85 protein-coding genes and 3 pseudogenes (1 of these 88 running past the window's edge) are annotated in these 115,343 nt (G+C 72.3%); 51 read left to right on the top strand and 37 right to left on the bottom strand.

The features are described from left to right. Positions 1-158, top strand: partial view of an NDP-hexose 2,3-dehydratase family protein gene (locus tag BKD26_RS32220; RefSeq protein ID WP_084905599.1) — the end only. It extends 1,243 nt beyond the left edge of the window; only the last 158 of its 1,401 coding nucleotides appear in the window; its start codon lies beyond the left edge, outside the window; it ends in the stop codon at positions 156-158. 72 nt (positions 159-230) lie between these two features. Here BKD26_RS32220 and rfbB read toward each other — a convergent pair whose 3' ends face one another. From rfbB to BKD26_RS32195, 5 genes are all read right to left on the bottom strand, one after another. Next, on the bottom strand, positions 231-1,214 hold the full coding sequence (gene rfbB / locus BKD26_RS32215; protein WP_084905597.1) for a dTDP-glucose 4,6-dehydratase: 984 nt from the start codon (positions 1,212-1,214) through the stop codon (positions 231-233). A gap of 134 nt (positions 1,215-1,348) precedes the next feature. Beyond that, positions 1,349-2,164 carry an ABC transporter permease gene (locus BKD26_RS32210; protein ID WP_084905595.1) on the bottom strand — a complete coding sequence of 272 codons (816 nt, stop codon included), beginning with the start codon at positions 2,162-2,164 and terminating at the stop codon, positions 1,349-1,351. Next, complete coding sequence (locus BKD26_RS32205) at positions 2,161-3,336, bottom strand: ATP-binding cassette domain-containing protein (RefSeq protein ID WP_084905593.1); 1,176 nt, start codon at positions 3,334-3,336, stop codon at positions 2,161-2,163. Before BKD26_RS32205 ends, BKD26_RS32210 begins: the two co-directional genes overlap by 4 nt. Before the next feature lie 113 nt (positions 3,337-3,449). Then, a complete protein-coding gene (locus tag BKD26_RS32200) occupies positions 3,450-6,878 on the bottom strand; it encodes a substrate-binding domain-containing protein (RefSeq protein ID WP_084905591.1) in 3,429 nt (1,142 codons plus the stop codon). 109 nt (positions 6,879-6,987) lie between these two features. After that, positions 6,988-7,950 (bottom strand): right-handed parallel beta-helix repeat-containing protein, encoded by a 963-nt coding sequence (locus BKD26_RS32195; RefSeq protein WP_084905589.1) that lies wholly within the window; start codon positions 7,948-7,950, stop codon positions 6,988-6,990. 300 nt (positions 7,951-8,250) lie between these two features. On the opposite strand from BKD26_RS32195, the gene BKD26_RS32190 reads away from it, so the two are divergent. Continuing rightward, entirely contained in the window at positions 8,251-8,508 is a 258-nt protein-coding gene (locus BKD26_RS32190; protein ID WP_206603744.1) for a hypothetical protein, read from the top strand. Continuing rightward, positions 8,484-8,933, top strand: coding sequence for a hypothetical protein (locus BKD26_RS32185; RefSeq protein ID WP_084905585.1), 450 nt, complete (start codon positions 8,484-8,486; stop codon positions 8,931-8,933). The genes BKD26_RS32190 and BKD26_RS32185 overlap by 25 nt, the downstream gene beginning before the upstream one ends. 30 nt (positions 8,934-8,963) lie before the next feature. On the opposite strand, the gene BKD26_RS32180 is transcribed toward BKD26_RS32185, so the two are convergent. The 5 genes from BKD26_RS32180 to mce form a co-directional block, all read right to left on the bottom strand. Further along, complete coding sequence (locus BKD26_RS32180) at positions 8,964-9,743, bottom strand: ABC transporter permease (RefSeq protein ID WP_084905583.1); 780 nt, start codon at positions 9,741-9,743, stop codon at positions 8,964-8,966. A gap of 3 nt (positions 9,744-9,746) precedes the next feature. Continuing rightward, positions 9,747-10,682, bottom strand: coding sequence for an ABC transporter ATP-binding protein (locus tag BKD26_RS32175; RefSeq protein WP_084905581.1), 936 nt, complete (start codon positions 10,680-10,682; stop codon positions 9,747-9,749). Positions 10,683-10,858: 176 nt separating this feature from the next. Further along, positions 10,859-11,797 carry a cellulose-binding protein gene (locus BKD26_RS32170; protein WP_073754387.1) on the bottom strand — a complete coding sequence of 313 codons (939 nt, stop codon included), beginning with the start codon at positions 11,795-11,797 and terminating at the stop codon, positions 10,859-10,861. 115 nt (positions 11,798-11,912) lie between these two features. After that, on the bottom strand, positions 11,913-15,965 hold the full coding sequence (scy, locus tag BKD26_RS32165; RefSeq protein WP_084905579.1) for a polarized growth protein Scy: 4,053 nt from the start codon (positions 15,963-15,965) through the stop codon (positions 11,913-11,915). A 188-nt stretch (positions 15,966-16,153) separates the two neighbouring features. Continuing rightward, the gene (mce, locus tag BKD26_RS32160; protein WP_084905577.1) at positions 16,154-16,594 is read right to left on the bottom strand and encodes a methylmalonyl-CoA epimerase; all 441 of its coding nucleotides are present in this window, start codon (positions 16,592-16,594) and stop codon (positions 16,154-16,156) included. Between the two features lie 137 nt (positions 16,595-16,731). Between mce and BKD26_RS32155 the strand changes: the two genes are divergently transcribed. Both BKD26_RS32155 and meaB read left to right on the top strand, forming a co-directional pair. Further along, entirely contained in the window at positions 16,732-17,940 is a 1,209-nt protein-coding gene (locus BKD26_RS32155; RefSeq protein ID WP_084905575.1) for an acetyl-CoA C-acetyltransferase, read from the top strand. Between the two features lie 28 nt (positions 17,941-17,968). Then, complete coding sequence (gene meaB / locus BKD26_RS32150) at positions 17,969-18,928, top strand: methylmalonyl Co-A mutase-associated GTPase MeaB (protein WP_084905574.1); 960 nt, start codon at positions 17,969-17,971, stop codon at positions 18,926-18,928. A 353-nt stretch (positions 18,929-19,281) separates the two neighbouring features. Here meaB and BKD26_RS32145 read toward each other — a convergent pair whose 3' ends face one another. Next, positions 19,282-19,647, bottom strand: coding sequence for a PepSY domain-containing protein (locus BKD26_RS32145; protein ID WP_084905572.1), 366 nt, complete (start codon positions 19,645-19,647; stop codon positions 19,282-19,284). Positions 19,648-19,765: 118 nt separating this feature from the next. On the opposite strand from BKD26_RS32145, the gene BKD26_RS32140 reads away from it, so the two are divergent. Beyond that, positions 19,766-20,425 carry a response regulator transcription factor gene (locus BKD26_RS32140; RefSeq protein ID WP_084905570.1) on the top strand — a complete coding sequence of 220 codons (660 nt, stop codon included), beginning with the start codon at positions 19,766-19,768 and terminating at the stop codon, positions 20,423-20,425. Continuing rightward, positions 20,422-21,774, top strand: coding sequence for a HAMP domain-containing sensor histidine kinase (locus BKD26_RS32135; protein WP_084905568.1), 1,353 nt, complete (start codon positions 20,422-20,424; stop codon positions 21,772-21,774). The genes BKD26_RS32140 and BKD26_RS32135 overlap by 4 nt, the downstream gene beginning before the upstream one ends. A gap of 5 nt (positions 21,775-21,779) precedes the next feature. Here BKD26_RS32135 and BKD26_RS32130 read toward each other — a convergent pair whose 3' ends face one another. The 4 genes from BKD26_RS32130 to BKD26_RS32115 all read right to left on the bottom strand — a co-directional run bounded on the left by BKD26_RS32130 (position 21,780) and on the right by BKD26_RS32115 (position 24,452). Continuing rightward, positions 21,780-22,256 (bottom strand): MarR family transcriptional regulator, encoded by a 477-nt coding sequence (locus BKD26_RS32130; RefSeq protein ID WP_084905566.1) that lies wholly within the window; start codon positions 22,254-22,256, stop codon positions 21,780-21,782. 137 nt (positions 22,257-22,393) lie between these two features. Beyond that, positions 22,394-23,167 (bottom strand): AIM24 family protein, encoded by a 774-nt coding sequence (locus tag BKD26_RS32125; protein WP_084905564.1) that lies wholly within the window; start codon positions 23,165-23,167, stop codon positions 22,394-22,396. Continuing rightward, a complete protein-coding gene (locus tag BKD26_RS32120) occupies positions 23,164-23,814 on the bottom strand; it encodes an AIM24 family protein (protein WP_084905562.1) in 651 nt (216 codons plus the stop codon). The genes BKD26_RS32125 and BKD26_RS32120 overlap by 4 nt, the downstream gene beginning before the upstream one ends. Beyond that, a complete protein-coding gene (locus BKD26_RS32115) occupies positions 23,814-24,452 on the bottom strand; it encodes an AIM24 family protein (RefSeq protein ID WP_084905560.1) in 639 nt (212 codons plus the stop codon). Before BKD26_RS32115 ends, BKD26_RS32120 begins: the two co-directional genes overlap by 1 nt. A gap of 148 nt (positions 24,453-24,600) precedes the next feature. On the opposite strand from BKD26_RS32115, the gene BKD26_RS32110 reads away from it, so the two are divergent. From BKD26_RS32110 to BKD26_RS32095, 4 genes are all read left to right on the top strand, one after another. After that, on the top strand, positions 24,601-24,945 hold the full coding sequence (locus BKD26_RS32110) for a DUF3817 domain-containing protein (protein WP_084905559.1): 345 nt from the start codon (positions 24,601-24,603) through the stop codon (positions 24,943-24,945). Further along, positions 24,942-25,235: an MTH1187 family thiamine-binding protein gene (locus BKD26_RS32105; RefSeq protein ID WP_084905556.1), complete on the top strand. Its 294-nt coding sequence runs from the start codon at positions 24,942-24,944 to the stop codon at positions 25,233-25,235. Before BKD26_RS32110 ends, BKD26_RS32105 begins: the two co-directional genes overlap by 4 nt. Positions 25,236-26,152: 917 nt before the next feature. After that, positions 26,153-27,952 (top strand): cellulose synthase catalytic subunit, encoded by a 1,800-nt coding sequence (locus BKD26_RS32100; protein ID WP_084905554.1) that lies wholly within the window; start codon positions 26,153-26,155, stop codon positions 27,950-27,952. A 3-nt stretch (positions 27,953-27,955) separates the two neighbouring features. Beyond that, a complete protein-coding gene (locus tag BKD26_RS32095; RefSeq protein WP_084905552.1) occupies positions 27,956-29,914 on the top strand; it encodes a kelch motif-containing protein in 1,959 nt (652 codons plus the stop codon). A 93-nt stretch (positions 29,915-30,007) separates the two neighbouring features. On the opposite strand, the gene BKD26_RS32090 is transcribed toward BKD26_RS32095, so the two are convergent. Next, a complete protein-coding gene (locus tag BKD26_RS32090) occupies positions 30,008-31,027 on the bottom strand; it encodes a glycoside hydrolase family 6 protein (RefSeq protein ID WP_084905550.1) in 1,020 nt (339 codons plus the stop codon). A 161-nt stretch (positions 31,028-31,188) separates the two neighbouring features. Between BKD26_RS32090 and BKD26_RS32085 the strand changes: the two genes are divergently transcribed. The 5 genes from BKD26_RS32085 (at position 31,189) to BKD26_RS32065 (ending at position 34,786) form a co-directional block, all read left to right on the top strand. After that, positions 31,189-31,698 (top strand): MarR family transcriptional regulator, encoded by a 510-nt coding sequence (locus BKD26_RS32085; protein WP_084905548.1) that lies wholly within the window; start codon positions 31,189-31,191, stop codon positions 31,696-31,698. A 57-nt stretch (positions 31,699-31,755) separates the two neighbouring features. Then, a complete protein-coding gene (locus BKD26_RS32080) occupies positions 31,756-32,088 on the top strand; it encodes a DUF3817 domain-containing protein (protein ID WP_084905546.1) in 333 nt (110 codons plus the stop codon). Between the two features lie 75 nt (positions 32,089-32,163). Then, entirely contained in the window at positions 32,164-33,864 is a 1,701-nt protein-coding gene (locus BKD26_RS32075; RefSeq protein ID WP_084905544.1) for a methylmalonyl-CoA mutase family protein, read from the top strand. 9 nt (positions 33,865-33,873) lie between these two features. Further along, positions 33,874-34,245: a hypothetical protein gene (locus BKD26_RS32070; RefSeq protein WP_084905541.1), complete on the top strand. Its 372-nt coding sequence runs from the start codon at positions 33,874-33,876 to the stop codon at positions 34,243-34,245. Positions 34,246-34,294: 49 nt separating this feature from the next. Beyond that, a complete protein-coding gene (locus BKD26_RS32065; RefSeq protein WP_084905627.1) occupies positions 34,295-34,786 on the top strand; it encodes a GNAT family N-acetyltransferase in 492 nt (163 codons plus the stop codon). Here the strand turns inward: BKD26_RS32065 and BKD26_RS32060 are convergent. Then, a complete protein-coding gene (locus tag BKD26_RS32060; RefSeq protein ID WP_084905539.1) occupies positions 34,767-36,164 on the bottom strand; it encodes a HAMP domain-containing sensor histidine kinase in 1,398 nt (465 codons plus the stop codon). The two genes, BKD26_RS32065 and BKD26_RS32060, sit on opposite strands and share 20 nt — an antisense overlap. A 169-nt stretch (positions 36,165-36,333) precedes the next feature. Continuing rightward, the gene (locus tag BKD26_RS32055; RefSeq protein WP_107418069.1) at positions 36,334-37,020 is read right to left on the bottom strand and encodes a response regulator transcription factor; all 687 of its coding nucleotides are present in this window, start codon (positions 37,018-37,020) and stop codon (positions 36,334-36,336) included. Between the two features lie 65 nt (positions 37,021-37,085). Here BKD26_RS32055 and BKD26_RS32050 point away from each other — a divergent pair, with 65 nt between their 5' ends. Then, a complete protein-coding gene (locus BKD26_RS32050) occupies positions 37,086-38,204 on the top strand; it encodes a UDP-N-acetylglucosamine--N-acetylmuramyl-(pentapeptide) pyrophosphoryl-undecaprenol N-acetylglucosamine transferase (protein WP_084905537.1) in 1,119 nt (372 codons plus the stop codon). Beyond that, the gene (locus tag BKD26_RS32045) at positions 38,201-39,184 is read left to right on the top strand and encodes a GDP-mannose 4,6-dehydratase (RefSeq protein ID WP_084905535.1); all 984 of its coding nucleotides are present in this window, start codon (positions 38,201-38,203) and stop codon (positions 39,182-39,184) included. The genes BKD26_RS32050 and BKD26_RS32045 overlap by 4 nt, the downstream gene beginning before the upstream one ends. Here BKD26_RS32045 and BKD26_RS32040 read toward each other — a convergent pair. Further along, complete coding sequence (locus BKD26_RS32040; protein WP_084905533.1) at positions 39,175-39,804, bottom strand: TetR/AcrR family transcriptional regulator; 630 nt, start codon at positions 39,802-39,804, stop codon at positions 39,175-39,177. The genes BKD26_RS32045 and BKD26_RS32040 overlap by 10 nt on opposite strands. Before the next feature lie 306 nt (positions 39,805-40,110). On the opposite strand from BKD26_RS32040, the gene BKD26_RS32035 reads away from it, so the two are divergent. The 7 genes from BKD26_RS32035 (at position 40,111) to BKD26_RS32000 (ending at position 49,566) form a co-directional block, all read left to right on the top strand. Next, on the top strand, positions 40,111-41,082 hold the full coding sequence (locus BKD26_RS32035) for a tetratricopeptide repeat protein (RefSeq protein ID WP_084905531.1): 972 nt from the start codon (positions 40,111-40,113) through the stop codon (positions 41,080-41,082). A gap of 589 nt (positions 41,083-41,671) precedes the next feature. Then, complete coding sequence (locus BKD26_RS32025) at positions 41,672-42,325, top strand: DUF6230 family protein (RefSeq protein ID WP_084905527.1); 654 nt, start codon at positions 41,672-41,674, stop codon at positions 42,323-42,325. 107 nt (positions 42,326-42,432) lie between these two features. Further along, the gene (locus BKD26_RS32020; protein ID WP_084905525.1) at positions 42,433-42,990 is read left to right on the top strand and encodes a DUF6114 domain-containing protein; all 558 of its coding nucleotides are present in this window, start codon (positions 42,433-42,435) and stop codon (positions 42,988-42,990) included. Further along, a complete protein-coding gene (locus tag BKD26_RS32015; RefSeq protein ID WP_084905523.1) occupies positions 42,980-44,275 on the top strand; it encodes a hypothetical protein in 1,296 nt (431 codons plus the stop codon). Before BKD26_RS32020 ends, BKD26_RS32015 begins: the two co-directional genes overlap by 11 nt. Before the next feature lie 274 nt (positions 44,276-44,549). Further along, positions 44,550-45,455 (top strand): FG-GAP-like repeat-containing protein, encoded by a 906-nt coding sequence (locus BKD26_RS32010; RefSeq protein ID WP_241518954.1) that lies wholly within the window; start codon positions 44,550-44,552, stop codon positions 45,453-45,455. Positions 45,456-45,494: 39 nt separating this feature from the next. After that, a complete protein-coding gene (locus tag BKD26_RS32005; protein ID WP_084905521.1) occupies positions 45,495-49,331 on the top strand; it encodes a hypothetical protein in 3,837 nt (1,278 codons plus the stop codon). A gap of 4 nt (positions 49,332-49,335) precedes the next feature. Continuing rightward, complete coding sequence (locus BKD26_RS32000) at positions 49,336-49,566, top strand: hypothetical protein (protein ID WP_073754421.1); 231 nt, start codon at positions 49,336-49,338, stop codon at positions 49,564-49,566. A gap of 88 nt (positions 49,567-49,654) precedes the next feature. On the opposite strand, the gene BKD26_RS31995 is transcribed toward BKD26_RS32000, so the two are convergent. From BKD26_RS31995 to pta, 5 genes are all read right to left on the bottom strand, one after another. After that, on the bottom strand, positions 49,655-50,053 hold the full coding sequence (locus tag BKD26_RS31995; protein ID WP_084905519.1) for a hypothetical protein: 399 nt from the start codon (positions 50,051-50,053) through the stop codon (positions 49,655-49,657). Between the two features lie 16 nt (positions 50,054-50,069). Beyond that, complete coding sequence (locus BKD26_RS31990; RefSeq protein WP_084905516.1) at positions 50,070-53,894, bottom strand: hypothetical protein; 3,825 nt, start codon at positions 53,892-53,894, stop codon at positions 50,070-50,072. A gap of 358 nt (positions 53,895-54,252) precedes the next feature. After that, complete coding sequence (gene pyk, locus BKD26_RS31985; RefSeq protein WP_084905514.1) at positions 54,253-55,683, bottom strand: pyruvate kinase; 1,431 nt, start codon at positions 55,681-55,683, stop codon at positions 54,253-54,255. 74 nt (positions 55,684-55,757) lie between these two features. Further along, the gene (locus BKD26_RS31980; protein WP_241518953.1) at positions 55,758-56,984 is read right to left on the bottom strand and encodes an acetate kinase; all 1,227 of its coding nucleotides are present in this window, start codon (positions 56,982-56,984) and stop codon (positions 55,758-55,760) included. Beyond that, entirely contained in the window at positions 56,981-59,062 is a 2,082-nt protein-coding gene (gene pta / locus BKD26_RS31975) for a phosphate acetyltransferase (RefSeq protein ID WP_084905512.1), read from the bottom strand. The genes BKD26_RS31980 and pta overlap by 4 nt, the downstream gene beginning before the upstream one ends. A gap of 251 nt (positions 59,063-59,313) precedes the next feature. Between pta and BKD26_RS31970 the strand changes: the two genes are divergently transcribed. Together BKD26_RS31970 and BKD26_RS39475 are read left to right on the top strand one after the other, a co-directional pair. Then, a complete protein-coding gene (locus tag BKD26_RS31970) occupies positions 59,314-60,339 on the top strand; it encodes an ATP-dependent 6-phosphofructokinase (RefSeq protein ID WP_084905510.1) in 1,026 nt (341 codons plus the stop codon). Positions 60,340-60,555: 216 nt separating this feature from the next. Further along, positions 60,556-61,701 (top strand): helix-turn-helix domain-containing protein, encoded by a 1,146-nt coding sequence (locus BKD26_RS39475; protein ID WP_107418066.1) that lies wholly within the window; start codon positions 60,556-60,558, stop codon positions 61,699-61,701. A gap of 1 nt (position 61,702) precedes the next feature. Here the strand turns inward: BKD26_RS39475 and BKD26_RS31960 are convergent, their stop codons facing one another. From BKD26_RS31960 to BKD26_RS31950, 3 genes and pseudogenes are all read right to left on the bottom strand, one after another. Beyond that, positions 61,703-62,386, bottom strand: a complete 684-nt coding sequence (locus BKD26_RS31960; RefSeq protein ID WP_107418072.1) for a helix-turn-helix transcriptional regulator — start codon at positions 62,384-62,386, stop codon at positions 61,703-61,705. Positions 62,387-62,495: 109 nt separating this feature from the next. Beyond that, positions 62,496-63,200, bottom strand: coding sequence for a response regulator (locus BKD26_RS31955; protein WP_084905618.1), 705 nt, complete (start codon positions 63,198-63,200; stop codon positions 62,496-62,498). Positions 63,201-63,703: 503 nt separating this feature from the next. Beyond that, positions 63,704-65,284, bottom strand: a pseudogene (locus BKD26_RS31950) (ATP-binding protein); the annotation flags it as partial. Positions 65,285-65,408: 124 nt separating this feature from the next. On the opposite strand from BKD26_RS31950, the gene BKD26_RS31945 reads away from it, so the two are divergent. Both BKD26_RS31945 and BKD26_RS31940 read left to right on the top strand, forming a co-directional pair. After that, a complete protein-coding gene (locus BKD26_RS31945) occupies positions 65,409-66,764 on the top strand; it encodes a cation:dicarboxylase symporter family transporter (protein ID WP_107418071.1) in 1,356 nt (451 codons plus the stop codon). A 129-nt stretch (positions 66,765-66,893) separates the two neighbouring features. Next, entirely contained in the window at positions 66,894-68,081 is a 1,188-nt protein-coding gene (locus BKD26_RS31940; protein WP_084905504.1) for a hypothetical protein, read from the top strand. A gap of 2 nt (positions 68,082-68,083) precedes the next feature. On the opposite strand, the gene BKD26_RS31935 is transcribed toward BKD26_RS31940, so the two are convergent. After that, entirely contained in the window at positions 68,084-68,683 is a 600-nt protein-coding gene (locus BKD26_RS31935) for a TetR/AcrR family transcriptional regulator (protein ID WP_107418065.1), read from the bottom strand. A gap of 104 nt (positions 68,684-68,787) precedes the next feature. On the opposite strand from BKD26_RS31935, the gene BKD26_RS31930 reads away from it, so the two are divergent. The 3 genes from BKD26_RS31930 (at position 68,788) to trxA (ending at position 73,072) form a co-directional block, all read left to right on the top strand. After that, positions 68,788-70,368 (top strand): MFS transporter, encoded by a 1,581-nt coding sequence (locus BKD26_RS31930; protein WP_084905502.1) that lies wholly within the window; start codon positions 68,788-68,790, stop codon positions 70,366-70,368. Between the two features lie 1,970 nt (positions 70,369-72,338). Continuing rightward, positions 72,339-72,728, top strand: a complete 390-nt coding sequence (locus tag BKD26_RS31920; protein WP_084905498.1) for a MerR family transcriptional regulator — start codon at positions 72,339-72,341, stop codon at positions 72,726-72,728. Continuing rightward, positions 72,725-73,072, top strand: a complete 348-nt coding sequence (gene trxA / locus BKD26_RS31915) for a thioredoxin (protein WP_084905496.1) — start codon at positions 72,725-72,727, stop codon at positions 73,070-73,072. The genes BKD26_RS31920 and trxA overlap by 4 nt, the downstream gene beginning before the upstream one ends. Here trxA and BKD26_RS31910 read toward each other — a convergent pair. Continuing rightward, positions 73,063-73,260, bottom strand: a complete 198-nt coding sequence (locus BKD26_RS31910) for a hypothetical protein (RefSeq protein ID WP_084905494.1) — start codon at positions 73,258-73,260, stop codon at positions 73,063-73,065. The genes trxA and BKD26_RS31910 overlap by 10 nt on opposite strands. A gap of 128 nt (positions 73,261-73,388) precedes the next feature. On the opposite strand from BKD26_RS31910, the gene BKD26_RS31905 reads away from it, so the two are divergent. From BKD26_RS31905 to BKD26_RS31900, 3 genes and pseudogenes are all read left to right on the top strand, one after another. Then, positions 73,389-73,820, top strand: a complete 432-nt coding sequence (locus BKD26_RS31905; RefSeq protein WP_084905492.1) for a hypothetical protein — start codon at positions 73,389-73,391, stop codon at positions 73,818-73,820. Positions 73,821-73,855: 35 nt separating this feature from the next. After that, positions 73,856-74,006, top strand: a pseudogene (locus tag BKD26_RS41720) (DoxX family protein); the annotation flags it as partial. A 192-nt stretch (positions 74,007-74,198) separates the two neighbouring features. Next, positions 74,199-76,421: an ATP-binding domain-containing protein gene (locus BKD26_RS31900; protein ID WP_084905490.1), complete on the top strand. Its 2,223-nt coding sequence runs from the start codon at positions 74,199-74,201 to the stop codon at positions 76,419-76,421. On the opposite strand, the gene BKD26_RS31895 is transcribed toward BKD26_RS31900, so the two are convergent. From BKD26_RS31895 to BKD26_RS31870, 6 genes and pseudogenes are all read right to left on the bottom strand, one after another. After that, positions 76,411-76,716, bottom strand: a complete 306-nt coding sequence (locus BKD26_RS31895; protein ID WP_143662740.1) for a hypothetical protein — start codon at positions 76,714-76,716, stop codon at positions 76,411-76,413. The two genes, BKD26_RS31900 and BKD26_RS31895, sit on opposite strands and share 11 nt — an antisense overlap. A 56-nt stretch (positions 76,717-76,772) precedes the next feature. Next, complete coding sequence (gene glgB / locus BKD26_RS31890) at positions 76,773-79,073, bottom strand: 1,4-alpha-glucan branching enzyme (protein ID WP_241518952.1); 2,301 nt, start codon at positions 79,071-79,073, stop codon at positions 76,773-76,775. Between the two features lie 28 nt (positions 79,074-79,101). After that, complete coding sequence (locus tag BKD26_RS31885) at positions 79,102-80,487, bottom strand: phosphotransferase (protein WP_084905484.1); 1,386 nt, start codon at positions 80,485-80,487, stop codon at positions 79,102-79,104. Positions 80,488-81,401: 914 nt separating this feature from the next. Further along, a pseudogene (gene treS / locus BKD26_RS31880) lies at positions 81,402-83,099 on the bottom strand (maltose alpha-D-glucosyltransferase); the annotation flags it as partial. Further along, entirely contained in the window at positions 83,096-85,081 is a 1,986-nt protein-coding gene (locus tag BKD26_RS31875) for an alpha-1,4-glucan--maltose-1-phosphate maltosyltransferase (protein ID WP_206603747.1), read from the bottom strand. The gene BKD26_RS31875 and the pseudogene treS, both read right to left, overlap by 4 nt. A 262-nt stretch (positions 85,082-85,343) precedes the next feature. Continuing rightward, positions 85,344-86,285: an NmrA family NAD(P)-binding protein gene (locus tag BKD26_RS31870; protein ID WP_179166781.1), complete on the bottom strand. Its 942-nt coding sequence runs from the start codon at positions 86,283-86,285 to the stop codon at positions 85,344-85,346. Positions 86,286-86,426: 141 nt separating this feature from the next. Between BKD26_RS31870 and BKD26_RS31865 the strand changes: the two genes are divergently transcribed. The 15 genes from BKD26_RS31865 to BKD26_RS31795 all read left to right on the top strand — a co-directional run bounded on the left by BKD26_RS31865 (position 86,427) and on the right by BKD26_RS31795 (position 111,051). Beyond that, positions 86,427-87,401, top strand: a complete 975-nt coding sequence (locus BKD26_RS31865; RefSeq protein WP_084905480.1) for an AraC family transcriptional regulator — start codon at positions 86,427-86,429, stop codon at positions 87,399-87,401. A gap of 118 nt (positions 87,402-87,519) precedes the next feature. After that, complete coding sequence (locus BKD26_RS31860; protein WP_084905478.1) at positions 87,520-88,971, top strand: 4-hydroxyphenylacetate 3-hydroxylase N-terminal domain-containing protein; 1,452 nt, start codon at positions 87,520-87,522, stop codon at positions 88,969-88,971. Between the two features lie 793 nt (positions 88,972-89,764). Next, positions 89,765-91,159 (top strand): MFS transporter, encoded by a 1,395-nt coding sequence (locus tag BKD26_RS31855; RefSeq protein WP_084905476.1) that lies wholly within the window; start codon positions 89,765-89,767, stop codon positions 91,157-91,159. Positions 91,160-91,220: 61 nt separating this feature from the next. Then, entirely contained in the window at positions 91,221-92,342 is a 1,122-nt protein-coding gene (locus BKD26_RS31850) for a monodechloroaminopyrrolnitrin synthase PrnB family protein (RefSeq protein WP_084905474.1), read from the top strand. A gap of 12 nt (positions 92,343-92,354) precedes the next feature. Continuing rightward, positions 92,355-93,641: a flavin-dependent oxidoreductase gene (locus BKD26_RS31845; RefSeq protein ID WP_084905472.1), complete on the top strand. Its 1,287-nt coding sequence runs from the start codon at positions 92,355-92,357 to the stop codon at positions 93,639-93,641. A gap of 126 nt (positions 93,642-93,767) precedes the next feature. Beyond that, a complete protein-coding gene (locus BKD26_RS31840) occupies positions 93,768-96,386 on the top strand; it encodes a glycosyltransferase family 1 protein (protein ID WP_084905470.1) in 2,619 nt (872 codons plus the stop codon). Between the two features lie 205 nt (positions 96,387-96,591). Then, on the top strand, positions 96,592-98,181 hold the full coding sequence (locus BKD26_RS31835; RefSeq protein WP_084905468.1) for an MFS transporter: 1,590 nt from the start codon (positions 96,592-96,594) through the stop codon (positions 98,179-98,181). Between the two features lie 204 nt (positions 98,182-98,385). After that, a complete protein-coding gene (locus BKD26_RS41715; protein ID WP_084905466.1) occupies positions 98,386-98,928 on the top strand; it encodes a hypothetical protein in 543 nt (180 codons plus the stop codon). A 37-nt stretch (positions 98,929-98,965) separates the two neighbouring features. Further along, the gene (locus BKD26_RS31825) at positions 98,966-100,288 is read left to right on the top strand and encodes an AarF/UbiB family protein (RefSeq protein ID WP_084905464.1); all 1,323 of its coding nucleotides are present in this window, start codon (positions 98,966-98,968) and stop codon (positions 100,286-100,288) included. A 1-nt stretch (position 100,289) separates the two neighbouring features. Then, positions 100,290-101,285 (top strand): DUF1702 family protein, encoded by a 996-nt coding sequence (locus BKD26_RS31820; protein ID WP_084905462.1) that lies wholly within the window; start codon positions 100,290-100,292, stop codon positions 101,283-101,285. A 2-nt stretch (positions 101,286-101,287) separates the two neighbouring features. Beyond that, positions 101,288-103,219 carry a CRTAC1 family protein gene (locus tag BKD26_RS31815; protein ID WP_084905461.1) on the top strand — a complete coding sequence of 644 codons (1,932 nt, stop codon included), beginning with the start codon at positions 101,288-101,290 and terminating at the stop codon, positions 103,217-103,219. Further along, a complete protein-coding gene (locus BKD26_RS31810) occupies positions 103,216-104,184 on the top strand; it encodes an enediyne biosynthesis protein UnbU (RefSeq protein WP_206603743.1) in 969 nt (322 codons plus the stop codon). Before BKD26_RS31815 ends, BKD26_RS31810 begins: the two co-directional genes overlap by 4 nt. Beyond that, positions 104,181-110,078: a type I polyketide synthase gene (locus BKD26_RS31805; RefSeq protein WP_084905458.1), complete on the top strand. Its 5,898-nt coding sequence runs from the start codon at positions 104,181-104,183 to the stop codon at positions 110,076-110,078. Before BKD26_RS31810 ends, BKD26_RS31805 begins: the two co-directional genes overlap by 4 nt. Further along, on the top strand, positions 110,075-110,518 hold the full coding sequence (locus BKD26_RS31800; RefSeq protein WP_084905456.1) for an acyl-CoA thioesterase: 444 nt from the start codon (positions 110,075-110,077) through the stop codon (positions 110,516-110,518). Before BKD26_RS31805 ends, BKD26_RS31800 begins: the two co-directional genes overlap by 4 nt. Further along, positions 110,515-111,051 (top strand): flavin reductase family protein, encoded by a 537-nt coding sequence (locus BKD26_RS31795; RefSeq protein ID WP_084905454.1) that lies wholly within the window; start codon positions 110,515-110,517, stop codon positions 111,049-111,051. Before BKD26_RS31800 ends, BKD26_RS31795 begins: the two co-directional genes overlap by 4 nt. On the opposite strand, the gene BKD26_RS31790 is transcribed toward BKD26_RS31795, so the two are convergent. Together BKD26_RS31790 and BKD26_RS31785 are read right to left on the bottom strand one after the other, a co-directional pair. Continuing rightward, the gene (locus tag BKD26_RS31790; protein WP_084905451.1) at positions 111,032-113,077 is read right to left on the bottom strand and encodes a M4 family metallopeptidase; all 2,046 of its coding nucleotides are present in this window, start codon (positions 113,075-113,077) and stop codon (positions 111,032-111,034) included. The genes BKD26_RS31795 and BKD26_RS31790 overlap by 20 nt on opposite strands. A gap of 268 nt (positions 113,078-113,345) precedes the next feature. Continuing rightward, on the bottom strand, positions 113,346-113,948 hold the full coding sequence (locus BKD26_RS31785; RefSeq protein WP_084905449.1) for an NAD(P)H-dependent oxidoreductase: 603 nt from the start codon (positions 113,946-113,948) through the stop codon (positions 113,346-113,348). Positions 113,949-114,247: 299 nt separating this feature from the next. On the opposite strand from BKD26_RS31785, the gene BKD26_RS31780 reads away from it, so the two are divergent. Beyond that, positions 114,248-114,700, top strand: coding sequence for a hypothetical protein (locus BKD26_RS31780; RefSeq protein ID WP_084905447.1), 453 nt, complete (start codon positions 114,248-114,250; stop codon positions 114,698-114,700). The last annotated feature ends 643 nt before the right edge of the window (positions 114,701-115,343 follow it).

Genomic DNA, 115,343 nt, shown 5'->3' with positions numbered 1-115,343 from the left:
TCGAGGCCGACGACGCCGTGGCCCCGCTGGACCCGGGGCCCGGATACCAGTGGGCGACGCCGGACCAGCTGAGCACGCTCTCCTCGCACGGCCATTATCTGAACGTGCAGGCCCGCACCCTGCTCTCGTGCGTCAACGCGGGGGCCGTGCACCTGTGAGCGGGGGCCTGGCATGAGCGAGCGCCGCCTGTCGGGGACGACAGGCAGCGCGGCTGTTTCACTCGGCCGGTCTCATTCGGCGGCGACGGCGCCGAGCAGCGGCTCCCACCAGGCCTTGTTGTCTCGGTACCAGGCGATGGTGTCCGCGAGCCCTTCGTCGAAGGAAATGAGAGGCTCGTAACCGAGCTCCTCGCGGCTCTTGTCTATGTCCAGCGAATACCGCAGATCGTGCCCCTTACGGTCGGCTACCCGCTCCACCAGTTCCCACCCGGTTCCGGTGGCGCGCAGCAGTTCTCCGACGAGCTGCAGATTGCTCATCTCCTGGCCGCCACCCAAGTGATAGACCTGCCCCGCCCGGCCGTGTGAAAGTGCCAGCCCGATTCCTCTGCAATGGTCACTGACGTGCAGCCAGTCGCGTACATTCTCGCCATCGCCATAAAGTGGGACCAGATTTCCGGCGAGCAGTCGGGTGATGAAAAGGGGAATCACCTTTTCCGGGAACTGGTAGGGGCCGTAGTTGTTGGAGCAGCGCGTGATGACGACGTCCATGCCGTGTGTGCGGTGCTGCGCCAGCACCATGAGGTCGGACGCGGCCTTGGAGGCGGCGTACGGCGAATTGGGCGCCAGCGGCTGCCCGACCGGCCACGTCCCCTGACTTATCGACCCGTACACTTCGTCGGTCGAGACATGCAGAAACCGCCCCACGCCGTGCCGTCGCGCCGCGTCCAGCAACACCTGGGTGCCGAGCACGTTCGTGGTGACGAACGGCTCGGCGTCCGAGATGGACCTGTCCACGTGCGACTCAGCGGCGAAGTGCACGACGGCGTCCTGCCCCGCCGTCACTTCGTCCACGACAGCCGGGTCGCAGATGTCCCCCTGCACGAACGAATAACCCGGCATGCCCGCCACCGGATGCAGATTGGCGAGCACTCCTGAATAGGTCAGCTTGTCCAGCACGGTGACGTGGGAAGCGGTGAGGGCGAGGGAGCCCTTCATCAATTGGCGTACGAACTCCGAGCCGATGAATCCGGCTCCGCCGGTTACGAGAATACGCATTGTCCAAAGTTTAGGGCAGTTCGGCGTTCGAAAACAGACCGGTGGAGAGAATGTCGGCAGGCGTTTGCCTGTGAGTCGTCCGACGGAATGCCGCCCTCAGAAGAACGACCCGGATGGCACGGCGGTGCACCGGGTCACACGTCACGCTTCTCCGCGGCGAAGAACGCGCCGGTCATCGCGACGGCGGTCACGGCGAGCAGGATCCACAGCGGTGTCCAGCCGTGCGGGCCCCCCTCGGTCAGTCCCTGCTCGCTGTAGAAGGCGATGAGCAGGCTCGGGATCGAGTACTGCAACAGCACCTTCTGCACGTCGGCGAGCGACTCCGAGAACATGAACATGGCCGCCACCAGCGGCAGCAGCATCACACCGATCATCACGGTGATCGCGCCCGCGGAGTGCCGGATCAGCGCGCCGACGGAGAGGGACAGCAGACCCAGCACGGCGACGAACAGGCCCACGCCGACCGTCGCGCGGAACCACTGCTCACCGGTCGCGGAGCCGGTGCCGACGATGCCGGCCTGCATGGCGGCGACGAGCGCGGCGGTGACCGTGGTGACGGTGAAGGTGAGCAGGAAGAAGACGATGGCCTTGGCGAGCAGCACCCGGCTGCGCGTGGGGCACGCTGTCAGCGTCGTACGGATCATGCCGGTGCCGTACTCGGACGCGATGGTCAGCACGCCGAGCGTGACCACGCACAGGGAGCCGAGCAGGACGCCGTAGAAACCGAGCACGATGACCGACTCGTCGCCCGTGTCGGCGCCGGCGGCGGAGACCGCCACGGCGGCGAGCAGGCCGACGCCGAGCATCAGCACGACCATGACGCCGAGCGTCCACATCGTGGAGCGCACAGAGCGGATCTTGGTCCACTCGGAGGCGAGCGCGTCCCCGAGGTGGGCGCGGCGCACCGGGATGGGGGAGCTGTACTGCTGCTGGTAGGGGGCGGTGGTCATCGGGCGTCCTCGCTCTTGCTCAGGTCTGCGGGGGCGGAGGCGGGGGCTGCGGCGGGCGCGGGCGGCGCGGCGGGCGCAGCCTGGTAGCCCTGCGGCGGCTGCTGGTGTACGCCGGGCTGCTGTACGCCCGCGTACGGGTTCTGCCCGGGCGGCGGCGGGGCGTACCAGCCCTGCTGCGGCACCTCCGGGGCGACGGGCTGCGGCGGCGCGTACCCCATCGGGTCCGGCTGCCGCATCAGCCCGGCCCGCTCGTCGGCCGTCGAGCGGTAGTCCACCGCGCCCTGGGTCAGGCGCATGTACGCCTCCTCCAGCGACGCCTGGTGCGGCGACAGCTCCCACAGGCGTACGTCCGCGCCGTGCGCCAGGTCGCTGATGCGCGGCAGCGGCAGCCCGGTCACGCGCAGGGCGCCGTCCGGCTCCGACATGACCTGCCCGCCGGCCTCGGCGAGCACGCCCATCAGCTTCTCCCGCTGCGCGGGCTCCGTCTGCGGCGTACGGACCCGGGCGAAGTCCGCGGAGTTGGCCGAGATGAAGTCCTTGACGCTCATGTCGGCCATCAGCTGACCGCGGCCGATGACTATCAGGTGCTCGGCGGTCAGGGCCATCTCGCTCATCAGGTGCGACGAGACGAAGACCGTCCGGCCCTCGGCGGCCAGCGCCTTCATCAGGTTGCGTACCCAGAGGATGCCCTCGGGGTCCAGGCCGTTGACCGGCTCGTCGAACAGCAGCACCTGCGGGTCGCCGAGCAGCGCGGCCGCGATACCGAGCCGCTGCCCCATGCCGAGCGAGAACCCGTTGGACCGCTTGCGGGCCACGTCCTGCAGCCCGACCACGCCCAGCACCTCGTCCACCCGGCGCGCCGGGATACCGGCGAGCTGGGCCAGCGACAGCAGGTGGTTGCGCGCGCTGCGCCCGCCGTGCACGGCCTTGGCGTCGAGCAGCGCGCCCACCTGGCGCGGCGCGTTCGGCAACTGCCGGAAGGGGTGCCCCCCGATGGTCACGTGGCCCGACGTCGGCCGGTCCAGGCCGAGGATCATGCGCATGGTGGTCGACTTGCCGGAGCCGTTGGGCCCCAGGAAGCCGGTGACGGTGCCGGGCCGCACCTGGAAGGAAAGGTTGTACACGGCCGTCTTGGCGCCGTAGCGCTTCGTCAGGCCGACTGCCTCGATCATTCTCCAGCCCCATCGACAGGTCGGGTCGCATCAGGGCGCAAGGGCCCCCGTAGGAGGTAAGAGCGTATCGAGCCCTTGACGGTTCCGGCCAAGCCGTAAAAGAGACCGTTCCGTCATGAAGCCTCCCGGTAGACGTGCGGCGCCACGCCCGTCACCTTGCGGAAGACGCGGCTGAAGTAGGCACGGTCGTGGAAGCCGACCGCGCGGGCCACCGCCTGCACGCTCTCGTCGCTGCGGCGCAGCCGTTCCTTCGCGCGCTGCACGCGCAGCCGCGTCAGGTAGTCCCACAGGGTCAGGCCCAGCTCGCGGTGGAAGAGGCGGCCGAGGTGGTTCTCGCTGACGCCGGCCCGCTGGGCGATCTGCCGGCGGGACAGCGGCTGCCGGTAGTACTGCTCGATGTGGGCGAGGGCGTGGCGGACCGGGGCGTGCGAGCGCAGGGCCGCCGGGTCGGTGCGCCGCGCCATCGCCGTGAGCAGGGCGGTCAGCTCGCCGTCGGTGAGGATGCCGCGCCCGAGGAGCACCAGGCCGGGGTACGGCTCCGCACGGTGGACGTCGTCCTGGGTGAACCCGTGGCCGCTGAGCATCAGCACCGGGATGACCGGCAGCCGGCGCGCGGACGCCGTCTCGTACATGCGCTCCACGACGGCGAAGCCGTCCATGTCCGCCAGGTCGCGGGCCACGACGAGGAAACAGGGCAGCTCCTCGGCGAGGAGGGCCGTGGCGGCGGTGCCGTCCGCGGCGGTGCGCACCGTACGCCCCGGGAGGATGCCGGCCAGCAGCCGCCGCAGGCGCTCGCGGTCGGCCGCGTGGCCGTCGGTGACGACGGCCGGCTCGGCCGGCCCCGGGGGGCGCAGGGCGTGCAGCGCCCCGGCGAGGTCACGGCCCCGGACCGGGCCGTACAGCAGGAAGGGGACGTGGCGGCACGCCGGGTGGTCGTGCAGGCGCTGGACGGGCGCCCATTCGTGCGGGCGGGCCTGGCCGACGTCCCAGGCGACGGCGGCCGGGGCGCGGTCGGCCAGGAGCGAGGCGACGTCCTCGTCCGGGTGCAGCCGGTGCGTCGGCAGGCCGTGGTGCCGGGCGATGCCGGTGACCTCGCGCGGCGGCGCGGCGGCGCTCGCCACGAGGAGGGGAGTGCGGCGGCCTCCCCCGCCCGGAGGCCCGGACGCGTCGGCCGGGGTGGGCAGCGGCAGCTCCAGACGGAAGCCGCGCCGCCCCGGGGCGTGGTACACGGTCACGGACCCGCCGTGCAGTACGGCCAGCCGGCGCGCGATCGCCAGGCTGAGCCGCGTCCCGGGGGCGTCGGAGGCGAACGGCTCGAAGAGGTGCTCGGTGTCGCCGGAGGGAAGGGCCAGGTCCGGACTGGTGAGGTGGACGAGCAGGCCGGGGAGGCGTACGCCTGCGGCGAGGGTGAGGGGCGCCGGGCCCTTCGTGAGGGCGGCCGCGGTGGTCAGGAGGTTGCGGAGGATCTGGGCCAGCCGTGGCCCGTCGGCGCGGAGCGCGGGCAGTCGCCGCGGCACCCGCAGCGTCAGGGGCACGCCCGCCCCGTCGGCCGCCTCGGTGAGCAGCGGACTTGGGTCGAGGAGTTCCCGCGACAGGTCCAGGGCGTCGATCTCGGAGCGGGACAGGTCGAGCAGGTCGTCGATGAGCCGCAGCAGGCGGCCCGCGTCGGCGTGCGCGACGCGCAGGGCGGCGGCGGGGTCCTCGGTGCTGCCGGCGGTGCCGGTGTGGCGCAGCATCGTCTCCACCGGGGTGCGCAACTCGTCGGTGGCGTTGTCGAGGAGCCGCGTCTTGAGGCGGTTCGCCTGCTCGGCGGCGTCCCGGGCCCGGCGTACCTCGTCGAACAGGCGGATGCCCTTGAGCGCCGCGCTGATCTGGTCCCCCAGCGCCCGGTACACCGGGCCGCGCCGGGCGGTGCCTCCCTGACCGGGCGAGGCGTCGAACAGGGCGAAGCCGAGCTGCTCGTCGCCGATGTGGAGCGGTTCGGCGACCAGCGTGAACCGGTGGTCGCCGCGCGGCAGCAGGGCGTCCGGGAGGATCCGGTCGACGGGGTACGGGGCGTCCAGGCCGCCCGGCACCGGCTGCGCGGCACGTTCGGCGTGTTCGGCACGCTCGGCACGCGACAGTACGGGACGGGCCACGCCCTCCTCGTCCCCGTACAGCACCAGCCGGCAGCCCGGGACGCCCGTGCCGGGCAGGTGGCGGGCCAGGGCGTCGACGAGGGCGTCGGTGTCGACGGCGGTGGTGAGCGCCGTGCCCAGTTCCCGCAGCCGGCGGGCCTCCTGCTCCTTCACCCACCGCTCGTACTCCAGCAGCCGGTGCGACTTGTCGGCGACCATCAGCCGCGCCTGCCCGAAGAGCCGCTCGGCGTACGACCTGACGGCGGGCGGCAGCGTGGTGAGCGCCGTCTCGCGGGCGCGCAGCAGGGCGGTGTCCCAGGCGGAGGCGTCGTCGAAGGTGCGGACCTCGGTGCCGAGGACGGCCTCCAGCAGGGACAGGAACGCCGCGCCCGACTCCGCATCGAGGTCCGCCCGGAAGGCGGCGGCGAGTTCCTCGGCGGCCCGGGGCGCGGCGGCGAACGGCATGGCGGCGTCCGGCGCGGCGGCGTCCGGCCACGAGGGCCCGGCCGGCCGGCCCTGTGTCACCAGCGGCGAGTGGCAGCCGCAGGACCGGCGCGTGACCAGCGTCCCGGGGACCACGCTGCGCGGGGGTGGCCGCGTCCCGCGCAGCCGCGCCAGCAGGGTGTCCACGGCGAGCGCGCCCAGTTCGGCGAAGGGCAGCGACACGGACGTCAACGGCGGGTCGGCGAGCCGGGCTTCGAGGGAGTCGTTGAACCCGACGACCGCCACGTCCCCGGGCACCCGGATGCCCCGCTGCGTCAGCGAGCGCAGCGCGTCGGCGGCCAGGACGTCGCTGCACGCGACGAGCGCGTCGAAGTCCCGGCCCGGCCGCAGCCCCCGCACGTCCAGCAGGACCCGCAGCGCCGAGGCCCCCGCCCCGCCACCGAAGTCGGCGGTGGCGGCCACCAGGGACGGGTCGGCGGGGAGGTGGTGGCGGGCGACGGCACGGGTGTACGCGCGGTAGCGGTCGAGCGAGACGGGATGGGTCAACGGGCCGCGAATGCAGGCGAGCCGGCGGCGGCCGTGCGTCTCGACGAGGTGGCCGACGGCCTCCCGCATCCCCGCGTGACTGTCGAGCAGCAGCGTCTCGTGCCCGGCCAGGTCCTGGTTGAGGCTGACGACCGGCAGCGCGCCCAGCCGGCGCGCGAGCCGCGAGGCCTGCTCGCTCCCGGCGGGCAGGGCCAGGGTGGAGGTCCAGCAGATCACCCCGTCGAGCCGGTCCTCGCCGATCAGCTCGTACAGCGCGTTGCGGGGGGAGCCCTCCGGCCGCAGCGGCCCGCCCGGCAGGCATACCAGGTCGGCGTCGCCCCGCTCGGCCGCCGCGAGCACCCCGGACCACAGGGTCGCGCCGACGCCCAGGTGGATGTTGGCCGTGACCAGGGCGAGCGTCGGGCGCCGGGCCCGTGCGGGTGCGCCTGCCGCCATGGGCTCTGGACGATAGTGGCGGGTCCCGCGCCCGGACAAGACCCGTGACGCGCCGGGCGACGGCAGCGGTCCCCACCCCTGGGGAGGGTGAGGACCGCCGCGCGCGCCGTCAGATCCTGCCGACGCCCGCACCCGCCGTCACGAGGGACTTCACACTCGACGGGGTGGCCACCGTGTAGCTGTACGGGACGGCCTTCACGGTGCCGCTGGTCTGGCCGGCGCCCGAGTTGACGAAGTGGTTGTTCCGCGCCACCAGCGAGCCGGGGTCGGAGTCGCCCTCACCGACGTGGAACGGGTCGTCGGTGTTCTCGAAGTAGTTGCCCTCGACGAGTACGCCCGCGTTCTCCGTGGAGGCCACGCCGTAGTCGCCGATGTCGCTGAAGTAGTTGTTCAGGACGTGCACCGGGTTGCCGAACCGGACCCGCGGATTGCGCTGCGTGGTGCCGTCGAACCAGTTGTTGACGTACGTCACGCGCAGCTTGCCGGTGTCCTGGCCGCCGTTGCTGTCGGAGTGGCCGAGCAGCATGTTCTTGTTCTGGTCGTGCGTGCGGTTCCACGACACGGTGATGTTGTCGGAGGCGCGCTTGATGTCGACGGCGCCGTCGTAGGCGCCCGAGATGTCGTTGTGGTCGATCCACACCCTGGTGGACTCCTGGACGTTGATCGCGTCGTCGTTGGAGCCGGTGAAGGTCAAATTCTGGATGATGACGTTGGAGACCCCGCTGACGTTGAGGCCGCTGCCGGTGATCCGGCCGGCGGTGCCGACACCGACGACGGTCTTGTTGGCGGCCACCTTCGTCATCGAGCTCAGCGAGATCGTGCCGTTCACCCGCACGGTCACCGGGTCCGTCCGCTGTACGGCGGCGATGAACGCGGAGGCGCTCGACACGGTGACGGTGGCACCGCCCGCGCCGCCCGTCGTCCCGGCGCCGAAGCCGATGGGCCCGGCGGCGGCCACGGCGGCCGGCTCGGCCGCCCCGCTGTTCGCCGCGGTCGTGCCGGTGAGTGCCACCGCTGCCACGGCCGCGGTCGCCGCGCCGGCCAGTTTGTACCGTGCGCTCGTCCTGCGCATGGGAAAACTCCGTCCAATGGGGGATGGGCTGGACTTTCCGTGCGTACCGCGAGCGCGCGCATGTGTACGCATGCGTGCTGGGGATGTGCTGCGGTACGTACCGGTGCCGCGCGGCCGGCTCACTGACGATGCTAGGTCGGGGCCTGTGGACGATGGTGAGCCCCATGTGGACTATTGCGCGCGGCCGGTACGACCCTTCGGAGCGTCGCCGGACCACGGCCGTCGGTGTCGTCCAGCCGTACCGGCCGGTGACGTGGGATCGACCGGCAGAAGTCCTACCATTAGTGGGATAGTGGTGTCATGACTGTCGAGCACGCACCTCCCCCTGACACCACGGTGAAGAAGTCCGTCACCATCCCGAGATCGCTCGCCGAACAGATCGAGAGCCGCACCGGTGCCCGTGGGTTCTCGCGTTTCATCACGGAGGCCGCCGCGCAGGCGCTGGCACTCCAGAAGGCACAGGAGATCGTCGAAGACCATGTGGCGCGCAAGGGTGACTTCACTCCCGAGGAGATCGAGGAGGCCCGAGGCGTATGGCACGGCAGCGACGGACGATAGGAGCCTTCGACCTTGCCTCCAAGGTGGTGCTGGACGCCCGGCCCCTCTCACTTCTGGCGGACGACGACCGGAGGATGCACCTGATCCTCGACCTGGCCCAGCAGGATGGATACGCGCCAGTGGTCAGCGCCGTCAGTTTTGCGGAGGTGCGCCGGACCGGTAAGGCCGCGCAGCGCCTGCGTTGGCTGCGGTCACAGGTCGACATCGTCCCCGCGACCGTGACCGTTGCCGATTTCGCCGCCACATTGCTCGACGACGCCGGCCTCGACGGCCATGACAACGTCGTCGACGCGCTCGTGGTCGCCACGGCGACCTGTACCGAGGGACCCGTGAAGGTCGTCTCCACCGATGCCTCCCACATCCCCAAGCTCTGCCACGTGGCATCCGTCCGGCGGAAGGCCCCGGTGGAGTGGGTCCGCGTGTGACCGGCGTACAAGTGCCAAGAAGCCGGTACGTTACGCGTCCCGGCGCTTCAGCACCGCGTACCCGCCGAGCAGCGCCGCCGCGACCCACAGCAGCATGATGCCCATCCCGCCCCACGGGCCGTACGGGGCCGGGTCGCTGCCCAGGGCGCCCGGGACGACCTGCATGATCGTGGAACCCGCCTGGTCGGGGAAGTACTCGGCGACCTCCTTCGCCTTCGGCACGGCCGACAGGATCTGGGAGATGAGGAAGAAGAAGGGGACCAGGATGCCGAGCGAGAGCACCGTCGAGCGCAGCATCGCCGCGACGCCCATCGAGAACACCGCCATCAGGCCCATGTAGAGGCCGCCGCCGATCACCGCGCGCAGGACGTTCTCCTCGCCGATGCTCGTGCGGTGCTCACCCAGCAGGGCCTGGCCGAGGAAGAAGGACAGGAAGCTGGTCGCCAGGCCGACGGCCACCGCCAGCACGCCCGCCACGGCGATCTTGCTGAAGAGGAACGTCGCGCGCTGCGGTACCGCCGCCAGCGACGTACGGATCATCCCGGTGGTGTACTCCGTGCCGACCACCAGGACGCCGAAGACCACCATCGCCAGCTGGCCCAGCAGCATGCCGGAGAAGCTGACCACCGTCGCGTCGAACGTGGCCCGCTCGATGGGCGGCATCTCGTCGAACGTCTCCCGCACCAGCGCCGACAGCGCAGCGCCCATCGCGACGGTGACGACCAGCGCGCTCGCCAGCGTCCAGACCGTCGAGGACACCGTACGGATCTTGGTCCACTCCGACTGGAGGACCGCGGGGACGGATGCCATTCGTCAGACCTCCTTCGTCCACCGGGGCCCGGCCGTGGCGTGCGCGTGGTACTCGACCGCCGCCGCCGTCATCCGCATGAACGCCTCCTCCAGCGAGGCCCGCTGGGCGCTCAGCTCGTGCAGCGTGACCCCGTGGCGGGCCGCCAGCTCGCCGATCTGCTCCGTCGTCGCGTCGTCGACCTCCAGCGTGCCGTTGCCCGCCTCGACCGCCGTGAGGCCGGCGGAGTGGAGCGCGTCGCGCAGCTCCTCCCGCTGCGGCGAGCGCAGCCGTACATAACTGCGCGAGTTCTGGTGGATGAAATCGGCCATCGATGTGTCCGCGAGAAGCTTCCCCTGCCCGATCACGATCAAGTGGTCGGCCGTCAGGGCCATTTCACTCATCAGATGACTGGAAACGAAGATCGTCCGGCCTTCGGCGGCCAGCGCCTTCATCAGATTGCGGATCCAGTGAATTCCCTCGGGGTCCAGACCATTGACGGGTTCGTCGAACATCAAGATCTGCGGATCATCCAGCAGCGCGGCGGCGATTCCCAGTCGCTGCCCCATGCCCATCGAAAAACCTTTCGGCTTCTTCTTGGCCACGGCCGCCAGACCCACAAGATCCAGTACCTCCGGGACCCGGCGCTGCGGAATACGGTTCGACTGCGCCAGGCACAGCAGGTTGTTGTACGCGGTGCGCCCGCCGTGCAGGCCCCGCGCCTCCAGCAGCGCGCCGATGTACTTCAGCGGCTCGTCGAGCTCCCGGTAGTGACGGCCGTCGATACGGACCGTCCCGCTGGTCGGATGGTCCAGACCGAGCACCATCCGCATCGTGGTCGACTTGCCCGCCCCGTTGGGCCCGAGGAAGCCCGTCACCACGCCCGGGCGGACCTGGAAGGAGAGATGGTCGACCGCCGTCTTCGTACCGAAACGTTTCGTTAGACCCTCGAGCTCGATCACCCGTCCACGCTACGGGCGCCCGAAGCCCCCCGCCACCGGAATGACACGGCCCTCTTCCGCCGCGGAAGGGGTACGCGAAAGGCCCCGCAGGGCCCACGCGCGCACGGCCGTCCGGCGTGCACGTCATGGGACCCGCGGGGCCCTCGGGAGAACCGGTGGGCCCTGCCCCGCCGCGACTAGCGCGTCTGCTGCGCCGGGACGCCGCGCGAGACCGGCTCGTCGTCCACCGGGGAGCCGGCCGCGGCCACGGCCGCACCGGTCAGCGTGGCCAGCATCTCGCGGACGTTGGTCAGCTGGGCGTTGATCGAGTCGCGCCGGTTCGTCAGCGCCGCCAGCTCGCGCTCCGATTCGCTGCGGATACGATCCGCCTTGGCGTTCGCGTCCGCCACGATGTCCTCGGCCTGGCGCTGTGCCGTCTCCACCGTCTGACGGGCCCGGCGCTCCGCGTCCGTGCGCAGCTTCTCCGCCTCCAGGCGCAGCTGCTCCGCCCGGTGCTCGATCTCGGCGAGACGCTTCTCCGCCTTCGCCTGGCGCGACGCCAGGTCCCGCTCGGACTGCTCACGCCGCTTGGCGAGGTTCGTCTCGAAGTCGGCGGCGGCCTGCGCGGCCTTCGCCCGGGTCTCCTCGAAGAGGGCGTCCGCCTCCTCACGCTTCGACTGCGCGTCCTTCTGAGCCTCGGCGCGCAGCGAGTTCGCCTCGCCCTGGGCCTTCTCGACGATCCGGACGCCCTCGTCCTCGGCCTTGGCCTTGCGCTCCGCCGCGAACGACTCGGCGTCGTTGCGCACCTGCTGCGCCGCCGACTCGGCGAGCTCGCGGTGCTGCTCGGCGGCGCGACGGGCCTCCTCGCGCAGGTCCTTAGCCTCCTCCTCGGCGAGGCGGAGGATCTTCTCGACGCGGGCACCGAGACCGGCGTACGACGGCTCGGCGTCGCTGACCTGGGCCTGGGCGTTCTGCGTCTCGAGGTGGAGCTCCTCGATGCGCTTTTCCAGAGAGGTGATTCGGGCCAGAGCACTGTCTCGGTCGGCGACGAGCTTGGTAATGCGGTCATCCACCTGACCGCGGTCGTAACCACGCCGCACGAGCTCGAAGCCGAAGGGGGAGGAAGTGTCGCTCATGGGGTTCCTGTCGAATGAGACCGGTGAGGTGTTAGGGGGAATCCTAGGGGGCTATGCGGCGTGTCTTCGAGCGGATGCTTGTTCAAACTGGAGAATGTCCAGCCTTTTGAGTGGCTTACTCGTCGTTTGACTTGCCACTCGAACGGGTAACCCCTGCCGCCGCGGTGGCCTTGACCCCGCCCTCCTTCGTACCCCCCGAAGGCGCTTCGAAAGACTCCAACGCCTCCAGCACGTCCTGGACACGGGAGATTTCCGCCTGAATGTCCTCCCGGCGGCGCACCAGCACCTCCAGCTCCCGCTTGCCCTCGGAGATCATCTTCTCGGCCTCGCGCTGCGCGTCCGCCTTGATCTTCTCCGCCTCGCGGGTGAGCGTGGCCTTCTTCTGCTCGGCCTCCTTGAGCAGCCCCTCCGCCTTCTTCACCGCCGAGATACGGACCTTGCTCGCCTCCGAGTTCGCGTCGGCCAGCAGCTCCTTCGCCTTCGCCTCCGCCTCGGCCCGCTGCTCGGTCGCGGCCTTCACCAGCTTGTCGACCCGCTCGCCCGCCGACTTCAGCTGCTCGGCGCTCTCCCGGCGGGCCCGCTCGTGCAGCTCCTCGATCTCCGCCTCCGTACGCCGGCGGAGCTCCTCCGTCCGCTCCCTTATGGCCGTCGCGTCACCACGCGCCCCGACCAGCAGCTCGTCCGCGTCCGTACGGGCCTTCTCCACCAGCGAGTTGCCCTCGACGGTCGCCTCGGAGACGATCCGCTCGGCCTCCTTGCGGGCCGCGCCCACCATCGTGTCGGCCTGCGACTCCGCCTCCGCGGTGGCCCGCAGCGCCTCCTCCTGGGCCTTCGCGATGAGCTGGTCGGCCTGCTCGGCCGCGTCCGCCCGCCGCTTGGCTGCCGCCTCGCGCGCCTCGTCGACCACCCGGTCCGCCTCGGCCCGCGCCTCGGCACGCACCTGCTCGGCCGCCGTCTCCGTCTCGCTGCGCAGCCGCTCCGCCTCCGCGCGGATCCGCTCGGCCGCCTGCTGCGCGGACCCGACCGTCTCGGCCGCCTCCGCCCGCAGCCGCTCGGCCTCCGCCGCCGCCTCCGTACGCAGGCGTTCCGCCTCCGCCGTCGCCTCCGCGACCAGCCGCTCGACCCGCTCGGCCGTCTCCGCGCCGATCCGCTCGGCCTCGCCCGACGCCTCGCCGATCAGCTGGTCCGCCTGCGCCGCCGCGTCCGCCCGCCGCTTGTCGGCGGCCTTCCGCGCCTCGTCCAGGACCCGCTCGCCGTCCGCCCGGGCAGCCGCCCGCAGCGCCTCGGCCTGCGCCTCGCCGTCCGCCTTGACCTGCTCGGCCTCGCCGCGCAGCCGCGCCGCGTCCCGCTCCGCCGTCGCCAGCAGCTCGGCCGCCTCGGCCGCCATCCGCTCGGCCTCGCTCGTCGCCTCGCCGACCAGCCGGTCCGCCTGCGTCGCCGCCTCCGACCGGATGCGGTTGGCGTCCTCGCGGGCCTCCGCACGCGCGCGTGCCGCGTCCTGCTCCGCCGAGGCGAGCGAATCCGACGCCTCCGTCCGCATCCGCTGCGCGTACTCGGCCGTGTCGGCCCGCAGCCGCTCCGACTCCGCGATCGCGTCCGCCATCGTGCGCTCCGCGAGCGCCTTGGCGGCCTCCGTCTCCTCCTGCGCCCGCTGCCGCAGCCTGCCCGCGTCCTCCGCGGCCCGCTCCCGCTCCGCGTACGCGTCGGAACGGACCCGGTCCGCCTCCTCCTGCGCCTCGGTACGCGTCCGCTCCGCCACGTGCTCGGCCGCCGACCGCAGCCCGGCGATCTCCTCCTCGGCCTGCTCGTGCAGCCCCGCGACCGCGTCCCGCACCTGCTGCGCCGTCTGCTCGGCCGCCGACACCATCTCGGTCGCCCGCCGGTCCGCCTCCTCGACCAGCCGCTGCGCCTCGGTCTGCGCCTCCTCGACGCGCTTGCGCGCCGACGCCAGCAGCTCCTCGCTCTGCTCGCGCGCCCGCTCCCGCTCCTGGTCCGCCTCCGTGCGCGCGGCGCCCAGCGTCTCCTCCGCCTCGCGGCGGCGCCGGTTCGCCTCCTCCCGCGCGGCGGCCAGCTCCTCGGCGGCCTCCGCCGTCACCCGCTCGGCGGCGGCCTGCGCCTCCGCCCGCATCCGGCCGGCCGATTCCTGCGCCTCGCTCTTGAGCCGCTCCGCCTCCGCGGCGGCCTCGGAACTCAGCCGCAGCGCGCTGTTCTCGGCCTCCGCCCGGGTGGCCGACGCGTCCGACGCCGCCTCCGTGCGCAGCCGCTCCGCCTCCTGCTCGGCCTGCGCCTGGAGCGTACGGATCCGCTCGGCGGCCTCCGCGCGCTGGCGTTCCGTCTCCTCCGCGGCCTCGCGGCGGATCCGCTCGCCCTCGGCCCGCGCGTCGGTCAGCGCCTGCTCGGCGGCCCTGAGACGCGCCTCCGCCTCCGTGTGCAGGCGCGTCAGCTCCTCGGCGGCCTCCGCCTGCCGGGCCGCGATGCCCCGCTCGGTCTCCTCGCGCAGGGCGGCGGCGGCCTGCTCGGCCGCGGCCTTCACCGACTCGGCCTGCTCCTCGGCCTCCGTACGGAGCTGCTCGGCCTCCGTACGGGTGCGCTCCAGCGTCTCCTCGGCCTGCTTGCGCAGGGCCGTCGCCCGATCGATCGCCTCGGTACGGACCCGCTCGCTGTCGGCCGTCGCGGCCGTCCGCAGCTCGTCCGCGTCCGCCTTCGCCTTGGTCAGCAGCTCCTCGGCGGTCTTCGCCGCCTCCTCGATCTGCTGGACCGCCTCGCGCCGCGCCTCGCCCCGGATCCGCTCGCCCTCGGAGATCGCCTCCGCCCGCAGCTGCTCGGCCTCGCCGCGCAGCCGGCGCGCCTCCTCCTGGAGCTCGACCGTCTTGGCGCGGTACTCCTTGGTGTCGTCCTTCGCGGCGCCCTTGAGCTGCTCGGCCGTGTCGTGCGCCTCGGCCCGCAGCCGGTCCGCCTCGGCCTCCGCCTCGCGGCGGATCCGCTCGGCCTCCTCCGACGCCTTGCGGGTGGTCTCCTGCGCGTCGTCGGACGCCTTGGACAGCACCTCCTCGGCCGTACGCGCCGCCTTGGCGAGCTGCGCCGCCGAATCCTCGGCCGCCGCCGTACGGGCCTTCTCGCTCGCCTCCGCGACCAGCTTCTCCGCCGCCGCGCGGGCGTCGGCCAGCGCCTGCTCGGCCTCCGCCTTGAGGGCCTCGGACTCCTTCGTCGCCTCCCCGACCAGCCGGGCGATCTCCGCCTTCGCCGTACGGGTGCGCTGCTCCGTCTCCGACTCGGCCGTCGACAGCCGCTTGGCCGCCGCCTCGCGGGCCTCCGCGACGACCTTGTCGGCCTCCGCGCGGGCCTCGCGCAGCCGCTCCTCCGCCTCGGCCATCCGCTGCTCGGCCGCCCGGCTCAGCTCGGCGGCCTGCTGGCGCGCCTGGTCCGACTCGGCGGTCGTCGTGCTGCGCAGCTGCTCGGCGTGGCTGGTGGCCTCCTGCGCCTGCGTGGACGCCGCGTTCAGCAGCCGCTCGGCGTCCTTGCGGGCCCGCAGCAGGATCGCTTCGGCCTCCGCGCGGGCCGTCTCCGTCTCCGCGCTCAGCCGCCGGCGGGCCTCCTCGGCGAGCCGGGTGGCCTCCGCGCGGGCCGCCGCCAGGGCCTGCTCGGCCTCCGCGCGGGACTCCTCCATCAGACGGCGCGCCTGCGCCTCCGTACGGGCGCGCAGCTGCTCCGCCCACGCCACGTTCTCGTTGACGTGCGCCTCGACCGTCTGGCGCCGCTCGGACAGCTCCTGGTCGAGCCGCTGGCGCCGCTGCACCGCCTCGGCGTGCAACTCCGCCTGGAGGCGCGCCTGGTGCTCGGCGTGCTCCTGCAGTATCCGCTGCGTCTGGGCCCGCGCCTCGCGCAGCTCCCGCTCGGCGTCCGAGCGCAGCTGGTCGGCCTGGATCTGGGCGTTCCGCAGCAACTGTTCGGCCTGATAGCCCATGTCGGCGTTGTCGTACGCCGGCCGGGACGCGATCGTGCGGCGCGCCTCATGGAGCTTGGCGCGCAACACCTCGACCTGGTAACCGAGGTCCTCGGCGTGCTGGACGGCCTTCTCCCGCTCGGTCTTCAGCCGGTCCATCTCGGCTTCGAACCGCGAAAGGTGGTCGTCAGCCCGGTGGCTCTCCTGGCGTTCGTAGCCCCGCACTGCGCGGTCCCATCCGTCCCCTGGTCGCAACTCTCTTTGTACGAGCACCGTTCGCCGGCGAACGGCCCCCCGGGGAATGGTGTCAGATCGAATGGCTCGACCACGACGCCGCGGCACGGCCCCGATCCGGCCCCGGCCCGGAGCCGCCCACTCTACCGGGCCGGGAATCGGGAGGTCAGTGCTCCACTTCAGTGCTCCGTGGAGGACGGCCCGGCCGATGTGACCAGTTCGGTCAGGACGCCGTGACAGTCCTTGGGGTGCAGGAACGTGATACGGGACCCCATGGACCCGATGCGGGGCTCGTCGTACAGAACCCGCACACCCTTTTCACGGATCGCGGCGGCGTCGCCGTCCACGTCCGCCGTGCCGAAGGCGATGTGGTGGACACCCTCGCCGTTCTTGGCCAGCCACTTCGCGACGGTGGAGTCCTCGCGGGTCGGCTCCAGGAGCTGGAGGTAGGAGGCGCCGCCGTCGGAGGTCTCGTTGATCTTGAGCATGGCCTCACGGACCCCCTGCTCCTCGTTGACCTCGCTGTGGAACACCTCGAAGCCGTACGTGGCACGGTAGAACTCAACAGTCTTGTCGAGGTCGAAACAGGCGATCCCGATGTGGTCGATTCGCGTCAGCATGGGACCAGTGCAGCGCGGCGGAGGTGGTTACGCAACGTGCGCGCCATCACACTGGCTGCCCGGTGACCAGGACACGTACCGCTCAGTACATTGGCGGTAAACCCTCGTTCACTCTCCACTCCAAGGGGCCGTGCCTCATGTCTGGAACGACCGGTACCACCTCAGTCATCGTCGCGGGCGCACGCACGCCCATGGGCCGCCTGCTCGGCTCGCTGAAGACCTTCTCGGGCGCCGACCTCGGCGGCTTCGCCATCAAGGCCGCACTGGACCGGGCCGGCATCGGCGGCGACCAGGTGCAGTACGTGATCATGGGCCAGGTGCTCCAGGCCGGGGCAGGGCAGATCCCGGCGCGGCAGGCGGCCGTCAAGGCCGGCATCCCCATGAACGTCCCCGCGCTCACCATCAACAAGGTGTGTCTGTCCGGCCTCGACGCCATCGCGCTCGCGGACCAGCTGATCCGCGCCGGCGAGTTCGACGTCGTCGTCGCCGGCGGCCAGGAGTCCATGACCAACGCGCCGCACCTGCTGCCCAAGTCCCGCGAGGGCTACAAGTACGGCGCGATCGAGATGATCGACGCCATGGCGTACGACGGCCTCACCGACTCCTTCGAGAACATCGCCATGGGCGAGTCCACAGAGAAGCACAACACGCGCCTCGGCATCGCCCGCGAGGCGCAGGACGAGATCGCCGCCCTGTCCCACCAGCGGGCCGCCGCCGCGCAGAAGAACGGCATCTTCGAGGCCGAGATCACGCCCGTCGAGATCCCGCAGCGCAGGGGCGAGCCCGTCGTCTTCAGCAAGGACGAGGGCATCCGCGCGGAGACCACGGTCGAGTCGCTCGGCAAGCTGCGGCCCGCCTTCGCCAAGGACGGCACGATCACGGCCGGCACGTCGTCGCAGATCTCGGACGGTGCGGCGGCCGTGGTCGTGATGAGCAAGGCCAAGGCCGAGGAGCTCGGCCTGGAGTGGATCGCCGAGATCGGCGCCCACGGGAACGTGGCCGGGCCGGACAACTCGCTCCAGTCGCAGCCGTCGAACGCGATCGCGCATGCGTTGAAGAAGGAGGGCCTGGAGGTCTCGGACCTGGACCTGATCGAGATCAACGAGGCGTTCGCCGCCGTCGCCGTGCAGTCAATGAAGGACCTCGGGGTAACCCCCGAAAAGGTGAACGTCAACGGCGGCGCGATCGCGCTCGGGCACCCGATCGGCATGTCCGGCGCCCGTGTCGTCCTCCACCTGGCGCTGGAGCTCAAGCGGCGCGGCGGCGGGGTCGGCGCGGCGGCGCTGTGCGGTGGCGGCGGCCAGGGCGACGCCCTGATCGTGCGCGTTCCGGGCAACGGCAAGTAATCCTCGCTGCGAGTAAGGAGCTACGTACGTGAAGGTGGACGTCCCCGCACTGGTCGCCCAGGCACGGGAGGGCCGGCCCCGTGCCGTGGCCCGGCTGATCTCGCTCGTGGAGGGGGCGTCCCCGCAGCTCCGTGAGGTGATGGCGGCGCTGGCCCCGCTGTCCGGCGGCGCGTACGTGGTGGGCCTGACCGGCTCGCCCGGTGTCGGCAAGTCGACCTCGACGTCGGCGCTGGTCACCGCGTACCGGCGGGCCGGGAAGCGGGTGGGCGTGCTCGCCGTGGACCCGTCGTCGCCGTTCAGTGGCGGTGCGCTGCTCGGTGACCGGGTCCGGATGTCCGAGCACGCGTCGGACCCGGGCGTCTACATCCGGTCGATGGCCACCCGGGGCCACCTGGGTGGGCTCGCGTGGGCGGCGCCGCAGGCGATCCGGGTGCTGGATGCCGCCGGGTGCGATGTCGTCCTCGTGGAGACCGTCGGCGTCGGGCAGTCCGAGGTGGAGATCGCCTCCCAGGCCGATACGTCGGTGGTGCTGCTCGCGCCCGGGATGGGCGACGGGATCCAGGCCGCCAAGGCGGGGATCCTGGAGATCGGTGACGTGTACGTCGTCAACAAGGCCGACCGGGACGGCGCCGACGCGACGGCGCGGGAGCTGAACCACATGCTGGGCCTCGGCGAGGCGCGCGGGCCCGGCGACTGGCGGCCGCCGATCGTGAAGACGGTCGCCGCGCGGGGCGAGGGCGTCGACGAGGTCGTCGAGGCGCTGGAGAAGCACCGCGCGTGGATGGAGGAACGGGGCGTCCTCGCGGAACGCCGCCGGGCGCGGGCGGCCCACGAGGTTGAGACCATCGCGGTCACCGCGCTCCGCGAGCGGATCGGCGACCTCCACGGCGACCGCCGCCTGGACACGCTGGCGGACCGCATCGTCGCGGGCGAACTGGACCCCTACGCGGCAGCGGACGAACTCGTCGCGGGCCTGACGGGGCAGTAGCGGCGCGGTGCCGGGTCTCCGTTGTGGGCAGTCGTTCCCGTCGGGCCCCGCCCTCCCGTTGTGGGCAGTCGTTCCGCAGGGCGGAACGGGTGGGCACAACGGAACGGGGCGGTGCCCTTGCCCGGTGCCCCCTGGGGCGGTGCGCCTTCCCGGTTCCACCCGGGGCGGTGCCCGAGCGGCGGTCACCCCCGGTGGGTGGGGGCGGAGCCCCTCCGGGCTCGCCTCTCGCCCAGAGGGGGCACCCCCACGAGGCCGGCGGCCTTGGGCACCGGTAAGGGAGCCGTTACGGCGCCGCCAACCTCTGCGGGGGCGACCCTGCACGGCCCCACCCGGCCGTACGCCGTCTGCGGGCGTCAGTCGTCCTGGTCGGTGTCCTGCGTGGCCTTGCCCGTCTGCGCGTCGACGTCCCAGTCCTGGACCTTGCCGTCCTTCGCCAGGAGCTCGACGTCCCATGACCTGTCGTCCAGCTCCAGGGACACGACCGTGCCGTGGTTCGCGACCGCCTTCAGCGCCTCGTCGGCGGTGACCTTGATGCCCTGGACGGCGCGCTGGGCCTCCTCGGCGTCAGAGGCGTCGTCGCGGTCGTCGTCGACCTGCGTCGCGGTGTGGGGGGCCTTCGAGGGCGCCTTGTCGTCCGCCGACGAGGCGAACGCGGCCGCCGTGCCACCCGTGAGCAGCGCCGCCGCGGTGACCGTGGCGATGATGAGGTTGCGCTTCATGGAAGGTCCCTTCCGGAGAGTCGTTTCTCGGTACGGGAAACACGATGCCGCCGGCTCGCTGAACGCAGCCTGAAGGCGGCTGAAGGCTTCTTCAGGTTCCGTTTGGGACCCTGAACGCATGCGCCTGTTGATCGTGGAGGACGAGAAGCGGCTCGCCCTGTCGCTGGCCGCCGGGCTGCGGGCCGAGGGGTTCGCCGTGGATGTGGTGCATGACGGGGCCGAGGGCCTGCACCGGGCGGGGACCGGTACGTACGACCTGGTCGTGCTGGACATCATGCTGCCCGGCATGAACGGCTACCACGTGTGCGGGGCGCTGCGGGCGGCCGGGCACGATGTGCCGATCCTGATGCTCACCGCCAAGGACGGTGAGTACGACGAGGCGGAGGGCCTCGACACGGGCGCCGACGACTACCTGACCAAGCCGTTCTCGTATGTGGTGCTGGTGGCGAGGGTGAAGGCGCTGCTGCGGCGGCGCGGGGGCAGTCCGTCGCCGGTGCTGAGGGTGGGGGCGCTGAGGGTGGACACGGCCGGTCGGCGGGTGTGGGTGGGGGAGGGGGAGGTGGCCCTCACGGCGAAGGAGTTCGCCGTGCTGGAGCAGCTGGCCACGCGGGTGGGTGAGGTGGTGTCGAAGGCGGACATCCTGGAGCACGTCTGGGACTTCGCGTACGAGGGCGACCCGAACATCGTCGAGGTGTACGTGAGCGCGCTGCGGCGGAAGCTGGGGGCCGGGGTCATCACGACCGTGCGGGGTGCCGGGTACCGGATGGAGGAGCGGTGAGGTCGGTACGCGCCCGGACCGCGGTGGGGGCGACGCTCGTCGTCGCGCTGGCTCTGGTGGTGGCGGGGGTCGCCCTGCTGGGGGTGCTGCGGGGCAATCTCGTGGACCAGGCGGAGCTCGAGGCGGAGGTGTCGGCGCGTTCGGTGGCCTCGCAGATCGCCAACGGCACGCCCTTCGCGAAGCTGGACCTGCCCGACGACACCGAGGAGCACCCGGTGCAGGTGGTGGACGAGGAGGGCCGGGTGGTGGCTGTCGGGGAGGACATCGAGACCATCGGGGGAACGGGGAGCCCCGGTACGAAGGCGGTCGCGGGCGGCGCCGCCGGGCGCGGTGAGGTGTCGGAGGACGTGGACCACTCGACGGGGGAGGTCACCGTCGACGGTGAGACGGCGACGTACCGCTTCGCCGCCGTCGAGGTCTCCGGGGTGACCGTGTACGCCGGCGCGCCGCTGGCTACGGAGGCGGCGACCGTCGCGGGTGTGCGGGACGCGATGCTCGCCGCGCTGCCGCTGCTGTTGCTGGTCGTGGCGGGCGTGACATGGCTGGTGACCCGGCGGGCGCTGAAGCCGGTGGAGGGCATCCGGCGGGAGATGGCGGCGATCACGGCGTCGGAGGACCTGTCGCGGCGGGTGCCGGAACCGGCGACGCGGGACGAGGTGGCCCGGCTGGCGCGGACGACGAACGAGACGCTGGCCGCGCTGGAGGCGAGCGTGGAGCGGCAGCGGCGGTTCGTCGCCGACGCGTCGCACGAGCTGCGCAGCCCCATCGCGAGCCTGCGCACCCAGCTGGAGGTGGGGGCGGCCCACCCGGATCTGCTGGACGTTCCGGGGGCGGTCGCCGACACCGTACGGCTGCAGCAGCTCGCCGCCGACCTGCTGTTGCTGGCCCGCCTGGACGCGGGCGAGCGGCCCGGGCAGGGGCGGGTCGACCTGGCCGCCCTGGTGCGGGAGGAGGTGGCCCAGCGGGCGGGTGACCGGGTGCCGGTACGCGTCGAGGCGGAGGACGCCGAGGCCGTCGGCTCGCGCGCCCAGCTGGCCCGGGTGCTGGGCAACCTCCTCGACAACGCCCAGCGGCACGCGGAGGCCTCCGTGGCCGTGACGGTGCGCCGCGAGGGCCGGCACGTCGTGCTCACCGTCGCGGACGACGGGGCCGGCGTGCCGGAGCCCGAGCGGGAGCGGATCTTCGAACGGTTCGTACGCCTCGACGATGCCCGTAGCCGCGACGAGGGCGGGGCGGGCCTGGGCCTGGCCATCGCCCGTGACGTGGCGGTGCGTCACGGTGGCACGCTCACGGTCGGGCGCGCCGTGGAGGGTGGTGCGCTGTTCGCGCTGCGCCTGCCGGTGGGGTGAGGCCCTTACGGTTTGCCGCGGAGGTCCCGCAGTTGGTCCGCGATGGGGGTGAGCGACTTGTGCAGGTCGCCGAGGGCCTCGGGGCTCAGCAGGTCGATGAAGTGCTTGCGCACGGAGTCGACGTGGTGCGGTGCTACCTTCTGCATGGTTTCCATGCCCTGCTCGGTCAGGACCGCGTACAGGCCGCGTCGGTCGGACTCGCAGTTCTCGCGGCGGACCAGGCCGGCGTTCTCCATGCGGGTGATCTGGTGGGAGAGCCGGCTCTTGGACTGAAGCGTCGCGGCGGCCAGGTCGCTCATCCGGAGGCGTCGGTCGGGCGCCTCGGAGAGGTTGACCAGGATCTCGTAGTCGTTGATGGTCAGGCCGAACGGCTGGAGGTCCTTCTCCAGCTGGTACGTCAGCAGCCTGTTGACGTCCAGATAGGTGCGCCAGGCGCACTGCTCGGCATCGGTCAGCCAGTTGGTGGCCGTCTCGGTCTCCATATATGGATTCTACCTAAGAAGTTGAATTCTGGACGAATGAGGGTCGGTGACGCCGGGCACGCCGGCCCCCCGTCCTCGCGGCCGCACCGGGTCAAGGGCGCAGACGTTCGAGGGCGTCACACTCAGCAGACTACCGCTCACAGTCCGAAGCGACGCTGGAGGTCCCCCAGCTGTCCGGGAAGACGCGGTGCCGACCCGTGGTGACCATGGCCGGATCCCGCCCCCGGCACCCCCGGCTCGTGCGGCACCGCACCCGTCGCCTGCTCCGGCATCAGCGCCTCCGTCGACTGGAGGATCACCGTTCCCGCCCCGGCGAACTCGAACTGGTGCTCCTCGCCCGACGCCCCGCCGAGCCCCGTCAGCGCCCGCAGGCCGCCCATCACACCCGTCATGTAGCCGTGGTCGTAGTGGTGGCACGGGGAGGGGCAGTCCGCCCAGCCGACCAGGGCCTGCGGGTCGGCACGGAGCGGAGGCTCCATGAAGACCACCGGGCCGTTGGAGGCCGCGACGAACTTCCCGGTGCCGATGAGGGTGAGGAAGCCCGGCACGATCGACTGCTTCAGGGCGAGGGAAGGCTGGTAGGCGAGGAGGTTGCCGGCCCGGATCGTGAGGTTGCCGTCGTCCAGGTCGAAGGAGTTGACGTCGAACGCGCGGTCCGCGAGCAGCATCTTGCCGCTGCCCTCCGCCACCACCCAGTCGCTCGCGTGGAGGGGCGAGTGGAAGCTGGAGCGGACGAGCCGGTCCAGGCGGCCGTGCCCGATGCCGTTGAAGTCGATCCGCCCGTAATAGGCGATCATCTTGCCCTTCTGCAGGAACCACTGGGAGCCCTTCAGCTCCACGCAGAAGGTGTACGGATTGACGTTGTCGTCGCTGGGGAGGGTGGTGGGGTCATGGATGACGGGCGTGCTCACAGCTTCTCCTCCGACGCCTGGACGTACACCGCACCATTGCCGCTCAGCTCCAGCTGGAACGCCTCGCCCGAGCCGCGCCCCACCATGTCGCGCCAGCCGAGCGCGGTGGACAGCTTGTTGCGTACGTCGCCGTGGTGGGCGACGTAGGCCTGCGGGTCGACGTGCACGGGGCGGTTCGGGGTGATGGGCAGTTCGATCACTCCGCCGTGCGCCATCACGGCGACCGCGCCATGGCCCTTGAGGGTCGTGGTGAACAGGCCCTGTCCGGTCACCTGGCCGCGCACCATGCCCATGACGCCGCCCTGGGAGCCCATGAACATCGTGCCCTGCTGGAGCGTGCCGTCGAAGGCGAGCAGGCGGTCGGCCTCGACGTACAGGGTGTCGCCGGTGAGGTTGACGACCTGGATGTGGTGGCCGCCGTGACCGAACATGACGGTGCCGCTGCCCTCCACGGTCATCAGGGGCGTCGCCTCGTCGGCCACGCGGCGGCCGATCATCGACATCACACCGCCCTGGCCGCCGGCCGTGTTCGGCGTGAAAGTGACGTCACCGCGGTAGGCCAGCATTGCGCCACGCTGGCTGAACATCTTCTGTCCGGGGGAGACGGTCGCCTCGACCATCTTCGAATTGACCTCGCGGAACGGCATCAGACGTCCCCTCCGACCGTGTTGCGCTCGCTCGGCTGTACGTACACGAGACCGTCGCCCTCGAAGCGGATCTGGAAGGCCTCGCCGCCACCCTCGCCCATGAGAGTGCGGAAGGTCACACCGGACTGGAAGTTCTGCTGGAGGTTGCCCTGATGGGCGATGTACGCGCCCGGGTCGACCGACAGCGGGTACTGCGGCGTCACGCGCAGCACCACGGCCGGTCCGTCCGACATGATCGCGGCCTGGCCGCTGCCCTCGACGGTCGTGGTGAACAGGCCGGTGCCGGTCGCCCCGCCGCGCAGGCCGGTGAAGCTGGTGCCGGTACGCAGGGTGCTGTCGGCGCAGAGCAGGTTGCTGGACTCGACGTACAGCTTGTCGCCGTGGAGGGAGACCAGGTTGATCTCGGAGGCGCGGTCGGCGAAGTAGCAGGTGCCCTGCCCCTTCACCTCCATCAGCTCCATCTGCTCGCCGGTGAGGCGGCGGGTGACCATCCCGCGGAGGCCCTCGCCGCCGCCGGACATCTTCTTGAAGGCCATCTGGCCGTCGTACGCGACCATCGAGCCGTTCTTCGCTTTGACGGCGTCGCCGGTCATGTCGACGGCGAGCACCTTGCTGCCTTGGAGTCGGAACGTTGCCACGCGACGACGGTAACCGGTGGGCGGGGGCGCGGGGAGAGACCTGGGGAGGATCCCGACCCCGACAAAGGGCGGGCACAGAGGCCTGTCACAATGGGCGGGTTGCTTGTGCATCGATTCACAAGATCGCTCACGACGAAGGTGCTGCCTCGTGGACATCAAGACCGCCGCCTCCCTCCACCGCCTCCGACTGGTCTCCGCCCCGGAGGCCGTGTCGTTCATCCTGCTGCTCGTCTGCTCGGTGCTGAAGCGCACGACGGAGTTCAACGCGGTCCCGGTCATGGGCGCGGTCCACGGCGTGCTGTTCATCCTGTACGTGCTCTTCTGGCTGGACGCCTGGAACCGTACGAAGTGGGACGTGAAGACCGCCGCGCTGTACTTCGTGCTGTCCGTGCTGCCCTTCGGCGGCTTCTTCGCCGACCGCAAGCTCCGGCGCGCCGCCGACGACGCGGTCATCGCCTCCCGCGCCCGCCGCGAGGGCAAGGTGAGCGCGTGATCGTCGCGTTCTCCGTCACGCCGCTCGGCGTCGGCGAGGAGGTCGGCGAGTACGTCGCGGACGCGGTGCGCGTGGTCCGCGAGTCGGGCCTGCCGAACCGTACGGACGCGATGTTCACGTCCGTCGAGGGCGAGTGGGACGAGGTCATGGACGTGGTGAAGCGAGCCGTCGCCGCGGTGGAGGCGCGCGCGCCGCGCGTCTCGCTGGTCCTGAAGGCCGACATCCGCCCCGGCGTCACGGACGGCCTGACGTCCAAGGTCGACACGGTCGAACGCCACCTGTCCGCCTGACCCCCTTGGAGAACCCCGGCCGGTGACCCTACGGCCGGGGTTCTTCCACGCCGCGCCCCGGTCCGGCCAGGGTGCCCACCTCGTCTCCGTACGGTCGGCACCCGGCCGAGACACCACCGCCGTGGCGGACGCCGGTGGTCGGGCCCCGTCGATGGGCGCGCAGCGCCGTGGCCGGGTGCCACCCCGTGACCCCGGCCGGTCCTGGCCGCGGGGACGCGCCCGCCGGTTGGCGAGCACCGCCGTGGCCGGGCGCCACCCGCCGGGGGCCGCGCACTCCGCGCCGACGTTCGTGGCGCGCCCGCCGCCGCGCTCCGGCCCAGGTTCCGTGCTGGTGGCCGCCTCGGGGGCGGCCGCCGCCGGTGGTGTGGCGCCCCGTGCCGGTGTCCGCGCCGCCGCGCTCCGGGGCGGGTTCCGTGCTGGTGGCCTTCGGGCCGGCCGCCGACGGTTGGGAATCCTCTGCCGTGCTCCTCCGACGCCGCCGCGCCTTCGGCCGGGTGTCGGGGCTGGCGCGCAGTGCCGGGGCGCCGTCACTGCCGTGGGGGCCCCGTCGGATGGGGGCCTTCGCCGGTGTGGCTTCGGGGCGCCGCTGCCGGGTTGGCGCCCAGCGCCGGGGCGACGCCAGTGCCGCGACCGGCCGCCGACGGTCGGGTGGCCTCCCCGCCGGTGTCCGACCCCGGGGGCGGCGGCACCGCCTGGGGTGGCCGCGCCTCCGGGCCGGGCGCCGCGGGGGCGGTCGGCCCACCGGCGCCCGACACGCGTCGGTCGCCGAGGCGGCCCGCCGGGCCTCGCCGGGGCGGAACGCGCCGCCTCAAACCTCGCGTACGGGAGAAACGCCCGCTCGGACGCCTCCAGTCGACACGTCGCCAAATCTCCCCTTTCGTGGGGGTATAGCGACCCGCTCGACAGCTGGAGGCACCGTGCGGCCGGAGGGCTACGACTACGACACCTACAGCCGTCTCGCCGGTCCCCTGACGGAACCGGACCGGACGGCGTATCAGGTCCGGTACCGCAGCCTGCTCTCCCAGGAACCGCACCGAATACGGGCGGTCCTGCTGATGACGCTCGCCCCGGTGCTCTCGGCCGTCCTGCTGGTGTACCTCGTCTGGCCCACCCACTGGACCACCCGCGAGGGCGGCGACCGGTGGCTGGTCAGGTTCGACGCCGTGATGCTCGTGTCCATCGGGCTCATCTGCCTGTTCATGCTGGTCAACGTCGTCTCCATCGCCCACGCCACGATGGTCGCCCGCGATCCCGTCCCGGTCTTCCCCAAGAAGGGCACCCGCGTCGCGTTCCTCACCACCTACGTACCGGGCAAAGAACCCCTCTCCATGGTCCGCGCCACCCTCGAAGGGGCCGTCCGCGTCACGCACGACGGACGGCTGGACGTGTGGCTGCTCGACGAGGGTGACGACGAACAGGCGAAGGCGCTGTGCCGGGAGCTCGGCGTACGCCACTTCACCCGCGCCGGCGTCCCCGCCTGGAACCGCCCCAAGGGCGTGCACAAGGCCAGGACCAAGCACGGCAACTACAACGCCTGGATCGCCATGCACGGCGACGACTACGACTTCTTCGCCTCCGTCGACACCGACCACATACCGCTGCCCAACTTCCTGGAACGCACCCTCGGCTACTTCCGCGACCCCGACATCGCCTTCGTCGTCGGCCCTCAGGTGTACGGCAACTACACCTCACCCGTCACCAAGGCCGCCGAGTCCCAGCAGTTCCTCTTCCACGCCCTCATCCAGCGCGCCGGCAACCGCTACCACGCGCCCATGTTCGTGGGCACCAACAACGTCGTACGCGTCGCCGCCGTCAAGCAGATCGGCGGGCTGTACGACTCGATCACCGAGGACATGGCCACCGGCTTCGAGCTGCACCGCACCAAGAACCCGCGCACCGGGCACCTGTGGCGGTCCGTCTACACCCCGGACGTGCTGGCGGTGGGGGAGGGGCCCGCCTCCTGGACCGACTTCTTCAGCCAGCAGCTGCGCTGGTCGCGCGGCACGTACGAGACGCTCTTCAAGCAGTACGGGAAGGCGTTCTTCCAGGTGCCGCCGGGGCGGCTGCTCAACTACACCCTGATGCTCGTCTACTACCCGATGACCGCCGTCAACTGGTTCCTCGGCATCTTGTCCTGCGTCCTGTTCCTCTGGCTCGGCGCCTCCGGCACCCAGGTGTCGTCCTCCGTCTGGCTGATGCTCTACAGCGACGCCGCCGCCCTCCAGATCGGCCTGTACCTGTGGAACCGCCGCCACAACGTCTCCCCCCACGAACCGGAGGGGTCCGGCGGTCTGGCCGGCATGGCGATGTCCGCGCTCTGCGCGCCCATCTACCTCAAGTCGCTCGTCTCGGCCCTGTTGCGCACCCAGGGCCGGTTCGTCGTCACCCCCAAGGGCGGCGAGGCGAGCCCCGACCGGCCCGCCACCTTCCGTATCCACCTGTACTGGGCGGCCGTGCTGGTCGCCTCGCTCGCCGCCTCCGTGTTCCTCGACCACACGCACGCCGCCATGCGCACCTGGGCGGTGCTCGCCCTCGCCATCGCGCTCGCCCCGGTCGGCGTCTGGGGCTGGGGCGTGCTCCAGGAGCGCCGGGCCCGCGCCCGCCTCCGCGCCCCGGAACCCGAGCCCGCCCCGCAGGTGGCGGCGAAGGCGAAGGTCACGCCGAAGACCGGCGACGAGCCCGAGCCCGCGTTCGCCACGACGACAGGAGGGAACTGAACCATGGCCTACCGGCCGTCGAAGAAGCTCAAGAAGACCCTGCTGGGCGGCGGAGCGGTGGTCCTGCTCGCGGGCCTCAACGCGCCCGCCGCGCTCTCCTTCGCCGAGGCGAAGTACCACGCGTACAAGATCTCCCAGCCCGGCTACAAGGCCAAGTACGGCTCCTGGCAGCAGCTCGACGTGCCCGGCGAGTACCGGCTCAACGCCATCCACGCCGCCCTGCTCCACACCGGCAAGGTGCTGCTCATCGCGGGCTCCGGCAACGACCAGAGGAAGTTCGACGCGGGCACCTTCGACACCATCCTGTGGGACCCGGTCAAAAACACCTACAAGAAGATCCCGACCCCGGAGGACTTCTTCTGCGCCGGACACAGCCAGCTCCCCGACGGGCGCCTCCTGGTGGCCGGCGGCACCGCCCGCTACGAGGTCCTCGACGGCGAGGTCAAGCGCGCCGGCGGCGGCATGCGCGTCAAGAACGAGAGCCCGGACAAGGCCATCACCCTCAAGAAGGGCACCGTCTTCCGCTCGCCGTCGGGCGTCGAGTACGTGTCGAAGTTCGACGTGACGGTCCCCAAGGCCAAGCGCGAGTTCAAGATCTCGTACTTCAAGAGCGGCCAGATGAAACCCTGGGAGACCAAGGTCACCGCCGCCGAGGCCCGTGTCTTCGTCGAGGCGAAGAAGGCGGGCCCCAAGGCCCTGACCACCGAGGCCGCCCAGTACAAGGTCGTCGGCCTCAAGGGCAAGGACGCCGGCAACGTCTACGGCATCGCCCAGAAACTCACCACCGAGAAGCAGGACTTCCAGGGCATCAAGGCGGCGTACGAGTTCGATCCCAAGGCCGAGAAGTACGTCCCCGTCGCGCCCATGAAGGACGCCCGCTGGTACCCGACGCTGGTGACGCTCCAGGACGGCAGGGTCCTCGCCGTCTCCGGCCTCAACGACGTCGGCGACGTCGTCCCCGGCGACAACGAGATCTACGACCCGAAGACGAAGAAGTGGACCAAGGGCCCCTTCCGCTACTTCCCCACCTATCCCGCGCTCTTCCTCACCCAGGGCGGCAAACTCTTCTACACCGGCTCCAACGCCGGCTACGGGCCCGCCGAGAAGGGCCGCGTACCCGGCCTGTGGGACCTGAAGAAGAACACCTTCCAGGAGATCGGGGGCATCACCGACCCCGACCAGCTGGAGACGTCCGCTTCCCTGATCCTGCCGCCCGCCCAGGACCAGAAGCTGATGGTGCTCGGCGGCGGCGGGGTCGGCGAGTCCGCGCTGTCGACCCCCCGTACGGCGGTCATCGACCTCAAGGCCGCCAGGCCCGCCTTCCGGACCGGCCCCTCGCTGCCCCAGGGCACCCGCTACCTGAGCAGCGTGCTCCTCCCCGACGACACCGTCTTCACCACCGGCGGGTCCAAGGAGTACCGGGGCCGCAGCGGCAGCGACATCCTCAAGGCCCAGTTCTACGAGCCGAAGACCGACTCCTTCCGGCAGGCCGCCGACCCGACCGTCGGCCGCAACTACCACTCGGAGGCGCTGCTGCTGCCGGACGGGCGGGTGGCGACGTTCGGCTCGGACCCGCTGTTCGACGACAAGGACAACACCAAGCTCGGGTCGTTCGAGCAGCGAGTGGAGGTCTTCACCCCGCCGTACCTGCACGGCGCCGGGGCCGACGCCCGGCCGGTGCTGGGCGAGGGCCCCCAGGAGCTCGACCAGAACGGCCGGGCCACCTTCCGTACCAAGGACGCCGCCCGCATCGCCAAGGCGCGGCTGATGCGGCCCAGCGCGGTCACGCACACGACGGACGTGGAGCAGCGCTCCATCGAGCTGGGCCTGACCAAGGGCGCGGACGCGGTGACCATCGAGGCGCCGCTGGACAGGACCCTGGTCCCGCCCGGCTGGTACATGCTGTTCGTGGTCGACAAGGACGGGCGGCCCTCGGTGGCGAAGTGGATCCAGGTCGACTGAGCCGGGTCACGCCTCGCCCCGGTGGTCACGCCTTGAGCCGCGTCACGCCTTGAGCCGCGTCACGTCCGGAGCCGCGTCACGTCCTGAGCCGGGCTACCCCTTCGCGCGGCGCGCCAGGCCCAGCGCGTATTCCGGCCACCACGTCCCGGCGGCCGGGCCGCCCCGGCAGGTGCCGTCCGATTCGCCGGGGCGCTTGATCCACAGGTAGGCGTCCACCCGCTCGTCGCCGGTGTTCTCGGTCGGCGGCGTGCCGAGCGCCCGCCCCGGCGGATTGCACCAGGCCTCCTCGCCGTCGCCCGCGAGCGGGCCGGCGCCATTGCGGCTGGTGTCGATGACGAAGTGGGCGCCGCCCAGGAGCGCCGACAGTTCCGTACCGAAGGCGGTGACCGTAGGCGTGGTCTGGAAGTTCGACACGTTCAGCGAGTAGCCGTCCGCCTTGGCGACACCGGCGCGCCGCAGCGGCTCCACCAGCTTGCCCGGGTCCTTGATCCAGGCCGGGTTGCCCGCGTCCAGGTACACCTTGGTGCGCGGCTGCCGCTTGAGCCGGTCCACCGCCTCGGCGAGCAGCTGGTAGCGCTCCTCGTGGTGCTGGGCGGGCGTGCAGCCGTCCACCAGGTGCGGCACGGCGTCCGGCTCCAGGACGACGATGGCGGGCGCGTCCCCGATGGCCTCGGCGAACGAGCCGATCCACTCCCGGTACGCCTCCGGGTTCGCCGCGCCGCCCGCCGAGTACAGGCCGCAGTCGCGGTGGGGGATGTTGTACGCGACCAGGACGACCGTCTGTTTCCCCGGTGCCGCCCCGCGCACGGCCTGCCGGATGTCCGCCGCCGGGTTGTTCCAGGCCGGCCACTGGGCGGCCGGCCGCTCGGAGATCCGCCGCAGCAGCTTGGCGTCCCCGGTGCGGCCCTCGGCCTCGTACGCCGTGACCTGGCGGGCCGCCGGGCTGTTCGGGTCGACCCAGAACGGCGAGCCCTTGGCGGGCGCGCTCCGGCCGACGGGTTCCTGGGCGGGTCCCTCCTCGCCCCCGCCGCCCCCGCCGGAGGAGCAGCCGCCGGCCAGGGCGGCGGCCAGGAGAAGGGCCGTGACAACGCGAAACGATCTGTGGCCGGACATCCAGCCCCCTCGTATGGCTGTGAGCTACGGACGGACAGACCGGGCAATCGTGACATAACGTTCACATGGTGTCGGGCTGCGACACCACGCCGTGACGGTGGCGCGGACCGAACCGCGAGACAGGGCTGACCAGCATGTGACCAGTCGGTAAGGTCGATGACGTGCCGAAGCCGCTCAGTCTCCCGTTCGACCCCATCGCCCGTGCCGACGAGCTCTGGCAGCGTCGCTGGGGCCCCGTCCCCTCCATGGCCGCCATCACCTCGATCATGCGGGCGCACCAGATCCTGCTCGCGGAGGTCGACGCGGTGGTCAGGCCCTACGGGCTGACCTTCGCCCGGTACGAGGCGCTGGTGCTGCTCACCTTCTCCAAGGAGGGCGAGCTGCCGATGTCCAAGATCGGCGAGCGGCTGATGGTCCACCCGACGTCCGTGACGAACACCGTCGACCGGCTGGTCAGGTCCGGCCTGGTCGCCAAGCGCCCCAACCCCAACGACGGGCGCGGCACCCTCGCCTCCATCACCGACAAGGGCCGCGAGGTCGTCGAGGCGGCGACGGCGGACCTGATGGCGATGGACTTCGGCCTGGGCGCGTACGACGCGGAGGAGTGCGCGGAGATCTTCGCGATGCTGCGGCCGCTGCGGATCGCGGCCCACGACTTCGAGGAGAAGTGACCCCGTAGGGGAGGCCCGCGCGAAGATCGCCCGGAACGTCACGTTACGCTCGACGCCATGAAGAGGAGCGTGCTGACCCGCTACCGGGTCATGGCCTATGTGACTGCCGTCATGCTGCTCGTGCTCTGCACGTGCATGGTGTTCAAGTACGGGTTCGACACGGGCGAGGACGTGACCTTCATGGTCTCCCAGGCCCACGGCGTCCTCTACATCATCTACCTGATCTTCGCCTTCGACCTGGGCTCCAAGGCCCGGTGGAAGTTCGGCAGGCTCCTGTGGATCCTGCTCTCCGGCACGATCCCCTTCGCCGCCTTCTTCGTCGAGCGCAAGGTCACCCGCGACGTCGAGCCGCTGCTCGCCGACGCGTCGCCGGTCGTCGCCAAGGCCTGACGCCCCCGGCCGTACGCCACGCGTACGGCCTTCGGCCATCGACATTTACTAGGACGTCCTAGTAAATTCGAAGGTATGGACGCTGACGCCATCGAGGAAGGCCGCCGACGCTGGCAGGCCCGCTACGACGCCGCCCACAAGCGCGACGCCGACTTCACCACGCTCTCCGGCGACCCCGTGGAGCCCGTCTACGGGCCCCGGCCCGGCGACACCTACGACGGCTTCGAGCGGATCGGCTGGCCCGGTGAGTACCCCTTCACCCGTGGCCTCTACCCGACCGGCTACCGGGGCCGCACCTGGACCATCCGCCAGTTCGCCGGCTTCGGCAACGCCGAGCAGACCAACGAGCGCTACAAGATGATCCTCGGCAACGGGGGCGGCGGCCTGTCCGTCGCCTTCGACATGCCGACGCTCATGGGCCGCGACTCCGACGACCCCCGCTCGCTCGGCGAGGTCGGCCACTGCGGCGTCGCCATCGACTCCGCCGCCGACATGGAGGTCCTCTTCAAGGACATCCCCCTGGGCGACGTCACCACCTCCATGACCATCTCCGGGCCCGCCGTCCCCGTCTTCTGCATGTACCTCGTCGCCGCCGAACGGCAGGGCGTCGACCCGGGCGTCCTCAACGGCACCCTGCAGACGGACATCTTCAAGGAGTACATCGCCCAGAAGGAGTGGCTCTTCCAGCCCGAGCCCCACCTTCGCCTCATCGGCGACCTGATGGAGCACTGCGCCCGCGACATCCCCGCGTACAAGCCGCTGTCCGTCTCCGGCTACCACATCCGCGAGGCCGGCGCGACAGCCGCGCAGGAGCTGGCGTACACGCTCGCCGACGGCTTCGGGTACGTCGAGCTGGGGCTGTCCCGCGGCCTGGACGTGGACGTCTTCGCGCCCGGCCTGTCCTTCTTCTTCGACGCGCACGTCGACTTCTTCGAGGAGATCGCCAAGTTCCGCGCCGCCCGCCGTATCTGGGCCCGCTGGATGAAGGAGGTGTACGGCGCGAAGAGCGACAAGGCGCAGTGGCTGCGGTTCCACACCCAGACCGCCGGCGTCTCGCTCACCGCCCAGCAGCCGTACAACAACGTGGTGCGTACAGCGGTGGAAGCGCTCGCCGCGGTGCTGGGCGGCACCAACTCGCTGCACACCAACGCCCTCGACGAGACCCTCGCCCTGCCCAGCGAGCAGGCCGCCGAGATCGCCCTGCGCACCCAGCAGGTGCTGATGGAGGAGACCGGCGTCGCCAACGTCGCCGACCCGCTGGGCGGGTCCTGGTACGTCGAGCAGCTCACCGACCGTATCGAGGCCGACGCCGAGAAGATCTTCGACCGCATAAAGGAACGGGGCCTTCGCGCCCACCCCGACGGGCAGCACCCCATCGGGCCGGTCACCTCCGGCATCCTGCGCGGCATCGAGGACGGCTGGTTCACCGGCGAGATCGCCGAGTCCGCCTTCCGCTACCAGCAAGCCCTGGAGAAGGGCGACAAGCGGGTCGTCGGCGTCAACTGCCACCACGGGTCCGTGACCGGCGACCTGGAGATCCTGCGGGTCAGCCACGAGGTCGAGTGGGAGCAGGTCAGGGTCCTCGGCGAGCGCAAGGCGCGCCGCGACGACGCGCGCGTGCAGGCCGCCCTGGACGGCATGCTGGCCGCCGCGCGGAACGGCTCCAACATGATCGAGCCAATGCTCGACGCCGTACGGGCGGAGGCCACGCTCGGCGAGATCTGCGACGCCCTGCGGGAGGAGTGGGGCACGTACACCGAGCCGCCGGGCTTCTAGGCTGGGCTCATGGCAGTCCTCCCCGTACCGGTCCGTGACGTCGCCGTCCGCTACTGGTACGTGGGGGCCTGCGGGCCGTTCGCGCTGTTCGACGCGGACTTCGAGCCGCCGGGACCGGACGGGGGGAGCGAGTTCCTCAACCTGGTCCCGGGGCGGCTGCTGGCGCCCGAGTACGCGGACGCCCTCTGGGCGGGCGTCCAAAAGGGGCTGGGCGGTACGGCCGCCGCCGTCCTCCTCACCCACGGGCGGCACCACGAGCTCGACTCCTCGGAGCGGGCCTTCCGGGACGCCGGGGTGATGGCCGGCCGCGCCGCCCTCGTACGGGCCGGGCTGCTGGCGCCGGAGGAAGGGCCGCCGGAACGGTTCGTACGCGTCGGTTGAAACCCGACTGCGCCCGCGGCAGGCGGCGGGGCATGCTGGGCGGATGCACATCAGCATCAGGGAAGCCACCGCCGCCGACTGGCCCGCTATCTGGCCGTTCTTCCACACCATCGTCGCCGCCGGTGACACCTTCACCTACCCCCTCGACCTGGGCGAGGAGGAGGGCCGCGGCTGGTGGCTGCTGCCCGCCCCGAACCGTACGGTCGTCGCCGTCGACGACGAGACCGGCACGGTCCTCGGCACGGCCAAGATGACCAACAACCAGGGCGGCAACGGCGCGCACATCGCCAGCGCCAGCTACATGACCGACCCTGCGCACGGCGGGCGGGGCGTGGGGCGGGCGCTCGTCGAGTACACCCTGGAGTGGGCGCGGGAGGCCGGCTTCCGGGGCATGCAGTTCAACGCGGTCGTGGAGACGAACGTGCACGCGGTACGGCTGTACGAGCGGCTCGGGTTCCGGGTGGTCGGCACGGTCCCGGAGGCGTTCCAGCACCCGGAGAAGGGGTACGTGGGGCTGCACGTCATGCACCGTCACCTCTGAAGGCGAGACGGAACAGGGCGCCGCCGCCCGGGGCGTTCTCGGCGGTCAGCTCCGCGCCGTGCGCGCGGGCGATCTGGCGGGCCATCGCCAGGCCGAGACCCGAACCGGGCAGGGCGCGCGCCGACTCGGCACGGTAGAAGCGGTCGAAGACGTGACGGAGGTCCTCGGGCGCGATACCGGGGCCGTGGTCCCGGACGGTCACCTCCCGCCCGGCCAGCTCCACTTCGACGGGCGCGCCGCCGGGCGGGGTGAACTTGGCCGCGTTGTCGAGGAGGTTGGTGAGCAGCCGGGACAACCGGGCGGGCACGCCCGGCAGGGACAGGGCGGACGCCGCCTCGTCGATCCGGAGCGTGAAGGCCACCTGGGGCCAGTGCGTACGGGCGGTGGCCACCGTGTGCTCCAGCAGCGTCGCCGGGCGCACCTCCTCGACCAGCGGCTGCGGTTCCTCGTCCCGGGCCAGCTCGATCAGGTCGCCCACCAGGCCCGTCACCTCGCGAAGCTGGCGGCCCAGCGCCGCCGACGCCCGCTCCCGCTGCGCCGGGCTGAGCCGGTCGGCGCGGGCCAGCAGCTCGGCGTTGGTCCGCAGCGCGGTGAGCGGGGTGCGCAGCTCGTGCGAGGCATCCGCGACCAGCCGGCGCTGGGCGGTCACTGACTGCTCCAGCTCGCCCAGCATGGTGTTGAACGTGGCCGCCAGCCGCGTCACCTCGTCCTCCCGGCCGGGCGGGCCCTCCGGCAGCTCGATCCGGTGCCGTGGATCGCGGGTCGCGGCGATCCGCTCGGCGGTCGCGGTGAGCCGGGCGACCGGGGCGAGCCCGGTCCGGGACACGCCGTACCCGAGGGCCGCCGCCAGCAGCACCCCGGCGCCGCCCACCGCCGCGAGCAGCCCGGCCGCCTGCCGCACGCCCTTCTCCACGGTGTCGGCGCGCAGGGCCACCTGGAGCGCCTCGCCCTTGCCGAAGGGCGTCGTCAGCATGCGTGCCGAGTGCCCGTCGTCCAGCGTGATGTTGCTGTAGTACGCGGCGCGCCGCCCGTCCGCCACCTCGCGCACCGGCGCGGTCACCGGCAGCAGATACGGCTCCGAGGGGTCGCCCTGCGCCTGTGCCGGCACGATCTGCGCGCACGCCGGCGCCGACAGGAAACGGCACTCGCCCGCGAGGACACCGGGCGGCTCGCCCCGGTCCTGCTGGGTGGTGCGGGTCGCCGACTGGGTGAGGTTCAGGTCCAGCTGGTGGTACATCGCGTACCGGATGACGAAGAACGCCGCCGTGCACACGCCCACCACGACGAGCGCCACCGCCGCCGACGCGGCGACCGCCAGCCGCGTACGCAGCGGCCGCCGCCTCCGCCACCGCGCGCCCAGCCGCCGCCGGGCGCTCACGCGTGCCCCTCCGGGCACCGCTCCGGGGCGCACCGGACACACACCGCGCCCGTCCGTTGTGCCCACCCTCCCCCGAGCTCTCGGCTTCGCTCGAGCAGGGGGGACCCCCATCGCCCTGCGGGACGACTGCCCACAACGGAATGGGCAGCGCTCGGACCCAGCGCCCCGCTCACGACTCGTCCAGCCGGTAGCCGACGCCGTGCACGGTGTGGACCAGGCGTGGTTCGCCCGCCGTCTCCAGCTTGCGGCGCAGGTAACCGACGTACACCGCGAGGGAGTTGGAGTCGGGCCCGAAGTCCTGGCCCCACACCCGCTCCAGGATCAGCTCGCGGGGCAGGACCTGGCCCGGGTGGTGCAGCAGCATCTCCAGCAGGGCACACTCGGTGCGGGTGAACTCCAGCGGGCGGCCCGCGCGGCTGCCGGTGCGGGTCGCCGGGTCGACCACCAGGTCCGCGAATGCCAGCGTGCCCGGCTCCGGGGCTTCCGGCGCCGTACGCCGCAGCAGCGCCCGTACCCGCGCGGTCAGTTCGTCCAGCGCGAACGGCTTGACCAGGTAGTCGTCGGCGCCCGCGTCCAGGCCGTCGACCCGCTCGCTCACCGAGTCCAGCGCGGTCAGCACGATGACGGGCGTACGGTCGCCGAGCGCGCGCAGCCGCCGGCACACCGCCAGCCCGTCCAGCACCGGCATCATCACGTCCAGCACGATCACGTCCGGCTGCCAGGCGGCCACCGCCGAAAGCGCCGCCAGCCCGTCCGCCGCGCCCCGGACCTCGTACCCCTCCACCGTCAGACCGTCCTCGACGGCCGCCCGTACCTCCGGATCGTCGTCGACCACCAGGACCTTCGCTGTGCTCATACGGGACACCCTGCCAAAACCCGTTCTTAGAAGCCTCTTAAGCCGCTCCGGAACCGTCCCCGTCCATGCGCACACCACTCTCCGTCGTGATCGGCGCCGGTGGCACCGGCGGCCACATCTACCCCGGCCTCGCCATAGCCGACGCCCTGCGCCGGGCCGTGCCCGACGCCGTGATCGCCTTCGTCGGCACGACCCGTGGCCTGGAGGGCGAGCTGATACCGGCCGCCGGATACCGCCTCCACACCGTCGACATGCTCCCCTTCGACCCGGCGCTCGGCGCCAAGCGGTACCTGCTGCCCGCCGCCCTGCTGCGCTCGGCCGCACAGGTGCGGGCCATCCTCCGCGAGCAGCGCGCCCAGGTCGCTGTCGGCATGGGCGGCTACCCGAGCGCGCCCGTCGTCCTGGGGGCCAGGACGGCCGGGCTGCCGAGCCTGATCCACGAGTCCAACGCCGTCCCGGGGCGCGCCAACCAGTTCGCCGCCCGCCTCACCCCGCACATCGCCGTCGCCTTCGACACCGGCCACCTGCCCGGCGCCGTCACCACCGGCATGCCCATCGCCGCCTCGCTCGCCGCCCTCGACCGGGACGCGCTGCGCCCCACGGCCCGCCAAGAGCTGGGCGTCCCCGCCGGACGGCGTCTGGTGCTGGTCAACGGCGGCAGCCTCGGCGCCCGGCGGCTCACCGAGGCCGCGCTCGGGCTCGCCGACCGGTGGCGGCACCGCACCGACGTACACCTGCTGGTCAAGACCGGCCCGGCCGCGATCGACGCCACCCGGCGCGCCCTCGCGGGCAACCCCGTCGCCCGCGCGGTGCCGTACCTGGACCGGATGGACCTGGCGTACGCGGCCGCCGACCTGGTGGTGTGCCGGGCCGGTTCGGCGACCGCCGCCGAGCTCGCCACCACCGGCGTACCCGCCGTCCTCGTCCCCTACCCGCACGCCCCCGGCGACCACCAGACCCACAACGCCCGCGTGCTCACCGACGCCGGGGCGGGCCTCCTGCTGCCCGACGCCGAAACGACCCCCGACCGCCTCGCCGCGCTCGTCGAGCCGCTGCTCGCCGACCCGGCGCGGCTGGTCGCGATGAACGGCGCGGCCGACCCGGGCCCGCACGCCCACGCCGCGGACCTGCTCGCCGAGCGGGTCCTCCGTCTCGCCTCGTACACAAGGGAGTACGCATCATGAACTGGACCGACCGCACCGTCCTCGTCACCGGCGCCGAAGGCTTCATCGGCTCCACCCTCGTCGACCTGCTCCTCGAACGCGGCGCCCGCGTCCGCGCCTTCGTCCACTACAAGCCGTACGGCGACAAGGGCGACCTCGCCCACCGGATGGACGACGTCGAGCTGGTCGCGGGCGACGTCCGCGACCCCGGGCGCGTCATGGACGCCGTCGCCGGCTGCGACACCGTCTTCCACCTGGCCGCGCTGATCGGCATCCCGTACAGCTACGACTCGCCCGGCGCGTACGTGCAGACGAACGTCACCGGCACCGAGAACGTCGCCGAGGCCTGTCGCCGGTACGCCGTGCGGCGGCTCGTCCACACCTCCACCAGTGAGGTGTACGGGACCGCCCGTACCGTCCCGATCGGCGAGGACCACCCGCTCCAGCCGCAGTCGCCGTACTCCGCGTCCAAGATCGGCGCCGACATGATGGCGCTGTCCCACTGGCACGCCTTCGAGCTGCCCGTCACGGTCGTCCGGCCGTTCAACACCTACGGGCCGCGCCAGTCCGCCCGTGCCGTCATCCCCACCATCCTCGCCCAACTGCACGCGGGCGCCCGGCAGATCAAGCTCGGCTCCCTCACCCCGACCCGGGACTTCACCTATGTCACGGACACGGCGCGCGGCTTCCTGGCGATGGCGGAGTGCGACCGGGCGCTGGGCGAGGTGGTGAACCTCGGTACGGGGCAGGAGATCGCGGTCGGGGAACTGGCGCGCAAGCTGATCGAGGCGTCGGGGCGGGACGGCGTCGAGGTCGTCGTCGATCCCGCGCGGCTGCGCCCGTCGGGCAGCGAGGTGGAGCGGCTGCTGTCGGACAACGGGCGGGCGCGGGAGTGGGCGGGCTGGCGGCCGGAGGTGCCGCTGGAGGAGGGCCTGAAGCGTACGTCGGAGTGGATCGCGGACCACCCGCACCTCTTCGCGGCCGGCCGTTATCAGGTCTGAGCGGCGGCTCCCAGGCCCCCCAGCAGCAGGGCGGTGAAGCGCTGGACCCACTCGGTGTCGACGGGTTCGGCGCTCACCAGCGCTCGGTGGACCACGGCGCCGGCGATCACGTCGAAGATCAGGTCGTCGGTGCCGGTCGTCGAGGCGGGGTTCGCGGGCAGCTCGCCGCGGGCCTGGGCGCGGCGCCGGCCCGCGAGGACGAGCCGCTTCTGCCGGTCCACGATCGAGGTGCGTATCCGTTCGCGCAGCGGCTCGTCGCGGGTGGACTCGGCGATGACGGCCATCAGTGCCGTCTTGGTCTCGGGCCGCTCCAGCAGGGCGGCGAACTGGAGCACCACACCTTCGATGTCGGCCATCAGGCTGCCGCGGTCGGGCAGTTCGAGCTCGTCGAAGAGGACGGCGACGGCGTCGACGACCAGTTCGTTCTTGCTCGCCCAGCGCCGGTACAGGGTCGTCTTGGCGACCCCGGCGCGGCCTGCGACGTCCCCCATCGTCAGCTTGGACCAGCCCAGCTCGACCAGGGCCGCCCGGGTCGCCTCCAGTATCGCGGCGTCGGCCTGTGCCGAGCGGGGGCGGCCGCCGGTACGGCTGCGGGCGGAAGGGCTGGAGCTGCTGCACATGACGCTCGACCATACCGGCGAGTACGCGCGGTGTTACCGGCCCGTACATGTGAGGCAGTTCACCGGGCGGTCCGGGCCCCGGGCGCCGTGCATCGGGGTTACGCTACGACCCGTAGCGAAAGGCTTTGAGCGGCCAGGAGCGACAACCACTGGCACCAGGGTGGGGACCCGGTGCCGAGAACACCAGCGAAACATCTGCTGGATCGCGTACGTCCGTACGCCCCGCACACCGGCGGGGGGCGCGCGGGCGGACGCGGTTCGGCCATGGCTTACCGGTTACGCGCGCGGAAGGGGGAGGATGTACCCATGCAGCCTAGGAACATGTCCATGAACGGCGTCGTCGACCTCGCCGCGGTGAAGGCGGCCGGAGAGGCCAAGGCGAAGGCGGAGCAGGCGCGCGCCCAGGCCGCCCGGCAGGGCGGCGGCGGAGCCGTACCCCCGTCGGCCCTGGTGATCGATGTCGACGAGGCGGGGTTCGAGCGCGACATCCTCCAGCGCTCCACCGAGGTCCCGGTCGTCATCGACTTCTGGGCCGAGTGGTGCGAGCCGTGCAAGCAGCTCGGCCCGCTGCTGGAGCGGCTGGCCGTCGAGTACAACGGCCGCTTCGTGCTCGCCAAGATCGACGTCGACGCCAACCAGATGCTGATGCAGCAGTTCGGGATCCAGGGGATCCCGGCCGTTTTCGCGGTGGTCGCCGGCCAGGCGCTGCCGCTCTTCCAGGGCGCGGCGCCCGAGGCGCAGATCCGCCAGACCCTGGACCAGCTGATCCAGGTCGGCGAGGAGCGCTTCGGCCTCACCGGTATCGCGATCGAGCCCGGCGCGGAGGGTCCCGAGGCGGCGGCCCCGGCGCAGCCGGCCGGCCCGTACGACGCGCTGCTGGAGGCGGCCGTGCGGGCGCTGGACGCGAACGACTTCGGCGGCGCGATCCAGGCGTACAAGAACGTCCTGGTCGACGACCCGGGCAACACGGAGGCCAAGCTCGGCCTCGCCCAGGCGGAGCTGCTCTCCCGGGTCCAGGGCATGGACCCCCAGACGGTCCGCAAGAACGCCGCGGACGACCCGGCCGACGTACCGGCCCAGCTCGCTGCCGCCGACCTGGACCTGGTGGGCGGTCACGTGGAGGACGCGTTCGGCCGGCTCGTCGAAACGGTGCGCCGCACGGCGGGCGAGGACCGCGACACGGCGCGGGTGCGGCTGCTGGAGCTCTTCGAGGTGATCGGCCCCGACGACCCGCGCGTCACCAAGGCCCGCGCGGCGCTCGCGCGGGTGCTCTTCTGACGCACTGACCCCGCACCGGGGCGCCGACGATTTGGCGACACAGTGACAAAAGGCGGCCGTGCTTTACCAAAACTTGGTAAACGCGGCCGCTGTTACTTGCAGTAAATCAACACCCTCTTTATGTCCGGCTTTTGCCTCCGAAATCCCCTTCTGTCGAACCGGCGGGTAGCACCCTGTGTGCCCGGGCGACATCACCCCGTCGTGGCGTGGTTATCCACCCGTTACTAGTGAGTAATGAACCCCCTTGTGTACGAGCCGTGAATGGACCACGATCGGCCACGCTCGGTCCAATCCCGTACCAGCCCGGCAACCAGCCGCGCCGACGGGAGCGGGTCCCCACCGAGTGGGCCGGCACACCTGATCGCCGGCCCCGGACAGGGGGGTTCCTGCCCATCCCGGCAGGGCCTGTCCAAGCAGGGTTGCGCGAAGGCGTGGCCAGTGGTTGTCGCTCGGGGGTGATCGCCGGTGATTCGGACGCGGCTCGCGCCTGATCTACGGGCGCTCTCCTTCCCGAGGACGTAGCACTTCTCCCATCCCAGGACGGGCCCTGGGCCCATCCGGAGATGTACGTCCGAGAAGGAGGAAATCTATGAAGTCCCAGGTTCGCGGTGGGACCAGATGGAAGCGGTTCGCCGTTGTCATGGTGCCGAGCGTGGCCGCGACGGCCGCGATAGGCATCGGCCTGGCACAGGGAGCGCTGGCGGCGTCGTTCAGCATCTCCGGCCAGGAGTTCAAGGTGAGGGCAACTGAGCTCACCGGTAAGAACTTCGTCCAGTACGGCAGCTACGCCGAGGGCACGAATCTCAAGGGTGAGAAGTTCGCCGCGCCGGTGGCGGTGTCGGGCTTCAAGTCGGCCACCATCACCAACATGTGCCAGTCCGTCGTGACGCCGCACGTGCCGCTCATCGGTACGGTCAGCCTGGAGCTGAAGGCCGGTACGGGTGACCGCAAGGTCGAGGCCACGGACATCTACCTGGATGTCTCGGACCTCGAGGCCGACGCCTACTTCGAGAAGATCGACATCGGTGTTGCCGCCGGTTCCCTGCCCAAGAAGAAGGGTGACCCCGGTATCCAGCCGGGTACCGAGGGCAAGGCAAGCCCGTTCGGCTTCGCCCAGCGTGCCGAGGACGTCACGCTGACCAACGTGCGACAGAAGGCGTGGGCGACCACGGCCGGCACCTTCCGGCTGCCTGACCTGGAGCTCAAGCTGCACCGTGGCACCAAGGAGTGCTTCCAGGACTAGCACGTGCCGGGCGGGCGGGAACGCGTCTGGCGAGCCTGCCCGTCCGGGTTACCTCTCCCTTCTTCTTTTTTCTTTCCAGCACCACCGCTTCCAGGGAGCTGTTTTCCATGAGCGCCGAGTCCACTGGTTCCCGCGGATTCACCTACTGGCAGCTGCGCTTCCGGGCGTGGCGGGGCAACCGGCCTTTCTGGGGCGGGTTGTTCACCGTGATCGGCGGTCTGCCGATCGCCTATCTGCCGTACGCCGACCTCCGACTCGGCAACATGACCATCGCCATGGCGACCACGGCCGGTGCCGGTTCGTTGATCATCGGCGTCCTGCTGGTCACGCTGGGCCTGACGATGTGGTTCCACTCCGTCGTGCGGGTGTTCGCGGGTGTCGCCGCCATCGTCCTGGCCCTCGTGTCCCTGCCCGTCGCGAACATCGGCGGCTTCCTCATGGGCTTCCTTTTCGCCCTGATCGGCGGCGCTCTTTCCGCCTCCTGGGCGCCTGGTGAGCCGGTGAAGGAGGAGCCGACGGATGAAGCAGGGCTGCCGGAAGGCGACGAAGGGGTCCCCGCGCCTTCCGACGAGCGGGCCGACGAACTCTCGGCCGCCGTGACCCCGCAGATGAACGCGACCGACAGCACGATCGACGCCAACGGCGGGAGGAACAGTGCGGGGTGACGACACCCAGCCGACGAGAAAGGGGCCGCGACACGCGGCTCCGAGGAAGTCGCTGCTGACCAAGCTTCAGGCACCGGCGGGCAAGGCGATGGCCCTGGCCGCGATGCCCACCGCGGTATTCGTCGGCCTCGGACTGACCCCCAAGCTCGCCATCGCCGACGAGAAGGACATCCCCTTCGCGCCCGGCCCGTGCGTGACGCGGTCGGACGAGCCGTCGGAGTCCGAGAAGCCGAAGGAGTCCGAGTCCCCGACGCCCAAGCCGTCGCAGAGCGCGACCGAGACTCCCGGGGCGGACGAGGAGAAGGAGCCGACACCCGGCGCCAGCCCGTCCGCGAGCGAGACGGAGAAGGGGACCACCGAGCCGAAGGCCGGCGCGACGAAGCCGCCCGCCGCCACGAGCCCGACGCCCTCCACGACTCCGACGCCCACGCCCACCCCCACGCCCACCGAGACCAGGAACCCCCTGGACCCGCTGGGCATCGGTGACGCGATCAAGGACGTCTTCGACGGCCCGGACAAGGACGAGCCGACGGCGACCCCGTCGACCACCGCCCCCACCACGCCGCCGACGTCCGCCAAGCCCTCGACCGAGCCGTCCACGGAGCCGTCGACCAAGCCCGCGGAGAAGCCGGCCGAGAAGGACGACGAGGCCGGCGAGGTCGACAAGGTCGTCGACAAGACCAAGGAAGCGATCAAGGACGCCGCCGACGAGGCAGGCGCCGAGGTGGAGGAGCTTCCGGAGGACGTCAAGGGACTCGACCCCAAGAAGGACGAGGACATCCCCGAGGGCGCCAAGCCGCGCTTCCCCTGCCCGACCCCCGACCCGGAGGCCCTCGACGCCGCCGAGCTGGAGCCCGGCATCCCGCTGCTCCCTGACGAGCCGTGGAGGCTGGAGAGCACGATGCTCACCCTGCGCGGGCTCGACTACCACGGCATCGTGGAGGTCAAGACCTACGGCGGCAAGGTCAAGAAGGTCCTGAAGTTCACCGCCAGCGAGGTCGACATCAAGGACCTCCACCAGCTCACGGTCCACTCGAAGGGCCACACGGGCCACGTGACGTCCCGACCGGGGTCCACTTCCACCATCCGCGGTGGCACGGTGACGATGTACACCGAGTCACTGAAGGGCAACCTCTTCGGCCTCATTCCGATCGAGTTCAGCCCCGAGACCCCGCCCCCGCTCAACGTGCCCTTCGCGTTCTTCACTGATGTGAACGTGACTCAGGCCGGCCAGTTCGGTGGCACCCTCACGGTGCCGGGGCTGAGGAACTTCATCGACGGCTGACCGAGCAGACCTTCCGGGAGCCGCACAGTCCGATGGCCTCCCCGCCGCCAGGGCGGGGAGGCCATCGGAATTCCCCTGTGATGTAGGGCCGTTGATGTATGTGAAGGCAGCTCACGACTTTTTCATACTCTCTTCACAACCCGGGTTTACACGTGCCTAGAGTGAGCGTGTCGCGGTCGCGGACCCGGCGCGCGGGCAGCCGGGGGGTGATCGAGATCGTGGTCCGTAACCAGGTGTGTTCGCGCTCGCGAACACACAAGGATCTCACACACTGATGCTCAGACACCTCAGCCGTTCCATGCGCGGGGCGGTGGTGTGTGCTGTCGGGCTCACGGCAGCAGCCGCACTGGCCTTCGGGACGGCGACAGCCCTGCCGTCCGCCCCCTGGGCGACCGAGAGCACCGCCGCCGCTTCCGGAACGGCCACGGCGGCCACCGGGGCACCGATGCTCCCGCTGTACGCCCGCACCACCGACGGACGGCTCTTCCTCTACGAGCCCAAGGGCACCGGCGGCGTCAAGGCCGCCGTGAGCCTCGGCGGAGGGTACGGCGACGCCACAACGTTCTTCCAGGCGCGCTTCTCCGAAGGCGGGACCGGCCGGGACCTGTTCTTCCAGCTGGACAGGACGCTGTACTACACGGCCGAGCGCGGCACCGACACCAAAATCCACGGCACCGGCTGGCACATCTACAACCTGACCATGTCGCCCGGCAACATGGTGGGGACCGCGGACGAGGACGTGATCGGCCGTGACGCGGCCGGCGCGCTGTGGCTGTACCAGGGCCGTTCGACCGCCACCCTCGCTCCCCGGATCCGTATCGGCACCGGCGGCTGGAACGGCATGAACGCCCTGGCCGGGAGGGGCGACTACACCGGCGACGGCAAGGCGGACCTGATCGCCCGGTCCACCACCGGCACCCTCTACATCTACCCCGGTACCGGCAACGCCACCGCGGACGCCGTGCTCGGAACCCGCGTCACGGTGGGCACGGGATGGGGCGGATACAAGGCGCTCGTCTCCACCGGGGACAACAGCGGCGACGGCAAGGCGGACCTGATCGCCAGCGATACGGCAGGCGCCCTGTGGTTGTTCAAGGGCACCGGCAGGGCGAGCGCGCCCTTCGAGCCCCGGGTGCAGATCGGCACTTCCGGCTGGGCCGCCTTCAACACCCTGTTCTGACTTCCCCCTTCCCCCGCGCACCAGAACGGTGACATCTCCATGCGTACCAACGCTCCCCCTCCAAGACGCCACCTCTCCGGCCGGTGGACCCGGCTGCTGAGCACGACGGCGCTCGCGACGGCCCTCGCCGTAACCCTCACAGGGAACCAACTCCCCTCCCCGCGCCAGCCGGTACAGCTCGTCGCCGACATCGACGAACCGATCGGTTACGACCTGGACAACGCCGCCCAGGTGCGGGCGGACCAGTGCACCATGAGCCTGATGCTGCGCAAGGGCGGCCAGGAGCTGAAGGCCGTCGCCCGTGGCGGTCTCAACGCCACCGAGGCGGAACTGCGCACGGCCGCGGACCTGGCGTTCTGGAAGGATCCGCCCCCGCCGCTCGACGTCGCCTTCCAGAAGGACAAGGACTGGGCCAGGGCCAAGCTCGACGAGCTGAACAACCGCTCCGAGGTGTGGGAGGAATCCCTCAGTCCGACCTTCGGGTCGACGCCGCTGAACCATTCGGTCGACGGTGTCTTCGAATGGGTGGAGGACAAGGACGATCCCTTCGTCAAGGTGGGGCTGTCGAACTGGGTGGCGGAGCGGTTCTGGCACTCCCAGTTCGACCTCTTCGACGAGGACCAGACTCCTCTCGCGAGCAAGGAATCCGTTGACGCGGTCAACGCGATCGGCGCCGTCCGCTACTCACCGGACGGGGGCGAGGTCCTCGAGGCCCGCCAGGCCTTCGAGCATCTGACGTGGATGCATCCGATGTACGCGGATGACGCGCGCATCTTCCTCCAGCACGGCGGCTTCCCCACCAGCGCTCCCGCGCCGGACACCATGGAGTTCCGTCTCGATGTCGAGGCGCTGAAATCGCGGTTCGCGTCGTGCGCCACGGAGAACCCGCAGGACCCGCACAAGGTGATGGGCCCCGCGTTGGTGGTCGCCTCCACCGAGTGGCAGGCCGAGCTGGCCGGGCAGCGGGCCCAGCGCGACACCATCCTGGGTGCCGAGGCGAACGCCTCCAAGCAGCTGACCGTGGCCGCTCAGGCGCTGGGCGAGGCACTGGGGCAGTCGATCATCGCCAGCCGGCTCACCGAGTGGCAGGCGTACTGGCTGAAGCAGACCGAAGACCGCCCCGACGAGGCGACCTTCACCACCATCAAGAACAACATCGCGCACGCGCAGGCCCGAGCCCAGGGGCGGGTGTTCGTCGCCGCGCGGGCGGCGCAGCTCGCCCAGCTGGAGGCGGCGAAGGCCGAGACGGCCAAGCAGCAGGCGTACGCGATCGCCGACGCGGCCGGTCAGCCACGCGGCCGGGGCCTGCTGTACGGGCAACAGGCCGTTCAGGTCACCAAGGCGTCCGCGGCCGCTGCTCAGGCGGTGTTCAAGGCGGCCGAGACCGCGTCGAACGCCACCCGCGCCTCCGCGGCCGACAGCAAGACCCTCATGGCGCTCGCCGAAACGCAGGCGCACGCGTCGAAGGCCGAGTTCCGCCGGATCGCCGCTCAGGAGGCCGCCGCCCAGGCGAAGGCCGCCGCCGAGGGCGCCGCGGCACAGGCGGTCAAGGCAGCCGAGAACGCCTCCAAGGCGAAGGCCGCCGAGAACAGGGCCAAGGCGGCCGAGGCGGAGGCGAAGACCGCTGCCGAGGACGCGGACGCCAAGCGCAGGACGGCCGAGGCGGAAGCGGCCTACGCCAAGTCGCAGAAGGAACTCGCGGAGGCGGAGCGCACCAAGGCCGCCAACGCCGAGGCGACGGCGCAGTCGCAGCGGCAGATCGCCGCGGAGCAGCTGAGCGCCGCCCAGAGTGCCGGTACCACCGCCGCCACGAAGAAGGACGCGGCGCTCAAGGCAGAGGGCGACGCGGTCGCGGCCCGGGACCGGGCGCTGGCCGCCGAGAAGAACCGTGACGCGCTCAACGCCAGGGCCGCCGCCCTGGAGGCCAAGGCGGCCGCCGACGAAGGAACGGCGGCGGCCGAAGCCTCACGAGCCGCCGCCACCCAGGCCCGTACCGCCGCCAACAACGCTACGTCCGCCGCCACATCGGCCCGTACCGCGGCCAACGAGGCCACCACGGCGGCGTCCAACGCCCGCGCGGCGGCGACCCGTGCCGACGCGGCGGCCAAGCGGGCTCAGTCCGCGGCCGACGGGGCCAAGGCGGATGTGGCCATCACCGAGGCCGCAGTGAAGAAGGCGCACGCGGCCGCGGCCGACGCCATCGACGCGGCGTGGGCGGCCAAATGGAACGCCGTCACGGCCAAGGCGCTGGCGGAGACGGCGCGGCAGAACGCCGTGAAAGCCAAGGCGGACGCGGCGGTGGCCCGTACGGAGTCCATCGCGGCGGGTGTCGACGCGGTCCGCACGGCCGGCTTCGCGTACGCCACGTCGCAGGCGGCCATGGCCGCCCGTGACTCGGCGGCGCAGGTCATCAAGCCGGCCAATGACGCGATCGAGCTCGGCTCACCGTACAAGGAGAGCGACTCCTCGGCCGGTCTGGCCGTATTGACCGGGCAGGCCGCCAAGACGCTGGCGGAGCAGCAGGCGGCCGTGGCGACGGCCAAGTCTGTGCAGGCTGCGAAGGCCGCGGCCGAGGCGAAGGCCCTGGCCGCACAGGCGAGTGCCGACGCGAAGGTGGCGGCGGAGGCCGCGGCCCAGGCGGCGGACTACGCGGCGAAGGCGGCGGCGTCCTCGGCGCAGGCGCAGGCATCGGCCAACGCGGCCGACGCTTCGGCGAAGGCGGCGCAGAAGGCCGAGGCCAACACCGTCGAGTACGACCGGCAGGCCAAGGAAGACGCCGAAGCCGCGCAGAACGCCGCCGACGCCGCGGGCACCCACGCCTCCGCGGCCGACGCGGCGGCAACGGAGGCCGAGCGCGACGCGGCCTCGGCTCGGGACGCGGCCACGGCCGCCGAAGCCGACGCGAGCAGCGCGCGCGGCGTCGCCGATCAGGCGGAGCGCGATGCGACGACGGCCGAGGCCTCTGCCGTGCGAGCGCAGGAGGCGGCGACCGAGGCGCAGGCGGCGGCGAGCCGCACCGAGGAGGACAAGCGCGACGAGGCACAGGTCCAGCAGGCGAGCACGACCGGTATGGCGGGCGCGGCGGAAGTGATGGGCGTGCCCTACGGGGTCTCGACCACGGCCTCGTCGGACGGGTTCTGCACGGGCACCAACGGCTGCGACTACACCGTCGACTACCACGTCACCGGCACGATGCTGTACTTCGTCGTCCTGTGCACCTTCCCGGACGTGCCGCTCGCGGAGTGCATCGGGGACCTGGAGGTCCAGTACGTCGACTCGGCGCCGATCGACATCCGCGAGCAGCGCAAGGTCCACGTCGACGGTTTCGAACTCACCAAAGCCGTGTTGGAGGGCTTCGCACGGGGGCTCACCCAGGACTTCGTGGACTGCTGGAACGACCTCAAGGTCAGCGCCTGTCTGTGGGCGGCGGCCATCGTCGTACCGGCGGTCATCGGTGTGGCCGCCAAGATCGTCAAGTCCATCCGGGCCGCCGCCGTGGCCGGCACGGGCATGACGGAGGCCGTGACGGCCGCGGGGCAGGCCGGCATGACGGCCGAGGCGACGGCGGGCGTGACGCGCGCGGCGACGACCGCGGCAGCGGTTGCCCAGGAGCTCGAAGCCGTGAACGCCGTGGCACGCGCCCATGGATACGCCAATGCGGCGGGCCTGGGCAAGGGTGTCCTGTGGGCGAACAAGCTCGACAACCTCAACTACATGAATGCCGCGCACGTCGCCAAGGTCAAGAACGCGGGGTTCACCAGAAGCCAGGTGGAGACCGTGTTCAAGTACTACGACAAGGTCCGCACGGTGACGCCGCAGAACCCCAGCGCGGGGCCCCGCGCGGACCTGATGGCGTACATCCTCAAGAACTGGTAGGCAGATGAAGTTCCGAGTATCGGCGGCAGAGGCGCCGCTCACCGTTCAGTTCGAGCCGTCGGGGATGGAGTACGAGCTGTCCCCCGGGGACCACCTGGACGTCGAGTGGCCGCCGGTCGCCCCCGGTGAGATCGCCGGCGACATCGAGTACGGGCCCGGAATGGTGACCATCGTGGAGCGGGGGCGCGGCTTCAGCCGCGCCTGGAACTCCGCGGGCGAGGAAGTCACCACCTGACCGACCAGGACGGCAGGAGGAGGGAGGCCCCCGGTCCACATGGACCGGGGGCCTCCCTCCTCTCATCTTGCTTTCCGTCCACGGCCCGTCAGTGGCGAGTGGCCTCCGCGACCGCTTGCACCACGTGCTGGGCGAGGGCGTCGACGTCCTCGCGGAAGACCCCCATGGCGTTGTGGAACGGCTCCTCCGAGAAATGCCGGCCCTTGACGAGGAACATCGTGGCCACCGTGGTGAGCGCACTGTGCACGACGTGCAGCTCACGAAGGCCCAGGCGGAGCTCGCCCGGCGCCTCGCGGAGCTCGCGCAGACGGCGGATCAGCTCCTCGGCCTCCGCGCGGTCGGCTCCCAGCTGTACGGCCAGTGCCTCATCCCCGAGGTCCCTGCTCCTGAGCGTTTCCAGCGCGTTGCCGATGGCCGCCGCCTGCGAAGGCGCGAGCCGGACGATGAAGGTCTCCCCCTCAGGGATGACACGGATCTGTGCTCTCATGGTGCGCTTCCTCGCCCTACTTGGGCAGTTCCTTGTACCGGCCCGAGTGCAGCCAGTCCGACTCCGACTTCTTGTGCCCGTGGATGTAGTTCTGCTTGATCACTATGACGAATCCCTTGTCGGGGTCGTACGCCACCTTGTTGTTCGTGTCGGTGTCCAGGTGCGTGGCCTTGCCCCGCCACTTCTCGAAGTATTTGGCCATGGCCTCGAGGTCACGGCCGATGCCCGGGATGTGGTGGTCCGCCGCGTCGCTCGACGAGGACATCATCCGACGCCACTGGTACTCGATGCCGTCCGCGACGTCTGTGCCGTACCGCTTGTCGATGTCCTCCAGCAGCTCGAAGGGCAGCTCCTCGTCCGGGTCGTAGTCGCACAGGCTGGGGTCGTTCGACGAAGCGGACGAAGCCGAGGCCGCCGAGAAGGCCGCGACCGACGCGCTCCGGTGCACCGCCGGGACGGCGGACTTCGGCTTGCAGCCCGGGGCGTCGGGTTCCTTCTTCGCCTTGTCGATCAGCTTCTTGAGGTTGTCGAGGATGTGCTTGGCCTTCGCCGACTTCTCGAAGAACCCGACGATCCCCGTGCTGATCTTCAGGATCGCCTTGCCGATGGCCGGGATCTTGGCGACCGGGATGGCCATGCCAACGACGTTGACCAGTGTCCACAGACAGCTCTCGATGTCACCCTTGGTCAGACAGTTCTTCAGGTCCGGCCAGCCGATGTAATCAAGGAGGATCTGACCACCGTTGGCCTTGAGCCAGTCCAGGAGGTCCTGACCGGCCAGTGCTCGGGCGGCGCGGAACTGGTCAACACACTCCTGGCCGCACAGCCGCAGCAGGATGGCCTCGTCGTCCTGGGAGAGGGCGGGGCCCACATCCGGGCTTCCGGCGTCGGCGCGCTGCTTGCGCAGTTCGGCCAGGCGCTGCCGCTCGGCTTCCTCGGCCCGGGTGGCCGCGGCGTCGGCGTCCTTGGCCGCGCCCTGTGCGTTGGCGGCGGCCGTCTCGGCCTTCGTCGCGTCCCGCTCGGCCGTCGTGGCCGCGCTCCGGGCGGCGGAGGCGTCGCTTTCGGCCGCGCTCGCGGCGGAGCGGGCACCGGCGGCGTCGCGTTCCGCCTCGGTGGCGTCCCGGTCCGCCTGGGCGGCGGCCGTCTCGGCGTCACCGGCGGCGGACGACGCGTAGAACGCGTCCGTGCCGGCCTGGGCGTCGTACTGCTGGGCCCTGGCATCCGCTGCCTCGGCCGCAGCGGCGGCCTTCGCGGCCTCCGCGGCGGAAGCCCGGGCCGCGGCTACCGACTGCAGGGCCTTCACCGCGTCCGCGGCGGCGGCCGCTGCCGCCTGGGCGGCGATCTTGGCGTCCCCGGCAGCCTTGTCGGCCAGGGCCTTCGCCTCGGCAGCGGCCTTTGAGGCCTCATTCGCCTTGGCCTGGGCGGCTGCCGCCTGCTGCTCGGCGAGCGTCTTGGACGTCTGGCCCACCAGCACGGCGAACGCCGCCGACGTGTCCGTCTCCCGGTAGGGCGAACCGACCGCGATGGCCTCGTTCGCCGCCTTGACCACCGCGTTCGCCGCGTCCCGGGCACCCTGGGCCGCCTGTCCGGCGGCATAGGCGAACCCTGCGGTCTTCGCGGCCCACGCGGCGGTCTTCTCTGCCTCGGCCTTCGCGGCCGTTGCTTCCTGGCGGGCCTTGACCGCGGCGGCCTGGGCCTTCTTGGCCTCCGCCTCGGCATTGTCTGCGTTCGTCTTCGCGGCTGCCGCGGCGTCGATGGCCTCGGCCGCCGCGGCGTGGGCGGTCGCCGCCGCCGCACGGGTCTTCTCGTAGGCGGACCAGGCCGCGTCCGACGCCGCGCGTGACCTGGCGGCCGCGCCCTCGGCCCTGGTTGCCGCCGCGCGCGCGTTGACGGCTGCCGTCGTCGCCTCGTTGGCCGCCGTACGGGCCCGGGTCGCCGCGCCGGACGCCTCGTTGGCGGCGCTTCGCGCCTCGGTGGCCGCCTGCCGGGTCTCGGCGGCTGCCGCCGTACCCACGGCCGCCGCGGCAGCGGCTTCCAAAGCCGCCGCTCGGGACGCCGTGGCGTCGCGAGCACGTTCGCCCGCCACCGCCCGGTCACGGGCCTTGTATGCCTCGATCTCCGCCTGCTGCGCCGCCTGCCGTTGCGTTGCGGCCGTCACCCCCGCCGCCTCCGCGGCGGTGCGGGCCCGGCCCGCCGCGTCGCGTTCGGTCCGGGCACGCTGTTCGGCGGCCGCTGCCTTCGCCCGCTCGGCGGCCGCGAGGTCGCGCTCGCGCTCGGCGTTAACCTTCTCCGCCTCCGCGATGGCGCGCTGTCTTTTCGCCTCGGCGGCCCCGGCCTTCGCGGTCTGCTCGGCCTTCTCGGCCGTGGCCTGCGCGTTCTTCGCCTTGGTGGCGTTCGCGGCGGCTTCCTTGGCCTGCGCGTCGGCGGCCGTGGCGGCGGCCTTGGCCTGCGTGGCTGCCTCCAGCGCGGCGGCCTTGCGGAACTCGGTGTTCAGGGCGTGCGCCTGCGTCTTGCTCAGCGCGTAGAGAGCGCTGCTGTCCGCGACGGTGGCCTTGGCCGCGTTGGACGCGGTCAGCGCCGTCTTGGCAGCCGCCTGTGTGGCGGCGTACGACGCCTTTGCCACCTGCACGGACTGCTGTGCGTACATCAGGCCGCGGCCGCGCGGCAGTTTGGCCTGGTCGGCGATCGCCCACGCGGCGGTCTGCTGGGCGGCTGCCTTGTCAGCGGCTGCCTTCGCCTTGGTCACTGCGTTGTTGGCGATGGGCACTTGGGCGGCTGCCGCGGTGCGGGCCGCGCTCAGGTCGGCGGTGGCCTTGGCGAAGGCGGCCGGCTTCGGGTAGCCAAGGGAATCCTTGTTGGCGGCCCAGTGCTTCTGCCAGAACAGGATCTGGTCCGCCTGCCATGCCTGCCGGATGGCCTCGATCATGGCGTCGGCGGCGATGCGGAGTTCCTTGGCCGCCGCCGCCTCGGCGGTGACGATCTCCTTGCGCTGCGCGGCCTGGGAGGCGTACTCCGCCTCCCACTCCGTGTAGGCCTGGAGGACCGTGCCGGACAGGACCCGGTAGTGGTCGATGGGGTTGTCGCTGTCGCAGCCGGCCCAGGCGAGCTTCAGCGTCTCCACCTCGGAGCGGAACTCGGCGGAGTCCGCCTCGGGCGCCTTGGTCGGGAAACCGCCGAACCGCAGGAAGGTGGCGACGTCGTTGGCCGACCCCGTCTCACTCCCCCCGAACCCGAACAGTTCGTTGCCCGCGACGGGCTTGTACGCGGTCGCCCATGAGTCGCCGGGCGTGGAAAGAGCGTCGAAGACCTGCTTGGCCTTGTCCAGTGCGGGCTTGCCGGGCCGCGGCGTGGGGTTTTCCGCCGTCTTGTTGTAGAACTCGCGCTGGGCCTTCAGGGTGAAGGAGAGGATGTCCGCACCGAACTCCGGTGCGTGGTACGACCGTCCGTTGAGCGAGTTCGTCGAAGCGTACGGCTTGTTCGTCTCGTTCAGCTTGATCTGACGCGCCTGGTACGCGTCGGCGTACGCCCCACCCGCATCGACGTCCTTCTGGTTGGCCAGGATTGAGGGCTCGTAATTCCAGTACATCGCCGCCTGGCGCAGGACCTCTGGTGGCCCGGACAGATTGCTGTTGGCCAGAGTCTTGGCCTCCGGGCCGCCGTAATGGACCGCCCGGGAGACCTGGCAGCGGTCCTTGCGCGCCTGTGCGCCCAGACTGATGCGCAAAGTGCGCTGGTAAGGGTCGGCCGGGTTGTCGCCCGGTTCGTCGGCCGCCGCCGGGACGGCCGTGACCAGGCCGCCCAGGAGGGCGGCGGTCGTCGCCAGGACGATGCCTGACGTCATCCTCTTCGCCGGTCCGGCGCGTCTGCCACGCCGGCGTCCGGACAGGGGTGCTGTTCGCACTTCACAGCCTGTCTGCTCGAAAAATGGGTCAGCCCAGGAGGAAGTACGCAAAGGAGCCCCACGCTGGAGGCGTTGGGGCATGCCGCATGGATGCGTGGTGGTCGACTGGAAGGGGCCGCTGGTCAGTGCGGCGTCCCTGGCTACGTGCGCTCTCCACACGCACGGTCCCCCGCCTTCCCCCCGAAGGCCGGGCGATCATCGCATGCCGGTCGCTGCGGTGGGAAGAGCGATTACCCGCCAGTATGCCGGTGGGCCGCACCCTCCGCGTACGGAAGATGCGGCCCACATGGGGAAAACCTCAAGAGGCGGACTGGCCGCCCAGGTGGTGGACCCGGACCATGTTGGTGGTGCCGGGGACGCCCGGAGGGGAGCCGGCGGTGATGACCATGGTGTCGCCCTCGTTGTAGCGCTGGAGCTTCAGCAGCTCCGCGTCCACGAGGTCGACCATCGCGTCGGTGTTGTCGACGTGGGGGACCACGAAGGACTCGATGCCCCAGCTCAGGGTGAGCTGGTTGCGGGTGGAGACCTCCGTCGTGAAGGCGAGGATCGGCTGCTGGGCGCGGTAGCGGGAGAGGCGGCGGGCGGTGTCGCCGGACTTGGTGAAGGCGATGAGGGCCTTGCCGTCCAGGAAGTCCGCGATCTCGGCGGCCGCGCGGGCGACCGAGCCGCCCTGGGTGCGGGGCTTCTTGCCGGGGACCAGGGGCTGGAGGCCCTTGGAGAGGAGCTCCTCCTCCGCCGCCGTGACGATCTTGGACATCGTCTTGACGGTCTCGATCGGGTAGGCGCCGACCGAGGACTCGGCGGACAGCATGACCGCGTCCGCGCCGTCCAGGATCGCGTTGGCGACGTCGGACGCCTCCGCGCGGGTGGGGCGCGAGTTGGTGATCATGGACTCCATCATCTGGGTCGCCACGATCACCGGCTTGGCGTTGCGGCGGCACAGTTCGATGAGGCGCTTCTGCACCATCGGCACCCGCTCCAGCGGGTACTCGACGGCCAGGTCGCCACGGGCCACCATCACACCGTCGAACGCCATGACGACGTCCTGCATGTTCTCGACGGCCTGCGGCTTCTCCACCTTGGCGATGACGGGGACCCGGCGGCCGACCTCGTCCATCACCTTGTGGACGTCCTTGACGTCGTTGGCATCGCGTACGAAGGACAGGGCGACCAGGTCGCAGCCCATCCGCAGCGCGAAGCGCAGGTCCTCGACGTCCTTCTCGGACAGGGCCGGGACGTTCACGGCGGCGCCCGGCAGGTTGATGCCCTTGTGGTCGGAGATGACCCCGCCCTCGACGACGATCGTCTTGACGCGCTGGCCGTCGACCTCGATGACGCGCAGTTCGACGTTGCCGTCGTTGATCAGGATCTGGTCGCTCTTGGAGACGTCTCCGGGCAGGCCCTTGTAGGTGGTACCGCAGATGGACTTGTCACCGGGGACGTCCTCGGTGGTGATAGTGAACTCGTCCCCGCGGACCAGCTCGACCGGCCCCTCGGCGAACGTTTCCAGACGGATCTTGGGGCCCTGGAGGTCGGCGAGGACACCCACTGCCCGGCCGGTGTCCTCGGCCGCCTGGCGGAGACGGTGGTACCGCTCCTCGTGCTCAGCGTGGGATCCGTGGCTCATGTTGAAGCGGGCCACGTTCATACCGGCCTCGATGAGAGCCTTCAGCTGCTCATACGAGTCGACGGCGGGGCCCAGTGTGCAGACGATTTTGGAACGGCGCATAAGGCGGATCCTATCGGTTTGTTTCACTGCGGAATATTCCGTCTGGTGGAATGTACAAATGGGCGCGGGTCCGCTCAGTCGTGGACCAGTGAGTAGGTTTGCTGCGCGATTTCCAGCTCCTCGTCCGTCGGCACCACCGCCACCGCCACCCGCGCGTACTCGGGCGAGATCAGCCGCGCCTCCTTCGAGCGGATCGCGTTGAGGCCCGCGTCCACCGCCAGGCCCAGCTCCTCCAGGCCCGCGACGGCAGCTTCCCGCACCGGGGCCGCGTTCTCACCGACACCCGCCGTGAACGCCACCGCGTCCACCCGGCCGAGCACCGCGTAATAAGCGCCGATGTACTTCTTCAGCCGGTGGATGTAAATGTCGAACGCGAGCCGCGCCCGCTCGTCGCCCGCATCGATCCGCCGGCGGATCTCACGCATGTCATTGTCGCCGCAAAGCCCCACCAATCCGCTCTTCTTGTTCAGCAGGACATCAATCTCATCGGTCGACATTCCGGCCACCCGCTTCAGGTGGAAAACGACCGCCGGATCGACGTCGCCGGAGCGGGTACCCATCACCAGCCCCTCCAAGGGGGTCAACCCCATCGAGGTGTCCACGCACCGGCCGCCCGACACCGCCGACGCCGACGCGCCGTTGCCCAGGTGCAGCACGATCACGTTCACCTCGGACGGGTCCTTGCCCAGCAGCCCCGCGACCCTGCGGGAGACGTACGCGTGCGACGTGCCGTGGAAGCCGTAGCGGCGGATACGGTGCGCGTCCGCGGTCTCGACGTCGATCGCGTACCGCGCCGCGTACTCCGGCATGGTCGTGTGGAACGCCGTGTCGAACACCGCCACCTGGGGAAGGTCCGGGCGCAGCGCCTGGGCGGTACGGATGCCCGTGATGTTCGCCGGGTTGTGGAGGGGCGCGACCGGGACCAGGCGCTCGATCTCGGCGAGGACCTCGTCCGTGATGACCGTCGGCGCCGAGAACTTCAGCCCGCCGTGCACCACCCGGTGCCCGATCGCCGCCAGCTCCCGCGAGTCCAGGCCCAGCCCGTCCGCCGCCAGCTCCTCCGCGACCGCCTTCAGCGCCGCCTCGTGGTCGGCGATCGCGGACGTACGCTCGCGCTGCTCCCCGCCGGCCAGCGGCGTGTGGACCAGGCGGGACGTTTCCTCACCGATCCGCTCCACCAGACCGACCGCCAGGCGCGCGCCGTCACGCATGTCGAGCAACTGGTACTTCACGGACGACGAGCCGGAGTTGAGGACGAGGACACGGGAGGCGGTGTTCACGTTGCTCACGGGGTTGCTCACGAGTGCGTTGCTTTCTGCTGGGACTGGATCGCGGTGATCGCGACCGTGTTCACGATGTCGCTGACGAGCGCGCCGCGCGACAGGTCGTTGACCGGCTTGCGCAGGCCCTGGAGGACCGGTCCGACGGCCACGGCGCCCGCCGAGCGCTGCACGGCCTTGTACGTGTTGTTGCCGGTGTTCAGGTCCGGGAAGATCAGCACCGTCGCCTGGCCCGCCACCTCCGAGCCCGGCAGCTTCGTCGCCGCGACGGACGGCTCGACGGCCGCGTCGTACTGGATCGGGCCCTCGATCTTCAGCTCCGGGTGCGCCTCGCGCACCAGCTTCGTCGCCTCGCGCACCTTGTCCACGTCCGCGCCGGAGCCCGACGTACCCGTCGAGTACGACAGCATCGCGATCCGCGGCTCCACCCCGAACCGGGCGGCCGTCGCCGCCGACTGGACGGCGATGTCCGCGAGCTGCTCCGCGTTCGGATCCGGGTTGACCGCGCAGTCGCCGTACACCAGCACCCTGTCGGCCAGGCACATGAAGAAGACGGACGACACGATCCGCGCGTCCGGCTTCGTCTTGATGATCTCGAAGGCCGGGCGGATCGTCGCCGCCGTGGAGTGCACCGAGCCCGACACCATGCCGTCGGCCAGGCCCTCCTGCACCATCAGCGTGCCGAAGTAGTTGACGTCCGACACCACGTCGTACGCCAGCTCCACGCTGACGCCCTTGTGGGCGCGCAGCTCGGCGTACCGCTCCGCGAAGCGCTGGCGCAACTCGCTCGCCGACGGGTCGATCAGCTGGGTGTCCTTCAGGTCGATGCCGAGGTCCGCGGCCTTCTTGCGGATAGCCTCCACGTCACCCAGCAGCGTCAGTTCGCACACATCGCGGCGTACGAGGACGTCGGCGGCGCGCAGCACCCGCTCCTCCGCGCCCTCCGGCAGCACCACCCGGCGCCGGTCCGCCCGCGCCTGCTCCAGCAGGTCGTGCTCGAACATCATCGGCGTGACCCGGCCGGTGCGCGCCACCGAGATCCGCTTCAGCAGGTCGCCGGTGTCCACGTTCCGCTCGAACAGCCCGAGCGCGGTCTCCGCCTTGCGGGGCGTCGCCGCGTTCAGCTTGCCCTCCAGCGAGAACAGCTCGGCGGCCGTCGGGAAGCTGTTGCCGCTCACCGACAGCACCGGGGTGCCGGGCGCGAGCCGCGCCGCCAGGGTGAGGATCTCCCGGCTCGGCCGCTCGTTCAGGGTCAGCAGTACGCCCGCGATCGGCGGCGTCCCGGCCGAGTGCGCGGCCAGCGCGCCCACCACCAGGTCGGCGCGGTCGCCGGGGGTGACGACCAGGCAGCCGGGCGTCAGGGCGTTGAGGAAGTTCGGCAGCATGGCGCCGCCGAAGACGAAGTCCAGGGCGTCGCGCGCCAGCCCCGAGTCGTCGCCCAGCACCACGTCCGCACCCAGCGCCTGGCGGATCTGCGCGACCGTGGGCGCGGACAGCGCCGGCTCGTCGGGCAGCACGTAACAGGGGACGGGCAGCCGGGCGGCGAGGCGCTCGGCGAGGGCGTCGCGGTCCTCGGGCGCCACCCGGTTGGCGACCATGGCGAGGATGTCGCAGCCGAGGCTCTCGTACGCCCGGAACGCGTTGCGCGTCTCGGCGCGCACCGCGTCGGCGTCCTGGCCCTTGCCGCCGACCACGGGTATGACCGAGGCGCCGAACTCATTGGCGAGCCGGGCGTTCAGCGCCAGCTCCTCGGGCAGCTGCGTGGCGTGGAAGTCGGTGCCGAGCACCAGCACCACCTCGTAGTCCCGCGCCACCCGGTGGAACCGCTCGACCAGCTGCGCGACCAGCTCGTCGGTGCCCTTCTCCGCCTGGAGCGCGGACGCCTCCTGGTAGTCCATGCCGTAGACGGTGGCCGGGGCCTGCGACAGCCGGTAGCGCACCCGCAGCAGGTCGAAGAGGCGGTCGGGACCGTCGTGCACCAGCGGCCGGAACACCCCCACGCGGTCCACCTGGCGGGTCAGGAGCTCCATGACTCCCAGCTCCACGACCTGCCGGCCGTCCCCGCGGTCGATCCCGGTCACGTACACGCTGCGCGCCACGCAAGCTCTCCCGTCGAATGTCGATCATCGAATGAACGTGTGAATAAAAAAGCCCATGAGGGTGGCAATGCCCTCTTGACAATACCTCTGCGGCTGGGTAGGGCGCCCCCCGGGCGTCTGGCCTGCGAAGACGGGGGAACCCGGGTACGGAAGCCCTTCGGCGCGGGCGGCGTGAACCCGAGCCGACCGCCTGCCGTGGGACAATTCGGGAAGGCTCACCCGTACCACTACCGAGCAGGAGACACAGCACGATGCGCATCGGAGTTCTCACCGCAGGCGGCGACTGCCCCGGCCTGAACGCAGTGATCCGGTCGGTCGTGCACCGGGCCATGACCGGCCACGGCGACGAGGTCATCGGCTTCGAGGACGGGTTCAAGGGCCTGCTCGACGGCCACTACCGCCCCCTCGACCTCAACGCGGTCAGCGGCATCCTCGCCCGCGGCGGCACCATCCTCGGCTCCGCGCGCCTGGAGCGCGCCCGGCTGCAGGAAGCCGCCGAGAACTGCGAGGAGTTGCAGAAGCGGTACGGGATCGACGTCCTCATCCCCATCGGCGGCGAGGGCACACTGACCGCCGCCCGGATGCTGTCGGACGCCGGGATGCCCGTCGTCGGCGTACCGAAGACCATCGACAACGACATCTCCTCGACCGACCGCACCTTCGGCTTCGACACGGCCGTGATGGTCGCGACGGAGGCCATAGACCGTCTCAAGACCACCGCCGAGTCCCACCAGCGGGTGATGGTCGTCGAGGTGATGGGCCGGCACGCCGGCTGGATCGCCCTGGAGTCCGGCATGGCCGGCGGCGCGCACGGCATCTGCCTGCCCGAACGGCCCTTCGAGGTCGACGACCTGGTGAAGATGGTCGAGGAGCGGTTCGCGCGCGGCAAGAAGTTCGCCGTCATCTGCGTCGCGGAGGGCGCCCACCCGGCCGAGGGATCGATGGAGTACGCCAAGGGCGCCATCGACCAGTTCGGCCACGAGCGCTTCCAGGGCATCGGCAACCGGCTCGCCGTGGAGCTGGAGAAGCGGCTCGGCAAGGAGGCCCGACCGGTCATCCTGGGCCACGTCCAGCGGGGCGGTGTGCCGACCGCGTACGACCGCGTCCTCGCGACCCGCTTCGGCTGGCACGCGGTGGAGGCGGCGCACCGCAAGGAGTTCGGCAACATGACGGCGCTGCGCGGCACGGACGTCGTGATGGTCCCGCTCGCCGAGGCGGTCACGCAGCTGAAGACGGTGCCCGAGAACCGGATGTACGAGGCGGAGTCGGTCTTCTGACGTCCTGGCCTTCCGCCTCCGTGCCCGCGAGCGGCCTTGATCGCCTCCCCCGCTGACGATCAAGGCCGTTCGCCTTCCCCCGTGGCAGTCCCAGCCCCCACCGGAATTGCCGGTTTCCACTCTTGAGCCGGTTCGCGGATTCAACAAGGCTTGTGCCTGTCCGGGACATGTCCCAACTCCGCCCCAGGGGCGGAACGGGGAGAGGGAGGGTGGCGCATGGCCGACGGGGAACTGGCTCCCGACCCCCGGGAGGCGCACGACCCCGCCGGGTTCATCGAGCGGCTCCAGGCCCTCAAGGACTGGTCGGGCCTGACCTACCGCGAACTCTCCTCCCGTGCGGAGGCGGTCGGCGACGTCCTGCCCCGCTCCACGGTCGGGAACATGCTCGCGCGTACGACGGTGCCGCGCGAGGAACTGCTCACGGCATTCGTCCGCGCGTGCGGCGCCGGCCCGGAGGCGCTGGAGAACTGGCTGACGGTCCGGAAGGAACTCGCGGTACGGGGGTATTACGCCGGCGCCGCGGCCGCGGCCGGGGGAGTGGGTGAGGGGGCCGGCGGGGCGGGGGTGCCGGACGGTTCCGCTCGGCCCGGGGCGGATGCGGGCACCGGTGCCGGTGCCGACGCCGGTGCCGACGCCGGGGGCTCCGGCTCCGGCGGTTCCAGCGGTTTCGGGCGCTCCGGGGCGGGACGCGAGGCCGCGGCGGCGGGCGATGCCGGGTCCCTCGCCCCGGCCGCGGACGGGCGCGGAACCGACGCCGGGACGCCGGCGCCCGGACCCCGGCGGACGCGGTGGCGGGTGCTCGTGCCGGTCGTGGCCGTCCTCGCGCTCGTGATCGCCGCCCTCTCGGTGGTGGCGTTCGTCCGGGGCGACGACACCGACCACGTACGGCAGCGGGCCGCCCGGGTGACCGCGCCAGCCGCCGGGAGCGTGGACGTACGGGCGGTCCACTCGGGCCTGTGCCTGAACGAGCGGCGGGGGCAGCGGAGCGGCCAGGTGTACCAGGTGCCGTGCGCCGGGGCGGTCGTGCCGCGCTACTCCCTCGTACCGCTGAGCGGCGGGCTGTGGCGGCTCCACTCGGACCACCCCGACTACGGGCCCGGCTGCTCCGGCATCCCCGTGGAGGCCGTCGAGCAGGACGGCGCGCCGCTCATGGACCAGGAGTGCGGCAAGCGGGGCCCGCGCGAGGCGTTCCGTATCGAGCCCTTCCCGGACCCCGCCCAGGGTTACCGCATCCGGTCGGCGCACTCCGAGCTGTGCCTGGAGGTACGGGACGCCTCGGCCGAGCCGTGGACGGACGTCGTCCAGCGCGCGTGCGACGACGACACCGGCGCGGGTCAGCTGTTCAGCTTCGACCGCCGGTGAGTCACAGCCGGGCCAGCTCCCAGAAGTGCTCCACGATCCGCGCCAGGTACTCCCGGCCCGCCTGGCCGCCGCTGTCGCCGGTCACGTCGGAGCCCCAGCTGTTCGTCGCCACCATCCGCGACTGGTAGTCGGCGTGCAGCTGCTGGAGCACGTCCTCCAGGTGGCCGCGGTCCATCGGCAGCAGCTTGGCCGCCGGTTTCACGTACGCCTGCCAGCGCGTCGTCGCCGCGCTGCGCAGCAGGTCCGCCAGCTCCTCGTCGCGGCCCGTGGCCTGGATGAGCTCGCGCGGCCCGAGGGACAGCGCCTCGGCGAGCGCGGCGGTCTGGCGCTCGTTGCCGCGCCAGCGGCCGGACTCCTCCATGCGCAGGTACGCCTTGAGGTCGAGGCCGACCCGGCGGGCGAGGTCCTCGGGCGCGATGGCCCGGGCGATGCGGTGCTCGCGCAGGGTCGTGGCTGCGGCCAGCAGTTCGCCGGGCGAACACCACAGGACGCCGGCGAGGGCGGTGAGCTCGCGCGCGTCGGGAGCGGCCACGCCGCGTTCCCAGGCGATCACCGTTTCGGGAGGGACACCGAGGCCGTACTGGGCGCGCAGGCCGTACGCGACGTGGGCAGGGGCCATTCCCAGCGCCTCACGCAGTCGGCGCGCGGCGAGGGCGTTGAACGGTGGAGACGGGGGAGAGTGCACGCGCACAAGGTAGATGCACAGGGTCACGTTTGGCTACGGTGCGTTCACCCAAGGCCAAATGTCGTAGGAACGTCCAGATGCGCCCGCTAGCGCCCTACCTGTCGGTAATTTACCGTGCCCGGGCGCCGGGTGTCACCCACCGGTACTGCAGCTCCGGGCGCCCGACGTGGCCGTACTGCGGGCTGCGCTCGGCCTGCCCGGCGGTCACCAGGTGCTCCAGGTAACGGCGGGCGGTGATCCGCGAGATACCGACGGCCGCCCCGGCCTCGGTGGCCGTCAGCCCGGTGGCCGACTCGCGGAGGGTACGGGTGACGGCGGTCAGCGTCGGTGCGCTCAGGCCCTTGGGGAGGGCGGCGGGCTGCGGCGTACGCAGGGTGGCCAGCGCCCGGTCCACCTCCTCCTGGCCGGACGCCTCACCGGCGGCCGCGCGGAACTCGGCGTACCGGGTGAGGCGGTCCCGCAGGGTCGCGAAGGTGAACGGCTTCAGTACGTACTGGACGACGCCGAGCGAGACGCCCTCGCGCACGATCGCCAGGTCGCGGGCGGAGGTGACCGCGATGACGTCGGCGTGGTGCCCGGCGGCACGCAACGACCGCAGCAGGTGCAGACCGTGCCCGTCGGGCAGGTACAGGTCGAGGAGGATCAGGTCGACCGCCGTACGCTCCAGCAGCCGCCCGGCCGCCGCGCGCGAGTGGGCCACCCCGACCACGGTGAACCCCGGCACCCGCCCCGCGTACAGCGCGTGCGCGTCCGCCGCGACGGGGTCGTCCTCGACGACCAGGACTCTGATGGACGGCCCGGTCGCCGCCGTCACGACGCCACCCCCGCGACCCGGCCGCACTCTCCCGGCCCGTCGCGCCCCGCCACCCCGGCGGCCCGCACCGGTGCCGGTGCCTGGCCCACCCCGGCCGCCTCCGCCGCCCCGGCGGCCCGCACCGGTCCTGCCGCCCGGCCCGCCCCGCCGGCACCAGCGGCACCAGTGGCCCCGCCGCCGTCCGCCGCACCGGTCGTCTCCGCCACCCCGGTGGCAGCAGCGGCCCCGGCGGCACCAGTGGCCCCGCCGACGTCCGCCGCACCGGTCGTCTCCGCCACCCCGGTGGCAGCAGCGGCCCCGGCGGCACCAGTGGCCCCGCCGACGTCCGCCGCGCCGGTCGTCTCCGCCACCCCGGTGGCAGCAGCGGCACCAGTGCCCCGCGTCACCCCGGCACCCGCTGCCGCACCGGCACCCCCTGCCGCCCCGGTGGCGGCGACCGTCCCGGCGGCGCCAGCGGCCCCGGTTGTCTCCGCCGCACCAGTGCCCCCCACCGCCCCCGGTCCCAGGGGCAGCCGGACCGTGAACTCCGCGCCCCCGTCCGGGCCGTGGCCCAGCTCGATGACGCCGCGGCCCCGCTGGGCGGCCTGGCGGACGAGTGCGAGGCCGAGGCCCCGGCCCGGGCCGCGGGTGGACCAGCCGCGTTCGAAGACCGCGTCGTGGTCGTCGTGGCCGACGCCCGGACCCGAGTCGGCGACCCGCAGCAGCAGCTCACCGGCGCCCTCGTCCGCCCGCGCGGTCACCGTGACCCGCGAGACCCGGCTGCCCTGGGCGGCCTCCAGGGCGTTGTCGATCAGGTTGCCGAGAATCGTCACCAGGTCACGCGCCGGGAGCGTCGGCGGCAGCACACCGTCGTCGATCCGGCTGTCCTCCGTCAGCACCAGCTCCACGCCCCGCTCGTTCGCCTGGGCCGCCTTGCCCAGCAGCAGCGCCGCCAGCACCGGCTCGGCGACCGCGTCGACCACCCGGTCCGTCAGCACCTGCGCCAGCTCCAGCTCCGCCGTCGCGAACCCGACCGCCTCCTCGACCCTCCCGAGCTCGATCAGCGACACCACCGTGTGCAGCCGGTTCGCCGCCTCGTGCGCCTGGGAGCGCAGCGCCTGCGTGAACCCGCGCTCCGAGTCCAGCTCACCCGAGAGCGCCTGCAACTCCGTGTGGTCCCGCAGCGTCACCACCGTCCCGCGCCGCTCCCCGCCCACCACCGGCCGGGTGGACACCACCAGCACGCGATCGGCCGTCAGGTGCAGCTCGTCCACCCGCGGCTCGGCGGCCAGCAGCGCCCCGGTCAGGGACACCGGCAGGCCCAGTTCCGCCACGGGCGTGCCCACCGCGTCCTCGTCCAGCCCCAGCAGCTCGCGCGCCCCGTCGTTGACCAGCGCGATCCGCCGCTGCCCGTCCAGCATCAGCAGACCCTCGCGCACCGCGTGCAACGCGGCCTGGTGGTAGTCGTGCATCCGGCTCAGCTCCGCGGCGTTCATGCCGTGCGTGTGCCGCCGCAACCGCGCGTTGATCACATACGTACCGACGCCGCCGAGCGCCAGCGCCGCGCCCGCCATCCCGAGCAGCGCGGTGACCTGCCCCCGCAGCTGCTCACTGATCCGGTCGACGGTGATGCCCGCACTCACCAGCGCGACGACCTCGCCCCGGTCGTACACCGGCGTCACCGTCCGCACCGAGCGCCCCAGCGTTCCCTTGTAGGTCTCGGAGTACGTCGCGCCACGCCGCGCCTCCTCGATGTGCCCCAGGTACTTCTTGCCGATCCGGTCCGGCTCGGGATGCGTCCAGCGCGTCCCGTCCGGCGCCATGATCGTCACAAAGGTCACTCCCGGTTCGCCGACCAGGGAGGCGGCGTACGGCTGGAGGGCGGCGGTCGGGTCGGCCGAGCGGGCCGCCTCGACGACCGCGGGGGAGCGGGCGACCGCCGTCGCGGTCGCCGTCGCCTGCCGGCGCGCGGTCTCCTCCGCCTGGCCGCGGTCGTCCACGTACGCGAAGAGCGCGCACCCCGCCACGATCGCGGCCACCAGCACGACCTGCATCGCGAAGAGCTGGCCGGCGAGGCTGCGGGGGCGGGTGTGCGAGAGGCGCATGGGCTCAGTCTGCCTGTCCGAAAATGTGTGAACGAAAGGTACGCAACGGTGACCGCCCTCACAAGGTGAGAGATGGTCTCGGGGATCCACAGGGACAGTGGAGCGACTCACCGAGGAGGACCCCGTGGCCGCACGACGGGACCGTACCCACTATCTGTATCTGGCCGTCATCGCGGCGGTCGTACTCGGCATCGCCGTGGGGTTCGCCGCCCCCGGCGTGGCCGTCGAGCTCAAGCCACTGGGTACCGGCTTCGTGAACCTGATCAAGATGATGATCTCGCCGATCATCTTCTGCACGATCGTGCTGGGCGTCGGCTCGGTGCGCAAGGCCGCCAAGGTCGGCGCGGTCGGCGGACTGGCGCTGGGCTACTTCATGGTCATGTCGACCGTCGCCCTCGCCATCGGCCTGGTCGTCGGCAACCTGCTGGAGCCGGGCGCCAGCCTGCGCCTGACGGACGAGGTCGCCGCAGCCGGTGAGAAGCAGGCGTCGGGGGCGAGCGAAGGCACCGTCGACTTCCTCCTCGGGATCATCCCGAAGACACTGGTCTCGGCCTTCACCGAGGGCGAGGTCCTCCAGACCCTCCTCGTCGCGCTCCTCGCGGGCTTCGCGCTCCAGGCCATGGGCCGGGCCGGTGAGCCGGTGCTGCGCGGCATCGGACACATCCAGCGCCTGGTCTTCCGCATCCTCGCGATGATCATGTGGGTCGCCCCGGTGGGCGCCTTCGGCGCCATCGCCGCCGTGGTCGGCGAGACGGGCGTGGACGCGCTGAAGTCCCTCGCCGTCATCATGGTCGGCTTCTACCTCACCTGTGCCGTCTTCGTCTTCGTCGTCCTCGGCGCCCTGCTGCGGCTGGTGGCGGGGGTGAACATCCTGACGCTGCTGAAGTACCTGGGCCGGGAGTTCCTGCTGATCCTCTCCACCTCCTCCTCCGAGTCGGCGCTGCCGCGCCTCATCGCCAAGATGGAGCACCTGGGCGTGAGCAAGCCCGTCGTCGGCATCACCGTCCCGACCGGCTACTCCTTCAACCTGGACGGCACCGCCATCTACCTGACGATGGCCTCGCTCTTCGTCGCCGAGGCGATGGGCAACCCGCTCTCGGTCGGCGAGCAGGTCTCCCTCCTCGTCTTCATGATCATCGCCTCGAAGGGCGCGGCGGGCGTCACCGGCGCCGGGCTCGCCACCCTGGCCGGCGGCCTCCAGTCGCACCGCCCCGAACTGGTCGACGGTGTCGGCCTGATCGTCGGCATCGACCGCTTCATGAGCGAGGCCCGCGCCCTGACCAACTTCGCGGGCAACGCCGTCGCCACCGTCCTCGTCGGCACCTGGACCAAGGAGATCGACAAGGTGCGGGTGGCTGAAGTCCTCGCCGGGCGGGTGCCGTTCGACGAGCAGACCCTGGTCGACGACCACGCCCCGGCGGCCGGCGACGCGGACGACACCGACGACCTCCCCGAGGCGCGGGAACCCGTCAAGGTCTGACGTACGGACACACGACCGCGCGGGAGGCCGTCTCCCGCGCGGTTTTGTGCTTCCCCGGTCTTACCGGCGGTAACGGGAGCGTGTCATCGTAGGGACCCCTGTCCTGGCATGTGCATGAAGGGGCATCCCATGGCACGTCTTCCCGCACTGCTCGCCCTGACCCTCACCCTGGCCCTCGGTTCGGTCACCGCCTCCTCCGCCGAGGAGCCCCGGTCCCCCCTGCGCGATGTCGTCGTCGTGGGCAACAGCGCCGACGGCACGGTCAGCTTCCTCGATTCCCGTACGTACGAGAACCTCGGCTCCCTCGACGTCATCCCCGACCTCGACGAGATCCTCGCCGGCATGGACCCGATCCGCCGCGCCGCCTACGAGGTCGTCAAACAGCAGGCAGGCGGCGACAAGTTCGTCGACGACGCCCATCTCTCACCCGACGGCCGCACCCTGTACGTCTCGCGCGGCAACCTCGGCGACGCCGCCGCGTACGACATCGCCTCCGGCCGCCAGTTGTGGCGTACGCACCTCGACGGCCTCAAGGCCGACCACGCCGCTCTCTCCCCGGACGGCTCCACCTTCGTCGTCTCCGCCATCACGGCGGCGAAGTCCCAGACCCTGGACACCGCGACCGGCCGCATCACGGGGGAGTTCCCGACCGGCACGTACCCGCACGAGAACATGTACTCGGCGGACGGCAACCGCATCTACAACATGTCCATCGGCATCACGTCCCTCCCCAAGGCCCTCAACCTCCTCAAGGGCACCAAGCAGGTGACGGTCGCCGACGCGAAGACCCTGAAGGTGCTACGGAAGTACACCTTCGACAAGGGCGTCCGCCCGGCCGTGATCACCCCGGACGAGAAGACGATGTACGCCCAGCTCTCCTACCTCAACGGCTTCATCGAGTACGACCTGGTGGCCGGGCGCACGGTGCGAACGATCGAGATGCCGTTCAGCGCGGCGGGCGCGGCGCTCAAGCCGGACGACTACCCGCAGAACTCCGCCCACCACGGCATGGCCATGAACGGCGCGGGCGACAAGCTCTGCGTGGCCGGAACCATCGACGACTACACGGCCGTCGTCTCCCGCCCCGCCCTGACCACCGACGGCTTCGTCCACTACGAGCCCGGCGCCCTGCCCTACTGGTCCCTCACCGCCCCCGGCGGCCACCACTGCTTCGTCACGCTCTCCCACCGCGACGAGGTCTCGGTCGTCGACTACCGCACGGCCAAGGAGGTCGCCCGCGTGAAGGTCGGCGACTTCCCGCAGCGCGAGCGGGCGGGGAAGGTGGCGGAGGCGGCGCTGCCGGGTCTGGACCGCTGAGCCTACGGTTCCAGGGATTCCACCAGCTCCGCCGCCCGCCCGGCCGGGACCCCGGCCGAGATGAGCATCGTCACCGCGGCGGACCGCCCGGCCCGGTCCGCCGCGAGAGCGCCCGCGTTCACCGCCTCCATCAGCCCGAACAGCACCTGCTCGTGTACGTACGCGAGGGCGGCGGCGGGCAGCGGGGAGGCGAACACGCCCTTGTCCAGACCCCGTTGGAGCACCGCCGCGCACGCCTCGCGCACCGGCGTGAGCCGCTCCCGGATGCCCTCCATCGTGACGCTGCGCTGGGCGAGGGCCACCAGCAGCCGGTAACGGTCGGCGATCTCCCACACCGCGAGCGTGGCCCTCGCCAGCGCCTCGGCCGGATCGTCCACGCCCGCGCGCCCGCCGGCGTGCGCCTGTGCCACCGACTCGACCGCGATGTCCACGAGTGCGGCGATCAGCGCCTCACGGCTGGGGAAGTGCCCGTACACGGTCCGGCGCACGACGCCCGCCGCGCGGGCGATCTGGTCCATGGAGGCGTCCGGGTCGCGCAGCAGCTCGGTGAGGGCCACCTGCTCGATACGGCGCCGGTTCGCGTCGGCTCGTCCTGAGGTCACGGGTTCATTTTGCACATGCCTGTGCAGTCCCGTAAATTGCACAGCAGTGTGTAATTGCACAGTGCTGTGCAAGATCGTAGACCGTACGGAAGGGTGAACTGGGCATGCGCCTCGTCATGAACGAGCCGGTCGAGAGGATGGAGGGGCCCTACTCACGGCGCTGGTGGGCACTGCTCGTGCTCTGCCTGAGCCTGCTGATCATCGTGATGGCGAACACCGCGCTCACGGTCGCCGCCCCCGACATGACCCAGGACCTCGGCCTCACCAGCTCCGACCTCCAGTGGGTCATCGACGGCTACACCGTCCCGTACGCGGCGCTGATGCTGCTGCTCGGCGCGATCGGCGACAAGTACAGCCGGCGCGGCGCCCTCGTCCTCGGACTCGTCGTCTTCGGCGCCGGCTCGGTGGCGGGCTCGCTCGTCGACTCCGGGGCCGGAGTCATAGCCGCCCGCGCGGTCATGGGCGTCGGCGCGGCGATGATCATGCCCGCCACGCTGTCCCTGCTCGCCGCGACCTTCCCGCGCGCCGAGCGCGCCAAGGCGATCGTGCTGTGGACCGCCACCGCCGGCATCGCCATCGCCGCCGGGCCGCTCGTCGCCGGCGCCCTGCTGGAGAACCACGGCTGGGCGTCCACCTTCCTGATCAACGTCCCGGTCGCCGCGCTCGCGATCATCGGCGCCTTCACCCTCGTACCGCCGTCGAAGGCCGCCCGGCACGGCCGCATCGACTACGTCGGCGGGCTGCTGTCGGTGGTGTGGATCGGCGCCCTCGTCTACATGATCATCCAGGGCCCGCACTTCGGCTGGGACGCCAAGGCGGTCGGGGCGGCGGTCGTCGCGGGCGTCGGGCTCGTCGCCTTCGTCGCCTGGGAGCTGCGCCACCCGCGCCCGGTCCTGGACGTCCGCCGCTTCCTGAACCGCGGCTTCGCCGGCTCCAACCTCGCCGTCGCCCTCTTCTTCCTCGCCGTCTTCGGCGCCTTCTACTACCTGACCCAGCACCTGCAGTTCGTGCTCGGGTACGACCCGCTCGACACGGGCGTGCGCATGCTGCCGCTGGCCGGCGCGGTCTTCGTCGGCTCGGCGCTGACCGGGTTCCTCACGCCACGCCTCGGCATGAAGGTCACGGTCACGGCGGGCATGGCCTTCGGTACGGTCGCCCTCGCCCTGCTGACGCGGGTGGACGCGGCTTCCGGGTACGGAGACCTCGTCGCCCCGCTCGTCATCCTGGGCGTCGCGATCGGCCTGGCGCTCTCCCCGTGCACCGACGCGATCATGGGCGCGTTCCCCGAATCGGAACTGGGCGTCGGCGGCGCCGTCAACGACACGTCCCTGGAACTCGGCGGCTCGCTCGGCATCGCCCTGCTCGGCTCGGTCCTGGCGTCCTCGTACTCCTCGAACCTCGCCGACGCGGCGCGGGGCACCGGACTGCCCGCCTCGGCGCTGTCCACCGCCCAGGACTCGGTGGGCGCCGGGTACGCCGTCGCTCACGGCATCGCCGACCGGGCGGCCCACGCCACCACCCCGCAGCAGGGCGCCCAACTCGGCGAGGCCGCCCGCCGGATGACCGACGCGGTCGGCTCCGCCTTCTCCGACGCGGTCGCCCACACCAGCCTCGTCGGCGCGGCGATCCTGGCGGCGGGCACGGTACTGGTGGCGGTACTCCTGCCGAGGCGAGCCGCCCGCTGACGACCCGGCCCGTTGACGTGCTGCCGGGGGGCCGCACGTCACGGGCCGGGCGTTCCGGGTGTTGGTGGGCGTGTGGGCCGCCCTCCCCGTGCGGGGCCACTTACGCCCTGGGGGTGGGCGTGCTGGTCATGGTGGGCGTGTGGGCCGCCCTCGCTCCGAGTGTGGCGGGCTCCGGCGCCCCCTCAAGGGCGCTCCCTTCGGTCGCGTCGCTTCGCGATGTCGCTGCGCTCCACCCTTGACCGGCCGCCTCCGCCCGCCTTTTCCCACTCGGAGGGCGGCCCGGGGGAACGGGTCCGGGAGGGGCGCCCTTTGCCCGTGCCGTTCATGGCCGGGAGGCGGGTGCCGCCGGGGGCGCGGCAGTGGTGTGGGGCGGTGCTGCTTGGCTTGGGCGGCGGGCGGCCGTCTTTCGGTTGCGGTGCAGGACCTCGCTTCGGTGGGTGGTGGGTGCGCGGGAGTGGTGTGGGGCTTCCGGGCTCGGTCCGGCGACTGCGGGCGGGTGGTGGGTCGGGGTTCAGGCGGGTGGCTGGGGTGGGTGCCGGGCTGGGCCTGGGTGTCGCCCTGGCGGAGGGGCGCCCGGTTGCCCGGCCTGTTGGCTCACGGGCCCGGTCCAATCCTCTGCTGCCCGTGGTTGCTCCCGGGCACCTCACCGGCCGCGCCTGCCATGCAGGGAGGTCTCACCCGTCGCCTTGGTCACGCCAGCACCGGGATCGGGTCGTTGTGTGCGGTGTGGGACACCTTCCCGCCGTGGTGTGCGGGCTGTGGGTGTCCGATCCCGCCCACAACTCCGGCAGGGCGATACGGCTGGGACTGGAGGGGCCGGAGGGGCCCGCCCTGTGGGTCAGATGACGTGTCCGGGGCCCCCGGACTGCCCGGGAAGGCCGCGCCCCGGGCCTGTGCCGGGTGCCGGGTGCCGGGCCGACCTTGCGGGGCACCGGTGTCCGGATCCCGCCCGACTCCGGACACGACGGCCGGGCCTGACGTCTCGCGGGCGCGGCGTGCGGGGCGCGAGAGTCCCCCTGGCCTCACCTGGCTCACCAGGGCGCCTCACCAGCCCCTACCGTCACACCGGCACCAGGGCCAGGGAGTTGTGTGCGGTGTAGGACACCTTCCCGCCGTGGACGTCCGGCTCTGGGTGTCCCATTACGCACACAACCCGGGTGCTCCGACACGGGTGTGAGCGGAGGGGCCGCCCCTTCCGGACTTCGAGCGCCCCGCGCAGGGGAGCAGGGGGGGCGTGCCCGCCGGCCAGTGTCGGGGGCCGGACCGACCCGGCCGCGCCCGAGTGGCCAGGAGGCCGTGGCCCCAGGGCCCGAGCCGGAGGCGGGCCGCGCCGGGAACTTCACCGTCCAGACGCCCGACGCCCCCGCCGTGTCCCGCCCGGGCGGGGCTTCGCCCTGGCCCAACCCCCGCCCCACGCCAGCCACCTGCCTGAACCCCGACCCACCACCCGCCCGCAGTCGCGGGCCGAGCCCGGATGCCCCACACCACTCCCGCGCACCCACCACCCACCGAAGCGAGGTCCCGTACCTCAGCCGGAAGACGGGCCGCAGCCGCTTAGCCAAGAGGCCACCGCCCCATTCCACTGTCGCGCCTGCCCCGGCCGGGCCGCCTCGGCAACGAACCCCCGCACAGCGGTGGGCCCTCCGGATGCCTGCTCCCCGGGGCCGCCCTCCGAGAGAAAACGCGCGGGTGGAGGCGGCCTGTCAAGGGTGGGCGAAGCCCATCGGCGAAGCCGACGCGAAGCGCCCTTGACAGGGTGCTGGAGCCCGCGACTCTCGGGAGGGAGGGCGGCCCGGAACGGTGACCGATACCGCACGGCCCGCCCCCGGGGCGTGGGCCGGGCCGGTTGGCGCCCGTACGGGACGCCTCCACGCCCTCCCCGCCCTGGGCGTCCGGGCGCTGGGTGTCCCATCCCGCCGGGCGCGCCCGTCCTTGCCCTGACGTCCACGTCAACCTCTACCGTCGGCGGCATGCGAATCGGCGAGCTGGCGAAGCGCGCGGGTACGTCCACGAGGACGCTGCGCTACTACGAGTCCCGGGGCCTGCTGCGGGCACGGCGTGCGGAGAACGGTTACCGCACGTACGACGAGGACGACCTGCGGCTGCTCCAGCAGATCCGGACCCTTCAGGACTTCGGGTTCGAGCTGGAGGAGACCCGCCCGTTCGTGGAGTGCCTGCGTGCCGGGCACCCGGCCGGGGACTCCTGCCCGGCCTCGCTGGACGTGTACCGGCGCAAGCTCGCCGAGCTGGACGGCCTGATCGACCAGCTCCAGTCGGTACGCGCAGAGGTCGCCGCCCGGCTCGCGCTGGCGACGGAGACACCCGAACCCCGCTGCGAATTCGAGAGGACGACGGAATGATCCACGCCGACGGAGTGGCGGAGGTGACGGACGCGGACTTCGCCATGGAGGTCCTGTCCGCCGACCGCCCGGTCCTGGTCAAGTTCACCGCCGACTGGTGCGGCCCCTGCCGCCAACTCGGGCCGGTGCTGCGCGCGGTCGCCGCCGAGGAGGCGGACCGGCTGAAGGTGGTCCGGCTCGACGTCGACAGGAACCCGCAGACCACGGCCCGGTACGCGGTGCTGTCGACGCCCACGCTGATGGTGTTCCGCGCCGGCGAACCAGTGAGGTCGATGGTCGGCGCCCGCCCCAAGCGTCGCCTGCTCCAGGAGCTGGACGACGTACTGCCGCCCGCTCACCCCTGATCCGCCGGGACGCGCCACGCGAACCAGCCGGGGAACCCGGCCACGAGACCGGGTTCCCCGTCGAGCCGGACCAGGCCCGCCCGGCCGGCGGCGGCGAGCGTCGTGGTCCCGGCCACCACTCGGTGCAGTTCGGCGAGATCGGCGGTCACCCACAGGTCGGTGTCGTGTCCGGGGTGGCGGCGGCACACGCTGACGTCCCCCGGGGGCGAGGACCAGCCACACAGGGTCCTCCGCGCGCCCCCGGAACGCGAACCACGCGCCCGACGCCCGCCTGGCCGCGGCCTCCATGGTGCGGTGCTGCGGGCCGGGAGGCCTGGTGGTGTCGGCGGCCTGGACGCCCGACGGCTTCATGTCCGCGGCGAACCGGGCCGTGGGCCGGTACCTTCCGCCGCCCCCGCCGGGCGTGCGGCCTCCGACCCGCTGGGGCGACGAGGCCTTCGTGTACGAGCAGTTCGCGGCGGCCGGCCCGGCCGAGGTGACGGCGACCGTGGAGCACGTACGTCTGGACTTCGCCTCGCCCGTGGAGGCGGCGGCCTTCTGGGTACGGGCCGCGGGCCATGTGCAGGTGGAGCGGCGGCTGGAGGCGAGCGGCGCGTGGGAGGCCCTGCACGACGACGTGGCGGCGGTCTTCGCCGAGTGGAACCGGGAGCCGGGGCCGGCCGTACGGGTGGAGTCGGCGTATCTGTCGGCGGTGGTCCGCGGCGGGGCCGCTGCCACATCTCATGGCCGCCGGGTGTCGGAGCGATGACCGACCCACTCACGATCCGACGGGAGCAACCCCTGATGTCCACCGCCTACGTTGTCGTCACCCTCCTCGCCGCCGCCATGGCGGGCTTACTGCGGTGTGCCCCGGTCGTGGTGGCCCCGGCTCGGCGCGGCCGAGGCCGCGGGGGCCGTGGGCCTGCTGGTGGGCCTGTTTGCGCCGGTGGTCGGTGCCCTGACGCTCTGCTGACGGGGGACGAGGCCTATGGCGCGTATGAACGCATACACGCATACACGCAGACAAAAATGCCCCGGTCGAATTGACGGCCGGAGCGTTTCGTCGCGTATATTTGATGGTTCGTGTGCGGGAACGCAAAAGCACACGGAAGTTCAATAAACGCACTGTATCGCGTCAGGAGTCGGATTGTCAACCGAGGAATATCGGAAAGAGCAGCAATTCATCAATGAGCTCTACGCGCGACTCGACCACCTGCGGGACCAGGCCGAAACCGCCGTCCAGGCCGCCCTCAAGGACGTAGGCACCGGGTTCCAGGCGCGGCTGGAGCGTGATGTGCTGGTCGCCGAGCAGTCCGGGCTGCTGGCCGCGTTCGACGCCGGGGAGAACGGGCTGTGTTTCGGGCGGCTGGAATTCCAGGACGGGCGGGACCACCACATCGGGCGCATCGGAATCCGCGAGGACGACGAGGAACACACCCCGCTCGTCGTCGACTGGCGCGCCGAGGTCGCCCGGCCGTTCTACCTCGCCACCGGGTACGAGCCCATGGGGCTCAGGCGCCGGCGCCACATCAGCACCGAGGGGCGCGAGGTCACCGCCCTGCACGACGAGATCCTGGACCTGACCGACACCACCCGCACCGGGCACGAGAGCCCCGACGCCGACGAGGTCCTGCTCGCCGCGCTCGACGCCGCCCGCACGGGCCGTATGCACGACATCGTGCAGACCATCCAGGCCGAGCAGGACCGCATCATCCGCGCCCCGCACCACGGCGTCCTGGTCGTCGAGGGCGGGCCCGGCACCGGCAAGACCGCCGTCGCGCTGCACCGCGCCGCGTACCTGCTCTACGCCTACCGCGAGCAGCTCGCCCGCCGGGCGGTGCTCATCGTCGGGCCCAACCCCGCGTTCCTCGGCTACATCGGCGAAGTCCTGCCCGCGCTGGGCGAGACGGGCGTGCTGCTGGCCACCATGGGCGAGCTGTTCCCCGGCGTCCGCGCCACCGGCACCGACACCCCCGAGGCGGCCGAGATCAAGGGCCGCGCGGGCATGGCCGACGTGCTCGCCCAGGTCCTCCGCGACCGGCAGACCGTGCCACCCACCGACGCGCCCCTCGAAATCGGCCACGACGACTACGGCACCCTCCTGCTGGACCGGAACATGGCGGAGGACGCCCGCTGGGACGCCCGGGGCACCGGCCTGCCGCACAACCTCGCCCGCCCGCGGTTCGCGTTCCGGATCATCGACGCGCTCACCGACCAGCTCGCCGAACGGCTCGGCGCCGACCCGTTCGGAGGGCCGAACCTCCTCGATCCGTCCGACATCACCCAGATGCGCAAGGAGATCGCCGCGAGCCCGCAGGTCCACGCCGCGATCGAGGAGCTGTGGCCCACGCTCACCCCGCAGCGCCTCGTCGCCGGCTTCCTCGCCGACCCGGAGGGCTACCTGCCGGACGGGGAGGCGGAGTTCGTACGCCGCGACGAAGGGCCGTGGACGGAGGCCGACGTACCGCTGCTCGACGAGGCCGCCGAACTGCTCGGCGAGGACGACACCGCCGCCCGCGCCGCCGCCGAGCGCGAGCGCAGCGCCCGGATCGCCTACGCGCAGGGCGTGCTGGACGTCAGTTTCGCGTCGCGGACGTACGAGTTCGAGGACGAGGAGTCGGAGGTGCTGGGCGCCCACGACATCATCGACGCCGAGCGGTTCGCCGAGCGCCACGAGGAGGCCGACCACCGCAGCGCCGCCGAGCGCGCCGCCGCCGACCGGACGTGGGCGTTCGGCCACGTCATCGTCGACGAGGCGCAGGAGCTGTCCGCGATGGCGTGGCGGCTGCTGATGCGCCGCATCCCGACCCGTTCGATGACGCTCGTCGGCGACCCGGCCCAGACCGGCGACGCGGCGGGCTGCGGCTCCTGGCAGGACATCCTCGGCCCGTACGTCGGCGACCGCTTCGCGCACGTACGCCTCGGCGTCAACTACCGCACGCCCGCCGAGATCATGGAGGTCGCGGCAGCGGTGCGGCGGGCGGAGGACCCGGCCTTCGAGCCGCCGCGCTCGGTGCGTTCCACGGGCGTGCCGCCCTGGGAGAAGACCACGGGCGACCTGGCGGGCGAGGTCGCCGAGGCGGTACGCCGGGAACGGCCCGCCGAGGGGCGGCTCGCCGTCGTCGCCCCGGCCGCGCACCACCCGGCGCTGGCCGCCGCGCTGACCGGTGCCGCGCACGGGCCGGACCCCGACCTCACCCGGCCGGTCGTCCTGCTGGAGCCGAGGCAGGCGAAGGGCCTGGAGTTCGACACGGTGATCGTCGCCGACCCGGACGGCATCCGCTCCGGCGGGCCGCACGGCGTCAACGACCTGTACGTGGCGCTGACCCGGGCCACCCAGCGGCTGGGGGTAGTACGCGTCAGCGGTTGAGGTGACAGTGGGCCAGCTCTTCGGGGGTGGGCGCGGGCGAGCCCGAGCTGCGCCGGATGCGCTCCCGCAGTGCGGCCATGTCCCGCTGCCCGGTCGCCTCGACGACGACCGGGCCCCGCCAGCCCCCGGGCGCGGTGAGGGCGACCCGCTCGCCGTCGACCGTGAACGCCTCGTACGCCCCGTCCGCCACGTCCACCGCTTCGAACTCCAGAGTCGCGGCTTCGAAGGAGGGCACGACGTACACCCAGTCGTCACGGTCGAACACCAGCAGGGTCTGTGCGGGAAGGTCGGTCATGGCGGTCATGGTCACTCGCCCGCCGGCCTTCCCGCACCCCAATTTCGTACCGGTCGTCAGGCAGGCTTCAGCCACACCGTCGCCAGCGGCGGCAGCGTCAGCTGCACGTGCCCGGCCTCCGGCTTCACCGGATCCGCGTTGCGTACGTCGCTGCCGCCGTACCCGGCCGCGTCGGTGTTCAGCACCTCCGCCCACGCCGAGATGCGGTCCGGCACCCACAGCCGGTAGTCGTGCCGCACCACCGGCGAGAAGTTGCTCACCGACAGCAGCGGCGCCCCTTGGGCGTCGTACCGCAGGAAGGCGAACACGTTGTCCTCGGCGGCGTCACCCAGCGACCACTGGAAGCCCTCGGGGACGGTGTCCCGCTCCCACAGGGCGGGGGTCGCCGCGTACACCGCGTTGAGGTCGCGGACCAGGTCCCGCATGCCGCGGTGGTCGCCCGCCGAGTGGTAGTCGTCCTCCGTCAGCCACCACTCCGGGCCGTGCGCCTCCGACCACTCCGCCCCCTGGGCGAACTCCTGCCCCATGAACAGCAGTTGCTTGCCGGGGTGCGCCCACATGAAGCCCAGGTACGCGCGCTGGTTGGCGCGCCGCTGCCACCAGTCGCCCGGCATCTTGGTCACCAGGGCCTGCTTGCCGTGCACCACCTCGTCGTGCGAGATCGGCAGGACGTAGTTCTCGCTGTACGCGTACACCATCGAGAACGTCATCTCGTTGTGGTGGTACTTGCGGTGCACGGGCTCCTTGGAGACGTACACCAGCGAGTCGTGCATCCAGCCCATGTTCCACTTCAGGCCGAAGCCGAGGCCGCCGCTGTCCGTGGGGCGGGTGACGCCCTCCCAGGCGGTGGACTCCTCCGCGATGGTGACGACACCCGGGCAGCGGCGGTAGACGGTGGCGTTCATCTCCTGGAGGAAGGCGACCGCGTCGAAGTTCTCCCGCCCGCCGTACTCGTTGGGTGCCCAGTCGCCGCCCTCGCGCGAGTAGTCCAGGTACAGCATGGAGGCGACGGCGTCGACGCGGAGGCCGTCGATGTGGAACTCCTCGCACCAGTAGACGGCGTTGGCGACGAGGAAGTTACGCACCTCCGTGCGGCCGTAGTCGAACTCGAGGGTGCCCCAGTCGGGGTGCTCGGCGCGCCGTGGGTCGGGGTGCTCGTACAGCGGGGTGCCGTCGAAGCGGGCCAGCGCCCAGTCGTCCTTGGGGAAGTGGGCGGGCACCCAGTCGACGAGGACGCCGATGCCGGCGCGGTGGCAGGCGTCGACGAAGTACTTGAAGTCGTCGGGGGTGCCGAGGCGGGCCGTGGGCGCGTAGAAACCGGTGACCTGGTAGCCCCAGGACGGGCTGTAGGGATGCTCGGCGACCGGCATCAGCTCGATGTGCGTGAAGCCGAGGTCCTTGACGTACGCGGGCAGCTGCTCGGCCAGCTCCCGGTAGGTCAGGCCGGGCCGCCAGGAGGGCAGGTGCACCTCGTACACGGAGAAGGGGGCCTCGTGGACAGGGCGGTCGCCGCGGTGGGCCAGCCAGTCGGCGTCCTGCCACTCGTAGTGGGAGGCGGTGACGATGGACGATGTGTCCGGCGGGCACTGGGTGCGGCGGGCCATCGGGTCGGCGCGCAGCGAGCAGTGTCCGTCGGGCCCGGTGACGGCGAACTTGTACAGCGCCCCCTCGCCGAGGCCCGGCACGAACAGTTCCCACACCCCGGTGCGGCCCAGCGAGCGCAGCGGCAGGCCCGTGCCGGCGTCCCAGTAGTTGAACTCGCCGACGAGCCGCACCCCACGCGCGTTGGGCGCCCACACCGTGAAGCGGGTGCCGGTGGCGCCCTGGTGGGTCATGGGGTGGGCGCCGAGCGCCTTCCACAGCTCCTCGTGCCGGCCCTCGCCGATCAGGTGCAGGTCCAGCTCGCCCAGGGACGGCAGGAAGCGGTACGGGTCGTCCACCTCGATGACGCCGGAGTCGTACGCGACCTGGAGCGTGTACGCCGGGACCTCCGGCAGCGGCAGTACGGTCGAGAACAGTCCGTCGCCGTCGTCGTGCAGCTCGGTGCGCGCCCCGTCGACGAGCACGGCAACGCTCCGCGCGCAGGGGCGCAGGGCACGGATCGCGATGCCGCCGTCGACCGGGTGGGCGCCCAGCAGGGCGTGCGGGTCGTGGTGCTCGCCGGCGAGCAGCCGCCCCCGGTCGGCGGGGTCGAGCGGCGGGGCGCCGACGGTGGTGGCGCCGCCCGTGCGGGGCCTGGGCGTCGCGCCGGGCGGCGGCGTGGGCAGGGAGGTGGCGTCCCCGACGGGTGTCTGCTTGGTGGCCGGGGCCTTCTTCGGGGGCGCGGCGGGGTTGCGGGTGGGACGACGGGGGGTCACGGGGGAGGGCCTCCTCAAGGGCGTTCACTCACGGGGTGGTGGTCTGCGCGGCCAGGCGGCGGATGGCCGCCATCGGGACCGGGAGCCAGTCGGGGCGGTGCCGGGCCTCGTACACGACCTCGTACACGGCCTTGTCCGTCTCGTACGCGCGCAGCAGCGCGGGCTCGGCGCGCGGGTCGGTGCCCGAGGCCTCGGCGTACCCGGTGCAGTACGCGTCGCGGCACCGCTCGGCCCAGTCCGGGTTCCAGGGGCGGTAGGAGCGGGCCGCGTAGTCGAAGGAGCGGAGCATGCCGGCCACGTCGCGCACCGGGGGCTGGGGGCGGCGGCGCTCGGCGAGCGGCTTCGCGGGCTCACCCTCGAAGTCGATCACCGACCAGTCGCCGTCTTGGGTACGCAGGGTCTGGCCGAGGTGCAGGTCGCCGTGGACCCGCTGGGCCCGCCACAGCCGGCTGCCCGACGGCTGGTCGCCGACCGCCTCGAACGCGGCGCGCAGCCCGGGGACGTACGGCATCAGGGCGGGCACCGCCTGTGCGGCGGCGTCCAGGCGGCGGCTCATCGCGTGGACCAGGTTCTCGGTCTGCGGGCGGCCGAGCGCGACCGTCGGCAGGGCGTCCGCGAGCGCGGTGTGCACCTCGGCGGTGGCCCGGCCGAGCGCCCGCGCCTCGGCGGTGAAGTCCCGCCCGGCGCCGAGTGCGTCCAGGGCGAGCTGCCAGCCGTCCTCGGAGCCGCGCAGATAGGGTTGGAGGACGCCCAGGGTGCTGGCCTCGGGGCGGCCGTTGCCGGTCTCGTACCAGGCGACGGGCGCGGGGACGCGGGTGCAGCCGGCGCGGGCGAGCGCGAGCGGCAGCTCAAGGTCCGGGTTGGCGCCCGGGTAGACCCGGCGGAAGACCTTCAGGATGTACGAATCGCCGTACACGAGGGAGGAGTTGGACTGTTCGGTGTCCAGGGCGCGGGGGGCCAGCCCCTCCGGGATGGCGACGGTCCGGGAGAACCGCAGCGGACCCATGGGGCCGGGAGTGCGCAATCGTTCCAGCAGCAGCGCCGCGAGCCGGGGGTCGCTGAGCCCCTCGTAGATCGTGCGCCCGGCGAGCGGCCCGTCCGGGACGTGGCCGATCAGCGCGGAGGCGAGCTGGGGCGGCAGGTTGTTCCGTACGCCCAGCAGCAGCTGGTAGCAGTCGGCCTGGGCGGCGGTGGTGGTGAGGCCCGGCTGCTGGACCCGCACGAGCAGGTGGAGCAGGCCGGGGGCGGTGGTGTCGAGCGGGAGCAGTTCGGTGGCCGAGACGAGGGCGAACCCCGTGACGGGCCGCCCCTTCCCGGCGAACCAGCGCTGGCGCGGCAGCCATTCGTGGAGCAGGGGTACCAGGGAGGGGAGCAGGGCGACCGGGGCCCGGGCGGTGGATGCGGTCTCCGACATGGCAGCGCGTCCTTTCCCCGGGCACTACGAAATGCACAGAACGTGCAGAGTGTCCCGGAATGCGGCGAGTGCTGTCCGGCTGTGCGGGACGTGTCGGGCGGGGATGGTCGAGATAGACCCGAATCGACGTATGAGGGGGAGAGTGCCCAGGGCGGGGCGCCGGAAACGCCCCGCCCCGATGTCACTCACCCCTTCCCGGCCGCCCGGGCCGCCGTGCGGGCGGCCCCCGCCGCGTCGTCCTTGCCGGCCGCATGTGCCGACCGGCCCGGCGCCGTACCGAGCGCGGCGCCCGGGGAGCCCGACGGTGCCGGTGCCCCGCCGTCCCGGGCCGGCGCGGGCGCCAAACGCGGTGACGTACGGTCAGAAACAGCCGCGCGCGCGGACGTGCTGGACGCGTCAGCCTCGCTGGACCCGCCGGGTACTCCGGGCGCTCCGGCCGGCAGTGCGGCGGCGGCCGGGGTCACCGCCGTGCCGCTCGTGGCCACGGGGCCGCCGGCGCCTGCCGTCGTGCCCGCCCGGGGCGCCGACGACCCGTCGGCCGCCGTCGTACGGGCGTACGCGCCGGATACCCCGGCCGGCGCCTTGACGCCGGTCACGGCCGACCCGCCCGCCCCGGGCGCCGCCCGGTCACCCGTGTCCGGCCCAGCCCCCGGCGCCTGGGCCGCCGCGTCCGTAGCCGGGGCGGCCGCTGCCTCCGCCGCCGTCACGGCGGTCGCGCCGTCGGCCCGGCCGGGTGCCGTGCCCGTCGACGCCCCGTCAGCCGACGCCCCGGCGGGCACCGTGTCCGGCGCGGCTACGGCCGCCGCGCCGGTCGCGCCGGTCGCGCCCGGCGCCGCCAGCCGCGACGGGGCCCCACCGGCGGGGATGGACGTGGCCACCGTCGCCTCCGTAACCGTCTTGCCCTTGGCGGGCTTCGCCGCGTCCTTGCGGAGGCGGAACCAGTAGAAGCCGTGACCCGCGAGGGTGAGCAGATACGGCCATTCGCCGATCGCGGGGAAGCGGACCCCGCCGATCAGCTCCACCGGGTGCATCTCGTTGAAGCGCCGCAGGTCCAGCTCCGTGGGCTGCGGGAAGCGGGAGAAGTTGTGCACGCACATCACCAGGTCGTCCCCGTACTCCCGCAGGAACGCCAGGACCGCCGGGTTCGACGACGGCAGTTCGGTGTACGAGCCGAGGCCGAAGGCGAGGTTCTGCTTGCGGATCTCGATCATCCGCCGCGTCCAGTGGAGCAGCGACGACGGCGACGCCATCGACGCCTCGACGTTGGTGACCTGGTAGCCGTAGACCGGGTCCATGATGGTCGGCAGGTAGAGCCGGCCGGGGTCGCAGGACGAGAAGCCCGCGTTGCGGTCGGGCGTCCACTGCATGGGGGTGCGTACGGCGTCCCGGTCGCCGAGCCAGATGTTGTCGCCCATGCCGATCTCGTCGCCGTAGTACAGGATCGGCGATCCGGGCAGGGACAGCAGAAGGGCGGTGAACAGCTCGATCTGGTTGCGGTCGTTGTCGAGCAGGGGCGCGAGCCGCCGCCGGATGCCGATGTTGGCGCGCATCCGCGGGTCCTTGGCGTACTCCGCGTACATGTAGTCACGCTCTTCGTCGGTGACCATCTCCAGCGTCAGCTCGTCGTGGTTGCGCAGGAAGATGCCCCACTGGCAGTTCGCCGGGATCGCCGGGGTCTTGGCCAGGATTTCGGAGACGGGGTAGCGGGACTCGCGGCGCACCGCCATGAAGATGCGCGGCATGACGGGGAAGTGGAACGCCATGTGGCACTCGTCGCCGCCGGCCGGGAAGTCGCCGAAGTAGTCGACGACGTCCTCCGGCCACTGGTTGGCCTCGGCGAGGAGCACGGTGTCGGGGTAGGCGGCGTCGATCTCCTTGCGTACCCGCTTGAGGAAGGAGTGGGTGGCGGGGAGGTTCTCGCAGTTGGTGCCTTCCTCCTGGTAGAGGTACGGCACGGCGTCGAGGCGGAACCCGTCGATGCCCAGGTCCAGCCAGAACCGCAGGGCGGAGAGGATCTCCTGCTGCACGGCCGGGTTCTCGTAGTTGAGGTCCGGCTGGTGGGAGAAGAACCGGTGCCAGTAGTACTGCTTGCGGATCGGGTCGAAGGTCCAGTTGGACGTCTCGGTGTCGACGAAGATGATCCGCGCGTCCTGGAACTGCTTGTCGTCGTCGGCCCAGACGTAGTAGTCGCCGTAGGGGCCGTCGGGGTCGCTGCGGGATTCCTGGAACCACGGGTGCTGGTCGCTGGTGTGGTTCATCACGAAGTCGATGATCACTCGCATGCCGCGCTGGTGGGCGGCATCGACGAACTCGACGAAGTCGGCCAGGTCGCCGAATTCGGGCAGTACGGAGGTGTAGTCCGACACGTCGTAACCGCCGTCCCGCAGGGGGGACTTGAAGAACGGCGGGAGCCAGAGGCAGTCGACCCCGAGCCACTGCAGGTAGTCCAGCTTGGCGGTGATGCCCTTGAGGTCGCCGACGCCGTCGCCGTTGCTGTCCTGGAAGGAGCGGACCAGAACCTCGTAGAAGACGGCTCGTTTGAACCAGTCGGGGTCACGGTCCTTGGCCGGCGTGTCCTCGAAGGTGTCGTGGACGGGCTCGTTGACGATCATGATGTGGGTGACCCTCCGATCGGCGGGGACGGTCGCAGGACGAGGATGTGCGCGGGCGTGACACCCGGCTCGAGGCGCACATAGTTGGCCCTGCCCCAGTGATAGGTCTCGCCGGTGAGCTCATCGCGCACCGGCACGGTCTCGTGCCAGTCGAGGCCGAGCTCCGGCATGTCCAACGACACCGTCGCCTCGTGGGTGTGGCGCGGATCGAGGTTGACGACCGTCAGAACAATGTTCGAGCCCGCTCGCTTGCTGTACGCGATGACGGCGTCGTTGTCGGCGTGGTGGAAGCGCACCGAGCGCAGCTGCCGCAGCGCGGCGTTGCGGCGCCTGATCCGGTTGAGGGTGGTGATCAGCGGCGCGATGGTGCGGCCCTCACGTTCGGCCGACTCCCAGTCCCGCGGGCGGAGTTGGTACTTCTCCGAGTCCAGGTACTCCTCGCTGCCCTCCCGTACGGGCGTGTTCTCGCACAGCTCGTAACCGGCGTACACGCCCCACGTCGGGGACATCGTCGCGGCGAGGACGGCGCGCGCCTCGAAGGCGGGGCGTCCGCCGTGCTGGAGGTAGGCGTGCAGGATGTCCGGGGTGTTGACGAAGAAGTTGGGCCGCATGCAGGCGGCGGCGTCGCCGGACAGCTCGGTGAGGTACTCGGTCAGCTCCTGCTTGGTGTTGCGCCAGGTGAAGTACGTGTACGACTGCTGGAAGCCGATCGCGCCGAGGGTGTGCATCATCGCGGGACGGGTGAACGCCTCGGCCAGGAAGATCACGTCCGGGTCGGTCTTGTTGATGGCGCCGATGACCTTCTCCCAGAAGACGACCGGCTTGGTGTGCGGGTTGTCGACGCGGAAGATGCGTACGCCGTGGGCCATCCAGTGGCGCAGCACGCGCAGCGTCTCGCGGACGATGCCCCGCATGTCCTTGTCAAACGCGATCGGGTAGATGTCCTGGTACTTCTTCGGCGGGTTCTCGGCGTACGCGATGCTCCCGTCGGCCCGGTGGTGGAACCAGGCCGGGCGCTTCTTCACCCACGGGTGGTCCGGGGAGCACTGGAGGGCGAAGTCCAGGGCGACCTCCAGGCGCAGTTCGCGCGCACGTTCGACGAAGGCGTCGAAGTCCTCGATGGTGCCCAGGTCCGGGTGGATCGCGTCGTGGCCGCCTTCGGGGGAGCCGATCGCCCACGGCACGCCGACGTCGTCGGGGCCGGCCGTGAGGGAGTTGTTGGGTCCCTTGCGGTGGGTGGTGCCGATGGGGTGGATGGGCGGCAGGTATACGACATCGAAGCCCATCGCGGCGATGGCCGGAAGCCGCTCTGCTGCGGTACGGAAGGTCCCCGAGACCAGCCGGCCGTTCTCGACGCGGGCCCCCTCGGAGCGGGGGAACATCTCGTACCAGGACCCGAACAGCGCCCGCTCGCGCTCCACCAGCAGCGGCAACGGCCGTGACGCGGTGACCAGTTCGCGCAACGGGTGCGCCGCCAGTGCCTCGACCGCCTCCGTGCCGAGCGCGGCGGCGAGCCGGTCCTCGGGGGAGCGCCGCTGGTCGCGCAGGGCGTCCACCACGGCGAGCACGGCCTCGCGGCCCTCGCCCTTCGGTACGCCGTCGGCGGCCCGCTCGTGCAGGGCGGCGCCCTCGGCGAGGACCAGGCCGGTGTCGATACCGGCCGGGATCTTGATGCCGGCGGTGTGCCGCCAGGTGGCGATCGGGTCGCTCCACGCCTCGACGAAGTACGTCCACCGCCCTTCGGCCGTTGGAGTGACCTCGGCGCCCCAGCGGTCGGTGCCGGGCGCCAGTTCCCGCATCGGGGTGAACGGGCCCGGGTGTCCGGCCGGGTCCGTCAGCACGACATTGGCGGCCACGGCGTCGTGACCTTCACGGAACACCGTGGCCGTAATCTGGAAGGTTTCGCCGACCACCGCCTTGGCGGGCCTTCTGCCGCAGTCGACGAGCGGGCGTACATCGAGAACGGGAATGCGACCAATCAGCGAGTTCACGGCATCACCTGAGGGTTGCGTACGGGGTATCGCTCTTTGTACTTGCTCCGTTGGCGAGTGGCAGGGCGCAGGCATCACCGCTCCTGTCCGGGTTCACTCGGGTGGGCGGGTACCGGAGGAGCCCTACCCACACCCTTCGGGTGGGCAATCCGGCGCGTTGTTAACTACTCAGGCGTAGCCGGACACGACGAGAACCGGCCCCGTTCGAGTGGAAAAACGGGACCGGTTCGCGCTCGGGTGTGTCCAGTGGCGTTCAGGTGAGCGACTGGGCGTCCTGCTCCTCCGGGTCGTTCGCCCAGATCTGCCACGGCTGACGCGACACCCACTCGTCGACCGGCGCGGGCGCCAGCGTCAACGCCGAGGCCGACACGCCGTCGTCGCCCGCCATCAGCAGCGGCTCCCGACCCGACGCCATGTAGTGGTAGATGCCCGCCACCCCGGCCGCCGCGGCCGGGCCGATCGCCTGCGCCAGGCCCTGCTCGAAGATGTGCGGCGCCAGCGCCCGGTAGCGCACCACGCGCCCCAGCCCCCGGCCGAACGCCTCCGCCAGCTCATCCCCCGTCAGGGCACGCACGCCGCCGATGTCGTACGTCCGCCCCTCCGCACCGTCCACGGTGAGCGCCGCGTACACCGCCTCCGCCAGGTCCCGGTGCGACAGCCACGCGGTGGGCACATCGGCCGGCAGCGGATAGGCGAGGACGCCCTCATTGACCAGATCCGGGCCGTTCCACGGGCTGAAGAGGTTGTCCAGGTAGACCGGCGGGCGCAGCACCACCAGCGGTACGCCGCTCTCCCGCAGCACCTCCTCGGCGATCCGGCGCGTCTCGAACGCCGTCACGTCGGTGGACGTGCGCGGGACGCGGGTGTTGGCGTTGTAGACCAGCCGCCGCACACCGGCCTCCACGGCCGCCTCCGCGATGTTGCGGGCGTAGGCGCGCACCTGCTTGGCCTCGTACACCAGCGGCATCACCACCGCGGCGTGCGTCGCCCCGGTGAACAGCTGACGCACGGCCTCGGCGTCGCCCAGGTCGCCGGTGGCGCACGAGACGCCGGGCAGCGGCGGCCGGTCGCCCTCGGGGCGCCGGGAGAGCGTACGCACCCGGTGGTCACGCTCGGTCAGCAGGCGGGCGACCGCGCCGCCCTGGAAACCGGTCGCGCCGACGACCGCCACGCGCATCTGATTCTGCTCGGACATTGGCTCCGACGTCTGCTCCGACATATGCCTGATTGGCCCTTCGATAGGGTGTGACTGCTGCCATGACGGCTCCTCACAGGCTGGCGGCGGCGGCTTTGGCCGATCAATTAACAATTCGGGGCGGGGGTTGAAGGATCGTCCATGGACACCGTGCGCACCGAAACCGGTAACAACGACGCCCGGAACGACGACCTCCTCAGTGAGCTGCTGCAACCGCTGCGGCTCACCGGCGTCTTCGACAGCCGCTGGCACGTCCGCGCCCCCTGGGCGATCGAGGGCGACGCCGAGCAGGGCTGCGCCATCCTCCACTACATCGTCGAGGGCGGCTGCTGGATCACCGCCGAGGGCCAGCCGGCCCATGAACTGCGAGCCGGTGACCTGGCGGTCTTCCCCACCGGGACCGCGCACCGGCTCTCCGACCGGCCCGACCGGCAGGGCGTGCCGCTCAAGGCGGTCCTGCCCGAGCGGCAGCCCGGCACCTCCGGCGAGATCCGCATCGGCGGCACCGGGCCGGAGAGCCGGCTGCTGTGCGCCGGGCTGCACTACGACGCCAGCGCCGCCACAGGTCTCTACAAGGCGCTGCCCTGGGCGCTGGTCCTGGACGGCACCCAGGTCGACCGCGAACCGCTGCTGCGCGACACCCTGCGGCTGCTCGCGGCCCCGGACCGGCCCGTCGGCCCCGGCGACCGGCTGATCACGCTGCGGGCCTTCGAGATGGCCCTGGTGCTCGCGCTGCGCCCGCTGCTGCGGGAGTTCGCCGAGAACCCGGCCTCCCTGCCGGTGCTGCGCCACCCGGGCGTCAGCCGCGCCCTGGTGATGATCGCGACCCGGTTCGCCGAGCCGTGGACCATCGAGTCGCTGGCCCGCGAGGTCGGCATGTCCCGCTCCGCGTTCACGGCCGCGTTCCGCGCGCTGGTCGGCGAGGCCCCGGCGCGGCACCTGACCGGGCGGCGCATGCAGGAGGCGGCGCGGCTGCTCGGAGAGACGTCCCTGCCGCAGTCGGCGGTGCCGCAACGGGTCGGCTACCAGAGCGCGGTCGGTTTCCACCTTGCGTTCCGCAAATGGTTCGGTGTCACTCCGGGTGAGTACCGGGCGGGTGCGGCAAGTGCCGCGTAATGGTTTCCGGAAGCTGACTGGCCGGTTCTTAAGGACCATTGGACGGACGTTCATTGCCGAAGGTGTGGACCAACGGACAGGCTCTGCTGCGGCAATGGCATCCGCAAGAGGAGAAAAGGTGACGAGGTCCGGTCACGAGTATCTGGCGTCGCTGCGCGACGGCCGGGAGATTTGGCTCGACGGGGAGCGGGTCGAGGACGTGACCTCGCACCCGGCGTTCCGCAACACCGCCGCCTCGATCGCCCGCCTGTACGACCTGGCGCACGACTCCGAGCACACCCCGGTCCTCACCCAGGGCGGCGTCCACCGCGCGTACGCGATCCCGCGTTCGTACGAGGACCTCGTCGCGCGCCGCGAGGCGTACAAGGTGTGGGCGGAGGCGAGCTTCGGCTTCCTGGGCCGCACGCCCGACTACATGGCAGGCGGCGCGGCGGGCTTCGCGGCGCTGCCGTCGCTGTTCCGGACGGAAGGCTACGACGGTTCGGCCGCCGCCCTCGCGTACCACCGGCGGCTCGCCGAGGGCGACCTGTACCCGACCTTCACCATCACCAACCCGCAGATCGACCGGACCAGGTCCGCCTCCGAGCAGGAGGAGGACGACCTGGTGGTGCGGGTGGTCGCCGAGAAGGACGGCGGGATCGTGGTGCGCGGCGCCAAGATGATCGGCACCGCGGCGGTCTTCGGCAACGAGGTGATCGTCGGCACGATCGAGCCGCTCGCCCCGCAGGACGTCGAGCACGCGGTGTGCTTCTCGGTCCCGATCGACACCCCGGGCCTGAAGTTCATCTCCCGTACGTCGTACGAGGCGCAGGCGCGCAGCGTCTTCGACAACCCGCTCTCCTCGCGCTTCGACGAGAACGACGCGCTGCTGGTGTGCGACGACGTGTTCGTGCCGTGGGAGCGGGTGCTGGCCTACCGGAACGTGGACGTGTCGTTCGGCATGTGGTGGCGGACCCCCGCGTACCTGAACTTCGTGCACCAGGCCGCGACCCGCTTCTGGACGAAGCTGGAGTTCCTCACCGGTGTCGCGATCCTGCTCACCAAGGCCAACAACACCTACCAACTGCCGCCGGTCACCCAGGCGATCGGCCGGCTCCTCGGCCGTGTCGCGCAGGCCAAGGCGTTCGTGCTGGCGGCGGAGGCGTCGTACGAGGAGGTCGACGGCGGGCGTGGCGGTGTCGCGCCGGGCAAGGACATCTCGCTCGCGCAGCGCATCATGGCGGGCGAGCTGTACCCGCAGGCCGTCCAGGAGATCAAGCTCCTCGCGGGCGGCGGCGTCATCCAACTGCCCGCGTCCGGCGAGGACCTGCTGCACCCGGAGCTGGGCCCGCTGGTCCGCAAATACATCCGCTCGCCCGGCACCCCGGCCGAGGACCGCGTGAAGCTGCTGAAGCTGGCGTGGGACGCGCTGGGGTCGGAGTTCGCGGGCCGCCACGAACAGTACGAACGCTTCTACCACGGCGCCCCGCACGTCTACCTCATGCAGCAGGCCTGGGAGGGCGACGCCCCGGCGTGCGAAGCCCTGGCCCAGGCCTGCCTGGACGGCTACGACCTGAGGAGTACCCGATGACCGGGCGGGCGGCGGCCATGGACCGGCTGGACCGCGCGCTCCGGGCTTCCCGCCCCGCCCGGGGTGCGCGCACCGCCCCGGCGCGGCTCCGCGCGGCCGACCCCGGATGGCACCGTGGCGGTTGCGCGGGTGATCCGGGGTGGCACCGTGGCGGTTGCGCGGCTTGCGCGGGTGGCGCGGTGGAGTCGGACCGCGTGGGCGGTCCGGGGCGGTGCGCCCGGGCCGGCCGTCGGGAGCGGGCGGCGAGCGGTCCGCGGCGGGCCATACCGCGCGCGGCGTGCCCCGGTCGGTCCCGCGGCCGTGGCGCCGGTGATCCCGGTCGGTCCCGCGGCCGTGGCGCCGGTGATCCCGGGTGGGACCGGAGCCGTAGCGCGGGTGATCCCGGGTGGGACCGGGGCGGTGGCGCCGGTGATCCCGGGTGGGACCGGAGCCGTGGCGCGGGTGATCCCGGGTGGGACCGGAGCCGTAGCGCGGGTGATCCCGGTTGGGACCGGGGCGGTGGCGTCGGGTGTGCGGAGCCGGGGCGGGCGCGTGTGGCCGATCCTGGTTGGCACCGTGGCGGTTGCGCGGCTGATCCTGGTGGCGACCGGAACCCTGGCGCGGGTGCCGGTGTGCGGCGCCCGGGGCGCGGGGCGGCCGTGTCCGGCTGCCCGGTGGGGCACGTGCTCCCGGCGGCCGGGCGCGCCCGGACCGGGCTGCCTGGGCTGTCCGGGCCGTCCCTGCCGGGCGCGCCGTCGCGGTTGAGCCCGGCGGACCCGGGGTGGCATCGCCGCCCGGGGCGGGGGAGCCGGCGATGAAGGGGACGTCCGGAAACCGGCGCGGCGCGCTGGGGCTGCTGGCGGCGACGCAGCTGTTGATGATCATGGATACGGCGATCATCAACGTTGCCCTGCCGTCCGTCGGTGACGACCTCGGGGCCGGGTCCGCCGGTCTGTCCTGGGTGGCCAACGCCTACCTCATCACCTTCGGCGGGCTGCTCCTCCTCGGTGGCCGCACCGCCGACCTGTTCGGGCACCGGCGGCTGTTCATCGGCGGGCTGGCCCTCCTCGCGGCCGCCTCCGCCGTCGGCGGGCTCGCGCAGTCCACGGGCGCGCTGATCGCCGCCCGCGCCGTGCAGGGCGTCGGGGCGGCACTGGCCGCCGCCGCCGCGTTCGCGCTGCTGCTGATCCTGTTCGCGGACGGCCCCGCCCGGCACAAGGCGCTCGGCGCGTTCGCCGCGATGGGCGGCCTCGGTGGCGTCCTCGGCACCGTCCTCGGCGGGGTCCTCACCGACCTGCTCGGCTGGCGCTCCACCTTCTGGCTGAACGTCGCCGTCGCCGCCGTACTCGGCCTGCTCGCCCCGCGCCTCCTGGAGGGCGGCACCCGGGGCGCCGAGCGCGGCTTCGACCTGCTCGGCGCGCTCACCGCCACCGGCGGCCTCGGCCTCGTCGCGTACGCGCTCGTCGGGCGCAGTCCCGTAGCGGGTGTGGCCGGCGCGGGGCTGCTGGCGGTCTTCGCCGTGACCGAGACCCGCGTCGCCCGGCCCCTCGTCCCGCCCGCCGTACTCAAGCGGCCCGCGCTGCGCCTCGCCAACGGCCTCAGCGCCCTCGCCCAAATGGCGCTGTTCCCCATGTTCTTCCTGGTCAGCCTCTACCTCCAGAGCGTGCTCGGCCAGTCGCCGCTCGCCGGCGGACTCGGCCTGCTGCCGCTGTCCCTGGTCGTCGTCGCCACCGCCCCGCTGACCGGCCGCCTCATCTTCCGCCTGGGCCTCGGCCGGACCATGACCCTCGGCTTCGGGCTGCTGCTCGCCGGCATGGTCTGGCTCGCCCTGGCCCTGAGCGCCCACGGAACTTTCGCCACCACCGTCCTCGCGCCCAGCCTCGTGCTGGGCGCCGCCCTGCCGCTGGTCATGGTCACCACCAATGTGGCCGCCACGGCAGAGGCCACGCCAGAGGAGACCGGCCTCGCCTCCGGGCTGATCAACACGAGCCAGCAGTTCGGATCCGTCCTGGGCCTGGCCGTTCTCGTGGCCGTGGCCACCACCCGTACCGGCACGGCCACACCCCAGGCCGAAACCGCGGGCTTCCAGGCGGCGCTGCTCGTCGGCGCCGCGTTCGCCGCCGCCGCCGCACTACTGTCCGTACGGCTGAGCCTGCCCGCGCCCGCCCCGGCGCCGCCACGCCAGGACCGGGTGGGCGACCCGCGGTGACCGCCTGACCAGCGACCACCGCGCCACTCCCGAACCCACACTGCCCGAGGGGGGCATCCCGTTGACCCTGTACGACCTTGTCGCGCCCGGTCTCGATACCTGCGCCGAACCGCGCTACCGCATCACCGAGATACGCGACGCCGACCCGCTCGGCGCCGACGCGCTGCTCGCCGCGCTCCCCGCGATGAACCGTGACGCCGACGTCCCCGCGCTCACCGTCGCGCTGCGCACCCTCGTACCCGACCTCGACCGGGTCTCCGAGTGGTGCGTCATCGAGGCGCTCGCCGCCATGCGCGACCTCGGCATGCTGCTCGGCTCCCTCAAACGGCACGGCGTCCAGCCGGTCGCCGCCGTCCCCGAGGTCCTGCCCGTCCTGGAGGAACTGGCCCGCCGCACAGACATGGTGCCCCGCGACACCGTGCACCACTACACCACCTGGAACCCGCTCGGCCACCGCCAGCGGATGTACACCGGGGACGAGATGGAGGCCCACCTCCAGGAAGCCGTCCGGATGGTCTTCCCCAGCCTCGTCGCCGCCCTCGACACCTGCGGCCAGCTGGCCGGCCTCGAACCGTACGACCCCGGCTTCGCCCTCGCCCTGGACCGCACCGCACAGCACGTCCAGGCGATGGTCGACGCCATCGACTTCACCATCGCCAACGTCTCGCCGTCCTACTTCGCCCGCACCCTGCGCCCGTACTTCGAGGAGGTCGACGTCGCCGGCCGCGACTACCTCGGCCCGGCCGCCGCCCAGGTGCCGCTGTGGCTGGTCGACCTGACGGTCTGGCAGTGCGACCGCCCACACCCCGGCTACGACACCTTCCTCGACGAATCGGTCGAGTACAGCCTCCCGTCGTGGCGCGCCTTCCACGCCACCCACAGGGGCGGCGTCTCCGCGGTCAGCAAACTGTCCGCCGCGCTCAGCTGGGAGACCGTCCACCAGCTGCCGCCCCAGCTCCTCGCGTCCGCCCACTCCCTGGCGCAGGTGCTGCGCATCCTCAAGACGTTCCGCGCCCGCCACATCGGCATCGCCCGCAAGGCCTACAGCGACGAGGTACGGCTGTACGACGAGGGCAGCGGCGGCGCGCCGGTCGCCCTGCTGCGTTCCGTGCTCGACCTCACCAGGGACAACGAGACGCTGGTGCGCCAGGCCACGGAGCGGCCGCGCCCCAGCGCCGCGTGAGGGGGTGACGGCATGACCCCGCACATACTCGTCGCCGGCGGCGGAGTCGCCGGCCTGACCACCGCGCTCGCCCTGCACGCCGCCGGGTTCCCCCATGTCACCGTCGTGGAGGCGGCGCGCGAGATCCAGCCCGTGGGCGCCGGGCTGAACATCATGCCCAACGCCGTACGCGAACTCGACGCGCTCGGGCTCCTCGACGACCTGGAGGCCGACGCCGTACGCACCCGGGAGCTGCGCTACTACCACCGCTCGGGCGGGCTGATCTCCCGTGAGCCGCGCGGGCTGCGCGCCGGCTACCACTGGCCCCAGCTGTCCATCCACCGCGGCCGGCTCCAGCAGGTACTCGCCGACGCGGTACGCCGCCGGCTCGGCCCGTCCGCGATCGTCACCGGTGTCCGGGTGACGGGGTTCGAGCAGCTGCCCGACGGCCGCCCGCGCGTGCGCCTGGAGCACCGCGAGGGCGCCATGGGCGGCCGGGCGTCGCTGGAGCCGGACGTCCTGATCGGCGCCGACGGCATCCGCTCGGCGGTCCGCGCCGCCCTCAACCCCCGCGAGGGCGAGCCGCCGTGGAACGGCATGCTGGTGTGGCGCGGCGTGTCGTGGATGGACGCGCGCCGGGCCGGAACGTTCATGCTCATCGCGGGCGACGACCGGCAGAAGGCCGTGGTGTACCCGATGGCCGAGCGGCCCTCCGGCGACGTCCTCGTCAACTGGGCGCTGGCGATGCCCGCCGACAGCATCGCCGGCCCGGCCGCCCGGGGCGACTGGAACCGTGCCGTCCCGGTGTCGGACTTCCTCCGCCACTACGAGGGCTGGGAGTTCGACGGCGTCAGCGTCCCCGAGGTGCTGCGCGCCGCCGACGCCGCGTACGAGTACCCCATGGTGGACCGCGAGCCCCTGCTGCGCTGGAGCCACGGCCGCACCACGCTCGTCGGCGATGCCGCCCACGCCATGTACCCCATCGGCTCCAACGGCGCCACCCAGTCCATCGTCGACGCCCGGGCCCTCGCCCACGCCATGTTCCTCCACCCCGGCGACCCGGCCGGCGCCCTCGCCGCCTACGAGGCCGAGCGGCGACCCGCCATGACGGAGCTTCAGCGCGCCAACCGGCGCCTGGGCCCGGAAGTCGTCATCAATCTGGCCCACGAACGCGCCCCCGGAGGCTTCACGCACATCGACGACGTGATCCCGGCGCACGAACGGCGCGAGATCGCCGCCCGGTACGCCGCGACCGGCGCGTTCGACCCGGAAACGGTCAACGCGGGTTCCCCGTACGAGGTCCCGGTGAGTGTGACGTGAACGCGCTCCCCTGAGTGCGCCGTGGTTGCGGAGGGCGGGGTGCCGATAACGTCGGAGGGTGAAGGCGGACGCACAACGCCCGTGCGTTCCGCCCCGATACGTACCTGCCCTGCGAAGGTGGAACACGTGAAGGCAATCCGTCGATTCACCGTGCGCCCCGTCCTCCCCGACCCGCTCCGGCCGCTCAGTGACCTCGCGCGCAACCTGCGCTGGTCCTGGCACGCCGAGACCCGTGATCTGTTCCAGGCCGTCGACCCCGAGGGGTGGCGGGCGGCCGGCGGCGATCCCGTCCGGCTGCTGGGCTCCGTGTCCGCGGCGCGGCTCGCCGAGCTCGCCCGCGACCGGCGGTTCCTGCGCCGCCTGTCCGCCGCCGCCGACGACCTCGACGACTATCTGCGCGGCCGCCGCTGGTACCAGCAGCAGAACGGCGACCTGCCCGCCGCCGTCGCCTACTTCTCGCCCGAGTTCGGGGTCACCGCCGCCCTGCCCCAGTACTCCGGCGGCCTCGGCATCCTCGCCGGTGACCACCTCAAGGCCGCCTCCGACCTCGGCGTACCGCTGATCGGTGTCGGACTGCTCTACCGGCACGGCTACTTCCGCCAGTCGCTCTCCCGGGACGGCTGGCAGCAGGAGCACTACCCGCTCCTGGACCCCAACGAGATGCCCGTCAGCCTGCTGCGGCAGCCGAACGGCACTCCTGTCCGGGTCTCCCTCGCCCTGCCGGGCGGCCGCTGCCTGCACGCCCACATCTGGGTGGCGCAGGTCGGCCGCGTACCGCTGCTGATGCTCGACTCGGACGTGGAGGAGAACGGCCCCTCCGAGCGGGACGTCACCGACCGGCTGTACGGCGGGGGCAGCGAACACCGGCTGTTGCAGGAGATGCTGCTGGGGATAGGAGGTGTCCGGGCGGTACGGGCGTACTGCGAGCTCACCGGCCACCCCGCGCCCGAGGTGTTCCACACCAACGAGGGGCACGCCGGATTCCTCGGCCTGGAACGCATCCAGGAACTGAGCGAGGAGGGCGTCGAGTTCGACGCCGCCCTGGAGGCCGTCCGCGCGGGCACGGTCTTCACCACCCACACCCCCGTCCCGGCCGGTATCGACCGGTTCGACCGCGAGCTCGTCGCCCGCCACTTCGGCGACGGCGCCGAACTGCCCGGCGTCGACGTCGAGCGCATCCTCCGCCTCGGCATGGAGACCTACCCCGGCGGCGAGCCCAACCTCTTCAACATGGCCGTGATGGGACTGCGCCTCGCCCAGCGCGCCAACGGCGTCTCCACCCTCCACGGCGCGGTCAGCCGGGGGATGTTCGCCGGCCTGTGGCCCGGGTTCGACCCGGACGAGGTGCCGATCACCTCCATCACCAACGGCGTCCACGCCCCGACCTGGGTGGCGCCCGAGGTCTTCCGGCTCGGCGCGCGCAAGATCGGCACCCAGCGCGCCGAGGACGCGCTCAGCGTCGGCGGCTCCCAGCGGTGGGACGCCGTCGGCGAGATCGCCGACGCCGAGATCTGGGACCTGCGGCGCGAGCTGCGCGAACAGCTGGTGACGGAGGTACGGACGCGGCTGCGCGCCTCGTGGCGGCAGCGGGGCGCGGGGGCGGCGGAGCTGGGCTGGATCGACGGGGTCCTGGACCCCGACATCCTGACCATCGGGTTCGCCCGCCGGGTCCCCTCGTACAAGCGGCTCACCCTGATGCTGCGGGACCGCGACCGGCTGATGGAGATGCTGCTGCACCCGGAGCGGCCGGTGCAGATCGTGGTGGCGGGCAAGGCCCACCCGGCGGACGACGGCGGCAAGCGGCTGGTCCGGGAGCTGGTCCGGTTCGCCGACGACCCGCGCGTACGCCACCGGATCGTCTTCCTGCCCGACTACGGCATGGGCATGGCCCAGAAGCTGTACCCGGGCTGCGACGTCTGGCTGAACAACCCGCTGCGGCCACTGGAGGCGTGCGGGACGTCCGGGATGAAGGCGGCGCTGAACGGCTGCCTCAACCTGTCCGTCCTGGACGGCTGGTGGGACGAGTGGTACGAACCGGACTTCGGCTGGGCCATCCCGACCGCCGACGGCCCGACCACGGACGAGGACCGGCGTGACGACCTGGAGGCGGCGGCGCTGTACGAGCTGATCGAGCAGCGCGTCGCGCCGCGCTTCTACGACCGCAACGGCAGCGGGCTGCCCGAGCGGTGGATCGAGATGGTCCGCCGTACGCTCGCCAACCTGGGGCCCAAGGTGCTGGCGGGGCGCATGGTGCGCGAGTACGTGGAGCGGCTGTACGCCCCGGCCGCCCTCGCCCACCGGTCGCTGGACACCGGCGCGGCCCGTGAACTGGCCGCGTGGAAGAGCCGGGTGCGTGCCGCGTGGCCGCGCGTAGCGGTCGACCACGTCGAGGTGGACGAGGCCAATGGCGTCGCCGAGCTGGGCTCCACGCTGGCGCTGCGGGTGCGGGTCGCGCTCGGGGACCTCCAGCCGGAGGACGTCGAGGTCCAGGCGGTGGCGGGCCGGGTCGACACCGACGACCGGCTGAGGGACGCCCAGACGGTGCCGCTGAAGCCGGCGGGCGGGCCGGACCAGCAGGGCCGTTGGGTGTACGAGGGCCCGCTGACCCTCGACCGGACGGGCCCCTTCGGGTACACGGTCCGGATACTGCCGACGCACCGGCTCCTCGCGGCGGGCGCCGACCTGGGGCTGGTCGCGCTGCCGACCGAGGCGACGGGGGAGGGCGCGGGCGTCCTGATGCGGTAACGGTCTCCTCGGCTCGTCGCCCCCTCCCCTCGTGGGGGGCGACGAGCCGTGCGCCGCTCAGCCTGCCGCCCCCGCCGTGCCGGGGCATCGGCCGCCGAACCGATTCCACCTGGGCCGTTCGGCGTATGGCCCCTGCCCGCGAGGAGGAGACGGTCCAGCCATGGGTGGCGCGAACTGACGGGTTGGAAAAGGGGTGGGGACGGAAGTGAAGAGCACGCTGTGGGCGGAGGCCGGGGGCGGATTTCCGCGGCCCGTGTGGTTCTGGGCCGGGGTGGCCGCCAGCACGGCGGGCACGGTGCTGCACCTGCCGATGTTCTGGCACGCGCGCCACATGGGCTACCGCATGGCGGGGATGACGCCCGACCCGGCCATGGTGGCGGGCATGGTCCTCGTCGTCGCCGGGGTGGGCGCCGTGCTGGTGGGGCTGTGGCCGCCCCGCGCCGAGGCGCTGCGCCGGCAGGCGGCGGCCGTCCGGGTGCGCGCGGACGACGACGCCGGGCTGCGGCCGGCCCACGTGATGCTGCTGATCGTGCTGTCGCTCGCCGTGACGGTCGACGTCATGAAGCCGCTGACGCTCTCCCTCGTCGTGCCCGGGGTCGCCGCCGAGTACGGTCTGGCCTCGCCGCTGCGCGGCGGGGGCGGGAGCGGGGTGCCGGTGGCGTGGCTGCCGCTGGCCGGGATAACCGGGACGATGGTGGGCTCGTTCGTCTGGGGCCGGCTCGGCGACCGGATCGGGCGGCGGAACTCGATCCTGCTGGCGGGCGTGCTGTTCGCCACGACGTCCGTGTGCGGGGCCATGCCGGGCTTCTGGTGGAACGTCCTGATGTGCTTGGTGATGGGCATGGCGGCCGGCGGCATGATCCCGATCGCGTTCACGCTGATGGCCGAGACGGTGCCGCGCCGGCACCGCGGCTGGCTGATGGTGCTGATCGGCGGGAACGTCACCGTCGCGTACGCCCTGACGAGCTGGCTGGCGGCGGTCCTCACCCCGGAGTTCGGCTGGCGCGTCCTGTGGCTGGTGGGGCTGCCGACGGGGCTGTTGCTGCTGATGCTGAACCGCTGGATCCCGGAGTCGCCGCGCTTCCTGCTCGCCACCGGCCGGGTGGAGCAGGCGCGCGAGGTGCTGCGGCGCTACGGCTCGACGGTGGCGCCCGTGCCGGAGGCCGAACCCGCGCCGGTGTCCGGTCGTCCCCGGCTGTGGGACCGGGGGTTCGGCGGCCGTACGGCGGTGCTGACCCTGCTGGCGGCGGGCGCCGGGCTGCTGACGTACGGCTTCCAGATGTGGCTGCCCGTCAATCTCGGCCGGGCGGGGTACCTGGAGGCGTCCTCGGCCCGCATCCTGCGGGACAGCGCGCTGATCAGCCTGCCGCTCAATGTGCTGACCGCGCTGCTGTACGGGCTGTGGAGCAGCCGGCGTACGGCGGTCGTCGTGGCGGGGGCGGCGGCGGGGGCGCTGGTGGTGCTGGCGGTGGCGGGTGAGGGGGTCGCCGGTGACGAGTCGCTGATGCGGCTGCTGTTGTTCGTCCCGCTGTGGGGGATCAGCGCGACCGCGGCGGTGGTGGCCGCGTACAGCTCCGAGGTGTACCCGACCGCGCTCAGGGCCCGGGGGACGGGCTGGGCGGCGGCGGTGAGCAAGGTCGGCGGGGTGGTCGTCCTCGCGCTGGCGGTGGGCGCCGCCGCGGTGCCGCCGATGGAGGTCACGGCTCTGGTGGCGGCGGTGCCGCTGGCGCTGGCGGCGGTGGCGTTCGTGTTCCTCGCGCCGGAGACGCGGGGGCGGCGGCTCGACGAGGCCTGAATTTCCGACCGCGCCATTGAGGCCCGGCCTTTTCCCGGCCGAATTTTATTGGCCGACCCCTTTCTGTCCAGTTCTCGCCAATGGACGGTGTATTCGCCACTCGGATGGGTGAATGCTGCCCGGACAATGGTCCGAATGGAGGTACTCGGGAATGTCAGGAGTGCACCCCACCAACTCCCCGAGTAACGTTCGGAGGTTCTTTCCGTGCCCACAACCACTGCGCTTCCGCGAGTCGGTGCAGAAGTCCCCTGCAGCTGCTACGCGGCCAACGTCCCGCTCAAGATCCGTACCTCGCTCGTCACCGTCGACTTCAAGGGCGGGATCAAGGTCAGGGTCGAGGCCCACCCCGACGAGCCGGCCCACAAGGCCGTCGTGCTGAAGGTCGTCGGCCACGAGGTGTCGGCCGAGCACGAGAACCTCGGCCGCATCACCATCAAGCAGGACGACTCCGAGGCGACGCCGGACAGCCTGCTCAAGGTCGTCCAGCACTTCCCGCCGCAGCTCAGCGCGACGATGTTCCTGTCGTTCACGCTGACCATCCAGTCGCCGCCCGGCGCCACGGCCGCGCGGGAGCCGTTGGTCCTGCGGACCAAGGAACCGGCGGTGCTCCAGAGCCCGAACCTCGACCGGTTCCCGCCGGACGGGGACCTGTACCGGCTGCAGAACCCCATCCAGCTGGTCAGCCCGGACAACCTCGACGACGTCATCGCCACGATCGACAAGTTCCCGGTCTCGGTCGGCGGCTGAGCCGGACAGAGCGGACGGCGAGGGCGGGGTACCTGTGATGAGCCATGCCGACATTCCGGCGGCGACGGCGGTCGCCGGAGTCGTACGGGGCGTGCGTATCTGCCTCGTCCTCATGGTCCGGCTGGTCCTTCTGGGCTGCCTCGCCCTCCGCTGTTCGCTGGTGCCGGGGAGGGGCGGTTTCGCACCACGGCGGGACGCCTGGCTCCTGGCCACGGTGACCGCTCTCGGACCCGCCTTCGTCAAGGCCGCTCAGATCCTCAGCACCCGTGCCGACGTGGTCCCCCGTCATGTCGCCCGGGTGCTGAGCACCCTGCACGACCAGGTGCGCCCGCTCCCGCTCGGCGACGCCTCACGGCACTTCGGCCCCGAACTGAGAGGCGCGCTGCGGGACGACGGCCCCGCCCTGGCCGCGCGCCGCCCGGTGGCGGCCGGCACCATCGCCTGCGTCTACCGGGCCGACCTGACGGACGGCCGGACCGTCGCCCTGAAGGTCCGCCGGCCCGGTGTCGTACGCCAGTTGACCACCGACCTGGCCATCATGGTGGCTCTCGCCCGGCTCGTCGCCCCGCTGCCGCCGCTGCGCGGCGTGCCGGTGACCGACATCGTGCGGCAGCTCGCCCAGTCCCTGCGCGGACAGCTCGACTTCCATCGGGAACGGCGCAGCCTCCGCTTCCTGAAGGAGAACCTGGCCGAGGTGGACCAAGTGCGGGTGCCGGCGGTGTACGAGGAGCTGTGCGGCCCCGACGTCCTCGTCATGGAGTACCTCGACGACCTGCACCGGCCGCCGCCCGAAGGGCCGGACGGCGCACGGGCCGTCGTCACCGCGCTGCGCGCCGCGTACCACATGCTCTTCCTCGACGGCCTCGTCCACTGCGACCTCCACCCCGGCAACCTGATCTGCGGACCGGGCGGCGCCGTGACCATCGTCGACGCCGGGTTCACCGTGCGCCTGACCGAGCACGCCCGGGACAGGTTCACCGACTTCTTCGACGCGATGAGCCGCGGGGACGGACCGGCCTGCGCCGACATCGTGCTGTCCACCGCACGCCCCGGCCGGGACACCGACACCGCCGCGTTCCGGCGCGACCTCGCCGCCCTCGTCGACTCCTGCGGGGGAGCGACCACCGCCACCTTCGACCTGATGGACTTCGCCGTCCGGCTCTTCGCCGTTCAGCGCCGCCACGGACTGTACGCCGACCCCCAATTCGTCTTTCCCATTCTGTCGCTGCTGGTTCTGGAGGGCACGGTCCGCTCCCTCGGCCCCGATCTGGATTTCCAGGCCGTGGCGAAGCCGTATCTGATGATCGCCCTCATGGAACGCGCCATTGCCGCCGCTCAGAGAAAACAGGAGTCCGGCTGACATGCTTTCCACCTTCTCCGCCTCTCCCGCCGTCGTGCCGCGTCCCCTGCGCCGCGTCGTGATTCCCCTGCTGCGCCAGGACACGGCGCAAGTCGACTTCGGCGTACGCCGCTTCCGGCTCCGCCCCGGACCGGCGCGCGACATCCTGCAGGCCGCCGGGCAGGCCTTCCTCTGCGGCTTCCACGCCGCCCTGCGCGCCCGCACCCTGTCCGACCTGGCCGGAGAGGTGGAACTGCTCCCGGCCGAGCGGCGCGGATTCGCCTACGAGGGCGCCGGCATGGCCTGTGGCGTACTGGACCTGCTCACCGCCTCGCGCGGCCGCCGGTTCGCTGCCCTGCTGACCGGTCCCGCCGCCCGTTACCCGCACCTCGCCCAGGTGGGCGCGGGGTGGGCGTACGCCCGGCTCGGGCTGCGGCCACGGGGCGGGATCCCCGGCGCGGGCCCGCCCGAGTGCTGGCTCGCCTGGGACGGATACGGCTTCCACCAGGGCTTCTTCCACCCCGACCGGGTCATCGGGCGGCAGCACGTCGAGCGGGGGCTGGCCCCCGACGAGCGGGCCATCCGCGACCAGGGCCTCGGGCGGGCGCTGTGGTTCCACGAGTGCGCCGACCCCGACGGCATCGCGCTGCGGATCGCGGAGTTCCCGGCGGCGCGGCGCGGCGACCTGTGGAGCGGCGCCGGACTCGCCGCCACGTACGCGGGCGGCGCGACGTCCGAGGAGCTGCGGCGCCTTGCCGAACTGGCGGGAGAGCACCGCCCGGACCTCGCCCAGGGGGCCGCCTTCGCCTGCGAGGCCCACCGCGTCTCCGGGCACGTCCCCGAGCACACCGCCGAGGCCGCGCCCCTCCTCACTGGCACCGGCGCCGAGCAGGCGGCCGACTGGACCGTCCGCTCCCTCGCCGCCCTCGGCCCCGAGGCCACCGGCACCGGCCACTACCAGCGGTGGCGCGCCGGTATCCGGGCCGAGTACGTCCACAGCCGCAGAGGGGACCGCTGACCATGACCGCACTGGTACGCCGGAACCTCGCCCGGATCACCGCGCTCCTCGCCTGCCTGCTGCTGTGGCACCTCACCCAGCCGCCCGCCGCCTCCGACGCCCAACGCGACCGCCTCGCCCAGCGGTTCGCCTTCTCCCCCCACTCGGTGTCACCCGCCCACCGGGCCGGGGACCGGAGCCTGCGCCCCGTCGCCCCCGCGTACAAGGACATCCCGGCCTGGATCTCGTCCGTGGGCGCCGGGGTGGCGCTCCTCGCCGCCGACGGGGGCAGCGTGTCCCGTGACATCTGCCTGGTCGACCCGCGCACGGACACGGTGACCGTCCGCCCCGCTCCCGGCACCGGCCGCCGGTACGCGCCCTTCGTCCTCCGCCCGCCGGCGCCCACCATGCCGGCGTATGCCGCGCCCATGGGGTGCCTGCCCGCCGACCTCAACGAGGACGGGTGGCAGGACGTCATCGTCTACTACTGGGGCCGCTCGCCCGTCCTGTTCATGCGCCACGCGGGCCGGCCGCCGACCGCCGGAGCCTACGTCGCCCGCGAACTCGTCCACCCCCGTGCCGTGTGGAACACCAACGCCGCGACGGTCGGCGACTACGACGGCGACGGGCACGTCGACCTCGTCTTCGGCAACTACTTCCCGGACGGCGCCCGCGTCCTGGACCCCACGGCCCACCAGCCGGACCGGCTCGTGATGAACGCCTCCCTCTCCAACGCCCGCAACGGCGGCACCAACCGGCTGCTGCGCTTCACCGGCGCCACCCGCGGCCCCGCCCCCGACGCCCGCTTCACGGAGGTCCCGGACGCCTTCGACCCCCGCGCCGCACGCGGCTGGACGCTCGCCCTCGGGACGTACGACCTCGACGGCGACCACCGCCCCGAGCTGTACGTCGCCAACGACTTCGGCCCCGACCAGCTGCTGGTCAACCAGTCGTCACCCGGCCACATCCGGTTCCGCGAGGCGGTGGGCGTCCGGCACGCCACCACCCCCAAGTCCAAGGTGCTGGGCCGGGACTCCTTCAAGGGCATGGGCGTGGCCTTCACCCACCTGGGCGCCGACCGCGTACCCGACATCCTGGTCGGCAACATCGCCGAGAACTTCGCCCTGCACGAGAGCAACTTCGCCTTCACCGCCGCCGGCAGCCCGGCCGCCGCCGGGCGGGCCCTCCACCGGGGCACGGCCCCGTACGACGACGACAGCGAACCGCTGGGCCTCGCCCGTACCGGCTGGACGTGGGACGTGAAGGCGGCCGACTTCGACAACGACGGCGGCCCGGAAATCATGCACGCCACGGGTTTCGTCGCCGGACGGACCAATAGCTGGGCCCAGTTGCAGGAAACGGCCATGTCCAATGACCTGATCCTGGACAACCCCCGGCTGTGGCCCCACTTCCCGGCCGGCACCGAACTGTCCGGCCACGACCGCAACACCTTCTTCGTACGGGCCGGCTCCGGCGGCGGCTCCGGATCCGGCGGCCGCTTCACCGATGTGGCGGGTGAGGTGGGCGTCGGCACGGACACCGTCAGCCGCGCCTTCGCGGTCGGCGACATCGACGCGGACGGCCGGCTCGACTTCGTGGTGGCCAACCAGTGGGCCCCCTCGGTGATGTTCCGCAACACCGGCCCGGCACACCCCGCCCTGGGGCTCCGGCTGCGGCTGCGGACCGCCGACGGCGCCACACGGCCCGCCATCGGCGCCACCGCCACCCTCACCCTGCCGAACGGCACCGTCCGTACCGAGCAGGTGTACCCGGCCAACGGCCACAACGGAGTCAACGCCCCGGACATCACCTTCGGACTCGGCAAGGCGGTCACCTCGCGCGCGCTCCCCGTACGCCTCACCTGGCGCGACGGCCACGGCCGCGTCCACACCCGCACCACGACGCTCCGCCCGGGATGGCACGAGCTGGTCCTTGACGAGGAGGCAGCACGATGAACGGACTCGGCCGCACGATGGGCCGCGTGCTCGGCGGCCCCGACGACCCGCGCAGCGCCGCACTGCGCCGGTTCGGACTCTCCATCACCGTACTGACCGTCATCGGCCACACCGTGCTGGGCTTCGAACAGGCCTACCTCACCCCGGTCGTCGCCGTGGCGTCCGGCCTGGCCGCCGAGGGCGTGCTCGGCGCCATCGACGCCCACGCCCGCCGCGTACGCCCCTGGTACGCCGCCGGCTCCCCCGGCGCCGTCGTGGACCTGCTGCTGCCCGCCTACATCACCGCCCTGGCCTGCGCGATGCTCCTGTACGCCAACGACCGGCTGATGCCGACCGTCCTGGCCACCGTCGCGGGCGTGGCGAGCAAGTACGTCGTCAGGGTGCGGGTCGCAGGGCGCCCGCGGCACGTCCTCAACCCCAGCAACACCGGCATCGTCCTCGTCCTGCTGCTGTTCCCGTGGGTGGGCATCGCGCCGCCGTACCAGTTCACCGAGTTGACCTCCGGCGCGGTGGACTGGGTGATCCCGCTGGCGGTGCTCGCGGCCGGGACCATGCTGAACGCCAAGCTGACGCACAAGATGCCGCTGATCGCCGGCTGGGCGGGCGGATTCGTGGCCCAGGGCGTCATCCGCTGGGCCCTGACCGACATCTCGCTGGCGAGCGCCCTGCTGCCGATGACGGGCGTCGCGTTCGTCCTGTTCACCAACTACATGATCACCGACCCGGGCACCACCCCGTCACGCCCACGCCACCAGGCCGTCTTCGGGGCGACGACCGCCGCCGTCTACGGCGTGCTCGTCCAGTTCCACATCGTCTTCGGCCTCTTCTTCGCACTGGTGATCGCGTGCGTACTGCGGGGGCTGGTGCTGGTGGCCGCCGAGCGCCTCGCGCGGATGCCGGTGCGGTCCCCGGCCCGGGTGCCGGCCGCGGCCGGGCCCGCCTCGCTGCTGCCGGAGTCACGATGAGCGACGCGTACGACGCTCCCGCGCTCGCCATCGTCGGCATGGCCTGCCGCTACCCGGACGCCGACCGGCCGGACCTGCTGTGGGAGACGGTTCTGGACCAGCGCCGCGCCTTCCGCCGCCTGCCCACGGAACGGCTGGACGCCGACGACTACTACGACCGCGACCCCACGGCCCCCGACCGGACGTACAGCCTCTACGCGGCCGTCCTGGAGGGCTGGACGTTCGACCGGTCGGCGTTCCGCATCCCCGGCCCGGTGTACCGGGCCGGCGACCCCGCCCACTGGCTCGCCCTGGAGACCGCCGCCCGCGCCCTGGAGGATGCCGGGTTCCCCGGCGGGACGGGCCTGGCCCGCGACCGGGTCGCCGTCATCCTCGGCAACAGCCTCACCGGCGACGCCACCCGCGCCGGGACGCTGCGGCTGCGCTGGCCCTACGTACGCCGGGTCCTCGCCGCCGCCCTGGAGGCCGCCCAGATCACCGGGGACGTACGCGACGACGTGGTGCGCCGGGCAGCGGCCGGCTACCTGGCGCCGTTCCCGCCGACGACCGAGGAGTCGCTCGCCGGGGCCCTGTCCAATACGATCGCCGGCCGCATATGCAACCACTTCGACTTCCACGGCGGCGGCTACACGGTGGACGGCGCCTGCGCGTCCTCCCTGCTCGCGGTCGTCGAACTGTGCCGGGCGCTGCGGGACCACAGCGTGGACTTCGGCCTGGCGGGCGGCGTCGACCTGAGCCTGGACCCGTTCGAACTGGTCGGGTTCGCCAAGACCGGCGCGCTCGCCGCCGACCGGATGCGCGTGTACGACGAGCGGTCGGCCGGGTTCTGGCCCGGGGAGGGCTGCGGCATGCTCGCGCTGATGCGGGCGGCCGACGCGCGGGTCGCCGGACTGCCCGTGTACGCCGAGATCCGCGGCTGGGGCATCTCCTCCGACGGCAACGGCGGCATCACCCGCCCCGCCCGTGACGGGCAACTGCTCGCGCTGCGCCGCGCGTACGACCTGGCCGGCGCCGACCCGGCCGGCGTGCTGCTCCACGAGGGGCACGGCACCGGGACGCAGGTCGGCGACGAGGTCGAGCTGACCGCCCTGACCGCGCTGCGGGAGGACGCACGCGCGCGTGCCGCGCTCGGGACGGTCAAGGCCAACATCGGGCACACCAAGGCGGCGGCCGGCGCGGCGGGCGTCATCAAGGCGGCGATGAGCCTGCACACCGGGGTGCTGCCGCCGACGACCGGCTGCGAGACCCCGCACCCCGTCCTGCGGGCGCCGGGCTCCCCGCTGCGTATCCTCCGCAGGCCCGAACCCTGGCCGGAGGGGCCCCGCCTGGCCGGCGTGAGCTCCATGGGCTTCGGCGGCATCAACGCCCACCTGGTGCTGTCCGCCCCCGAAGAGCCGGCGCACGGCACCGTACGGCAAGGGCCCGCGGCGGGCCGTCAGCGCGTGGCCGGGGCCGGTCTGCCCGTGGCCGAAGCCGCCGGGTCCGTGGCCGAATCCGCCGTGCCCGAGCCCAGCATGGCCGTGCCTGAGTCTCGTGGCCCCGTGTCCGGGACCGGGTCCGCCCGGTCCGTGCCTCGTACCGGCGTGCCGGAGCGTCGCGCCGGCCTGTCCGTGCCCGGAGCGGCCGTGCCCGCGCCCGGGGCTGCCGACCCGGCCGTGGCCGGAGCCTCCGTCCCCGTGACCCGAGCCTCCGTCCCCGTGACCGGGGCCGCTGGGCCCCTGCCAGGCGTCGGGCTGTCCGTACGGCGTTCCGCGCCCGAGCATGCCGTCGTCGGCGCCGCCGGGGCGGAGCCCGGTGAACTGCGGGCGTTCTTCGCGAGGGTCGCCGAGGTCGCGCCCCGGCTGTCCTTCGCCGAGATCCACGACCTGGCCGCCCAGTCGGCCCGCGAACGGCCCGCCGGGCCGGTCCGCGCCGTGCTCGTCGCCGCCACCCCTGACGAACTGGCCGCCCGGGCCGCATCCGTGGCCGCCTGCCTGGCGGCGGGTCCGGCGCCCGGCGGCCTGACGCGCCTGCCGGGCGGGTGGGTCGGGCAGGGCGTACGCGGCCGGGTCACCCTGCTGTTCCCCGGCCAAGGCGCGCCCGGCCTGACCGGCACCACGAGCACCGGGACGGCCCAGCCGGCCATCCACCGCGCCTCGCTGGGCGGTCTGCGCCTGCTGGACGCCCTCGGCGTCACGGCGACGGCCGCCGTCGGGCACAGCCTGGGCGAGATCACCGCCCTGGTGTGGTCGGGCGCCCTCTCCGTACGGGACGGCTTCCGGCTCGTCCGCGCGCGGGGCAGGCTCATGGCCGCCCTCGGCGCGTCCGGGACCGGCATGCTCAGCCTGCGTACGGAGCCGTCGGCAGCGCTCGCGCTGTGCGCGGGCACCGGACTCGTCGTCGCCGCGTACAACGGCCCGCGCTCGGTCGTGGTCGCAGGGCCGGTGGCGGACCTGCGGGAGGTGGCGGAGCGAGCCGAGCGGGCGGGCGTGGCCCGCACGGTGCTTCCCGTGTCGCACGGCTTCCACTCCCCGGCGGTCCAGGCGTGCGTCCCGCCACTGCGCCGGGTGCTGGCCGCCGTGGACTTCCGCCCGCCCGCGCGCCGCCTGGTGTCCACCGTCCACGGCAGGGCGCTCACCCCGGACGACGACCTGGCCGCTCTGCTCGCCGACCAGGTCACCGCGCCCGTGCGATTCTGGGACGCGGTCAGCGGCGCCCTGCCGGACACCGACCTGCTGTGCGCCTGCGGGCCGGGCCAGGGCCTCGCCGCCCTCCTCGCCGACCAGGGCTGCGGCGTCCCCGTGGTCACCGTGGGCTCCGGTGACCCGGACGCCGCGACCACCGCCCACGCGGCGGCCGCCCTGTTCGCCGCCGGGGCGTGCGAGGGGCTCGACGCGCTGGCGGCCGGCCGGGCGGCCCGGCCGATCGACCTGTGGCGGGAGAGGACCTTCCTCGCCAGCCCGTGCTCGGCGCCGCCGCCGTTCAAGGAGCCGCGCGGCCGCCATCCCGAAGACCCGCCCGCAGCACCGGCCACCCCCACCGCCCCGGACACCGCCACCGCCGTGCGCGGCCTGCTCGCGCGGGCCACCGAACTGGACCCCGGGCTGATCGACATGGACACCCGGCTGCTGACCGACCTGCACCTCACGTCCCTCACGGTCACCCAGCTCGCCGCCACCGCCGCGCACCGCATGGGCCGCCGCCCGCCGGCCGCCCCGCTCTCCCTGGCCGACGCCCGGGTGCGCGACCTCGTCGAAGCCCTCGACGCGCTGCCCTCCGCCGACGACGCCGCGCCCGACACGGTCGCCACCGGCGTCGACACCTGGGTCCGCTGCTTCACCGAACGGCTACGCCCGGCCGGCCACGGCGGCCTGCCGCGGCCGAGCGCCGGATGGCGCACCACCGTGCTGGGCGACGGCGAACTCGCCGTACGGGCGCAGGAGTTGTACGGCGCCACCACCGGCGAGGACACGGAACTGCTGTACGTACCGAAAGCCCCGGGCCCGCCCCCGATCGCCCGCCTCCTGGCCACCGCCCGTTCCGCGCTCCGCACCGGGCGCCTGGTCGTCGTGGCGCACGACACCGCCCTCGCGGGGTTCCTCGGCAGCCTCCACAAGGAACACCCCGGCCTGGGCGTCACCCTGATCCGCGTCCCGCCGACCGAGGCGGGCCTCCGCCACGCCACCCGCTGGGCGGGCGCCGAACCCGGCCGCTACCAGGAGCTGGTCCTCGACGAGCACGGGACACCGCACGTCCCGGTGGAACACGTCCTGCGGCTTCCCGAGCGGGGGGCGGGGCGTCCGCTGCCCCTCGGCCCCGAGGACGTCCTCCTCGTCAGCGGCGGCGGCAAGGGCATCGGCCACACCTGCGCCATGGCGCTCGCACGGCGCACCGGTGTGCGGCTCGCCCTGATCGGCCGGGCCCGGCCGGAGGACGACGAGACGCTGCGTACGAACCTGGCGGTGCCGGCCGCGGCGGGGGCGAGCGTCGCGTACGAGGCGGCCGACCTCACCGACGCCACGGCGGTCGCCGATGCCGTGGGCCGCCTGACCGACCGGCTCGGCCACCCGGTCACCGGCGTCCTGCACGCCGCCGGTATCAACGAACCGGCCCGCTTCGCCGACCTGGACGAGGCGCGCGTCGAGGCCCACGTCGCCGTGAAGGTCGCCGGGCTGCGCCACCTCCTCGCGGCGCTGCCCGCCGAACGGCTGCGGCTGCTCGCCGCGTTCGGCTCGGTGATCGGCCGTCACGGCCTGCCCGGCGAGGGCCACTACGCCCTCGCCAACGGCCTGCTGCGTACCGAGACGGAAAGAATGGCGGCCGAACTGCCGCCGCACTGCCGGGTCCTGAACGTCGACTGGTCGGTGTGGTCCGGCGCGGGCATGGGCGTACGCCTTGGCGTGCTGGACGCGCTGGCGCGCGAGGACGTCACGGCGATCGCGCCCGACACCGGCGTGGACCTGTTCCTGCGCCTCCTGGCAGCCGGTGGCTCGACGCCTGCCACGGTCGCCGTGCACGGCAGGCTCGGGCGGGACGTGCCGGTGCCCGCCGTGCCCGGCCCGCCGCAGCGGTTCCTGGAGGAGGCCCGCGTCCACTACCCGGGTGTGGAGCTGGTCACCGAGACGCGGCTCGCCCTCGGCACCGACCCGTACCTGGCCGGCCACCGGCTGGACGGCGTCGTCTGGCTCCCCGGCGTCCTCGGGCTGGAGGCCATGGCCCAGGCGGCCTCCGCCGTGGCCGGCGGGCCGCTGTACGGGGCCCGCGACATCACCTGGGCGAGCCCGGTGACCGTACCGGAGGAGGGGTCCCGCACGGTGCGGGTGTGCGCGCTGCACCGGGGGGACCGCGTCGAGGCCGTGCTGCGCAGCGACGAGGACGACTTCTGTGTGGACCACTTCCGCGCGGTCTTCCCGCTCGCGGCGCCCTCCCCGAACGGGCACCGGCCGCAACCCCCGGTGGACGGCGACGCGCTGCTGTACGCCGACGAGCTGTACGGGCCGCTGTACTTCCACACCGGCCGCTTCCGGCGGGTGCGGAGCCTGACCGCACCCTCCGCGCGCGGCTGCCTGGCCACCCTGGGCGCCGGGGGGCCCGCCCCGTGGTTCCCGGCGCCGCTCGCCGCCCCGTTGCTGGGTGATCCGTCCGCCAACGACGCCACGCTGCACGCGCTGCAGGCCTGCGTGCCGCACCGCCGGCTGCTGCCGGTGGCCGCCGAATCGCTGACGGTCCGGCCGGGGGACGGGCCGGTGGAGCGGGTGCGGGGCGCCGAGATCTCCGCCGCGGACGGGGAGTACGTGTGGGACGTGGAGGGCCAGGACGCCTCGGGCCGTCCCGTCGTCCGGTGGCGCGGCCTGCGGCTGAAGGACGTGGGCCCGTTGCCGCGCGGGGAGTGCCCCTGGCCGGTGCCGCTGCTGGCCGTCCTCCTGGAGCGGGCGGCGGCGGCGCTCGGCCTGGGTGACGGGCTGCGGGTGACGGTACGGCCCGGTGAACGGTCCCCGGCCGCCCGCCCCCCTCGCCCCGGCCTGTCCCGCAGCCACCTGAACGGACTGGTGCTCCAGACCGAGAGCGGTGCTCACGGTGAGGTCGCCTGCGACTGGGAGGCCGTGACGGCGCGCGGCGAGGACGTCTGGCGCCGGGTGCTCGGTACGGACCACCTGGCCCTCACCGCGTTGCTGCGGCGCCAGAGCGGCGAGCCGTTCGAGGTGGCGGCCACCCGGGTGTGGACGGCGGTGGAGTGCCTGGCCAAGGCGGGCCGCCCGCCGGGCGCGCCGCTCTCCCTGGGCGGCGTCTTCGACGGCGGGTGGGTCCTGATGCGCTCCGGTGACGCCCTGATCGCCTCCGGAGTCGTACGGGTGGTCCAGGTGGAGGGGCCGGTGGCGGTGGCGGTGCTGAGGACCCAGGAGGGCAGCCGATGACGACGGTGACGACACCCACGTACACGTACGAACATCTGGTCACGCTGGAGGAGACCAACCTCGTCGGGAACGTCTACTTCACCAACTACCTCCGCTGGCAGGGTCATTGCCGCGAGCGGTTCCTCGCCGAACGGGCGCCCGGGGTGATGCGGGCGCTGCGGGGCGGGCTGGCGCTGGTGACGGTGGACTGCCACTGCGCGTACTTCAGCGAGCTGTACGCCATGGACCGGGTCGGCATCCGGATGTCGCTGACCGCGTCCGGCGACCACCAGGTCGGCATGGGCTTCGACTACTACCGCACCAACTCCGCCGTGCCGCAGCTCGTCGCGCGCGGCGGCCAGACCGTGGCGTGCATGCGCCGCACCGAGCAGGGGATGCGGCCGGTTCCGGTGCCGGACGAACTGCGCGCCGCGCTCACCCCGTACAGGAGCCCGGAATGACGCCCGAGGCCGACGCCTTCCGCGCCACGATGGCGCACATGCCCACCTGCGTCACCGTCGTCACCGCCTCCGCCCGCCACGGCGGCCCGGTCGGCTGCACGGCCAGCGCCGTCCTGTCCCTCTCGCTGCACCCGCCCGGCCTGCTGGTCTCCCTGTCCGCGACCGGCCGCACCGCGCGCGAGATCCGGCGGGTCGGTGCCTTCGCGGTCAACGTGCTGAGCTGGGAGCAGCGCGACCTGACGCGGCGGTTCGCCGAGGAGCCGCCGTGCCGTCGTTTCGTGGGCGTGCCGTGGGCGGTGCAGGACGGCCAGCCGGTGCTGATGGGCGCGGCGGCCAGTGTCGTCTGCGCCGTCGACCGTTGTTATGACGTGTGGGACCACACGCTGTTGGTGGGGCGGGTGGTGCACAGCGCCCACGATCCGGACCGTACGCCCCTGCTCCACCACCGCCGTACGCACGACCGCCCGGCGGCACAGGGAGTGCCACCGGGCGGTCGTTCCCATCCCTCCCGGCTTACGGGAAGGTCAGCTTGACGCTGTTGATGTAGCCGGTGTCCTGGGCGGCGACGTCCTGGACGCGCAGCTTCCAGGCGCCGTTGGCGACCTCGCTGGAGGCGTTGACCGTGTAGGTGGCCTTGACGTTGTCGGCCGAGTCGTTGCTGCTGGAGTTCTTCAGCCGGTACGCCGTGCCGTCGGGGGCCACCAGGTCCACGACCAGGTCACCGCGCCAGGTGTGGACGATGTCGACGTCGACCTTGAGCGCGGAGGGGGCGTTGCCGGTGATGCCGGTGACGTTCACCGTGGACGTCACCGCGGCGCCGTTGTCCGGGATGGCGACGTCGGCGGTGTTCTCGAACACCTTGCCGGTGCCGGGGTCGCCGCCGCCCGGGCGGGAGCCGACGTTGATCCCGGCCCAGGCGTGCTCGACGGCCTTCACCTCGGCGCTGCCGGCACCGTACAGCTCGGTGGCGACCGCGACTGTGCCGGTGCGGGCGCCGGCGTAGTTGGTGGTGGAGGTGAACTTGGTGGTGAGGGCCTTGTACCAGATCAGCGCGGCCTTGTCGCGGCCGATGCCGGTGACGGGCAGGCCGTCGAAGGTCGGCGAGTCGTAGGTGACGCCGTTGATGGTCTTGGTGCCGCTGCCTTCGGAGAGCAGGTAGAACCAGTGGTTGGCCGGTCCTGACGAGTAGTGCACGTCTATGCCGCCGATACCGGAGTACCAGTAGTCCTTGGACGAGCCGTCCTTGCTGGGCTTGTCCATGTAGCGCAGCGGGGTGCCGTTGCCCCGGATGTCGATCTTCTCGCCGACGTAGTAGTCGCCCTTGTCCTGGGCGTTGTTGGCGTAGAACTCGACGGCGGCGGCGAAGATGTCGGAGGTCGCCTCGTTCAGGCCGCCCGACTCGCCGCTGTAGACGAGCTTGGCGGTGTTGGAGGTGACGCCGTGGGTCATCTCGTGGGCGGCGACGTCGATGGACGTCAGCGGCCTGGCGTTGTTCGCCCCGTCGCCGTACGTCATGCAGAAGCAGCTGTCCTGCCAGAAGGCGTTGACGTACGCGTTGCCGTAGTGGACGCGGCTGTACGCGCCGACACCGTCGCCCCGGATACCCGAGCGGCCGTGGACGTTCTTGTAGTAGTCCCAGGTGACCCCGGCGCCGAAGTGGGCGTCGGCGCCGGCCGTCTCCAGGTTCTGCGGGGTGCCGTCGCCCCAGATGTCGTCGGGCCCGGAGAACAGCGTCCCGGTGCCGGAGGTGCCGCGGTTGAGGTTGTTCGTCCTGTGGTTGCCGCGGCCGGTGTCGGTCAGTGTGTACGAGCTTCCCGACTGCGCGGTGCCGAGCGTGACCTGGCCGCTGTACTGGGTGTTGCCGGTGCCGTTGTGGACGGCCTGCCACTCGAAGAGCTTGGCGCCCGTGGTGGCGTCGGTGACGACGTGCAGCTCGTTCGGGGTGCCGTCGTGCTGGAGGCCGCCGACGACGGTCTCGTACGCCAGGACCGGCTTGCCCTGCGCGAGCCAGACCACCTTGCGCGGCGCGCGCTCGGAGTCGGTCGCCTTGGAGCCCTCGGCGCGGGCCGCGCTCAGGGCCTGCTTCTCGGCGGCGGCCGGGGTGATGTCCGCGGTGGTGTCGACGCCCTTGAGCTCCGCCCGGGACGCCTTGCTGACGCCCTCGGTCCGCCCGGCCCTGCTCTCGGTGACGACGAGGTCGCCGCCGAGGACGGGCAGCCCGGCGTAGGTGCGCTCGTAGCGGGTGTGGGTGGTGCCGTCGCGGTCCTGGACGACATCGCGGACGGCGAGCTTCTCCTGGTCGCCGAGGCCCAGTTCCCTGGCCGTCTCGGTCTTGGTGGCGTCGGCCGCGCGTATCAGCGCGGTGCGCTGCGCGGGGGAGAGGTCGGCGGGCAGGGCGCCGGGGTCGGCCGTGCCGGCCGCCTGGGCCTTGGGGGCCGACGGGGCCGCGGGGGTGTCGGCGGCGGTGGCGGCACCGGTCTGCACGCCCACGGCGAGCATGGCGGCGGCGGCGATCAGAGCGCCTGTCGCGGTGGCGCGACGGCTGGGCGTGGATCTCACGCAGACTCCTTTTGCGAGGGGGGTACCGGACGGCTGGGTGGGCCGGCCGGTCGGAGCAGCCTGAACGAGCGCGGAACATGTGCGGGCCGAACGGAAGAACACATGTCGAACACGTGGTGCGGAGAACGGGGTAAGAGTGGCGCCGACGACGGCTTTCTGTCAGGGGCGCGTCAATAGATTGGCCGGAAATCGTCCGTTGCCCGAAAACCCGTGTTCGCTGAGCGGACGTTTCGGCGAGGGGCCGGCCACCCGGCCCCTCGCGCCGGGGCTACCGCACCTCGTACGGATAGCGCGCGAGCGGGGCCTCGCGCTGGAAGAAGCTCTTGGCGCGGACCATCGCCCGCTCGTCGTCACGCACCTGACCGGGTCGCGAACCATTGCCGAACAGCACCCCGCCGAAGCGCATCCCCATGTACGCCGCCGAGTTGTTGAGCGCGGTCACCAGCCCGTCGGCGACTTCCTCCTCCTCGTGCGCCATGACCGTCACGCCCCACAGGGTCCGGCCCGCCATCCGCTCCTTGAAGTCCAGGCCGGGCACCTTCAGCCAGCCCGACCAGTAGTCGAGGTAGCGCTTGCTCTGCGCCGAGAGGGTGTACCAGTACAGGGGCGAGGCGATGACGATGTCGGTGGCCTCAAGGGTGGCCCGCCGCAGCCCCTCCTCGGTCTCACCGGCCGGCCAGGCGTCGTGCTCGTGCCGTCCGTCCTGGAAGTCGGGCAACGGCAGTTGGGCCAGGTCCACCCAGCGCTGAGGTATGCCGGCGGGCAACTGCGCGGCTGCGGCGCGGGCGAGGATCTCGGTATTGCCGTCGGGACGGGAGCTGCCGAGGGCGAAGAGGAACGAGCGGTCGGTACGTGCGTCATCGATGGTCATGTCTGCTTCCAACTCCATGCACGTGCACGGATATTCCGGCAGGTGACCTGTAGGGTTCGCGATTCCGTGAGCAGTGCGTCCTGCGACAACGCCGAAATCCGAGCTCTGTGAGCAGGCTGAGTTGGTCTGGCATGAGCAGTCTCGCCTGTGAACGGTCGCTAGCGATCATAGGCGGTCAGGGGCGCCCGCCTGTTGGTCGCGGGCGGGTCGGGAATTGCCGGATTGGCGTCCAGCGCAACCGTGGTGACTCGTAGCGTGTCCACTGTTGGTGAAGGTAGAGGTACGGAGGGAGGTACGGCATGGATCCGATCTCTGTGGCGCTGCTCGCAGCGCTGGCGGGGGGTGCCGGCGGTGAGCTCGGACGGCAGGTCTGGTCGGGGCTGACCACCTTGGTGCGTCGCCCGTTCGGGCGTGGCCAGGGCGAATCCGCTCAGGCTCCGAGCGTCAGTTCCGGGGAGGCGGAGCTGGTCAGGCTTCAGGAGGCGCCTGGGGATGCGGCGCGTGCGCAGGCGCTGAGCACCGCTTTGGCGGTGCGGGCCGCGGTGGATGAAGAGTTCTCCGTTGACCTGCGGCAGTGGCATGAGCAGGCGCGGCTGGTGCCTACGGGTGACGGTGACGTCCACAACACGGTCAGCGGCGGCACCCTGTATGGGCCGGTGCTGCAGGGCCGTGACTTTTCCGGTCTGTCCATCACCACGTCGGCTCCTCCTCCACCCTCCCTGGAGGGTGGGGCGGGGTCGACGCAAGGCTGAGTCGAATGGCCGGGGGGGTACGGGGCTGTGTCCGACGCGGTCAGCGGTGGCGTGTTCTCAAGAGATGATCCAGGGCCGGGATATCACCGTGGTGCTGCTCCCAGAGGTCACGTCAGGGCTTTCCGGTCTGCCCTCTCCCTCCCCCACGTTTACCGGACGCGATGTGCACGTGGAGGAACTGCTTCACGGACTGTCCCCCGTGAGGAGCGGCAGCAGGCGGTATGGGTGGCGCCGCAGCCATCCGGATGGAGGTGGCGGGTCTGGCCGGCGTGGGCAAGACCGAGCTGGTCGTCCAGGTCCCCGTACGTGGCCTGCACAACCGGACTGGTTCCCCGGCGGAGGGCTGTTCGTCGACCTGCTCGGTTACATCCCCGAGCGCCAGCTCTCCTCCGAACGGGCTCTGGACGAGCTTCTGCGCTCTGGGCATTCCCGGAGAACACATCCCCAACTGTGGGCGATCGCGTTATTTGTGATCGTCGACACTCCAACGGGCTGCAAACCTGCAGCGGTTGTACCCCAGTACGCGGGTGGGTTCACCATGGCCTGCTCCGACGGCTCGGGTCGAAGGGACCAATGCCGAGGTCACGCCCTAGATGTGCTGTCTGGAGAGGTTGGTGCCGCGGCTGGCAGGTGTTTGGCCGCC

The sequence above is a fragment of the Streptomyces sp. CB03238 genome (genome assembly GCF_002099185.1).
GTDB lineage: Bacteria > Actinomycetota > Actinomycetes > Streptomycetales > Streptomycetaceae > Streptomyces.
Note: the sequence above shows the minus strand (reverse complement) of the source record. Positions and strands in the feature narration are given on the sequence as shown.

Coding starts and splice junctions, on each gene's coding strand:
- BKD26_RS32005 (WP_084905521.1), top strand. CDS start 45,495: ATGCGTACCAACGCTCCCCCTCCAAGACGCCACCTCTCCGGCCGGTGG.
- BKD26_RS31895 (WP_143662740.1), bottom strand. CDS start 76,716: ATGACCGACCTTCCCGCACAGACCCTGCTGGTGTTCGACCGTGACGAC.
- BKD26_RS32010 (WP_241518954.1), top strand. CDS start 44,550: ATGCTCAGACACCTCAGCCGTTCCATGCGCGGGGCGGTGGTGTGTGCT.
- BKD26_RS32090 (WP_084905550.1), bottom strand. CDS start 31,027: ATGTCCGGCCACAGATCGTTTCGCGTTGTCACGGCCCTTCTCCTGGCC.
- BKD26_RS32020 (WP_084905525.1), top strand. CDS start 42,433: ATGAGCGCCGAGTCCACTGGTTCCCGCGGATTCACCTACTGGCAGCTG.
- BKD26_RS32180 (WP_084905583.1), bottom strand. CDS start 9,743: ATGGCATCCGTCCCCGCGGTCCTCCAGTCGGAGTGGACCAAGATCCGT.
- BKD26_RS31920 (WP_084905498.1), top strand. CDS start 72,339: ATGCGAATCGGCGAGCTGGCGAAGCGCGCGGGTACGTCCACGAGGACG.
- BKD26_RS31825 (WP_084905464.1), top strand. CDS start 98,966: ATGAGCCATGCCGACATTCCGGCGGCGACGGCGGTCGCCGGAGTCGTA.
- BKD26_RS32055 (WP_107418069.1), bottom strand. CDS start 37,020: ATGAGCACAGCGAAGGTCCTGGTGGTCGACGACGATCCGGAGGTACGG.
- BKD26_RS31995 (WP_084905519.1), bottom strand. CDS start 50,053: ATGAGAGCACAGATCCGTGTCATCCCTGAGGGGGAGACCTTCATCGTC.
- BKD26_RS32190 (WP_206603744.1), top strand. CDS start 8,251: ATGACTGTCGAGCACGCACCTCCCCCTGACACCACGGTGAAGAAGTCC.
- BKD26_RS32140 (WP_084905570.1), top strand. CDS start 19,766: ATGCGCCTGTTGATCGTGGAGGACGAGAAGCGGCTCGCCCTGTCGCTG.
- BKD26_RS32040 (WP_084905533.1), bottom strand. CDS start 39,804: ATGTGCAGCAGCTCCAGCCCTTCCGCCCGCAGCCGTACCGGCGGCCGC.
- BKD26_RS31865 (WP_084905480.1), top strand. CDS start 86,427: ATGGACACCGTGCGCACCGAAACCGGTAACAACGACGCCCGGAACGAC.
- BKD26_RS32000 (WP_073754421.1), top strand. CDS start 49,336: ATGAAGTTCCGAGTATCGGCGGCAGAGGCGCCGCTCACCGTTCAGTTC.
- mce (WP_084905577.1), bottom strand. CDS start 16,594: ATGCTGACGCGAATCGACCACATCGGGATCGCCTGTTTCGACCTCGAC.
- BKD26_RS32070 (WP_084905541.1), top strand. CDS start 33,874: ATGGCAGTCCTCCCCGTACCGGTCCGTGACGTCGCCGTCCGCTACTGG.
- BKD26_RS31820 (WP_084905462.1), top strand. CDS start 100,290: ATGCTTTCCACCTTCTCCGCCTCTCCCGCCGTCGTGCCGCGTCCCCTG.
- rfbB (WP_084905597.1), bottom strand. CDS start 1,214: ATGCGTATTCTCGTAACCGGCGGAGCCGGATTCATCGGCTCGGAGTTC.
- BKD26_RS32185 (WP_084905585.1), top strand. CDS start 8,484: ATGGCACGGCAGCGACGGACGATAGGAGCCTTCGACCTTGCCTCCAAG.
- BKD26_RS32130 (WP_084905566.1), bottom strand. CDS start 22,256: ATGGAGACCGAGACGGCCACCAACTGGCTGACCGATGCCGAGCAGTGC.
- BKD26_RS32080 (WP_084905546.1), top strand. CDS start 31,756: ATGAAGAGGAGCGTGCTGACCCGCTACCGGGTCATGGCCTATGTGACT.
- BKD26_RS32075 (WP_084905544.1), top strand. CDS start 32,164: ATGGACGCTGACGCCATCGAGGAAGGCCGCCGACGCTGGCAGGCCCGC.
- BKD26_RS31845 (WP_084905472.1), top strand. CDS start 92,355: ATGACCCCGCACATACTCGTCGCCGGCGGCGGAGTCGCCGGCCTGACC.
- BKD26_RS32035 (WP_084905531.1), top strand. CDS start 40,111: ATGCAGCCTAGGAACATGTCCATGAACGGCGTCGTCGACCTCGCCGCG.
- BKD26_RS31805 (WP_084905458.1), top strand. CDS start 104,181: ATGAGCGACGCGTACGACGCTCCCGCGCTCGCCATCGTCGGCATGGCC.
- BKD26_RS32120 (WP_084905562.1), bottom strand. CDS start 23,814: ATGCCGTTCCGCGAGGTCAATTCGAAGATGGTCGAGGCGACCGTCTCC.
- BKD26_RS32205 (WP_084905593.1), bottom strand. CDS start 3,336: ATGATCGAGGCAGTCGGCCTGACGAAGCGCTACGGCGCCAAGACGGCC.
- pyk (WP_084905514.1), bottom strand. CDS start 55,683: ATGCGCCGTTCCAAAATCGTCTGCACACTGGGCCCCGCCGTCGACTCG.
- BKD26_RS31815 (WP_084905461.1), top strand. CDS start 101,288: ATGACCGCACTGGTACGCCGGAACCTCGCCCGGATCACCGCGCTCCTC.
- BKD26_RS31990 (WP_084905516.1), bottom strand. CDS start 53,894: ATGACGTCAGGCATCGTCCTGGCGACGACCGCCGCCCTCCTGGGCGGC.
- BKD26_RS32095 (WP_084905552.1), top strand. CDS start 27,956: ATGGCCTACCGGCCGTCGAAGAAGCTCAAGAAGACCCTGCTGGGCGGC.
- BKD26_RS32200 (WP_084905591.1), bottom strand. CDS start 6,878: ATGGCGGCAGGCGCACCCGCACGGGCCCGGCGCCCGACGCTCGCCCTG.
- BKD26_RS39475 (WP_107418066.1), top strand. CDS start 60,556: ATGGCCGACGGGGAACTGGCTCCCGACCCCCGGGAGGCGCACGACCCC.
- BKD26_RS31810 (WP_206603743.1), top strand. CDS start 103,216: ATGAACGGACTCGGCCGCACGATGGGCCGCGTGCTCGGCGGCCCCGAC.
- BKD26_RS32050 (WP_084905537.1), top strand. CDS start 37,086: ATGCGCACACCACTCTCCGTCGTGATCGGCGCCGGTGGCACCGGCGGC.
- BKD26_RS32195 (WP_084905589.1), bottom strand. CDS start 7,950: ATGCGCAGGACGAGCGCACGGTACAAACTGGCCGGCGCGGCGACCGCG.
- BKD26_RS31970 (WP_084905510.1), top strand. CDS start 59,314: ATGCGCATCGGAGTTCTCACCGCAGGCGGCGACTGCCCCGGCCTGAAC.
- BKD26_RS31855 (WP_084905476.1), top strand. CDS start 89,765: ATGAAGGGGACGTCCGGAAACCGGCGCGGCGCGCTGGGGCTGCTGGCG.
- BKD26_RS31885 (WP_084905484.1), bottom strand. CDS start 80,487: ATGTCGGAGACCGCATCCACCGCCCGGGCCCCGGTCGCCCTGCTCCCC.
- BKD26_RS31795 (WP_084905454.1), top strand. CDS start 110,515: ATGACGCCCGAGGCCGACGCCTTCCGCGCCACGATGGCGCACATGCCC.
- BKD26_RS32045 (WP_084905535.1), top strand. CDS start 38,201: ATGAACTGGACCGACCGCACCGTCCTCGTCACCGGCGCCGAAGGCTTC.
- BKD26_RS31800 (WP_084905456.1), top strand. CDS start 110,075: ATGACGACGGTGACGACACCCACGTACACGTACGAACATCTGGTCACG.
- BKD26_RS32170 (WP_073754387.1), bottom strand. CDS start 11,797: ATGAGCGACACTTCCTCCCCCTTCGGCTTCGAGCTCGTGCGGCGTGGT.
- BKD26_RS32210 (WP_084905595.1), bottom strand. CDS start 2,164: ATGACCACCGCCCCCTACCAGCAGCAGTACAGCTCCCCCATCCCGGTG.
- BKD26_RS31870 (WP_179166781.1), bottom strand. CDS start 86,285: ATGTCCGAGCAGAATCAGATGCGCGTGGCGGTCGTCGGCGCGACCGGT.
- BKD26_RS31930 (WP_084905502.1), top strand. CDS start 68,788: ATGCGCCTCGTCATGAACGAGCCGGTCGAGAGGATGGAGGGGCCCTAC.
- BKD26_RS32025 (WP_084905527.1), top strand. CDS start 41,672: ATGAAGTCCCAGGTTCGCGGTGGGACCAGATGGAAGCGGTTCGCCGTT.
- BKD26_RS32155 (WP_084905575.1), top strand. CDS start 16,732: ATGTCTGGAACGACCGGTACCACCTCAGTCATCGTCGCGGGCGCACGC.
- BKD26_RS31780 (WP_084905447.1), top strand. CDS start 114,248: ATGGATCCGATCTCTGTGGCGCTGCTCGCAGCGCTGGCGGGGGGTGCC.
- BKD26_RS31940 (WP_084905504.1), top strand. CDS start 66,894: ATGGCACGTCTTCCCGCACTGCTCGCCCTGACCCTCACCCTGGCCCTC.
- BKD26_RS31785 (WP_084905449.1), bottom strand. CDS start 113,948: ATGACCATCGATGACGCACGTACCGACCGCTCGTTCCTCTTCGCCCTC.
- trxA (WP_084905496.1), top strand. CDS start 72,725: ATGATCCACGCCGACGGAGTGGCGGAGGTGACGGACGCGGACTTCGCC.
- BKD26_RS32145 (WP_084905572.1), bottom strand. CDS start 19,647: ATGAAGCGCAACCTCATCATCGCCACGGTCACCGCGGCGGCGCTGCTC.